The organism is Novosphingobium sp. TK71 (assembly GCF_055361505.1).
In genome coordinates, this window is sequence record NZ_CM143962.1 from 971096 (window position 1) to 1085542 (window position 114447).

Here is a 114447-nt window from a genome sequence, read left to right on the forward strand (position 1 = left end):
CCAGCATCCATGCGGTGTCGCCGCTATCGGCCACGTCGATCCGTCCAGCCTGCGCCATGGCCGGGCCGGGCAGCGCCGTGAGCGCGGCGAGAATGGGCAGCAGGCCCCGTCTGGTCATCGATTTTCCCCATGAGGCCGGGACCGCGCACCGGGCCGCCGTCGTCAGGGCGGGACTTAACGCAGTAAATCGGCCGGAGACAAGAATGGGATTAGGGAATTGCGCTTAGGTAAGCTCGGGAAGTACCTGATCGGGCGGACGGTGGCCGTCTACCCAGAAGCGGATATTGGCGATGATCCGCTCTCCCGCCGCGCCGCGTCCTTCGTGCGTGGCGCTGCCGAGATGAGGCAGGGCGACAACGTTGGGCAGGGCGAGCAGCCTGGGGTCCACTGCCGGTTCCTGTGCAAATACGTCGAGCCCGGCCCCGGCGATGCGGCCTGAGGACAGGGCGGCGATCAGGGCGTCTTCATCCACCAGCTTGCCGCGTCCGGTGTTGATGAGGCAGGCATTGGGTTTCATCAGGCCGAGCGTGCGGGCGTTGATCAGGTGATCGGTGCCGGGAACGGCAGGGCAGTGCAGGGTCACGACGTCGGATTCGGCGAAAAGCCGATCGAGATCGCCTTCGTAGCGTGCCGCGAACCCGCTCTCGATCGCGGCGGGCAGGCGGTGCCGGTTGTGATAGACGATCTCCATGCCGAAAGCTCTGGCACGGTGGGCGACCGCCTTTCCGATGCGGCCCATGCCGACGATGCCGAGTGTCTTGCCGGCAAGGCTTTGCCCCAGCATGGCGGAGGGGCCCCAACCGGTCCATTCTCCCCGGTAGAGCACTCTGGCACTTTCGCCAAAGCGGCGTGCCGTGAACAGGATGAGGGCAAGCGTCAGATCGGCGGTATCGTCGGTGAAGACGCCGGGCGTATTGGTGACCACGATATCGCGTGCCCGCGCGGCGGCGACGTCGATATGTTCGGTGCCCGCGCCGAAGCTGGCTATCAGCCCGAGTCGCGGACCGGCCTGTGCGATCAGTTCGGCATCGATCCGGTCGGTCACGGTTGGGACCAGCACTTCGCATTCGCTCATCGCCTGTGCGAGGGCGGCCCTGTCCATGGGCTTATCGTCCTCATTGAGAACGACATCGAAGAGTTCGGCCATGCGTGCTTCGACAGCAGGCAGGAGGCGCCGGGTGACGATCACGCGGGGGCGCTCGAACTGCGAATGGGCGAGGGGTGTTTCGGTAACCAGCGTCATTTCGGAAATGGGCTAGGCCTTCCACAGGCGGCCGGTCAAGAAACCTTGAAGAAGAGGCATTCGGCAGCGTATGAAATGGCGATGTTTCGCTGGAATATCCGACAGTCGATCGTTGCGGCCAGGTCCGTCATCAGGGGCCGTATCGTCACGGGAGCCGCAATTGCGTGCACCGCTGCCCTCTGCGGGGCGGTTGCGCCTGCCCATGCCGCCGATGACGACAAGGTTCCCTACTGGGCATCCATCGATACGGACCTGGCCAACCTGCGGGTGGGGCCGGGCGAATCGTACAGGATCGACTGGGTCTATCGCCGTCCACACCTGCCGGTGAAAGTGATCCGCCGCGAAGGCCCATGGCGCCTGATCGAGGACCCGGACGGCGACAAGGGCTGGATGCGTGACCTGTTGCTTTCCCGCCAACGCGCGGCGCTGGTCAAGGCGAAGGGGCTTGTGGAAATGCATGCCGAGCCCAATTCGTCGTCGCCGATGCTCTGGCGGGTGCAACCGGGGGTGATCGGCCTGCTGGGCGACTGCAAGCAGGGATGGTGCCCGTTCGACGTGGAAGGGCACAAGGGCTTCGTCGATCAGGAAACGCTGTGGGGTGCAGGCGCGCCCTGAAGTATCTCCCGCAATAACCTGAACACAAAGAAAAACCCCGCCGGATTACGGCGGGGTTTTTCTTTTTCGGCCGAGTGGCGGTCCGGCCGGATCAGGCCAGTTCGATCGCCACCGCAGTCGCTTCGCCGCCGCCGATGCAGAGCGAGGCGACGCCCTTCTTCAGGCCCTTTTCCTTCAGGGCATTGATGAGGGTGACGATGATGCGCGTGCCGGAAGCGCCGATCGGATGGCCGAGCGCCGTCGCGCCGCCGTGAACGTTGACCTTGTCGTGCGGGATGCCGAGGTCGTGCATGGCGAACATGGCGACGCAGGCGAACGCCTCGTTCACTTCGAACAGGTCGACGTCCGAGAGTTGCCAGCCCACCTTGTCCATCAGCTTGGTGATCGCGCCGACGGGGGCGGTGGTGAACTTGGCGGGCTCCTGCGCATGGGCCGACACGCCCACCACCGTAGCGACGGGCGAGAGGCCCTTGTCGGCGGCGAAGCTGGCGCGGGTCATGACGACCGCGGCGGCGCCGTCGGAAATCGAGCTGGAGCTGGCGGCGGTGATCGTGCCGTCCTTGGCGAAGGCGGCGCGCAGGGTGCGGATCTTGTCGGGATTGCCCTTGGGCGGCTGTTCGTCGCTGTCGATCACGACTTCACCCTTGCGGGTCTTGACGGTGACGGGGACGACTTCGTTCCGGAACGCGCCGCTGGTGATCGCTTCCTGGGCGCGGCGCAGGGATTCGATCGAGTAATCGTCCTGGTTTTCGCGGGTGAGCTGGTACTCGTCGGCGGTCACTTGCGCGAAGGAGCCCATCGAGCCGCCTTCGTAAGCGTCTTCCAGGCCGTCGAGGAACATGTGATCGTAAAGCGTGTCGTGCCCGGCGCGCGCGCCCGAGCGGTGCTTCTTCGACAGGTACGGCGCATTGGTCATCGATTCCATGCCGCCGGCGATCACCACGTCGAGCGAACCGGACGCGAGCGCTTCCGCGCCCATGATGACAGTCTGCATGCCCGAGCCGCAGACCTTGTTTACCGTGGTGGCCTGGACCGACTTCGGCAGGCCGGCCTTGAGAGCGGCCTGACGGGCAGGGGCCTGGCCAAGACCGGCCGGCAGCACGCAGCCCATATAGATGCGTTCGATATCCTCACCGGCCACGCCGGCGCGTTCGACCGCGGCCTTCACCGCCGTTGCGCCGAGGTCGGTCGCCGAAACTTCGGCGAAAGCGCCCTGGAGGCCGCCCATCGGAGTACGAGCATAGGAAAGAATGACAATCGGGTCTGAAGCCGAGATTTGGGCCATTATTATGCCTTTCACGCTTGAAAATCAGGTATCCTTCGGAAGCGACGTAGTGTTGCACTGCACCAATTGCAATTGGTGACTCCTCCTCAGCGCAGGGCAAGCATGCTCCATCCCCATGGCGTTGGCCCAGCGCTTTGCAGGCCTTCGACAGCGGCGATTTTCGCAAGCTGGATGCTAAATCTTGCATCAATGAGGCGGCTTGCTGTTTTTGCTCCGAAATTGCCCAATCTCCCGACTTCTGCGGGTTTCGACTTGATGCGGCATCATGACGAACCGTGTCCCGCTCAGGGCTTGTTGCGAATGACTTGCAACACCGCAGAGTTCCGCCATTTATTCCCTTCGGACACCTTGCAGAGGGGGGAGGGCTGGCCTAAGAGCGCCCGCAACAACCGGGCACTGCCATTGGCATGAGTCCGGCTTGCCGTATCCGGTATGAAGGCCAGAACCATTGACTGATCTGTCACAATACCTGCCGATCCTGATCTTTCTCGCGATCGCGCTCGCGCTCTCGTCGGTGATCGTGCTGCTGCCGATGGGCGTCGCTCGCCTGACCGGCACCCACAACCCAAGCGCCGACAAGAACAGCGAGTACGAATGCGGCTTCCCCGCGTTCGAGGACCCGCGCAGCCAGTTCGATGTCCGCTTCTATCTCGTCGCGATCCTCTTCATCGTCTTCGACCTTGAAGCCGCGTTCCTGTTCCCCTGGGCCGTTTCGCTGAAGCTGACGGGCTGGGCCGGATGGCTGACGATGATGGTGTTCCTCGGCGAACTGGCCATCGGCCTCGCCTACGCATGGAAAAAGGGAGCTCTGGACTGGGAATGAGCACGCTCGTCAACTCCGCCGGCCAGCCCCTCGCTCCGGCACTCGCATCAGCCAACGTTCAGGGCGGCGCTATCACGCAGCCCGATCAGGCATTCTTCAAGGACCTCAACCAGGAAGTATCCGACAAGGGCTTCCTGGTCACCTCGACCGAGGAACTGTTCCAGTGGGCCCGTACCGGCTCGCTGTGGTGGATGACCTTCGGTCTCGCCTGCTGCGCGGTCGAGATGATCCACGTCAACATGCCTCGCTACGACATGGAGCGCTTCGGCGCCGCGCCGCGCGCTTCTCCGCGCCAGTCGGACGTGATGATCGTGGCCGGCACGCTGTGCAACAAGATGGCTCCGGCGCTCCGCAAGGTCTACGACCAGATGTCGGACCCGAAGTATGTCATCTCGATGGGCTCGTGTGCCAATGGCGGCGGCTACTATCACTACAGCTACAGCGTCGTGCGCGGCTGCGACCGCATCGTTCCGGTCGACATCTACGTGCCGGGCTGCCCTCCGACCGCCGAGGCGCTGCTCTATGGCGTGATGCAGTTGCAGCGCAAGATCCGCCGCGCCGGCACGCTCGAGAGGTAAGGGCACGATGACCGTTCTGCATTCCGCCCCCAAATTCGCCTCGAACGAAGGTGTGATCGAGACTCTCTCGGCCGCACTCGGTCCGGTGCTGACCGCTGCCCGCGAGGAGCACGGCGAAGTCGTGCTCACCGTCGCGCGCGACCAGATCGAGAACGCCCTGCGCCTGCTGCGTGACCATCACGAATACCAGCAGCTCATGGAAATGGCTGGCGTCGACTTCCCGTCGCGGCCCGAGCGTTTCGAAGTCGTCTACATGCTGCTTTCGGTGACGAAGAACCATCGCCTCATGGTGAAGGTTTCCGCGGCCGAGAACACGCCGGTTCCCACCGTGACCACGCTGTGGCCGAACGCGGGCTGGCTCGAACGCGAAGTGTTCGACATGTACGGCGTGATCTTCGCTGGCAACCCGGACCTGCGCCGCATCCTGACCGACTACGGTTTCGAAGGCCATCCGTTCCGCAAGGACTTCCCGCTGACCGGCTACGTGGAACTGCGCTATTCCGAAGAGGACAAGCGCGTCGTCTACGAACCGGTCAAGCTTGCGCAGGACCTGCGCCAGTTCGACTTCATGAGCCCGTGGGAAGGCGCCGAATACGTTCTTCCCGGCGACGAGAAGGCTGCGCAGCAGCCTGCGCCGCCGCCGGTCGAGAAGCCGAAGACTACCGACAGCAAGGCTGATACCGGCGCCGGTGACAAGGCGAACGACAAGGCTGCCGAGAAGTCCGGCGATTCCGCGAAGGGAGACGACAAGTGAGCATCCAGCTCGAGCAGTCGCCGACCACCGGCGATGAAGTCATCACCAACTACACGATCAACTTCGGCCCGCAGCACCCTGCGGCGCACGGCGTTCTGCGCATGGTCATGGAACTCGATGGCGAGATCATCGAGCGCATCGATCCGCACGTCGGCCTGCTGCATCGCGGCACCGAAAAGCTGATCGAGCACAAGACCTACCTCCAGGCGCTGCCGTATTTCGACCGTCTGGACTACTGCTCGCCGCTGGGGATGGAGCATTCCTACGTCCTGGCGATCGAGAAGCTGCTCAACCTCGAAGTGCCGATCCGCGCGCAGTACCTTCGCGTGCTGTTCGCCGAGCTGACGCGCATCTGCAACCACATGCTCAACATCGGCTCCCACGTCATGGACGTGGGCGCGATGACCCCGAACCTGTGGCTGTTCGAAATCCGCGAGGATTGCCTCAACTTCTTCGAACGCGCTTCGGGCGCGCGCATGCACTCCGCGTGGTTCCGTCCAGGCGGCGTTCATCAGGACGTGCCGCTCAAGCTGCTGACCGACATCGCCGACTGGCTCGATACCCGCCTGCCGACGCTGTTCGAGGACGCGATGAGCCTCGTGGTCGACAACCGCATCTTCAAGCAGCGCAATGTCGACATCGCGCTGGTGAGCAAGGAAGACGCGCTGGCATGGGGCTTCTCCGGCCCGATGATCCGCGGCGCGGGCATTCCCTGGGATCTGCGCAAGTCGCAGCCCTACGACGTCTACGACCGCATGGACTTCGAGATCCCCGTCGGCACCAACTCTGACTGCTACGACCGCTTCATGGTCCGCGTCGAGGAAGTGCGTCAGTCGGCCCGGATCATGAAGCAGTGCCTCGCCGAGATGCCGGAAGGTCCGATCGCCTCCTCCGACCGCAAGGTTTCGCCGCCGAAGCGCGGCGAGATGAAGCAGTCGATGGAATCGCTGATCCATCACTTCAAGCTCTACACCGAAGGCTTCCATGTGCCTGCCGGTGAAGTCTACGTCGCCACCGAGAGCCCGAAGGGCGAATTCGGCGTCTATCTCGTCTCGGACGGCTCCAACAAGCCGTATCGCTGCAAGATCCGCCCGACCGCCTTCTCGCACCTCCAGGCGATGGACTTCATGTCGAAGGGCCACATGCTTCCTGACGCGACCGCCATCCTCGGCGCCATCGACGTCGTGTTCGGGGAGTGCGACCGTTGAGCCGCCTCGCAATCGCCGAAGCCATGATCGCGGCCTACAACGCGCAGGATGCCGATCTCTACGTGACCTACATGACCGACGAAGCCAGCGAAGCGAACTATCGCGGCGCTGTGGTTCGCGAGGGCAAGGAGGGCACGCGCTCGGGTCTCAAGGCGGCTTTCGCCAGGTGGCCCGAGAACAAGGCCGAGATCGTTTCGCGTGAAGAAACCGACAACTATGTCGTTTTCCGTGAACACGTGACGCGCGGTCCGGCAACGGACGGTTCCGATCTTGTCGAGCCTTTCGACGTTCTCGCGGTCTACAGCTTCGAGGGTGACAAGTGCTCGCGGGTTGAGTTCATCCGATGAAATTCAACACGCTCGAACTGACCCGCATCTGGGCCGCCGTCACCGGCGTGGCCCTTGCGGTTTGGTACTTTGCCGCCGTCTATATCGGTCTCCAGCCCACGGCCGTGCTGCCGATGCTGGTAACCGCGATCGGCGGTTTCGAATTGTTTCTTTTCGGCCAGGACCAGTGGCTGAAGCGCAGGGGTAAGCATGGCTGACCGCTATATCGAACCCGACTCGCCCGAACTTCGGGCCCGTTGGGGCAATTTCGCCTGGACCGCCGAAAACGCCGAAAAGGCGAAGGAAGTCGTGTCCCGCTATCCCGACGGGCGCCAGCGCTCGGCGGTGATGCCGCTTCTCGACCTCGCCCAGCGCCAGGTCGGTGCAGAGCTGAACACGCAGGGCTGGCTGCCGATCCCGGTGATGGAATACATCGCCGCATATCTCGACATGCCGGTAATCCGCGTCGTCGAGGTCGCGACGTTCTACACGATGTACAACATCGCGCCGATCGGCCGCTTTCACGTGCAGGTCTGCGGCACGACGCCGTGCATGCTGCGTGGTTCGGACGACCTTCTCGCCACGTGCAAGTCGCGCGGCATGAAGAAGGGCCACATTTCGGAAGACGGCCTCTGGTCGTTCACCGAAGTCGAATGCATGGGCAACTGCGCCTCGGCTCCGATGGTCCAGATCAACGACGACAACTACGAAGACCTCACGTCGGACCGCCTGAACGCGGTGCTCGACGCGCTGGCGCGTGGTGAAACGCCGAAGGCCGGGACGCAGGATCCTGCCCGTCACACCGTCGAACCCGTCGGTGAGCCGACCAACCTGGCCGCGATGATCACGGCCAATCATGACTATCGGAGTGAGTGGTAATGGCTCTCGCCGACAAGGATCGCATCTTCACCAACCTCTACGGCTATCAGCCGTGGAACCTGAAGGAAGCGCAGGCGCGCGGCGCCTGGGACAACACCAAGGCGCTGATCGAGCGCGGCCGTGACGCCATCATCGACGAGATGAAGGCATCGGGTCTGCGCGGTCGCGGCGGTGCGGGCTTCCCCACCGGCATGAAGTGGTCCTTCATGCCCAAGCAGCCGCCGCTCGACCAGGCCGGCAATCCGAAGCCCAGCTTCCTTGTGATCAACGCGGACGAATCCGAGCCCGGTTCGTGCAAGGATCGCGAGATCATGCGCCACGACCCGCATCTCCTGTTCGAAGGTGCGCTGGTCGCGGGTTTCGCAATGGGTGCGCGCGCGGCCTACATCTACATTCGCGGCGAATACATCCGCGAGGCAGAGACGCTGTTCGCGGCGCGTGAAGAGGCTTACGCAGCCGGCCTGCTGGGCAAGAACGCCTGCGGTTCGGGCTACGATTTCGACGTCTTCGTCCACCGCGGCGCCGGCGCTTACATCTGCGGCGAAGAAACCGCGATGATCGAAAGCCTCGAAGGCAAGAAGGGCCAGCCCCGCCTGAAGCCGCCGTTCCCGGCCGGCGCAGGCCTCTACGGCTGCCCGACCACGGTCAACAACGTGGAATCGATCGCTGTTGCGCCCACCATCCTGCGTCGCGGCGCAGCCTGGTTCTCCAGCTTCGGCCGAGAGAACAACAAGGGCACCAAGCTCTTCCAGATCAGCGGGCACGTGAACCGTCCCTGCGTGGTCGAGGAAGAGATGTCGATCCCGTTCAGCGAACTGATCGAGCGTCACTGCGGCGGCATTCGCGGCGGCAAGGACAACCTGCTGGCGGTGATTCCCGGCGGTTCGTCGGTTCCGCTGGTTCCGGCCGCCGATATCTGGGACGCTCCGATGGACTTCGACGGCCTGAAGGCTGTCGGCTCGGGCCTCGGCACCGCTGCCGTCATCGTCATGGACAAGTCCACCGACATCGTCCGCGCCATCAGCCGGATCTCGTACTTCTACAAGCACGAGTCCTGCGGCCAGTGCACCCCCTGCCGCGAAGGTACGGGCTGGATGTGGCGCGTGATGGAGCGCCTGCGCACCGGCGACGCGGAAGTCGAGGAAATCGACATGCTGCAGCAGGTGACCAAGCAGGTCGAAGGCCACACCATCTGCGCTCTGGGCGACGCTGCGGCGTGGCCGATCCAGGGCCTGATCCGTCATTTCCGTCCGGAGCTTGAGCGCCGGATCGCCGAAAACGTCCGCGAGGCTGCCGAGTAATGCCCAAGGTCAAAGTCGACGGCGTCGAGATCGACGTCCCCAACGGCGCAACCGTGCTGCAGGCCTGCGAGCTTGCCGGCAAGGAAATCCCGCGCTTCTGTTATCACGAGCGCCTGAGCATCGCCGGCAATTGCCGCATGTGCCTGGTCGAAGTGAAGCCCGGACCGCCCAAGCCCCAGGCTTCGTGCGCGCTTCCGGCTACCGAAGGCCAGGAAATCCGCACGGATTCCGAAATGGTCAAGAAGGCGCGGGAAGGGGTGATGGAGTTCCTCCTCATCAACCACCCGCTCGATTGCCCGATCTGCGATCAGGGCGGCGAGTGCGACCTTCAGGACCAGTCCGTCGCTTACGGTCGCGGCGCTTCGCGCTACGACGAGAACAAGCGCGCGGTCACTGAAAAGTACATGGGCCCGCTCATCAAGACGACGATGACGCGCTGCATCCACTGCACCCGCTGCGTGCGCTTCTCGGAAGAGATCGCAGGTGTGGACGAGATCGGCGCGCTCTATCGCGGCGAGTCCATGCAGATCACCACCTATCTCGAGCATGCTGCCAAGCATGAGATGTCGGCCAACGTGATCGATCTCTGCCCGGTTGGCGCACTTACCTCGCGTCCCTACGCATTCGAGGCCCGCCCCTGGGAACTCAAGAAGACGCTGGGCATCGATGTGTCGGACGCCACCGGTGCCAACATCCGCATCGATGCGCGCGGCCGCGAAGTGCTCCGCGTGCTTCCTCGTAACAACGACGACGTCAACGAGGAATGGATCAGCGACAAGGCGCGCTACATGGTCGACGGCCTTACCAAGCGCCGTCTCGACAAGCCGTTCCTGCGCCGTGACGGCAAGCTCGTCGCGGTCAGCTGGAACGAGGCCTTCGCCGCCATCGCCACGTTGAACCCGGGCAACTCGATCGCTGCGGTCGCCGGCGACATGGTCGATTGCGAAACGATGTTCGCCGCCAAGAAGCTGGTCGGCGCGCTCGGTTCGACGCTCATCGAAGGGCGCCAGACCGGGATGGACTATGCAACCGACAGCCTCGCCGCCGTCAACTTCAACACCACGTTCGCAGGGATCGAGACCGCCGACGCGATCCTGATCGCCGGCAGCCACGTGCGCTGGGAAGCGCCGCTTCTCAACGTCCGCCTGCGCAAGGCGGTGAAGCGGGGCGCCAAGGTGTTCCTCGTCGGTCCCGAGTGGGAAACCACCTTCGGCGGCGAATTCCTCGGCGAAGACCTCTCGGTCCTCGGCAATCTTCCGCAGAACGTCGCCGATGCGCTTTCGAACGCGAAGCGTCCGGCGGTCATCCTCGGTGGTGCGGCGCTCGGCCGTGGCGGTCTGGAAGCGGGCCTCGCGCTCGCTGCCCAGTTCAACCTGGTTCGCGATCTTGAAGACGGCACCCCGTGGAACGGTTTCAACGTCCTCCACATGGCAGCGGCCCGCATGGGCGGCCTGATGCTCGGCTACGCGCAGAAGGGCGGCATTGCCGATCTCGTCGCCGCCAAGCCCAAGGTTCTGCTCGCGCTCGGCGCCGACGAAGTGGACTTCACCCAGTTCGCCGGTTCGATGATCGTCTACATCGGTCATCACGGCGACAAGGGCGCTCATGCCGCTGACGTCATCCTGCCGGCTTCGGCCTATACCGAAAAGGCCGGCACTTACGTCAACACCGAAGGCCGCGTGCAGTGGTCCGACAAGGGCGTGTTCGCTCCAGGCGATGCCCGCGAGGACTGGACCATCCTTCGCGCCCTTGCCGACGCTTTCGGCGTCTCGGTCGGGTTCGACAGCTTCGATCAGTTGCGAAATGCAATGATCGAGGAAGTTCCTGCACTTGGCAGCGAAGGCCTCGCCGACTACGGGAGCGTTCTGCCTGCCGGGGGCGCTTCCGCTGCCGGCCAGATCGCCTATCCGATCAAGGACTTCTACATGACCAACCCGATCGCCCGCGCGAGCGCCGTCATGCAGCGTTGCTCGGCCGAACTGCTTCACGGTGAAGACCTGGCGGAGGCCGCGGAATGACCGCTTTCTTCCAGAATCTCGGGATGAGCTACGAGTGGGCATGGTTCGTATCCACCGTCTGCGGCATCCTGCTCATCGCGCTGCCGCTGATGCTGGCCGTCGCCATGATCATCTATGTCGACCGCAAGATCTGGGCTGCCATGGCGCTGCGCCGCGGCCCCAACGTGGTCGGCCCGTTCGGCCTGCTTCAGTCCTTCGCGGACGGCCTGAAGGTCTTCCTTCAGGAAACCATCGTTCCCTCGGCTGCGAACAAGGGCCTGTTCCTGATCGCGCCGATCGTGACCTTCACGCTGGCGCTGCTGTCCTGGGCGGTGATCCCGTTCAATTCGGGCGCGATCCTGGCCAATATCAACATCGGCCTGCTCTACATCCTCGCGATCAGTTCGCTGGGTGTCTACGGCACGATCATGGCGGGCTGGGCTTCGAACTCGAAGTACCCGTTCTTCTCGGCGATGCGCGCTTCGGCGCAGATGATCTCGTATGAAGTCTCGATCGGCTTCATCCTGATCTGCGTCGTGCTGTGGGCGGGCACGTTCAACATGAACGACATCGTCTGGGCGCAGAAGGGCCACGTCTTCGGCATCATCAACGGTTTCGTCGCTAACCCGCTGCTGTTCCCGATGTGGGTCATGTTCCTGATTTCGAGCCTTGCGGAAACGCAGCGCGCGCCCTTCGACCTTGCCGAAGCGGAATCGGAACTCGTCGCCGGTTACCAGACCGAATATTCGTCGATGGCATTCGCCGCATACTGGCTGGGCGAATATGCCAACGTGCTCCTGATGTGCGCGCTCAATGCGACGCTGTTCTGGGGCGGATGGCTGCCGCCGCTCGACATCCCCGTTCTCTACCTCGTGCCGGGCTTCGTATGGTTCCTGCTCAAGGTCTTCTTCTTCTTCTTCGTGTTCAGCTGGATCAAGGCTACCGTTCCCCGGTACCGCTATGACCAGTTGATGCGCCTGGGCTGGAAGGTCTTCCTGCCCGTATCGCTGCTGTTCGTCGTACTCGTCAGCGGCTACCTCATGGCTACCGGACACTTCCAATGACCGTCGGACAACTCATAAAGAGCTTCACGCTCTGGGAGTTCGTGAAGGCGCACTGGCTGACCTTGAAGTATTTCTTCAAGCCCAAGGCGACGATCAACTACCCCTTCGAGAAGAACCCGCTTTCGCCCCGCTTCCGTGGTGAGCACGCCCTTCGCCGTTATCCCAACGGCGAGGAACGCTGCATCGCCTGCAAGCTTTGCGAGGCGATCTGCCCGGCGCAGGCGATCACGATCGAAGCCGCGCCGCGCGATGACGGTTCGCGCCGTACCACGCGCTACGACATCGACATGACGAAGTGCATCTACTGCGGCTTCTGCCAGGAAGCCTGCCCGGTGGACGCCATCGTCGAGGGGCCGAACTTCGAATATGCGACCGAAACGCGCGAAGAACTGCTTTATGACAAAGCCAAGCTGCTGGCGAACGGGGACAAGTGGGAGCGTGCTATCGCCGCTAACCTTGAAGCCGACGCACCGTACCGATAGGGGGCCGCGGACATGATCCAGACTTTCGCCTTCTACCTTTTTGCGGTGCTGACGATCGCTTCGGCGGCCGCCACCATCCTTTCCCGTAACCCGGTCCATTCGGTGCTGTTCCTGATCCTGGCGTTCTTCAACGCCGCCGGGCTCATGATGCTCACCGGTGCCGAGTTCATCGCCATGCTGCTCGTCATCGTCTACGTCGGCGCGGTCGCGGTGCTCTTCCTGTTCGTCGTCATGATGCTCGACATCGACTTCGCCGAACTGCGGGCAGGGTTCGTCAAGAACTTCCCGCTCGGGATGCTTGTAGCCGTGGTGCTGCTTGCCGAGATGGTGCTGGGCCTTGGTGCCTACAAGGCCGGCGCCCTGAACCTCGGCACGCCTGACGGTACGGCAGCGACGCCGACCGGTGCATCCAACATCGAGGCCATCGGCGGACTGCTCTACAGCCGCTATCTGTTCCTGTTCGAAGCGGCCGGCCTGATCCTGCTCGTCGCGATGGTTGGCGCCATTGTCCTGACTCACCGTCAGCGCGGTGACACGCGCGGCCAGAAGGTCAGCAAGCAGATCGCGCGTCGCCCTGATGAGGCGACCGTCAACGTCAAGCCGGAAGTCGGCAAGGGGGTTTCGCTGTGATCGGCGTCGAACATTACGTGGTCGTGAGCTCGATCCTCTTCGTGCTCGGCGTCCTCGGCATTTTCCTGAACCGCAAGAACGTCATCGTTCTGCTCATGGCGATCGAACTGATCCTGCTTGCGGTCAACATCAACCTCGTCGCGTTCAGCGCGTTCCTGCACGACCTCACGGGCCAGATCTTTGCGATGTTCGTGCTGACGGTCGCTGCCGGCGAGGCCGCAGTGGGGCTTGCTATCCTCGTGATCTATTTCCGTGGCCGCGGCAGCATCGCCGTCGACGACGTCAACCGGATGAAGGGATAAGGCCTTGCACCCGATCCTGATCATCGTCTTCCTGCCGTTACTGGCAGCGATCATCGCCGGGCTGGGCAACAAGCAGCTCGGCCACGTCCCCGCAAAGGTCCTGACGACCGGCGCGCTGTTTGTCGCCTGTGCGTTGAGCTGGCCGATCTTCATCGGTTTCCTGACCGGAAACGCCGAAGCTGCCGTTGTCCCGGTGCTCAAGTGGGTCCAGTCGGGCGCGATGACCTTCGACTGGTCGCTGCGCGTGGACTCGCTGACTGCGGTCATGCTCGTCGTCGTGACTTCCGTTTCCGCGCTCGTTCACCTCTATTCCTGGGGCTACATGAGCGAGGAGCCGGATCAGCCGCGCTTCTTCGCGTACCTGTCGCTCTTCACGTTCGCCATGCTCATGCTGGTGACCGCTGACAACCTGGTGCAGATGTTCTTCGGTTGGGAAGGCGTGGGTCTTGCCTCGTATCTCCTGATCGGCTTCTGGTTCCGCAAGCCTTCGGCCGGTGCCGCCGCGATCAAGGCCTTCGTGGTCAACCGCGTGGGTGACCTTGGCTTCATGCTCGGCATCTTCGCCACCTTCCTGGTGTTCGGCACGGTCTCGATCCCCGAGATCCTGCACGCGGCGCCCGGCATGGCCGGTTCGACCATCGGGTTCCTCGGCTATCGCTTCGACACGATGACCGTGATCTGCCTCCTGCTGTTCGTGGGCGCGATGGGCAAGTCGGCGCAGCTCGGCCTGCACACCTGGCTTCCGGACGCGATGGAAGGCCCGACCCCGGTGTCGGCGCTGATCCACGCGGCCACCATGGTCACCGCGGGCGTCTTCATGGTCTGCCGCCTGTCCCCGATGTTCGAGACCAGCGAAACGGCGATGCACGTCATGGCTTTCGTCGGCGCCTGCACCTGCTTCTTCGCGGCCACCGTCGGCTGCACGCAGTGGGACATCAAGCGCGTCATCGCCTATTCGACCTGTTCGCAGCTCGGCTACATGTTCTTCGCCGCCGGCGTCGGCGCCTATGGCGCGGCCATGTTCCACCTGTTCACGCACGCCTTCTTCAAGGCACTGCTGTTCCTCGGTGCGGGCTCGGTGATCCATGCGATGCACCATGAGCAGGACATGCGCTTCTACGGCGCTCTGCGTAAGCACATCCCGATCACCTTCTGGACGATGACGGCGGGTACGCTGGCCATCACCGGCGTTGGTATCGCGGGCTTCGTCGGCTTCGCAGGGTTCTACTCGAAGGACGCCATCCTTGAGGCGGCGTTCGGTTCGGGCACGGCAGTTGGCGGTTTCGCCTTCTGGATGGGCATCGCCGCTGCGCTGATGACCAGCTTCTACTCCTGGCGCCTGGTCTTCCTGACCTTCTTCGGAAAGCCGCGCTGGATCCAGTCGGAGCATATCCAGCACGCGGTGCATGATGCGCACGGCCACGGTCACGACGACCATGGTCATGACGATCACGCACATGACGACCATGCCGATGATGCACATGCTCACGCGGCTCCCGAACTCGGTTCGCGCGGTCCGGACTACACGGCGCATGGCGACGGTACGGGTGGCTATCACCCGCACGAGAGCCCGCTGGTCATGCTGTTGCCGCTGCTGATCCTGGCAACGGGCGCGGTACTTGCCGGCTTCGTCTTCCAGCATGCCTTCGTCTCGGAAGGGACGGGTGAGTTCTGGAAGGGTGCGCTGGTCTTCCACGAACACCTGATCCACGCCATGCACGGCGTGCCGACCTGGGTGAAGTGGGCGCCGTTCACCGTGATGTCGCTGGGCCTGCTGACCGCATGGTACGGTTACATCAAGAACATCTCGTTCCCCAAGGCAGTCGCCGAACAGCTCGGGCCGGTCTACACCTTCGTGTACCGCAAGTGGATGTTCGACGAGCTCTACAACATCATCTTCGTCCGTCCCGCATTCTGGCTCGGCAAGGTGTTCTGGAAGATCCTGGATATCGGCGTGATCGACAAGTTCGGTCCCGACGGTGCGGCCTGGGTCGTCGCCAGGGGTTCGACTTACGCGCAGAAGGTCCAGTCGGGCTATCTGTACAGCTACGCTCTTGTCATGCTGCTGGGCCTTGTCGGCGCCATCAGCTGGGTGATCGCGGGATAAGATGATGAGTGGTTTTCCGATCCTCAGTCTGATGTTGCTGGTGCCGCTCGCGGCGGCGCTGGCATGTCTCTACCTTGATGCCAAATCGGCACGCATGGTGGCGCTTCTCGCCACCCTTGCGAACCTTGCCCTTGGTGTCGTCCTCTGGCTGAACTTCGACGTCGGCGGTGCGCAGTGGCAGTTCCAGGAACGGCACGAGCTGTTCTCGGGCTTCTCCTACGCCCTCGGCATCGACGGTATCGCGCTGCTCCTGATCGAGCTTTCCGTCTTCCTCATGCCGATCTGCATCGGCGCGAGCTGGAACTCGATCGAGAAGCGCGTGGGCGAATACATGGCGGCGTTCCTGCTCGTCGAAACGCTGATGATCGGCGTCTTCACGGCCCAGGATATCTTCCTGTTCTACATGTTCTTCGAAGCCGGCCTCATTCCGATGTACCTGATCATCGGCATCTGGGGTGGCGCGGATCGCATCTACGCCTCCTACAAGTTCTTCCTCTACACGCTGCTCGGCTCGGTGCTGATGCTCGTGGCGATGCTGTGGATGGTCCACACCGCCGGCACGACCTTCATCCCCACGTTGATGACCTATGACTTCGATCCGCAGGTCCAGACCTGGCTGTGGCTCGCCTTCTTCGCCAGCTTCGCGGTGAAGATGCCGATGTGGCCGGTCCACACCTGGCTCCCGGCGGCGCACGTTCAGGCGCCGACCGCGGGCTCGGTGATCCTGGCAGGCGTGCTGCTGAAGATGGGCGGCTACGGTTTCATCCGCTTCTCGCTGCCGATGTTCCCGGAAGCTTCGGCCTACTTCGCGCCGCTGGTCTGGGGCCTGTCGATGGCCGCTGTCGTCATCACCTCGCTCATCGCGCTGGTGCAGGACGACATGAAGAAGCTGATCGCCTATTCGTCGGTCGCGCACATGGCGATCGTCACCATCGGTCTCTTCGCCTTCAATCCGCAGGGCCTCGAAGGCTCGATGCTGGTCATGCTGAGCCACGGTCTCGTCTCGGGCGCGCTGTTCCTCAGCGTCGGCATCATCTACGATCGCCTGCACACCCGTGAGATCAGCCGCTACGGCGGTCTTGCCATCAACATGCCGCGTTATGCGCTGTTCTTCCTGCTCTTCACGATGGCCTCGATCGGCCTTCCGGGCACCAGCGGTTTCGTCGGCGAATTCTTGAGCCTCGGCGGTATCTACCAGGCATCGAGCTGGACGGCGCTGATCTGCACCACCGGCATCATCCTGGGTGCCGCCTACATGCTCTACCTCTATCGCCGTGTCGTCTTTGGCGACCAGAAGAATGCCGATGCCGCCGCCATGGCCGACCTCGACCTGCGTGAATACCTGATGGTGATCCCGCTCGGCCTCGCGGTCCTGTGGATGGGCGTCTATCCCGAGAGCTTCATCGCTCCGATGCGCGCAGATATTGCCGCACTCGACGCCCGGCTCGCTCGCGCAAAGCCGGAAGGAGACGCCAAGTTGGTCATGGGCAAGGAAAAGCCTGCACATGAAGAAGCAGCCGCGCATGAGGGGGCACACTGATGGACTGGTCACAGTCGCTGCGCCTTATCGCGCCGGAAGAAACGCTTAGCGTCGCAAGCCTCGTCTTGCTCCTCATTGCCGCCTGGGGCGGTGACAAGGCAGCCAGGCTGATCTCCGTTCTCGCCGTGGCGGCGCTCGTCGCCGCCGGCATCCTGGTCGCCCCCGCGCTTTGCGGCGGCGCCATGGGTGCCGAAACCTCGGCCTTCTTCGGCCAGTTCCGTGCCGACGCCTTCGCGTCCTATGCCAAGATCCTGATCTACCTCTCGGCCGCCGTGTCGCTGGTGATCGCCCCGGCCTACTTCGACCGCTTCAAGGCGATGCGTGCGGAGTATCCGGTTCTCGTGCTCCTCGCCTCGCTGGGCATGGGCATGATGGTCTCGGCTACCGACCTGCTGACGCTCTACATCGGCCTCGAAATGAACTCGCTGGCCGCTTACGTCCTCGCGGCGTTCCTGCGCACTGACGGTCGTTCGGCCGAAGCCGGCCTCAAGTACTTCGTGCTGGGCGCGCTGGCTTCGGGTATCATGCTCTTCGGCATGAGCCTGACCTATGGCTTCGCCGGAACCACCTCGTTTGCCGGTATCAGTGCCTCGATGGTGCACGGTCTCTCGAACGGCGCGCTGTTCGGCATCGTCTTCGTCTTCGCCGGCCTTGCCTTCAAGATCAGTGCCGTTCCGTTCCACATGTGGACGCCGGACGTCTATGAAGGCGCGCCGACCCCGGTTACCGCGCTCTTCGCCACGGCCCCCAAGGTCGCAGCGCTCGGCCTGACCATGCGCGTTGCCGTCGAAGCCTTTGGCGACCAGGCGGCTGCCTGGCAGCAGATCGTGGTCTTCGCCGCGCTCGCCTCGATCGTCGTGGGTGCCCTTGGCGCCATCGGCCAGTCGAACATCAAGCGACTGATGGCCTATTCGTCGATCAACAACGTCGGCTTCATGCTCGTCGGCCTTGCCGTGGCAACCCCGCAGGGCATTTCGGCCATGCTGTTCTACCTCGCAATCTACGTTGCGATGACGGTGGGCGGCTTCGTCGTGATCCTCATGCTCAAAGATGCCGACGGTAACCCGGTCGAGGACATCGCCAAGATGGCCGGCCTTTCGCGCAGCCGTCCGGGCCTGTCCCTGGCGCTGGCGATGATCATGTTCAGCCTTGCCGGTATTCCGCCGCTCTTCGGGTTCTGGGGCAAGTTCCTGGTGTTCAAGGCGGCTGTGGACGGCGGCATGATTGCGCTTGCCGCCATCGGCTTCGCGGCCTCGGTGATCGGCGCTTTCTACTACCTCAAGGTCGTCAAGGTCGTTTACTTCGACGAACCTGCCGACGTGGTGCAGGGAGAGAGCGACATCTGGCACAAGCTGATCCTCGTGGGTTCGTGCGTGTTTATCTCGCCGCTCGGCTTCCTGCTCACCAAGTGGCTCGGCCACCTGACTGAAACGGCTTCGGCCGCTCTGTTCACCGGCCTTTGATCGAGGTCGTCGAAGAGACCGCTTCCACCAACGCGGACCTTTCCCGGCGCCTCGGCGCCGGGGAGGGGCTTGCGGAAGGTTTCTGGCTGCGTGCGGTCAGGCAGAGCGCCGGACGCGGCCGCCGCGGTCGCCAATGGTCTTCGCCTGAGGGCAATCTCTACGCCAGCACCGTTATCGCGCTGAGAGCCGATGACCCTCCCGTCCACACGCTGGCTTTCGTCGCCGCGCTTGCCGTGCGCGATCTCATGGCCCTGCGGCTTCGCGGGGGCACGGATTGCCAGTTGAAGTGGCCGAACGACGTACTGGTCGGCGGCGCCAAGATCTGCGGCATCCTGTTGGAGCGCACGGGCGATCATGTGATCGCCGGCATCGGCGTCAACGTGGTAAGCGCGCCTCGGCTGCCGGACCGGGCAACCACTTCGATCCTTTCGGAAAACCCTGCCCATAGCGGCGATGCACAGGCCGTCCTGGGCGATCTGGCGTCCTGCTTTGCCGCACGTCTGGTGCGGTGGCGATCCGAAGGACTGGCATCCACGCTGGCCGAATGGACCCGCCACGCCCATCCGCAGGGCACTCCACTGTTGGTGGCCATGGATGAGGAAGGGATGGTCCCGGGCGCCTTTGCCGGGCTTGACCCGGATGGAGCATTGCGCTTGCGTCTTGCCGACGGGTCCCTACGTGTCGTCCACGCCGGTGACGTCTCGCTCGCCTGAAGGAAATTCCATGCTGCTTGCCATCGATGCCGGCAACACCAATGTCGTCTTCGCGCTGTTCGAGGGCCGCACCTTGCGCGGTCGCTGGCGCATCGCCACCGATCCGCGCCGCACGGGTGATGAATATGCGGTCTGGCTGATGCAGCTTCTCTCGATCCGCGGCGTTGCCGCCGATGAGATCGACAGCATCATCATTTCCACCGTGGTTCCGCGTGCGCTGCACAACCTCGAAATTCTCTGCCGGCATTACTTCGATGTCGAACCGCTGGTCGCAGGCGTTGGCAAGGCGGACTATGCGATCGACATCGATGTCGATCAGCCCAAGTCGCTCGGCGCAGACCGCGCGGTCAATGCCATCGCCGCGCATGAACGCCATGGCGGCGATCTCATCGTCGTCGATTTCGGCACCGCGACGACTTTCGACGTGGTAGACTATCGCGGCGCCTACAAGGGCGGCATCATCGCGCCGGGCATCAATCTCTCGCTTGATGCTCTGGTGGGGAATACGGCCAAGCTGCCGCGTATCGCCATCGCGGTGCCTGCGACGAAGAGCGTGATCGGCCGTAATACCGAGGACCAGATGCTGATCGGCGTGTTCTGGGGTTACGTGGCGATGATGGAGGGCCTGATCGCCCGCATGCGCGCCGAAATCGGGCGCCCCGCCAAGGTCATAGCGACCGGCGGGCTAGCCGTATTGTTCGACGAGGCTTCCAGTATTTTCGACGCGGTCGATCCCGACCTGACGCTCGAAGGCCTCGCAATTCTTGCCGAAAGGGCATCCAAGAAGTGATTCCAGGTAACGAACTGCTGTTTTGTGCGCTCGGTGGGTCGGGCGAGATTGGCATGAACGTCAATCTCTACGGCTGCCAGGGCAAGTGGCTGATGGTCGACCTGGGCATGACCTTCGGGATGAACGAATACCCGGGGGTGGACCTCGTCTTCGCCGATCTCGACTTTATCGAAGGCGAGCGCGAGAACCTTCTGGGCATCGTTCTCACGCACGCGCACGAGGATCATATCGGCGCGGTTCCCTATTTCGCGCAGGAACTCGATGTTCCGATCTATGCGACGCCTTTCACCGCGCGCCTCGTCGCTGCCAAGCTGGAAGAAGCAGGTATCCTCGGCGAAGTCGAACTGATCGTGATCGATCACCTCGACGCGTTCCAGATCGGTCCTTTCGGTATCCGCTACGTTCCGCTGGCCCATTCGATCGCCGAAGGCAACGCGCTGCTGATCGATACGCCGTTCGGCCGCATCTTCCACACGGGCGACTGGAAGCTGGACGATGAACCGCAAGTCGGCACGCCTGCGACCAAGGCCGAACTCACGGCGATTGGCGATGACGGCGTTCTCGCGCTTGTCTGCGATTCTACCAACGTGTTCAATCCGCAGGCGTCCGGTTCCGAAGGCGATGTCTATCGCGGGCTGCTGGAGGAAGTGAAGATGCATCGCGGCAGGCGTGTCCTGGTCACTACGTTCGCCTCGAACGTGGCCCGTTTGCAGACGCTGGGCGAAGTCGCGCGCAAGACCAATCGCAAGCTTTGCGTGGCCGGGCGCTCGCTGGACCGCATAATCGAGACCGGTCAGGCCAGCGGCTATCTCAAGAAGCTGCCCGAACTGATCGACGTGGAAACCGCGATGGATCTTCCGCGCGGCGAAGTGCTTATCGTGGCCACGGGCGGGCAGGGCGAGCCGCGTGCGGCGCTCTCGCGTATCTCCGACGGCAATCATCCGATCAAGCTTGAGAAGGGCGACGTCGTCCTGTTCTCAAGCCGCCAGATTCCCGGCAATGAAATCTCCATCGGTCGTATCCAGAACCGCCTTTCGGACGCAGGCATCGTGATCGTCACGGACCGGCAGAGCATGATCCACGTTTCGGGTCATCCCGGACGGCCGGAGCTGGTCGCGCTCTATGGTTGGATACGTCCTGAAATCCTGCTGCCCGTTCACGGCGAAATCCGCCACATGCGCGAACAGGCCCGGCTTGGGCTTGAAAGCGGAATTCCCAAGGCGGTCTTCCAGAAGAACGGCGATCTGGTTCGGCTTGCTCCCGGAAATCCGGGCAAGTTCGGCGAAGTGCGCGCTGGGCGGCTGATCCTCGACGGCGACATCATTGCCCCGGCTGACGGCGATGCCATGATCATGCGCCGCCGGATCGCGTCCAACGGCGTGGTCTCGGTGGCTGCGGACCGGCGCGGGCATGTGAAGGTTGCGGCTATCGGCCTTCCGCTTGACGAGGACTATCCCAAGTTCGTCGAGGAAGCGCAGCGCGACGTTGCCGATGCACTCGGCCGCGCCAAGAAATCCGATCGCGAAGTGCGTGTCGAGGCTGCGCGCCTTGCCGCCCGGCGTGCCGCTACCCGCTGGTCGGGCAAGAAGCCGCAAGTGCAGGTGATGCTGCTGGAGGACTGACGATATGGCGATGCAGTGGACTTCGATGGTGGCGATCTACGGCCTGTTCTGGGTCCTGAGCGCCTTCCTCGTCATGCCTTTCGGCCTGCGCACGCCGAACGAAGTCGAGGGATATCGGGTTGAGAAGGGTCATGCGGACAGTGCGCCCGTGAACTTCCGCCCTCGCTTGATCGCGAAGCGCGCCACGGTTCTCGCCATGGTGCTGTTCGGCCTCTACTACGTCAATTATGCGCAGCAATGGATCACTGTCAGTGATCTTAATTTCTTCGGTAAGCCGCCGGTTCAGGACCTCGGTTACTAAGGAAATGGGCGGCTGAGCCAGCTCCAGCCGCCTTGACCTTTCAGCTCCGCAGCCGCTCGATGCCCTGGGCCAGCGCTACGTAGAGCTTGCCCATGTCGGACGAGAGCAGGGTAACGCCCAGTGCGTTGCCGTCGCGAGTGGACAGTATCTGCCGCAGGATCGACTCGAAATCGTGAATGTAGCGGCTCACATGCTCGCGGAAGGCATCGTCACGTTCGAAGAGCTGCTGGATCGACTTGACCTCGCCCGCGTCGAGCAGGGAAACCGCGCGGCGCGTGAAGATCCCGCGATCACCGCGAAGATAGGATGCCCAGGCCGTATCGGAAACTTCGCTGGACAGGGCTGAGGCGATGTCGATCGCATTGGAATTGAGCGATTCGGTGATGAGCGCGACACGACGTGCGAAGTCATTGTCCACCTGCTCCTCGGCACGCTCGCGCGCATGGGTGACGCGGCTTTCGAGATTGCCGACCAGTTCGTCGACCTTGGTGAGTTGGTCGCGAAGCTGGATCGTGGCCTCACGAGCGGCGCCGGAGGCATGCGCTACGGCTTGATCGAGCTGGCCGGTCACTTCCGCTACGCGGGTCCGCATGGACTTGTCGATGGCGCTGGCGCTTTCGGCTCCGAGCTCGTCAGCGACTTTTGCAATTCGCGCAGCCGCGTCGGTTTCGATATTCGCAACGACTTCGTGGATCGTCTTGTCCAGCGCGGCCAGTGCATTGCTCAACTCGCCGCTGGCCTTACCGGCAGCGTTCTGTGTCGCACTGTCGATATCGGCTATCGTGGTGCGAAGGACGTCCAGCAACTTTCCGTGGGCCACGCCGTGCTCTGAAAGCTCGGAGTGCATCGCCGAGAGTTCGTCTGCAAGCGACTTGAGGTTTTCGCCCGATTGTTCGACGCCGCCGGCCAGTTCCGCACCGCTCTGCGCGGATTGGCGAAGCGCTTCGAGCACGGTGGCGACGCCGGCCTGAAGCCGGTTGAGCCGATCTTCCGAAACTGCAAGAGCTTCGGGCAAGTCATGATGGGCGTACCGGGCGCTGCCCTGGATCAGTTCGAGCAGCCGCACGCTAGTCTCGGTCAGTTTCTCTGCATCGCCGTCTGTGGCGAGAAGCGTGGCACGGGCGGCAGTCAGCCGTTCGGTAAGCGAAGTCAGGCTACCGCGCAGACGGTTTTCCAGAGCCTCGCTGCTGGTGGCGATGGCGCCGAAGCGCGCCTCGTAAGTGCCCAGTTCCCCGGTGATGGCGGCAGCACGTTCGCCGAGAGTGGCCGCCTGCAGGCGTTGGCGTTCGAGCCTTTCGGACATGGCATTGTCGAGTTCGCCGAGCATGTGTTCGATGCGGGTAATGGCGCGGCGTTCCTGCTCGGCCTGGCGCAACTGGCGCTCGCTGGTGTCTTTGTCGAGCTGCTCGCGGCGCTCGGCAATCGCACGGTCAAGCGCCTGGGCATCATTGCCGATGGCGGCGACGGAGCCGCGCAAGGCGGAAACGGCGGCATCCTGGGTAAGAGCGATGCCGCGCGCGACTTCCCCCTGTTCCTCATGCAATTCGTCGAGAGCCTGGCGCCAGGCCGCTGCGGCGCGTCCTTCGCCGTCGCGCAGGGCTCGCGAAACCACATCGCTTTCCTCGCGCAGGGCGACGAGGCGGGCACGGAGAGAGGTCAGGCTTTCCGCTTCATGCAGATCAAGCTGTGCGCGGGACTGGGAAATCTCGTCTTCCAAGGCAGCAGCGCGAGTGCGGATCGAGGCGAGGGCTTCGACTTCGTGACGGTCCAGATCGAGGCGGAAGGTCTGGCCGCGTTCGGTAAGTGCGGCAAAGCGTTCATCGGCGAGGGCGCCGACCTGCTCGCAGCGCGCGGCGATCTCGCCCAGTGCACCATCGACCGCTTCTCGCAAGTTTGCGACCTGCCGTTCGCTTGCAGATCCATATTCGTTGAGGCGGTTGAAGCCGTTTATCATGTCTTCGAGCTGCACATGTGCTGCGCGCCCGGCATTGCCGATATTGTTCGTGACGTCCTTGGCCGAACTGGCGATGACGGGCAATTGCCCGCGGAGCTTCTCCATGTTGTCGAGCGCGGCCTGGCTGACGCCGCTGATCGAATCGACACGGGCGCCGTTATCGCGGATCAGGTCCTGGAGCCGTTCGGCATTGCTGGAGAGCCGTTCGGCGGCGATGCGGCCGAGCGCTTCGAGATCGCGGGACTGGGCGGCTATGAATTCGCGTGCGAGGCTAAGTTCGCGGTTCACGGCGGTGAGGCGTGTCTCAAGCTGCGCGGATTCGGTGGAAAGCATGCGCGCCACGTCGCCGAAGCGCTGCCCTTCGCGGGTGCTGTGACGCAGCGCCAGCAGCCAGCCTACCGCAATGAGAAGCAGCGGAACCGTCAACTGGACCATCAGCGGCGGAACCGCGTCGGCGGTGATCCCTGCACGCAGGACCGGCCACTGGGCATAGAGGAAGAATGCTGTCCAGCCGATCGCGGCTGCGCCGGCGAGTGCCGGCACGGTCCAGTCGAACCTGTGCGGCGGCGATGCCTCGCCTTCGGAGGCAACCCAGGCTTCGTGCCAGGCCTCTTCCGGGACGGTCATCTCGCCGTGCGCCTCGGAGGAAGGGGGAGCCCCTTCGGTCCGGTCCGGATTGCCTTCGACAGAATTGCCGTCATTGCCGTTCGCGCCGAACGCGATGATCCTGTTTTCCCCAGCCATGGCCGCAGGATACCACGCGCGAAGCTGCGATAAACCCTCCTTTAACCCGTTCGTCATTAAGCTGGGGAAATGGCTTACGAAGCAGGTGCCCTCGAAGCGACCCTCGCCGCCGCGGCAGGCGGGGATTCTGCGCTTTTTGCCGAATTGCGCGCATCCTACGCAGAAAGCGTGATGCGGCAGGCCGACCTTCTCGCGCGGTCGCGATGTGATGGGAACTGGCATCTTGCCGCGATGCGGCTCAAGGGGCTCGCGGCGAGCTTCCATTCCATGAAGCTTCTGGTACTGGCAGAGGAGGCGCTTCAGTCTGCGCCGGGCGAGCCGGCCGTCATTCGCAAGCTCAAGGCCTATCTCACGGAGTTTTCCGCCGACTGATGTGCCTGCGGTGCTTGGCACTGGCACGGCCATTGCCTACAGGTTGACGGTCGCTGGAGTTTACCAAACTGCGTATTGCCTTGCTCGCCATGATGGAGCCCGCCGTGGCGGGCCAGTCGATCCCGCGCGCCTTCCTGCGGGTGGGCGGCGCGACCTTGGCGCAGCACCAGCTGGGCATGGCCCTTGCGCTCGACTGCCAGCGGGTGATCTGCCTTGCACGCGGCCCGTCTCCAGATCTGATTGCCTTGCAGCACATGGCAGAAGATGCCGGGCTGCAATTCTACATCGCCACGGGATCGCGACCCCTTTCCGGGCTTGTCACGGCGAATGACGAACTCGTGGTGATTGGCGAGGGCCTTTTCGCGGAGCCTTCCGGCGTCGTGCCCTTGTTCGAAGGACGATCGCCGGCAGTCCTCGTGCAGCCGGTCGAAGGGGCGCTGGCGGCGGGTTTCGAACGTATCGACATCAACCGTGCATCTGCGGGAATTATGAGAATTCCTGGACATCTGGTTGAAAATCTTCACGAACTTCCGGCCGATTGCGACGTTATCTCCGCCCTGATGCGCATTGCCCTGCAGTCCGGTGTGCCGATGCGCGAAGTCCCTGCTGCGGCACGGAGCGGTGTGGACTGGCGCCTGATCCGCGATGAGGGCGAAGCTCACGCGGTTGAGATGGAATGGCTGCGCGGCCGGTTCGAGGGTGGGGACAAGGTTTCGCCCGGGCGCGCGGTCGCTCGTTACGGCGTGCTCAACTTCGGCTCCTCGCTGCTGCATGCCGGCAATGCCAGCAATGTGCTCAGCGCGGCGGTACTTGGGGCACTGGCGATCGCGGGCGGTCTCGTCTGGTTCAGTTTCGTGGCCGCCGGTTTCCTGTTCCTCGCGCTTGCATCGGTGCTGGTGGAGGCGAGCCGCCTGCTGCGGTCTGCCGAGCGTCATGCGCTCGGACAACTGCCTCCCGCAATCCCGCGTGCCGATGTGCTGGGATGGCTGGTGGACACTGCTTTCGGGCTTTCCTTGCTGGCAGGGATCGCTCGGCTTGGTGGAGAATCACTCATCTCCTGGATGTTCCCGCCGGCCATGTTGATGATGCTGCTGGTGATGATCCCGCGTTTCGTATCCGGAACGGCGGCATCTCTCGCGGCGGACCGTGCCACATTGGGACTGGTGCTGGCTTTTGCCGCAGGATTCGGGCAAGTTGAGCCGCTGGTGGAAGTTCTGGCGATCGTGCTCGTTGTGATCGGCATGGTTCTTCCGCTACGTCGGAAGAACTAACCGGGGCTTAACCAGATACAAGGTAAACGGGACGGATGATCGACAACGCTGTTCATCCGGCCGACGACCAGACCGCGGAGGCATTGCTTCGCGCGGACCTCGCGCGCGGCGACGCCATGGCCGAGAGCGTACTTCCGATCCTCCAATATCTGCTGGCGGCGGAAGACAGCGCGCTGTTCAGTGACGAAATTCTTGCGCGGGTTCGCGGGATGCTGGCGGAACTGGCGCGCGGAGTGATCGAGCCTCTTCACGCTGACGGATCCACAGCCGTCCAGATGTCCGAAGATATCGAGGATCTGGCGCGGATGTTCATGGGCGACCCGCTGATTCTCTCGCACGTTCATGCGCTTGCACTCGAATGGCAAATGACCGAGCGCCTGCAGTCGCGTCTGGCGCTCGATCCCGTCGTTTCACCGCTGGTGCAGGCCATGGCTTCTTCGCCCGACAGCACTGTGCAGGGGATTGCCGTCAAATGGCTCGCGTCACAGGCGCGCTGGTGCCAGCGCCAGCGCCGCATGAGCCTCAGCCTTACCGAACTGCCGGGTGAACTGCTGCACCGAGCGCTGCTGGCTGTTCGCGGCATGGTAGCGGGCAGTCCCGAACGGATGGAGCGTCTTGTGTTGGTGGAGGCCGATGTGCGCCGCCGCTACGATGAAGGCGCGACCCGCCTTGGCCTTTCGGCAAGGCTGGTGACCGGCCTTGGCGCCGCGTTCCACGCCGCGCTTTCGGTAGGACATGCCGGCGCCGCGCTGTTCCTTACGGCTCTGGCGATCGGTTCCGGCCTGCGCCGGGAGGCAGCGGTGCTCGCCACCCATGAGGCGCAACTGGCGCGTCTCGCCCTTGCCTTGCGCGCAGCGGGGCTGAAGGCTGCCGACATCGAAAAGCAGTTTCTGGCCATTCACCCCGAAGCGATGTTGCCAGACGGCTTTGAGAGGCTCGGCAGCGATCTGGCCGCATCTATTCTGGCAACCGGGCGGCACGGCGGCTGATGCTGATGGAAGGCACCATCATCGCCCGCGCTGTTTGCGATGCGCAGGACCGATTGCTGGAAGCGGACGAACCGCTGGCGGGTTTGCAGGAGCGTTGCGGCGGGGAACTGCCCGGTACTATCGCCGTGCCCGAACTTCTCGAACTCGTTCGCAAGGCCCGTCGCTATGGTTTTCGCCTCGCGCGCGCCGTCAGCGCGCACGACGGCGGCGACGTGATCACCGCCTGGGTCGAAGTCGAGCCGCAGGGACGGGGCGAAGGTTGCCAGATCGTGGTTCGTAACTGGCAGACTGCGCCGGCACCGGTGGAGGATGCCGCGTCGGTCGAACGTCGCCGGACCATGATCGATCGCCACCTTGCCGAATTGAGCGCACAGCTTGACGCCGGGCAGCGCGTGCTTGCCGTCATGTCGGACAGTGCGGAACTCGCTGACGTGACGGCGGCGATGGAAACGGGGTTCGGGCAACTCTGGACGGAATTTCTTCCCCCCGAGAATGTCACGCATCAGCAGCCGCTGCATTGGCGCCTTCTTGACGGCGTGCGGGTCGCGGTGCCGGGTTCGCAGCGATCCTGGCGCGTCTCGCTGGTTCCGCACATGCGCCCGGGCTTCGACCCTGCCGGTTTCGAACTGCTGCTGGTCTCCGATACCCCGGCTTCCACCGCCGCGCCGGCGCGTGAGCCGATGGAGCCCATGCTTCGCCGGAGTCTTGTCGGGCAGGATCTGGCACCGGTCCTGCGGCAGCCGATCTCGCGCATCATCGCCAATGCCGAGACCATCCGCACGCGCCTCGCCGGGCCACTGCCGGATGCCTACGCGGAATATGCCGGAGAAATTGCGGGCGCAGGAAAGCTGCTGCTCGATCTCCTCGGCGATCTTGCCGATCTCGAAGTCGTGGAGACCGAAGGCTTCAGCACCGCGCCGGACCATGTGGACTTGTCCGAACTTGCGCGGCAGGCAGCGGGCATCCTGAATGTACGGGCGCGGGAGAAGAACATCGTGATCGAGGCCCCGCACGCAGCGGAGGCGCTTCCCGCCGTGGCGGAATATCGCCGCGTTCTTCAAGTTTTGCTCAACCTCATCGGCAATGCGATCCGCTATTCTCCCGAACAGTCCCACATCTGGCTCCGACTGGAAGCGGCCGGCGACCGTGCGCGCGTGATCGTGGCTGACCAGGGGCCGGGGATCTCGCAGGAGAGCCAGGAGAAGGTCTTCGAGAAATTCGAGCGCCTTGGCCGCAGCGGCGACGGCGGTTCCGGGCTCGGCCTCTATATATCGCGCAGTCTGGCCCGCGCGATGGGCGGCGAACTGTCGGTGCAAAGCGCTCCGGGGCAGGGGGCTCGTTTCATTCTGGAAGTGCCGGCAGACCCCGAGGCCTGAACCTCACCTAGAGGTGGTTGTTGCTGGCGCCATTCCCGCGACGGGCGAGCCAGATCAGGATGCCGCCCACGGCTGCCATCACGGCGCCGCGTATCGCCCATCCACGGTCATCCAGCATGAAGCTGTCCAATGGCCATGGGACGACGCCCGTACCCTGGCCGACGAGCAGGATACCCATGCCGATGGCGCATAGTCCAACAAGGATCACAAGAATTCTGAGGAACAGCATCATGATTCCTCCAAAGGAATTTTGACACCTGACAGCAACTTGCGGCGAGAATGTGGCTGGATCTGTGAAGTTCCTGCGGACGCCGCGCAATTGATTCGCAAGTTGTTCCTGCCAGCAGGATACTCCCCGCTCATCGCGTGCGACACCCCGATTTTTCGAAGAGCCGGTTCGCCGCTGCGACGTCAGCCGAAGCACAACGAAAAAGGCCCCCGCTTTCGCGAGGGCCTCTTCGAATTATCGCAATGTCTCGCGATACTTTGCTGCTCAGTCTCAGCGCTTGTCGAGCGGGATGTAATCGCGCTGCGTCGGGCCGGTGTAGAGCTGGCGCGGACGACCGATCTTCTGGCCGGGATCGGAGATCATTTCGTTCCACTGCGCGACCCAGCCCACGGTGCGGGCGAGAGCGAAGAGCGCGGTGAACATCGTGGTCGGGAAACCGATGGCCGAGAGGATGATGCCCGAATAGAAGTCGACGTTCGGGAAGAGCTTCTTCTCGACGAAGTACGGATCGCTCAGCGCGATTTCCTCGAGGCGCAGGGCCGTCTCGAACAGCGGGTCGGTGACCTTGAGCGCGTCGAACACCTCGCGGACGGTCTTCTGCATGACCGTGGCGCGCGGATCGTAGTTCTTGTAGACGCGGTGGCCGAAGCCCATCAGGCGGAACGGATCGTTCTTGTCCTTCGCGCGCTCGATGTAGTGCGGGATCTTGTCCGGCGTACCGATTTCCTTGAGCATGTTGAGCGCGGCTTCGTTCGCGCCACCATGGGCAGGACCCCAGAGGCAGGCGATACCGGCCGCGATGCACGCAAACGGGTTCGCGCCCGACGAACCGGCAAGGCGCACGGTCGAGGTCGAGGCGTTCTGCTCGTGGTCGGCGTGGAGGATGAAGATACGGTCCATCGCCTTTTCGACGGCGGGGATCACTTCATACTCTTCCGCAGGCACGCCGAAGGTCATGCGCAGGAAGTTGCCCGTGTAGCTCAGCGAGTTATCCGGGTAGAGGAAGGGCTGTCCGACCGAGTACTTGTAGGCCGCAGCGGCGATCGTCGGCATCTTGGCGATCAGGCGGTGCGAGCTGATCTTGCGATGCTCGGGATCGGAGATGTCGGTCGAATCGTGGTAGAACGCCGAAAGGGCGCCGACCACACCGCACATGATCGCCATCGGGTGGGCGTCACGGCGGAAACCGCGGTAGAAGTTCGCCAGCTGCTCGTGGAGCATGGTGTGGCGCGTGATGGTGTTCGAGAAGTTGTCGAGCTCACCGCCGTTCGGCAGTTCGCCGTTCAGCATGAGATAGCAGACTTCCATGAACGACGAATTCTCGGCCAGCTGACCGATCGGGTAACCGCGATGGAGCAGGACGCCCTCGTCGCCGTCGATGTAGGTCAGCGCGCTCTCGCAGCTCGCCGTCGACGTGAACCCCGGATCGTACGTGAACTTGCCCGTCTGGGCATAGAGCTTGCGGATATCGATGACATCCGGGCCGACGCTGCCCTTGAGCACGGGATAGTCGAATTCCGTGCCACCAGCATTCAGTTTGACCTGATCACCCACCAGTTCTTACTCCTTATATGTGCGACCCGGTCGTGGCGTCCGCTTGCGCGCCAATGCGTGCGAGGCTTTCGTCCCGGCCGAGCAAAACCAATACGTCGAAAATACCCGGAGAGGTCGTCTGACCAGTCAGGGCCGCCCGCAAGGGTTGCGCGAGCTTGCCGAGGCCCAATCCCAGATCCTCGGCCATTGCCTTCAGGCTGGCTTCCAATGCCTCCAGAGCCCATTCGGGCTGCGCGGACAGACGCTCGTGAATGGCGGCAAGGCGCCCCCGCGCCTCGTCCGTCAGAAGCGCCTGCGCCTTCTCGCTGAATGCGAGCGGACGCTTGGCAAAAAGGAAGGCGGCGCCTTCTGCAAGTTCGTTGAGGTCCTTTGCGCGGACCTTCAGTACCGGCATCGCCTGCGTGAGCAGGGCGAGGTCGGGGTCTTCGTAGCCGGCCTGCACCAGTCGCGGCAGCACCAGTTCGGCGAGACGCGCATCGCTGGCCTCGCGAAGGTAGTGGCCGTTGAGATTCTGGAGCTTGGCGAGGTCGAAGCGGGAGGGCGACTTGCCCACGTCCGCCATGTCGAACCATTCGACCGCCTTCTCGCGGCTGATGAATTCCTCGTCGCCATGGCCCCAGCCAAGGCGAAGCAGGTAGTTGAACAGCGCTTCCGGAAGCACGCCCATATCGTCACGATAGGCGTCCACGCCCAGCGCGCCGTGACGCTTCGACAGCTTTGCGCCGTCAGAGCCATGGATGAGCGGGACATGGCCGTAGACAGGCACGTCCCAGCCCATGCCGTGAATGATCACAAGCTGCCGGAAGGCATTGTTGAGGTGATCGTCTCCGCGCAGGACGTGCGTGACGCCCATGTCGTTGTCGTCCACGACGACGGCGAGCATGTAGGTAGGCGTGCCGTCGGAGCGGAGGATGACGAAATCGTCGATTTCCTCGTTCCTGACGGTAACTTCGCCCTGCACGAGATCGTTGATCGTCGTTTCGCCGTCGCGCGGGGCCTTCACGCGCACGACGTAGGACTTGTCAGCAGGCCAGGTCGAGGGATCGGCATCGCGCCATTCGCTGTCGATGCGGAACGGACGGCGTTCTTCCTGGGCCTTCTGCCTGCGCTCGGCCAGTTCCTCGGAAGTGAGGTAGCAGCGATAGGCATGACCGCCGGCCAGCAGTTCGGCAGCCACTTCGGCATGGCGGTCGGAACGGGCGAACTGGAACACGGCCGGTTCATCGCCTTCGAGCCCGAGCCATGTCAGGCCGTCGAAGATCGCCTCGATCGCGGGCTCGGTCGAACGAGCGCGATCGGTATCTTCGATGCGAAGCAGGTACTTGCCGCCGTGATGGCGGGCGAAGAGCCAGTTGAAAAGTGCGGTACGGGCGCCGCCGATATGGAGATAACCCGTGGGCGAGGGGGCAAAGCGCGTGACGACGGCCTTGCTGCCGTCTGGTCCGCTCGATGCACTGCCGCTTGCCATTATTGTAACCTTCCTGTCCTATGCGCGCCATGGCCAGCCAAGCCGCCACGTCACTTGATTCAGAGCATCCGGATCTTGCCGGAACCGCTGCATTGCAGCATCGCCCATGGATCAGCCAGAGCCACTTGTCGAGCAGTTTGGCCGGTGTCGAGTGTTTTCTTTCGAACTGCGGTTTCGCTAGAGGACCATGGCTCACCGTAGCCTTCGGAACCGGCATAACTGCGTGGTTTTTCCTGCCTACAGCCGAGGAGTGGGTCACCCTTTGCGTAGTATGCGTCGCAGTTGCTTTATTCGCACTGTACTGCCTTCAGGGTGCTACGCGGATTCCATATATCAGGCAGGCGATGATCGCTTGCTCGCTTCTCGTCATGGCGGGATGTCTCGTTGTCTGGGCGCGCTCGGAAACGGTTGGTCAGCCGGCGATCGCAAGGCCGCTGTTCGGAACATTCACGGCCCGCGTTCTCGCGATCGAGGAGCAGCCGGCGCTGAAGCGGGACAGACTGATTCTGGCACTGCGGGAGCCGGGGACCGGCAGGCCGATCAAGGTTCGCGTGAACTTGCCCGCATCGGCGCGGTCTCCGGCACTTTCAACCGGCGCTATCATCCGATTCCGCGGGAGATTGATGCCTCCGGCACCTCCGATGCTGCCTGGCGCCTACGATTTCGCCAGGGCGGCTTGGTTCGCCGGGATATCCGCAACCGGCGCCGTGCTTTCCCCTGTGGAGGTGCTTTCCCCCGGAGCGGGTGACGACTGGCTTGGCGAGCAGCGAATGCGGCTGTCCCGTCATATCGCTGCAAGCCTTGAAGGATCCGCCGGCGGGATCGCCTCGGCGCTCGTCACAGGGGACATGGGCGGGATCGGCAAGGCAGAGGCCCAGGCGATGCGCGATGCCGGACTTGCGCATCTGCTCTCGATCAGCGGCCTGCATGTCAGCGCAGTTGTCGGTGCGGTCTATATCCTCGCGCTGCGCCTGCTGGCGTTATCTCCCGCGCTGGCGTTGCGGGTGCGATTGCCTGTCCTTGCGTCGGCTAGCGGGGCATTGGCGGGCGTTGGTTACACTTTGCTGAGCGGATCGCAGGTGCCGACCATACGCTCCTGCGTGAGCGCGCTACTGGTACTTGCCGCATTGGCGATGGGGCGTGAGGCGCTGTCGATGCGATTGCTTGCGGCGGCCGCCTTCATCGTCCTTCTGATCTGGCCCGAATCGATTGTGGGCGCTAGCTTCCAGATGAGCTTTGCCGCCGTTGTCGTGCTGATCGCGTTAGGCAATGCGGTGCCCATCCGGCATTGGTTCTCGGCCCGTGACGAAGCATTGCCTTTCAAGGCGCTGCGCAGCCTATCCCTGATCCTCGTCACGGGCGTAGCCATCGAACTCGCGCTGATGCCGATCGGACTTTATCATTTTCACCGCGCCGGACTCTATGGATCGATCGCCAATGTGGTTGCCATCCCGCTCACGACCTTTCTTGTCATGCCCCTGGTCGGCGCGGCGCTGCTTTTCGATATCGTTGGGGCCGGATCGCCGGTCTGGTGGCTTGCTGGAGTAGCCATCGATCTGCTGATCGGTCTGGCACGGTTCATCGCCTCGCGGCCCGGTGCGGTGAGCATGGCGCCGACGATGGGCGGATGGCAGTTTCTACTTTTCGTGACTGGAGGACTTTGGCTGGGGCTTTGGCACGGAAAAGCCAGGCTCTGGGGTCTGCTTCCAGTCGCCAGCGGCTTTATCGGCCTGCTCCTGCTGACCCCGCCGGACATCGTCGTTTCGGGAGATGGCCGCCAAGTTGCTTTGATTGACGGTCCGGGGAGGCGCCTTGTCATGCTGCGCGACAGCTCGAGCGATTACGTTTTGGACAATCTGATGGAAGTAGCGGGAGTTCAGTCAAAACCCGTCTTGATTGCAGACTGGCCGGGCGTGCGATGCAACCCGGATTTCTGTGCGTTGATGCTGGAACGTGGCGGGAAGGCGCGCCACATACTGATCGCCAGGGGCCGGGATATCGTGCCGGAAGACACTTTGGCTCGGGCCTGCCAGCGCGCCTATCTCGTAATTGCGGGCCGACGTCTGCCGCGAAGTTGTCAGCCAATCTGGCTGAAGGCGGATCGCAACATGCTGAGCAAGACGGGCGGCGTGGCGATCGACCTGAAGCGCCGCACGGTACATTCAGTGGCAGATGCGCAAGGTGATCATGGGTGGTGGCGTTCGCCGCCGCTTTCTTATGGCGTCATCGCCAAGGCCCGGTAATAACGCGGCGGCGAGACGGCGGAACAACCGGACATCGTCTCACGCTTGAGCCGCATCAGTGATAGCGGCGTAGCAGTCCGGCCAGTTTGCCCTGAACCTCGACTTCGTCAGGCCCATAAATCTGCGGTTCGTAAGCGGCATTGGCAGGGTCAAGGCGCACCATTCCGGCTTCGCGGCGCAGATACTTGAGCGTGGCTTCAGCCCCTCGCACGAGAGCGACGACAATTTCACCGTCGCGAGCGGTATTGGTGCGCTTCACCAAGGCGAAATCGCCGTCGAGGATGCCCGCGTCTATCATCGAATCACCCGAAACCTCGAGCGCATAGTGTTCGCCCGAACCAAGCAGCGCTGCGGGAACCGGGAGCATGGACTGTCCTTCGAAGGCCTCGATCGGCACGCCGGCGGCGATGCGGCCGTGGAGTGGGATTTCGATGACATCGTTCGCGGGGGCAGGTGCGATCTGGGGTGCGCGGACAGGCGCTGCAGTATCGTTGCTGTTCGCCGCCGGAGTCGATCTTGCAGGTTTGGACGTTGCATCCTCAGGCTGGCGCAGGACTTCGAGAGCGCGAGCGCGATTGGGGAGGCGGCGAATGAAACCCCGTTCCTCCAAGGCGGAAATCAGGCGGTGAACGCCGGACTTGGACTTGAGGTCCAGCGCTTCCTTCATTTCCTCGAAGCTGGGCGAGATGCCGCTTTCCTCAAGCCGGACCTGAATGAACCGGAGCAATTCGTGCTGCTTGCGCGTCAACATCTGCGTTGCCTCTTCGTTCTGCGGCCCATGGCCCTGTCTCGTCCGGCGATTTGCCTGCGAACAATGAGGGAACAATTATGCAACGAATCCGGTATCGTCAAGCAATACCGCCATTTTGGAGCAAGAACACTTCAACAACATCTCCTGCATTCGCGGCCGGCGCGCCAATGGGGCGATCGATCAGTACATTGCTTGCCGCGAGCGATGCCAGAGCGCCGCTGTCCTGAAGCGGGTTCGCGCAGACCGTCTCGCCGTTCCAGTAACCGCGCAAAAACTCCCGGCGGTTGCCCGCAGCGGGCAGGGGGGCCGAAAGCCGGGTTGCAACCGGCTGTGGGATTGGCCGTGAAGCCCCCAACAGGGCCCGCAGGACAGGCAGGAGAAACTGATAGGCTGTCACAAGGCTGGATACCGGATTCCCCGGTAATCCGATGATAATTTGCGGCCCGGTAGCGCGCTGGCGGGTCGCCACGAGCAGGGGCTTGCCCGGCTTGATGGCCACGCGCCAGAAGTCCAGCTGTGCGCCCCATGCTTCGAGGGCCGGGCGGACAAGATCGTGATCGCCGACCGAGGCACCCCCGCTGGTCACGATGACGTCAGAATCGCTCGCCTGTTCGAAGGCGGCGATGAGGTCATCGAGCTTGTCGGCCACGGGGCCTATCCGGTTCGCATCCACCGGAAGAGAGCGGGCCATGGCAACCAGCATGACGCCGTTGCTGGCAGGAACCTGATGGTTGGCGCAGAACTCAGGGTCGGTCGAGAGTTCGTCGCCGCTATCTATGACGGTTACCCGCGGAATCCGTCGGACGGGCAGGTGGCGATGGCCGGCGGCAATGCCGAGCGCGGCTTGCGCCGGGCCGATCAAAGTACCGGCGGCGAGAAGTTCGCGGCCTTCCACAAAGTCCATGCCGCAGCGCCGGATATGGCGGTGGCTAGGTTCGGGTGCCTCTCCCGTCAGGGTGATCTGTTGCCCCTCGCGAGCGAGGTCTTCCTGAAGGATAACGGCTTGGGCGCCCTCAGGCAGCATCGCACCGGTCGAAATCCTTACTGCTTCGCCCGCGCCGACTGACGCTTCGTAAGGATGGCCGGCCGCGCTCTCGCCAATAACGCGCCAAGGCCCCGACAGGTCGGCGGTTACGGCATATCCATCCATTGCCGAGAGATCAGCCGGAGGCTGACTGCGATGAGCGCGCAAGGGTTCCGCTAGAAAGCGTCCGAGCGCGCCGTCGATATCGACCCGCTCGATGGGGAGAGGCTCGACAAGTGCAAGAAGACGGGACTGCGCTTCCTCGAGGGAAAGGTGCGGCTTCACAGCGCTTCAGCTCGCCAGTGGCCCGATTTTCCACCTGTCTTCTCGATCAGGCGAATGTCGCCGATGATCATGCCCTTATCAAGCGCTTTCGCCATGTCGTAGATTGTTACGAGTGCGACGGAAACCGCTGTAATCGCTTCCATTTCAACGCCAGTCTTGCCGCTTAGACTTACCGTTGCCTTGGCGGATATGGCTTGTGCGTCAAACGTGAAATCGAGGTTTACGGCATCAAGCAACAGCGGGTGGCACATCGGGATAAGGTCACCGGTCTTCTTAGCGGCCATGATGCCGGCGATACGGGCAGTGCCCAGGACATCTCCCTTGGGGGCATTGCCGGCCTGGATCGCTTCGAGCGCATCCTGCGTCATCACGATGCGGCCGGAGGCCACCGCGACACGCCGTGTCTCATTCTTGGAGCCGACGTCGACCATGCGTGCGGTCCCTTCGGTATCGATGTGCGTCAGGCTCTTGCTCATCGCCTCACCTCTCCATGGATCTGCGTGCTTACGCTAATCTCGAAACGGTCTGAAGTCGCGGATCAGCCGAAAAGCAGTGCTTTGGTCGCAGCTTCCACGTCAGCTTCGCGCATCAGGCTTTCGCCGACCAGGAACGTCCGCGCACCGCAACCTGACAGACGGATCAGATCGGAATGGGCGTTGATCCCGCTTTCACTGACGAGCAGGGTCCCTCCGGGTGCGAGGGGGGCCAGACGTTCGGTAATGGCGATATCCGTGACGAAGTGCTTGAGATCGCGATTGTTGACCCCGATCAGGCGCGATTTCAACCGGCTTGCACGCTCCATTTCAGATTCGTTGTGAACTTCGACGAGGCAATCCATGCCCCGTTCGTGAGCAGCTGCTTCGAGTTCAGCCATCAGGACGTCGTCGAGAGCGGCAACGATGATGAGGATGGCGTCCGCGCCGATCGCGCGGGCCTCTGCGACCTGCCAGGGATCGACCATGAAGTCCTTGCGGATGACCGGCAATGCGCATGCAGCGCGAGCATCCTCCAGATAGTCCTCGTGGCCTTGGAAATAGGGAGCGTCGGTGAGGACCGAAAGGCAAGCCGCGCCGCCGCGCTCATAGGCGACAGCATGTTCTGCCGGGCGAAAATCAGGCCGGATCAGTCCCTTGGACGGCGAAGCTTTCTTGATTTCCGCAATCAGGGCAAAGCCATCCTGGGCCTTGCGGCGCAGCGCAGCCTCGAAACCGCGCGGAGCGGACTGGCCCACGGCGCGAGCGTCGAGGTCGTTCACGGTGGCGAAGCCCTTGCGGGTTTCGACTTCCACGCGCTTGGTGTCGCAGATTTCGGTAAGCTTGTCGGACATGGTTTCCTCGGGACCGTCTGGGTCAGGACTTGAGCGCTGAAATCCAGCAGTTGAGCAGGGCATTGGCGAGGCCCTTGTCGATGGCTTCCGCCGCTTCCTCGACGCCTTCCTGCCAGGTTTCGACTTCACCGGCGACGATCAGTGCGCCGGCGGCGTTCAGCAGCACGGCATCGCGATAAGCGCCGGTTTCACCCAGCAAAAGGCGGCGCAGGGCATCGGCGTTGTGAGCGGCGTCGCCGCCGCGGATGGCGCCGACCGGCGATATCGGCAGGCCGACATCTTCCGGCGATATCCGGCGCATTGAGAGTTCGCCATGCCTGATCTCGGCCACTTCGTTGCCGCCGGCGAGGCTGAGTTCGTCGAGCCCTTCATCCCCGGATATGACGAACGAGTGCTCACTGCCGAGGTGCATCAGCGCTTCGGCATAGATCGGCACATAGGCAGGGCGGGCAATGCCGACGAGCTGGCGCTTGACGTTCGCGGGGTTGGCGAGCGGGCCCATGAGGTTGAAAATCGTGCGGCGGCCGATCGCCTTGCGGATGGGCATGATGCGGCCCATCGCGGGGTGGTGGCGCGCGGCGAACAGGAAGCAGATGCCAAGGTCGCCGAGCGTTTCTTCCGCGGTTTCGGCAGCCCGGTCCAGGTTGAGGCCCAGCGCTTCGAGGGTATCGGCCGCGCCGGCCTTGGAACTGGCCGCACGGTTGCCGTGCTTGGCGACCGGGACGCCGCAGGCTGCTACCACCAGCGAGACCGCTGTGGAGACGTTGAGAGTATGGTGCCCGTCGCCGCCGGTGCCGCAAACGTCGATAGCGTTGCCGGGCGCTGCGATGGGGATCATCCGTGCCCGCATCGCGCGAGCAGCGCCGGCGATCTCGCCGGCGGTTTCGCCGCGGTCGGTCAGGGCAATGAGGAAGCGAACGATGGCTTCGTCATCGACCTTGCCATCGAGGATAGCACCGAAAGCCTCTTCGGCTTCGGCTTCCTCGATAGGGTGCAGCGGATCGGGAAGGCTTGCCACAGTCATGCGGCGAGGCGGGCCGGAAGCTTCGGGTCGAGGCCGCAGAGCTTGAGATAGTTTGCCAGCATCGCGTGGCCGTGTTCGGTCGCGATGCTTTCCGGGTGGAACTGCACGCCGTGGATCGGCAGCGTGGCATGGCGGAAGCCCATGACGTGGCCATCGTCCGAACGGGCATTGACCTTGAGCGCCTGCGGAATGTCCTCGACAATGAGCGAATGATAGCGCGTCGCGGTGAAGGGCGAGGGGATGCCCTGGAAGACGCCGGTATCGTCATGGGTGACAGGGGAAGTCTTGCCGTGCATCAGGCCGCCGCGCACGACCTTGCCGCCAAAGTACTGACCGATCGACTGATGGCCAAGGCAGACACCGAGAAGCGGCTTGCCGGCGTCGGCAGCGGCGCCCACGAGATCGAGGCTGATACCCGCCTCGTTCGGCGTGCAGGGGCCGGGCGAGAGAAGGAAACCCTGCGCGCCGCTGTCTATGGCCTGCGCGGCGGTCAGGGCGTCGTTGCGCACCACTTCCACTTCGGCGCCGAGTTCCATCACGTAATGGACCAGGTTCCAGGTAAAGCTGTCGTAATTGTCGATGACGAGGATCATGTACTGCCTTTCGTCGCTTTCTCGACGACGATCAAGGGGCCCAGCGGAGGCCCGCCGTCCACGCGCCCGTGCTCCGGGTCCCAGAGCGAGGATACACTGCCGTCGAGGAACAGCGCATTGGGGCAATCGAGTTTGTCACGGAAGTAGCGTCCAAGCTTCCCGAAGGAAACCGGCTCGTCCGAAATTACGAAATGGGCGCGGCCCTTGCGGTCCACGCCCACGGCATTGCGCAGTTTCCTGGATCGGCCGTCCGCGTCGATCTTTGGATGAAGCTTGCCGCCGATCACCAGCATGGGGCCGGACTGGGTGCCGAAATCCGGGCGGTTGACGATGTTCCTGGCGAAATCGTTCGTGGCTCGCACGGCCCAGTGGCCATCCGCATCGCCATAGAACACGCCGTTGGGCTGGAGGTGGAAATTGCCCCAACCCTCGTTCGTGTTCAGTTTGTGCAGTCTTACGCCGTCCTCGACATAGTAGCCGATCGGCTGTCCCTTCTCGTCGAACATGCCGCCGTTCATCGCGAAGGCGACGGCGTGGTTCTTGCCGGGCCGATCCACCGCCAATTGCGAGAGGCTGCGGTAAGGGGCGCCGCCCTTCGGGCCGAGCACCATCTGGATGGTGTGCCGCGCGGGATCGGCGGTGCAATGCGTAAAGGAGGCGCCTTCGAAGGTGGCGCCTTCACATGGAGGCGGGGGCGGCGCGGCGGCCTCCTGCCGCGCATCGCCCGACGAGCAGGCAGCGAGAAGCAATACGGCCGCGGCGGCGGCGCGCATCACTGGCCGAAACCCGGCTCCCCGGCGACGCGCACGGCTTCGCGGGCGGCGGCGAACAGCGCGCCGGACTTGGCCTCGCATTCGCGCTGTTCGTAGACGGGATCGCTGTCGGCAACGATACCGGCTCCCGCCTGCACGTGGAGCACGCCGTCCTTGAGGACACCGGTGCGCAGGACGATGCAGGAATCGACAGAACCGTCCGGCGCGAAATAGCCCACGCCGCCTGCGTAAGCTCCGCGCGTTTCCGGTTCGAGTTCCGCGATGATCTCGCAGGCGCGGACCTTGGGGGCACCGGAGACAGTGCCGGCCGGGAAGCCCGCGAAGACGGCGTCGATGGCATCGTGCCTTTCCGTGTCGAGCTGGCCGACCACGTTCGAGACAATGTGCATGACGTGGCTGTAGCGCTCGATCGTGTAGCTGTCGGTCACTTCAACGGAACCGGCGGCCGCCACGCGGCCCACGTCGTTGCGGCCGAGGTCGAGCAGCATGAGATGCTCGGCGCGTTCCTTGGGATCCGCGAGGAGGCTCACTTCGTTGGCCTTGTCCTCGGCAGCGCTCTTGCCGCGCGGGCGGGTGCCGGCGATCGGGCGGATCGTCACTTCGCCCTCGCGCACGCGCACGAGGATCTCAGGGCTCGATCCGATCAGCGCAAAGCCGGGCATGTCGAGAAAATAGAGGAATGGCGAAGGATTGATGCGGCGCAGCGAGCGGTAAAGCGCGAGGGGCGGCAGCGGGAAGTCGCAAGTGAAGCGCTGGGCCAACACCACCTGGAATATGTCGCCGGCCTCGATGTAGTTCTTTGCCCTGAGGACCATGGCTTCGTAGTCGGCAGCAGCCATGACCGGGGTCTGTACCGGCTCGGCGAGATCCGTAGCGGTGGGCGCGGCGGGCACCGGCGCGGCCAGCTTGCGCAGGGCCTCGTCGATGCGTTCCGCTGCGAGTTCGACCAGACGCTCGGGCGCTCCTGCTTCCGGCCAGAGCGGCGCGACACAGAACAGTTCGTCGCTAAGGCGATCGAACACGAGGATCAGTGAGGGGCGCACGAACAACATGTCAGGCAAGGAAAGCGCGCTTTGCGGCGCGCGCGGCAGCTTCTCGACCAGGCCAATCGTCTCGTAGCCGAAATAGCCGACGAGGCAGGCAAGTGCCGGGGGAAGTTGCGGCGGCACGTCGAACCGGCAGCTTTCGACGAGCGCGCGCAGTTCCGCCAGGGCGTCGCCGGGAAGGGCGGTGAAGCTCTCCCGGTCGTGCTGCCAGTTGCGGTTGATCTCGCAGGCGTGGCCTTCGGCGCGGAACACCAGGTCGGGGTCAAGGCCGATCAGGCTGTAGCGCCCGCGCGTTTCGCCGCCCTCGACGGATTCCAGCACGAAATCCCCGCGCCCTTCCTCGAAGAGCTTCAGCGCGGCGGCGACCGGGGTCTCGGTGTCGGCGACAAGCTTGCGCCAGAGCAGCGCAGGCTTGCCTTCAGAGAGCTGCGCCAATGCTGCAAGGCGATCCGATTCGCGTTCCATAACCCCGGTCATCATCTCAGTTGTTACTCGGCGCTGCCGGCGCCATCGAGTTGGCGGCGAACGGCTGCGATAGCCTTGTCGTGCTTGGTGACGCCCACTTCCTTGCGGATCGCCTTGCCGAGGGCGTCGGTATAGGCCTGGCCGAGCTGGCCGCCCAGCTCACGCTGGGTGCCTTCGACGAGGACCGGCGAATCGACCTTGCCTGGCACGACCTCCTTGAGGACGACGACGAACCAGCCGCGATCCTGTCCGGCTGCCTGCACCTTCACGGTGCCCTTGGCCATGTGGAACATCAGCGACACCGGCGGCGGTACCTGACGGCCCGAACGCAGTGCGGCGGTGAGCGTGGCGCGCGACATGGAGACCTGTTCGACAGGTGGTACCTTGGCGCCGCTGGCGGCAATGGCCTGTTCCAGCGTCTTGCCCTGACGCATTGCTGCCTGAACCTTGAGCGCAGCGGCCTTGGCTGCGGCCGAGCCCTTGTCCAGCGCCCAGGCGGCCTTCACGTCGTTGGTGATTTCCTTGATCGGAGCAGGCGCCGACGGCGTGATCTGGGTCACGTCGTAGACGATGTAGTTCTTGCCGCCGAACTGGGTCGCATCCTTGCCGACCTGCGATGCCTGCGGCTTTTCCTGATCCATGCCGAACGCGGTGGCGAGAACGGGCTGGAGCTGCGCAGGCGCGGTTTCCCCGGCCTTGCCGTAGACCTGTCCGTTGGCGGTGATCGGCGCGGTGGTTTCGACGGTGGCGCCGACCGACTTGGCGACTTCGACGAGGCTGGCGCCATTCGCGAACTCGTCCTCGATCTTGGCGAGCAGGTCGGTGAAGGCGGTGCGCTTCTTTTCCTCGGTCAGCTTCGCGACGATTTCGTCCGAGACAGCGGCGAGGGGGCGCTCAGGCTTCTTCTGTTCTTCCTCCACGCGGATCAGGTGCCAACCGAGCGCGCTCTTCTGCGGTGAGGTCAGCTTGCCTGTCGGGGTCGCGAAGACGGCGTCTGCGACGGCCGGAGAGAACTGGCTGGCAAGCTGCTGCTTGCTGAAGAATTCAAGCTTCGCAGCCGAAAGGCCCTTTTCCTGCGCGGCCGCTTCGAGGGTCTTGCCCCCGGCGACTTCGCTAGCGACCGCCTTGGCGGCAGCTTCGGTAGGCACGATCAACTGCGTGATCTTGCGGTTGTCCTGCGGGGCATAAAGAGCCTTGTCGGTCTCGTAGCGCTTGGCGATTTCCGCTGCGGTGGGTGCGGCCAGGTTGCCAACCGCGTCCTCGCCGAAGGCTGCGTAACGGATCACGCGGCGTTCGGGACGGATGAAGGCGTTTGTGTGAGCCTTGTAGAATGCCTGGAGTTCCGCGTCGGTCGGGGCCTTCTCGGGGAAGAACGCCTGCGAGGGCAGCGCCACGACCGAACCCGAGCGGTTCTCGTCAAGGAGGGAAGCGTAGCGCTTGGCGGCGAAGCTCGACATCGTGGTGCCGAACTGCGCGGGCAGCATGAGCTGCTGCGCGATCAGGCCCTGCGCAATATCCTCGCGCAGCGACTTCTCGGACAGTCCCTGCTGAGCGAGAAGCTGGCGGAACGTGGCTTGGTCGAACTTGCCGTCGACGCCCTGGAAGGCGGGGATACGGGCGATTTCGCTGTCGATCAGGCGATCACCGGCGACCACGCCGACTTTCTTGCCGAAAAACGCCGTGGCGGTACGGTCGATCAGTTCGTCGAGAACCTGCTCGAGACCACCCTGCGCGATGAGCGCCTTCATGGTCATCGTCGGGTCCTGCCCTTGCACGCGGGTCAGCGCGGATTTGGCGGCAAGTGCGAGCTCGCCTTCTTCTACGTCGTCCTTGCCGACTGTGGCCACGGAAGCACCGGACACCAGGCCCGCGGAATCGCGTTGGCCGGTGATATCGCCGCCGACGAAAGCCAGGGTAATGAGCACCAGGACCAGCAGCGCGATGCCGGCACCTATCTTGGACTTCAGGAAGTTACGGAAGAAAGAGAGCATGGACCGTGCCGATCAGCGAGATTTGGGTTCAACCGGAGCACGACGGCCGAGCGTGATGACGGCCTTCGTACGAAAACGGGGCTGGCTTTAGGGGGGCTTGTGACATCCTGCAATGGCAAGGTTCTATCCGATGTCCTTGCTGATGGGCGCGACTCGCGAAGAATGGCGGCGGGCGGCAAGTTTTGCCTGAACGGTAGATCCACGGATTTTGACAAGAAGGCCCTGCGTGCCCTAGCAGCGCCACGAAAGCGCGGCCTGCGATTCCCGTCCTCTGCGGTATGTCAGAAGGTCGATGCGCCCCGAAATCAAGGTTTCTTAATAACATGGCTGGTCTGCCCTACATCGTCGGTAACTGGAAAATGAACGGCACGCGCGCGATGCTTAACGAGGCGCGCGCGATCGACCGGGCTGCCGCACGCTTCCCGAAGGTGCAGGTGGCGGTCGCGCCGCCGGCGACGTTGCTCTACCGCATCCGCGATGCGGTCGAACTGATCGGCGTTGGCGGGCAGGACTGCCGTGCGGAAGACAGCGGCGCCTTCACGGGCGACATTTCCGCGCCCATGCTCAAGGATGCGGGCGCGGATTTCACCATCGTCGGACATTCCGAGCGCCGTACTCTCCACGGCGAGAGCGACGGCGACGTCAAGGCCAAGGCGGAGGCCGCGCTGTCGGCGGGCCTCGCGGTGATTCTCTGCGTCGGTGAAACCGAAGCGCAACGCGATGCGGGCGACGCCGAAGCCGTGGTCGCCGCGCAGCTCGAAGGTTCGTGCCCGCGCACGGACGGCGCCCCTGAGAAGCTTTCGGTCGCCTATGAGCCGGTATGGGCCATCGGCACGGGCCGCGTGCCCTCGATCGAGGACGTGGCCGCGATGCACCAGGCCATTCGTGACAAGCTCAAGGCCATTTACGGCGAGGGCGGTGCGGATGTGCGCATTCTCTATGGCGGTTCGGTCAAGGCGGACAACGCGAATGAACTGCTGTCCGTGCCGGAAGTGGGCGGAGCATTGGTGGGCGGTGCAAGCCTGACCGCGGAAAGTTTCCTCGCCATCGTTGGCGCTGCAGCTTCGCTGGGCAACGACTGACGACGGAAACGGGGCGAGAATGCCCCGAAAGTCGGCCGGGCAGCGGGCACTGTGCAGCTGCTTCGGGTGATGACTTGCGCAGAGACGGACTAGCGCCTATCTGCGCGACTTGAGATGCGGGCCTTGGCCCCCGAGAACACTGAGAAAAACGCACGATGTTTCTTTTCCTGACCGTGGTCCAGGCGATTGTCGCCCTCCTTCTCGTCGGCGTCATCCTGATGCAGAAGTCGGAAGGCGGCGGTCTCGGCGTGGGCGGCAGCCCCTCGGGCATCATGTCCGCACGCGGCGCGGCCAACTTCCTTACCCGCGCCACTGGAATTCTTGCTGCGGTTTTCGTGATTCTCTCGATCGTGCTTGCGGCGCTTGCGGTGAACGAAACCACGGGCCGCGATATCGATACTTCCCTTCAGCGCGAGACGGCTCCGGCCGCGCCCGCGCAGCCGGCCGACCCGCTCGCCGGCCCGGCGGCTCCCGCCGCGGCTCCGGCGGATGGCGCGAGCCCGGCTCCGGCCGGTGCCGCTCCTGCGGGCACGACTCCGGCCAATGATCCGCTTTCGGGTGCTGCCGGCCGGTAATCCGGCAGGGCACACTACGGCGCATCATCGTAACAGGAATGCCGTCTGGCTCTGGCAGGCGGCATTTCATTCGTTTTGAACTGTGGATTCAGGCACAGCGCTCTTGCGCTCGTGCCCCCATGCAATTTAAGGGCCGACTCCCATGGCGCGGCATATTTTTATCACCGGCGGCGTGGTCTCCTCGCTCGGCAAAGGTCTCATGGCGGCGAGCCTCGCGGCTCTCCTGCAGGCACGCGGTTACCGCGTCCGCATCCGCAAGTTCGATCCCTATCTGAACGTCGATCCGGGTACGATGAGCCCGTATCAGCACGGCGAAGTCTACGTCACTGACGACGGCGCCGAGACGGACCTCGATCTCGGCCATTACGAACGCTATACCGGCGTATCGGCGCGCCAGGCTGACAACATCACCTCTGGCCGTATCTACCAGGACATCATCGCCAAGGAGCGCCGCGGCGACTATCTGGGCGCCACCGTACAGGTGATCCCGCACGTCACTGACGCGATCAAGGACTTCGCGATGACGGAGACCGAGGATCTCGACTTCGTCCTGTGCGAAATCGGCGGCACCGTGGGCGATATCGAAGGACTGCCTTTCGTCGAGGCTCTGCGCCAGATGCGCAATGAACTCGGCCGTGAACAGACCTGTTTCGTGCACGTCACCCTGGTGCCCTACATCGCGGCAGCCGGCGAGTTGAAGACCAAGCCTACCCAGCACTCCGTGCGCGAGCTGACCGGCCTCGGCATCCAGCCCGATATCCTGCTGTGCCGCTGCGACCGGGAACTGCCGGAGAGCGAGCGCCGCAAGATCGCGCTGTTCTGCAACGTGCGTCCGCAGGCGGTCATTCCCGCGCTTGACGCGCCGAACATCTACGCAGTGCCGCTGCAGTATCATCACGAGGGCCTTGACGCGGAAGTGCTTCATCACTTCGGCATGGCTTCCGAAGCCCCTGATCTTTCGCGCTGGAACGACATTACCGATCGCTTCGAATATCCCGAAGGTGAAGTCACCATCGGTGTCGTGGGCAAGTATGTCGGCCTTCAGGATGCCTACAAGTCGCTGAACGAGGCACTCGTTCATGGCGGCATGGCCAACCGGGTCAAGGTCAACGTCAACTGGATCGATGCCGAGATCTTCGAGAAGGAAGATTCCGAGATCGCCGCTGCCCTTGAGCCGATGCACGGCATTCTCGTGCCAGGCGGCTTTGGCGAACGCGGGACGGAGGGCAAGATCGCCTCGGTGCGCTTCGCGCGCGAGCGTGAAGTTCCCTTCTTCGGAATTTGCCTCGGCATGCAGATGGCCTGTATCGAAGGCGCCCGCTCTGCTGGTGTCGAAAAGGCCAACTCGACCGAATTCGGCCCCACCGAGGAGCCCGTTGTCGGCATCATCACCGAGTGGATGGGCAAGGACGGCCTGGAAAAGCGCGCCGAAGGCGGCGATCTGGGCGGGACGATGCGTCTCGGAGCCTACAAGGCCGAGCTTTCGCCCAACAGCCACGTTGCCTCGATCTACAATGCGACCGAGATTTCGGAACGCCATCGTCACCGTTACGAGGTGAACGCTTCATACCGCGAAACGCTTGAAGGTAATGGACTGATCTTCTCCGGCATGTCGCCTGACGGTTTGCTGCCCGAGATCGTCGAGCGTCCGGATCATCCGTTCTTCGTGGGCGTGCAGTTCCACCCGGAGTACAAGTCGCGGCCGTTCGAACCGCATCCGCTTTTCGCGGGATTCATCGCGGCAGCCTTGCGGCAGGCGCGACTGGTCTGAGCCGGTAGCGGCCGAATTATGAAGAGGGGCGGGCTCGCAAGAGCCCGCCCCTCTTCGATTCCGGATGTCCCGTTTCAGGTGAGGAGGGTGAGCAGCAGCGTGATCGTCCCGACCGAAAACACTGTCGAGATCAGAATAACCCTGGCTGTAAGCGCACCTTCCCGGCGATGGAACTCGGCCAACATGAAGGGGCCGGTTCCGGTCGGCAGGGCGGCCAGGAGCACGGCGGCATTGCGCAGAGGTGCGGTCAGGGGGAAGACCCAGAGGGCGAGCGCCAGCGTGATCGCCGGGTAGACGAACAGCTTGAGAGCGACCAGCAGGGCCGTCATCCTCGCGCTGCCGGGTTCTGGTTCGCGCGGCTCGGCGAGGAACATGCCGAGGCAGACGAGGGCGCAAGGGCTTGCGGCCGATCCAAGCAGTTTGAGGAATGCATCGAGGGGCGCGGCAACGCCTATCCCGCTCGACATCACGGCAGCGCCGAGTAGCGGTGCCAATACGAGCGGATTGCGAAACAGTGCCTGTAGCACGCGCAGTACGATCAAGGGGCCACCGCCGCCTGACTGGTTTCCGAATTCGATCAGTACGATGGCAACCGCAAAGAGCACGCAGACGGTGTTGATCGTCGCGATCAGGGTGAGTGTCTGGGAGGCCGGCCCCAGCGTTGCCAGCAGCAGTGGAAAGCCGAGAAACGCTGCGTTGGAATAAGCGCCGTTGAGGCCATGGATTGCGGCATTGCCGATCTCTGCGCCGGCCAGTCGGCTGATGGCTACGGTAAGCGCGAAGAAGAAGAACGTGCTCAGCCCAAACACCGCGACGAAACCGGGCTGCCAGAGTTGGGCCGCGTCGGCCTTGGCTACGATATCGAAAAGCAGCGCAGGCAGGGCGAGATAGACCACGAAGCGGTTCAGTTCAGTGGTCGATTGCGGACTGAAGATGCCCAAGCGCCGCGTCAGCCAACCTGCGAATGTCAGGGCGAAGATCGGCAGGACGACCGACAGGATCGAAATCATGGAAAAGTGCGGCCCATTGCTTTGCAAAGCATGCGGATTAAGCGCTGGGCCTGGCCTGTCCATCGCTGTTTTAATTGCATTCCGTGCGAAGTGCGCAATTTACCATCAAAAAGGGCGGCCCGGACATTTCCGGACCGCCCCCAATTCTGCAATTCACCCGGCTATTCAGGCGGCAGCGGAACCTTCTTCGGCGCTGCCCTCGACCACGGTGAGCGTATTGCCGCCAATCGCGATCTTCTTGGGCTTCATCGCCTCGGGCACTTCACGCACGAGGTCGATCACAAGGAGGCCGTCAGCCAGGTCAGCGGCATCGACGCGAACATAATCTGCCAGTTCGAAGCGTCGCTCGAACCCGCGCTGGGCGATGCCGACGTGCAGCATCTCGCCTTCGACGGATTCTTCGGGCTTGTGGCCCTTGACCACCAACAGGTTGGCCTGCGCAGTGATATCGATGTCGGCAGGCTTGAAACCGGCGACCGCCAGCGTGATGCGATAGGCATCGGCGCCGCGACGTTCGATATTGAAGGGGGGATATTTATCGCCCGGATTCACGCGGCCCTGGTTCTCGATCATGTCGAACAGGCGGTCGAAACCGACCATGGTGCGGCGGTAGGGCGAAAAATCGATACGGTTCATGACAAAAATCCTCGCTTGAGCAATCTTCGTGTGACGAGGCCCGGACTCCGGCGCCTCTTTGGCAAGCCATCCCCTTGGCGGGCCATGACTTGCATCCCTAGATATGATAGCGCGGCGCCCTTTCAAGGGTCGCAAAGAGATTGAAGGAACCGTATTCATGAGCCAGCCGAAGGTCGAGATCTACACCAAGTGGGGCTGCCCCTATTGCGTCATGGCCAAGTCGCTGCTCGACGGCAAAGGCGTGACCTACGAAGAGTATGACATCACGATGGGCGGGCCGAAGCGGGCCGAAATGGTTGAGCGGGTTCCCGGTGCCTTGACCGTTCCCCAGGTGCTGGTGGACGATAAGCCCTACGGCGGTTTCGACGACATCAGCGCGCTGGACCGCGCCGGCAAGCTAGACCCCGTTCTCGGGCTCTGACCGGAATGGTCCGCGCCGCCCTGTTCCAGATGACCACGGGCATCGATCCCGACGTCAACGCTGCCGCGATCGTTTCCGCCCTTGCCGAGGCGAAGGCGGGCGGTGCGGTCATGGTCTTCACCCCCGAGATGTCCGGCCTGCTTGACCGCAAGCGCGAGCGTGCAGCCGTCAACATAGTTACGGAGGGCGAGGATCGGGTACTGGCCGCCGTGCGAGAGGCTGCGGCGCGGGAAGGGGTTTGGGTCCATCTCGGCTCGCTGGCCGTGCGTCCCGGAAACGATGGGCAGGGCGATGGGCGCTACGCCAACCGCGCTTTCGTCATCGATGCCTCGGGCGAGATTCGCGCTCGCTATGACAAGATGCACATGTTCGACGTGGATCTGGCGACGGGCGAATCTTGGCGCGAATCGAATGCTTACGCGCCGGGCGACAAGGTGGTGACGGTGGAAACACCGCTTGGGCGCCTGGGTCTGGCGATTTGCTACGACGTCCGTTTCCCGGCGCTGTTCGAGGCGCTCGGCCGTGCGAGGTGCGATGTCATCGCCGCTCCGGCCGCATTTACCGTGCCTACCGGCCGGGCGCATTGGCACCTGATGCAGCGCGCACGGGCCGTGGAAGCAAGCGCTTTCATGCTCAGCGCAGCGCAAGTGGGCCATCACGAGGATGGGCGCGAGACTTACGGTCATTCGCTGGCGATCGACCCCTGGGGCGAGGTTCTGCTCGATATGGGCGGGGAAATGGCCGGTCTCGGCTTCGTCGATCTTGATCCTGGCCGCATCGCGGAAGTGCGCGCGCAGTTGCCAAGCCTTGCCAACCGCCGCGAGATCGCCAAATAGGCCGCGATGCCTATTGTCTTTGATCTCGAATGCCGTTCCGCGCATCACCGTTTCGAGGGCTGGTTCAAGTCCTCGGACGATTATGCGCGGCAGCAGGAACGGGGATTGCTGAGTTGTCCCCGTTGCGGGTCGGACGACGTTGGAAAGGCGGTTCAGGCGCCTCACCTTGCCCGCAAGGGGAACCAGCGGACTGCTGCGTCAGACGCACCGCCGCAGAAACCGGAAGTTTCCTCTGCGGTAGTGCCTTCAGAGCCGGCCTCGCTCCAGCAGGCGGAAGCAATCCCGCCGCAGGCGGTCGAACTGCTCCAGAAGCTTGCGCTGATGCAGGTCGAGGCGCTCAGGTCCAGTCGTTTTGTCGGTGAGACCTTCGTGGAAGATGCCCGGGCCATGCATTATGGCGAGCGCGATGCCGAAGTGATCCATGGCCGTGCCACGCCCGAGCAGGCGCAGGAGCTTATGGAGGAAGGCATTCCGGTCATGCCCTTGCCGTTTCCGGTGGTTCCGCCCGAACAGACCAATTGAACCAATTGCCAAGGCATTCGCCGCAAGCTAGGAGGCCCTCGAGTGCGCCCGTAGCTCAGCCGGATAGAGCACCAGATTCCTAATCTGGGGGCCATGGGTTCGAATCCCGTCGGGCGCACCAACAATAAAAGCCCGCGATTTTCGCGGGCTTTTTCGTGGTTGAGGGTCAGGCCTTAAGCCTTGTGCCGTCAACCGCTTCACGGCCCAGTGCCGGATCGTCCGTGAAGAAAGCGTCGAGCCCCAGTTCAAGATAACGGCGGATTTCGGCGATGCTGCCTGCCGGGTTGCGCGCGGCATCGCCTGATGCGTTGCGAAAATCGGCGGGAAGAAAGTAATTTTCCGGCCTGAAAGTCCAACTGGAAACCAGAAGGCCGGCCTCGTGTGCGTTGGCGACCAGACCGCTGGGCTGGGCTGCAAGGCGATTGTCCTTGTCGCGCGGGACAAGGGCGAGGTTGTAGGGCGATATCCAATCCGCATAAGTCGCGATTTCAGCGAGGCCTGCTGGCTTATGGAGATCGTCGAAACTGGGGCCAGAGCCCTTTGCTGCAAGATCGGCCGGGCGCTTTGCACCGGGTACGGTGAGTTGCATGAGTTGGACGTTGCGGAGCCCATCAAGCCGCTCGCGCAGCCATTTCAGGTTCGATACCTCGAAGCTCTGGAGGATCACCGGGGCAGTGCAGAGGTATGGGCTGGCGTGGAGGCGGTCGAGAACGCGCTGCTCAAGCGGAATGCCGATAGTGGCAAAGTAGGTAGAGTGCTTGATCTCGGGAATGACGCCGATCAAGCGGCCGTGGGCACGGGCCTCGGCAGCGACGAACTCGGCGATTTCCTCGAAGGTAACGACCTGGAACTGGCCGTCGAACCCATGGCTCTCCGGCCGTAGCGGGCCGAGTCGTTCTCTCGCGCGCAGGCGCTTGATTTCATCAAGCGTGAAGTCCTCGGTGAACCAGCCTGTAACATTCTCGCCGTCGATGACTTTCGTGGCTTTCCGGCCTGCAAACTCTGGATGGTCGGCGACATCGGTTGTGTCGGCGATGTTGTTTTCGTGCCGGGCCACAAGAATGCCGTCCTTTGTGCAGACAAGGTCGGGTTCGATAAAGTCCGCGCCGTCTGCAATGGCCTTGGCGTAGGAGGCGAGCGTGTGTTCGGGGCGCAGCGCGCTGGCGCCGCGATGGCCGATCACCAGAGGCTTTGCCGGGCGCGGGGCCCTTGGTCTTGCGTTGCTTGCGGCTGCAAGCCCGTCAGGCACGATTGACGCTGCCATCCCGACAAGCGTCGCTCCGGCGCTGCCGCGGATCAGCGAGCGACGGGAAAGCGGAGATTCGATCATGCTGAAAACCTTCGGGAAACCGGCTCTGTTTCCGCCGGCTATTCAGGGCAGGTGACAGCATGACGACAGCTCCGGCATGAGTTTGCGTCAGTGGCAGGAGACGCCGGGCTTCGCCTGCCACTGGTACGCATCCATAGTCTCTCCTCGCGGCAGATAGGTCAGCTTGCGCTTCTGGCCGTCCCTCTCGATGTCAAGGGTCAGGCTGGCGTCCTGATCGCCTTGCAGGCCGTCTTGCGGAAAACGGTTCAGGATGCGGTCACCGTTTTGCAGCCCTGCGGCTTCTGCGGCGGAGCCGGGCTTGAGGCCCTGCACCACGCGCTCCGGCGTGACGAGGATCAGCGGATCAAACCCGAGGTCGAAGCGCTTGAGTGGCTTGATAACGCGGTCGAAGCAGGGTCCAAAGGCATCTGCCGGAGGTAATACGGTCCGACCCGCCAGCATCGCTTCGAAATCGGCGATGCCCCGGGCGCCAAGCTCTTGGCCCAGCAGTGTCTTCCAGAGCGCAAGGTCCATGGCATGGCCGGCGCGGCGCTCGGCAAGCATGCGGCGCACGAGATCGTCGAGCGAACGTTTTCCACCCGAGGCGGCGCGGATTTGCGCATCCACCGAGGCGAAGTAAAGCGAACCGCGATCGTAGGGCAACACGCGGATTCGGGTGTCCTTCCAGAACCCGTCCGCGATGCGGTCATTGGGAGTGCCGATCAGGGCGTTTGTATAGTAGCGTCCGGCTGTGGAGTTGAGGTCGTCCAGGAAGGCCTGCCGCGAAATCAGTCCGGCGCGATAAGGCAGCATGCGCTGATAATGGACAGCGAGACCTTCACCGAACCACGAAAGACCGAGCCCGCCCGCCGCGTCCATCGAATCGCCGAGTGAGTTGATCCAGGCATGGACCATTTCATGCGCCAGCAGGCTTTCGAGGTCGGAGAGGGGCGTTTTTTCGCTGAAGGTAAAAGCGAAACTGTCTGTCAGGCCGATGCCGCTTCCGGGATTGAGCCGATTGGTTCGCGCAAACACCCCGAAGCTGGCTGGGCGCTGGTCGAAGAATTCTCCGTAGAATTTCTGAAGGCGGGCTGCCCAATCCATCAGTTGAGGCCCGGCGAAGCTGAATTGTCCCTGCCAGGCACCGAAGAATGTGCTCTTGGCGTAAGATCCGATGCGGCCGGCCATGTAGTATGTCCCGCCGATCTGGTCGGGCCGGAGAGGGCGGCTGCCATGGCTATTCCCGATCCCCAGGCTGGAGACGCCGCGTGCGTCCTTGCCTGCCCGCGCGAGGTCCCAGCTTACCGACAGGTCTCGGGCGCGTGCGTCGGCCGGCAGTATGAGAAAAGCGTTGCCTGCGCCGGACAGCCCGGCGTCGGCAGCCCGCAGTTCGTATTGCGGGCGTGCCATTTCAGGCTGGGCCGGGTCTACAGGCAAGCGGTAGGCGACAGTTACCGCGCCTTCGACCGGGCGCAGCGCTTTCCACGAGCGTTCGAGGTTGTCTCCGTCCCGCGCCGTGTCATGCATTTCGACCGGAATCAGGCCGCGGGTATCGGAGAAGACCAGACCTTGCAGGTTCCTCGCGGAAGTCTCCACGGTATTGGCGGTGACTGCAATGGCAGCAAGCGCGTCGCCTTGTGGAGGTGCTTCGAAGCGGATCGCCACGTCGAGACGTGTAAGCGCGCCCTGTTCATCGGCAACCGGCGCAAGTGCGATTGAAATTTCCGGCGCGGGGCCATCGGTCGCTTCGGCCGCCGTGGCGGAGGCGAGCGGCGTGGAGGAAAGAAGCGCGGCGAGCAGGGCGTTGCGAAGCGATGTCATGAAACGAGGCTAACAGGCTGTACCGAAGGAAAATGTGCAAAGAGCATCGCTTGCCGGCAGGCGTGCGCATGAAATATGCTTGGTAGGGAATTCAACCCGGCAACGACGGCAGCGGTAGCCGGTGCGTGCACTTGAGTTCCGAGAGCGTTGCCGTGGAGCGCACGTCCTCCACACCGGGCAGGCGGAGCAGGGTGCGGAACGTGAAGTTCTGGTACCAGGCGATGTTGGGGGCCAGGACTTTGAGCATCACGTCCATTTCACCGAACAGAGTGTAGGCTTCGAGGATTTCCGGTGTTGCCTCCACTGCGTGGACGAACCGGTCACGGTCGTCGTCCGACAGGCGAGACATCTTGAGCTGGGCGAAGATGAACATGCTTTCGCCGAACTTTTCACGGTCGAGGATCGCCACGGTGTGGCGCACATAACCCTCCTCCTTGAGCCGCTGCATGCGGCGCCAGCAGGGCGATTGGGAAAGCCCCACGCGGTCAGCGATCTCGCTGGAAGATTCGGAGGCGTCGATCTGAAGGCGATCGAGGATCTTCATGTCGAGCCGGTCAAGTTCGGCAGGCAAGATTATGCTCCCTGTTCTGGTTTGTTGGTTTGAACATGCCACGCAATTGCGCATGAGCGCAACAAAGGTCGAGATATTTCGCCACAGCGCGCTATCAGTAATGCTTGAGGAGCCGATAGCCGGCAACAGGGACGGATCAGGGATATGAAACGGAGCGAACTGTCGATCTTCGATGCAGAGGACGTGCGCGCCTTGCTCGACTACCCTTCTTGCATCGAAGTCGTGCGGGAAGCGATGAAAGCGCTTTCGCGCGGTGAGACGCGCCAGTTGCTGCGAACGATGATCCACATGGGAGAGGGCCGGACTTTCGGCCTGATGCCCGGGGCGCTCTCCGATCAGGGCATGTTCGGGGCAAAGCTCATCAGCGTCTTCGCCGAGCCGGACAACCCCGGCGTACGCCGCCATCGCGGCGTCGTGACCCTTTTCGAGCCGGTGGAGGGGCGCCCGGTCTGCGTCGCCGATGCCGAGGAGATCACGCATATCCGCACCGCTGCAGCAACGGCCGTCGGCACGGACGCATTGGCGCGTGAGGATGTGAAAGTGCTGTTGCTGATGGGGACCGGCGGTCAGGTCCATTCCCACCTTGAGGCGCTGCCGCTGGTGCGCCGTTTCGAACGCATTCTCATCTGGGGCCGCGATGCCGCGAAAGCGCAGGCCGTCGTCGATGCCTGGAGCGGGCGCCTACCTGTGGAAGTGGCTTTCGATGCCAGGACCGCAGCGGCCGAAGCAGATGTGATCTGCACGCTGACCGGCGCCCGGCAGCCGATCCTGCTCGGCGAATGGGTGCGCGCAGGAACGCATGTCAATATCGTGGGATCAAGCGGCCCGGGCCCGGTCGAGGTCGACAATGCACTGGTCCTGGCCGCCCGCTTCATCGCCGACAGCAAGGCCTCCGCGCTCGATGCGGCAGCGGAATTCCTGGTGGCCAGGGCGGCGGGCGTCGTGAGTGACGATCACATCGTTGCCGAAATCGGTGAAGTGCTGCTTGGGCGCGCCCCCGGTCGGCGCAGTGCCGACGAAATCACCGTTTACAAGTCGCTCGGCCATGCGGTGCAGGATCTTGCATCCGCTGCCCATATCTTTCACGCAAGCCGGAATTCGAACTGATGCACCTGAAACGAACTGCGGCCCTGCGCTTGCTCGCCTGTTCCACGATCGCACTTTCAGCCGGCGCACTTCACGCCGAGGCCGAGCGCTTCGCGGTGATCGACAATGGCGAGAACGTCGGCCACGTTTACGCGGACGTTCAGGGCAATACCGTCTCGATCGACCATGACGTCAAGAGCAATGGCCGAGGCCCGACCATGCACGAGGCGATCGTGCTCGACGACAATGGCCTGCCCACGAGTTGGACCCTTCAGGGTACCTCGACGTTCGGCAACAAGGTGGACGAGCAGTTCACTGCCAGAGGCAAGCGCCTGTCCTGGGTCGATACGACCGGCAAGGGCGCCATGCAGGCCAAGTTACCCACGCTCTATGTTGCGCAGGAAGGAAGCCCGTTCTCACTGGGCATCTATGCCCGCGCATTGCTGGCGGATAGCGATCATGCCTTGCCGGCAGCCCCCGGCGGCACGCTTTCGCTGGAAGAGGAAGCGCCGGTCTCGCTGGGCGGCACCGCTTATCGCGCCTTCCTTGTTAAAGGTATCGGTCTTACGCCGAGCGCCATCCTGCTCGACGACAAGGGCGCTCTGGTGGCGGCCTATTCGCCGACCAATGCCACCGTCCGCGAAAGTCTTGCGCCTTATGCCGGCGAACTGGCGAAAATCGCGGCAGAGCGTTCGGCTGCCCGTTTCGCCGCGATCCAGAAAAAGGTCGCGCATAACTACGACGCGCCGATCCGCATCCGTGACGTGCGAGTCTTCGATCCGGCCAGCGGCAGGCTGGGCGATCCGGTTTCGATAGTCGTGTTCGGAGACAGGATCGCCTCGGTCGAACCGCTCGACAGCCCTGCCTCGCCCGGCGAGGCCACGGTCGAAGGTGCGGGAAGAGTGGTCATCCCCGGGCTGCATGACATGCATGCTCACGTCTCGCTCCAATCGGCATTGCTGTACATCGCCTCGGGCGTGACCAGCGTGCGCGACATGGGCAACGAGAACGCCTTCCTAATCGACCTGACGCGCCGCATCGATGCGGGCGAAGTGGCGGGGCCACGCATCGTGCGCAATGGCTTCCTCGAAGGGCGAAGCCCCTACAGTTCGCGCAACGGCTTCATCGCCGGTAGCGAGGCCGAGGCGCTCGACGCGGTGCGCTGGTACGGTGCGCGCGGCTACTGGCAGGTGAAGATCTATAACAGCTTCAATCCCGAATGGGTGCCCAGCGTGGTCAGGGAAGCCAAGCGGCTCGGCATGGGGGTAACCGGGCATATCCCGGCCTTTACGAATGCCGATGCGATGATCGCGGCGGGCTATGACGAAGTGACGCACATCAACCAGCTCATGCTGGGCTGGGTGCTCGATCCCAAGGAAGATACCCGCACGCCGCTGCGGCTCACCGCCATGCGGCGGACGGCAGGGCTGGACATCACCTCGCCGCGCGTCGCTTCGACGCTCGACACTATGCAGGCGAAGCACATCGCGCTCGATCCTACGGCGGTGACGCTCGAACTGCTGATGATGAGCCGGGACGGCAAGATCAGTCCGGCCGTCGCGGGCTATTTCGACCATCTGCCGGTTGGCGTGCAGCGCAATCGCCGCCAGGGCATTGCCCCGATCAAGACGCCCGAGGATGCCGCCGGTTACGACGGCGCCTTCGTGACGATCAAGGCGCTGCTGCGCGACATGCACAGGCGCGGCATCACGCTCCTGCCGGGGACCGACGATGCCACGGGCCTGTCGGTCCACCGCGAGTTGCAGATCTACGCGGAGGCTGGGCTTCCCGTGGCCGATGTGTTGAAGATCGGCACGCTTGGACCGGAACAGTACATGCATCGCGACCAGTCCTATGGCTCGGTCGAAAAGGGCAAGTATGCCGACTTCGTGTTGCTTGACGGAAACCCGCTGGAGGATCTCTCGGCGATCCACCGCATGGCCATGGTCGTGAAGGGTGGGACGGTGTACTTCCCGTCGGAAATCTGGGGCGAGGTTGGCGTGAAGCCTTTTGCGGAGCCGCCCAAGGTCGTTGCACCGGCAGCAGCCGCGAAGCCCGTCGCGCTGATGGGCGGATCGGGAGCGGAGGCGCACGAGGACTTCGCGTTTTGAACGAAAAGAGGCAGGGGGCGTCGCCACCTGCCTCTTTTCTCGTGAACCGGTTTTTGAGCTTCTAGCTGCGCCGACGGGCGAAGTACCATACCGCGCCCAGGAAGCCCCAGCCCAGCAGAAGGACATAGGGCCGCCAATCCGCTTCGAGGCCGATCACGATGAGGGCAAGCGCGCAGACCGTACCGGCGCAGCCCAGTGTCATCATCACGCCGCGTGCCGGACGGAACCCGGCGCCGCTGTGCAGTTCGGGATAGCTCCTCGCCACTCGTGCGGCGGACAGGCAGATGCTGCCATACTTCACGAGATTGGGGATGTTGACCGCGAGGAAGAGGAAGGTCAGTTCCATCGGCATCAGCAGGCCGGCACAGCCGATTCCGAAGACGGTGAACAGTGCCACGTGCGGCACGTGCGAGCGGGGATGGACGCTGGCGATCGCCCGGGGCAGAACTCCCGCTTCGGCCATCGCGAAAAGGCTGCGGCTGAACATCGTGAAGATGGAATTGAGGCTGGTGCCGATCGCGGCGATGGCGGCCAGCACGATCGCCGGCACGGCGAGCGGTCCCATGAAGCGACTGGCGGTTTCGAGGATCGGCGCTTCGCTGCCGGCCAGCGTGGCGGGGCCGAGCACGGTCAGCGCCACGAAGGCTACGGCGACGTAGAGAACCGTGGCCGAACCAATGGCGACCGCGATCCCGATCGGGATGTTGCGGCGGCTGTTGGCCACTTCGCCGCCCGCTTCCGTCGCGGCCTCGATGCCGAAGAACAGACCCATGAGAAGAGGCGCGGCAGCAAAGGCGCCGTGCAGTCCGCGCGGCAGGAACGGTTCGAGTCGGGCCGGTTCGGACACGGTGATGCCGCCCCAGATCACGAACAGGCCGAATAACAAGATCAGCCCGCCGACCATAACAGTTTGCGCGCGAGTGGCGACATGGACGCCGACCAGATTGGCGAGCAGCGCCAGTACCAGTACCGCGAACATTGTCGGCTTGACCGGCAGCGGCATGAGCATCGAGACGTATCGGACCAGCACCAGCGCCAGCACGACCATTGCCCCCATGTTGGCGATGATCCGCATCCAGGCGATGAAGAACCCGAGTGTCGGGTGAAGATAGCGCGATGGCCAGACGAAGCTTGCGCCGGAAACCGGATCGGCAGAGCCCAGGTAGGCATAGCTGACGGCGATGAGGTACATCGGCAACGCCGCGATCACCACCGATAGCAACATTCCCGGTCCGGCGAGCGCGGTGGCGGGGGAGACGGCCGAGAAGATCGAAACACCGACTGCCGTGCCAAGCCCCAGCGAGACCACGCCCCACAGGCCGATGCCCTTGCGCAAGGCATGTTCAGCATCACTCACTTTTGCGCCCCCCGGCAGCTATCCGCATTGATGAAATCGACGAGATCCGACTGGAACCGCGCGCGGCTGCCATCGTCGGAATAGAATACATGGCCGCCGACATAACGCTCGTTGCGATAGCGCGTCTTCGGCAGGCTGGATTGTGCGAAGAGGTAATCGGCCGCGCCGATGGTCGTGGTGGTATCGTAGATCCCGGTTCCGACGAAAAGCCGCAGGCAAGCGTTATTGGCCGCGTGGCGCTCGACCACGGACATGAACGGCCAGTCGGCGAAAGGCGAATCCTCGGCGCCGTAGGTCCAGCCACCTTCGAAGCGGGCGATCACCTTGTAGGTATCGGCGCCGGGGGCTTTGAGCGTGTCGCCCAGATAGACGGTCATCGCCTTGCCGAAAATGTCCGAGATCGACGATGAGGGATCGCCCGGCATCATCGTTGTCACGTTTCCGGGACGATCTGCGAGATAGCGGGCATCGTAACGACCCATGACCTTGCCTTTCGCGCGCAGTAGTTCGACGCGGAAGCGTTCCTTGGAAATGCGCAGGTCGTTTGCGAGGTAGAACGCCGCCGGGATGCCAGTTAGTTCGGCGAGCCGCGCGGCAAGCCTCTCACGATCGGCCTGCGGCAGGTCGCGGCCGCGATAGAGGGCGGGGAGGTAGTCCTCGCGGGCGAAGCTTGCCGCCGCGTCGGTCACGCCTGCCGCCGTGCAGGGCGCTTTCACCATGCCGTGGTAGCAGGCGATGGCGGCCAGCGTTGGCAGCGACACCGCGTAAGTCACCACATTGTCGGGGCGCTGCGAGGTCTCGATCATGTTGAGCGCCTGCCCCAGCAGGACGACGCCGCGCACGTTCGCAGCCAGGTCCTGCCGGTCCAGCGCATCGAGCATCGCAACCGCGCGGATCGTGCCGTAGCTTTCGCCGAGGATATAGAACGGTGAGTTCTGCCGCCCGTGGCTGGTGAGCCATTGGCGCACGACGTCCGCCGCCGCATTCGCATCGCCCTCAACCGTGCTGTAGGGCGCGCCTGCCGCACCGGCGGGGCGCTCCGAAAATCCGGTACCGGGTGGGTCGATGAAGACCACGTCAGCCACGTCATAGAGTTTTGACGGGCCGGGCAGGGTGTCGCCGGCGCCGGCGTTCGTATCGGCAGGGTCTTGCGGAACATGCGCGAGCACGGGGCCGAGCAGGCCCATGTGGAGATAGGCGGCCGAAGCGCCGGGTCCACCGTTGAAGGCGAAGATCACCGGCCGTTCGGTCTTTGCATTCCTGCCGGTCTGAGGGCGGGAATAGGAAATGTAGCCCGCAGTTGCGGGTGAACTGTCCGCGCCGGCTGAGACAGGGACTAGCCTCAGCTCGGCGCGGACAGGATGCGCGGGATCGGGTTTCGAAACCCGCGCATCGATGAGGACCCTCTCGGCCGGCGGCTCGGCCGCTTGCGTCGGAATGGGTCCGGCAGACGCCGCGACAAGCGCGATCCCCGTCAACGCCGAAAGGCGACGCGGAGACTTCTTTTTGCGACCGAAGGGCTGCTGCGGCGTCAGGATCATGGCAATTCCAGAAGTCTATGGGTTTCCCGGTAGGTCAGGAGGCCGTCGGTCAGAGCCTGAAGGCCATAATCGAGGCGCGACGGCTCCATTGCGAAACCGAGGCGGATATGTCCGGGCGCGCCGAAGTATTCCCCCGGAGCCACCAGTACTCCGCAGCGATCGGAAAGCCAGCCGGAGAAATGCTCGGTATCTCCGATCCCGACGAGGCGGGGGAAGGCGATGCAGCCGCTTTCGGGCAATGTCCCTTCCACCAGTCCTTCAGCGGTCCAGTAGGCGTGATAGGATTCTATGATCGGCCTGGCTTTTGCGATCACCGAGAAGGTGTTCTCCTGAAAGCGCGCCGGATTTTCGACAACCAGCGCGGCAACCGCGTGCGCAAGGTTCGAGATGGCGAACTCCACCTCTCGCGCCAGTTCGCGAACCGGCGCCACCAGGCTTTCATCGCCGACGATCCATCCGCAGCGCAGGGTACTGAGACCGAAGATCTTGGTCAGGCTGTTGACCGAAAGCACGCGCGGCGAAGCGCCAAGTGAGGCGGCAGGCTTCAACCGGTCCCCGGCATAGGGCGCATAGACCTCGTCCACAACCAGCACCACATCATGCCGATCCGCCACGGCGCAGAGCGCACGCATGGTATCATCCGAGACCGGCATTCCGGACGGATTGTGCAGGTTCGAAAGGACGATCATCCGTGTTTCGGGCCGGATGCGTGCCTCGACTTCGGCGGGATCGATCGTGAAGTAGGGAGCGGGGCGCTCGAACGTATCGACGGCGATGCCGACGGACTGCGCAAGACTGCCGAACAGCTCGAAGCTGGGGTTCTCGATAAGGATGCGATCACCTGCCTTGAGCAGGGCGCGGTAGATCAGCGAAAGTGCGCCGGTTGCGCCGGTGGTGGTCAGGACCTGTTCCTCACGCACACCGTAATCGCGCGCCAGCGCGGCGACGAGGAAGGGGTTCCCCTTCACGAAAGTACTGGCATAGCGGGAGCTTATGCCATTCTCGAAACCTTCGAGAAGCACTTCGCGCAGCAGGTCCTTGGGCTCGGGTACCGAACTTTCGAACAGGCTGACGAGAAGGCTGCGGGAATTGCTGTTCCGGATGATCGAGCGCCTCACCCATTGGGCGTAGGACTTCGAAGTCTGGTCGTCTGGGCTGGAAGCCATGTTCTCGAATCTGCCGGATAGAGCTGGATTGTGGATGGAGGCGGCGCCGGGGGGAATGGTCCCGGCGCCGCCAGAATCCGTCACATCTTCAGCTTGGCGCCGACCCAGAAGCGGCGGCCGAGGATGTCGCCATAGGCGATCTGCGGATAGGAAGGCGCCTCGTCGGTGAAGTTGTCGATGCCGGCGCGCAGTATCATGCGGCCTGTATCGAACTGCATCGAGATCGAGTGCGTGAGGTTGCTGTCGAGCAGCGGGTTGGGCGTGGTCTCGATGGTCGCGTCGTAAGCGGCCTTGGTCTTGTCGAGGTAATAGGCCTGGTAGCTCAGCCGGACCGGACCCTTGGTCCAATCCAGATTGAAACGGCCTTCCCAGGTCGGCTTTTCATAGGTGTTGTCGGTGCGGACGTAGTTCTCGCCAGTGACCGAAGTGGTCAGGAGCGTGTTGTGCGTCGCGTTCACGCCGAGGTGGAATGCGCCGATGTTCCCGGGTTCGAAGGTGTAGTCGACGGCGTAGACTTCGCCGCGGTACTTCACGACACCTGCGTTGAAGGTGGTCGTCGTGCCGGCGAGTATCGTGCCGCCCGGGCTCACGCCGTCCGAAGAGGCAATGCGGGTGAAGGCATTGCAGACGGCGGGATCAGGGTTGGTATTATCATAGCAGGCCGCCGTGAAGTCCTCGGTGGTGAAGGCCGAGAGGCCGTCCTTGAGGTCGATCTCGATGCGATCTGCGCTGATGGTCAGGCCCGGAATGAACCGGGGCTGGAGGACCACGCCGTACGTGAAGGTGTCGGAGATCTCGTTGCGCAGGTTTGCGTTGCCGCCGCTGGTGATGGTCGCGCGCTCGAAGTTCTCGGCGGGGTCCTGGAACGCCGCGAGACGCTCGGCCGCGCTCTTTCCTGCATTGGTGCCATCTGCTTCCACGCCGTAGTTCGGATTGGCGGTGAAGGCCGCCAGACAGTTGGCATAACGAACCGAAGGGTTCGAACCGCTGTTGATGCGGTCGGCATCGCAGGGATCGTAGCCCACCGAACCGAGCGAGGTAGTCGTCGGCGAGAACTTCATCGCAAGCGTGGGCGCGCGGAAGTTACGGCTGCGGCTTACGCGCAGGGTAATCCCGTCGAGCGGCTGCCAGCGAAGTCCGAGATCCCAGACCTGCTCCTTGCCGGCGATCGAATTGTCGACGAGGCGGCCCGCCGCGCTTGCTTCGAGCATGCGCACGATCGGTACGTTCATCGCGCTGTCGATCAGCGGGATCAGCAGTTCTGCCGAAAGTTCGTCCGTGTTGTAGCCGGCAGACTGGGCGACTTCCATGGTGCCGCCGCCGAACAGGCCCTGCTGGTTCGCTGCGAGCGGGGTGTAGGACACCTGCTCATCGCGGTGCTCGTATGCCAGGCTGAACTTGGCGGTGCCGCCGGGAAGCTGGATTACGTCGCCGCCAAGCGTGGCGAGGAAGTCGGTCTGCTCGTTACGATAGTCCAGGCCGGCGCGGACGCTCACATACTGCTGCGCGGCGCTGGAGACGTTGCCGTTGCCGAACGGATTGATGGGGGCGCACGAGGCGTCATTGTTGGCGGGATCGGCGTCGGCATTGATGCCGCAGACGATCTGGCCGCCCGAAAGCACGGCATTGATCGCGTTGCTGTACTTGGCATTGTCGACTTCCCAGCGGCGCTGCGAACCATCGACGCGGGCATAGCTTCCCGAGACCGTCCAGTAGAAGTTGCGGCTTCCGGCCGAGAACTCTCCGTCAACGGCGAGCAGGCCGCGGTAGGTGTCGGTCTTGTAGCTTTGCAGGTTGTCCGGGGTCAGATCGTAGAAGTACTTCGACAGGAACAGCGGAGCACCGGCGGCGAACCCGGGGTTCGCTGACGAAAGCACGCTTTTCGCCTGATCGGTGAGATAGGGGTTATTGATCGTGAAGATCACTGGACCGGCGTAAGTACCGTAGTTCAAGATCGTGCGGCTCTGGCCCTGCGGGATCTCGGTTCCGGCGGTATGGGCATAGAGCAGTTCGGTGCGCAGGGTGATCGCATCGGTCAGGTCGTAATGCGCGATCAGGTTGCCCGTGAAGCGCTCGACGCCGGTTCGCAGCCCCGCAAGGTCGCGGTAGGAGAAGCCCTGGCCGCCGCTGGAGAACGGGATACCAACATCGGTTCCCGGATCGTAGGAAACGACATTGCCGCTGGAGTCGAACTGGAGCGGCGTACCGTTCGACTGGGTGAGGAAGCGGGTGAACGGCGCGGGCGCGTTGAACAGGACGCCGTTGGAGTTGAACTCCCAGAAGTGCGCATCGAGCAGTTCCTTCACCGCCGGAATCCCGTCGGTTGCGGACTGGTCGGCGGGGTTGCTGACCGTGAGGCGGCCCAGTGCCGAAAGCGGCCGGTCCGCGAACATCAGCGTGGGGGTCCTGGCGTAGTTCACGTCGATCGCGATATTGCCGCGTCCGTCCGCGAAGTTCTTACCCGCGGTGCCGCGAAGGCTGTAGGTATGATAATCGCCGCGCGAGGAGATGCCGTTCTGCGCATCGAGTTCGAGGCCCTCGAACTTGTCCTTGAGCACATAGTTGACCACGCCCGCGATGGCATCCGAACCGTAGACGGCAGCACCACCACCCTGAACCACTTCGACGCGGTCGAGCAGGCCGAGCGGGATGATGTTGGCATCGACCTGCGCGTCGCCAAGACCAGAGGAACTGGTCACCATTCGGCGGCCGTTCAGCAGGGTGAGCGTGCGACCAGCGCCAAGGCCGAAGAGATTGGGGAACTGCTGCCCCGACCCGCTGCCTTCGCCGCTGCCATCTGCTTGGCTGAGCATCGGACTGTTGGACGTGAGCTGGTTGAGCGCGTCGGAAGCGCTGATGTAGCCGCGATCCGAGATGGTCTGGCTGTCCACGATATTGAGCGGCGCGGTCTCGTCGGCAGCGTCGCGGCGAATGCGCGAGCCGGTAACGACGATGTCCGCAGCAGGTACGCTGTCGTCGGCGCTGGGCGCCAGATCCTGCGCCTGCGCCGGTGCGCCGGCCAGCAGCGCGGCCGCTGCGGTGGAAACCATGAGCGCGGCAAAGCCCGCCCTCTCGATGCGTGACTGGATCATCGAACTACCCCTCATGTTCTGTCTGCGTGTTCTTTCCCTGAGGAGAACCTAGCGCATGCAGCAAGCGAGGGTTTTGCGAAGTGAGGGGCGGTGTGAACTGCGATTAAATTAAAATTACCTCAAATGGTGAAGGTGTGAATTTTCTAACCCGATATCGCCGATCAATGCGACTTGCTAAAGAAGCTGGATAGGTCTTTTGCAAATTGAGGGGCTTCCGAAGCTTCCTCGTACATCATGTGGCCACCGCCGTAGCAGTGTGCCTCGATCCGTTGCGCGAGAGGATCGGGAAAATCGCGAGCGGCCTGGCCGTTGGCTGCGCAGCCATTGAGTGAATCGTAAAGGCCTGTCGCGACGAACACCCTCATCGTCGGTGCCTTTTCCAGAGCGCGAAGCACCCAGGGCTGGGAGGCACTGGGCGGACCTTCGCCCGCCATGGCGCGGGCCAGCGATTCCTTGGTGATGGGTGACTGGTCATACTGCCAGTCGTTGCCAACGGGGAGTTCTGGGATATCGATCCCGGCATATTGACCGGCGCGATAGTTCAAAACCTCCCGATAGAATGCGATGATTGCGGCGCTTCCTGCTTTTTCGTCGGATGCCGGTGCCGTCTGCCGCATATCGAATACGCCCAGGGTTTTGCCTTCCGCGCCCAGGAGTTTGGTTCGGAACTCTCTGGGCGAAACCCACAGCGTCTTGGGATCTATCATCGAAGGTGCGAGGCCCATGAAGCGCGACAGTCCGGCGACGACGTTGGTACGGGAAGTGTCGTCCAGCCTATCCGGGTGGGCCAGCGCGGGATACCAGACCGTGCGCGCCCATGTTTCCGCATCGGCGAGGGTTCTGGCGCGATCGGCTGTGAGCGCGGCATCGAGTTTGCCGAGCGCCAGAGCCGTCGCAGTGCGGTTGGGAAGGGTAAGCGCACGCATCAGGGCGCGGTCGCGTTCCTCGCCCATCGGAATGCCGCCGGATACGAGCGCGATCCCCGCGACCGGTTGTCCACGGTCGATCAGCGCCTCCGCCACGCCCGCGGCGCGCCATGTGCCAAAGCTTTCGCCAACGAGGTAGACGGGTGCGCCCTCACGCTCGTGGGACTTCAGGAAGCGCTGGATGAACTGAGCGGTGGCGGCAAGATCGCCGTTCGTCGAATAGAGCTGCCTGGCCGCTCCTTCCGAAACGGCGCGACTGAAGCCGGTTCCGGCAGGGTCGAGGAACACGAGGTCGGCGACGGGGAGGGGGCTTGCCGGATTATCGCCCAGAACGTCGCCTTGGAGCGTGCGCGGTCCAAGGGCATGAAACTGGAGCAGGCGGGAATCCGCGCCCGGACCGCCGTTCCAGATGAAAACAATGGGGCGCGGCTTTTGGGGGGAAGCGGCTTTCGCGAAGTAGGCGGTGTAGAACAGGTCCGCCGCCTTGACGCCATTCGCATCGTCGATCTCGATCGTTCCGGCACATGTCGTGTAGTCCAGACCGCCAAGCTTGGAAGCCGCACCGACAATGCCCTTTCCGCAGAGGTCGCCAGGGAGGCTGCCGGCCTGCCTCTCCGCGGTGCCGATCGATTGGCAAGCGACAAGCGCAAGGAAAGACAGTGATGAAGCCAGCAGGCGAGCGGACTTTGACGGCATGGACGGGCCTTTTTGGTTCGACAACGGTGAGAGCCTAGCCCAGTTGCCCAGGCAAGATTATGCGCGAAATGGATTTCCGCCGCTGTGACGCCCTCATCCACCGGGGACATGAGAGCGGCTGAAGCTTTGAAATGCGCAATTCTTATGCGCCAGCCTTTGCATAGGATGCGTAAATGATCCAGCGAACCGATTCGCCCCCTTCGCCGCGCCTCTCTCGCAGAAATATCCTGCGGGCTTCAACGCTTCTGCCGCTGGCTCCGGCGATGGCAGGCGAAGCTCTGGCCGCTTCCGTAAAGGGGGTATCGCTTGCTCGCCCCGGCGACTTTGCGGCTATGCCAAGGGTCTATCTCGATTCCGGCACGATGCATCCGGTGCCCTTGCCCGCGAAGGCTTCGGTCGATGCCTATCTCCAGTCCCGTGCCGAAATGCGGGAATGGTCCAGCCACGATACGGAGGTTCGGATCAAGGCTGCTTTCGCGCGCCTCATCAATGCCGCGCCGGAAGATCTGGCTTTCGTCCAGAGCACGACTGCAGGCGAACAGTCGATCGTCGATGCGCTCGATCTTCCGGCGGCGAAGGGCAGCGTCGTTACCGATACGCTCCATTTCTTCGGTTCGTTCTGGCTCTACGATCAGCTTGCAAAGCAAGGCGTTGACGTGCGCTGGATACGGCCGAAAGACGGACGCATAGACCCGGATGCCTACGAAAAGGCGATCGGCCCGGACACACGGCTTGTCAGTCTCTCACTGGTTTCGACCTACAACGGCTTCGAGCACGACCTCAAGCGCATCTGCGAAATCGCTCATGCTCGCGGAGCGCTGGTCTATGCCGATATCATTCATGCCGCCGGAACCGTGCCGATCGACGTGAAGGCAAGCGGCGTCGATTTCGCGGCGACGGCCAGCTACAAGTGGCTGATGGGCGACTTTGGGCTAGGTTTCCTTTACGTCCGGCCCGATCGTCTGGCACGGCTCAAACGCAAGCGGTTCGGTTACTATCAGCTCGATAGCTTCAAGCCGCACGTCTACCCGTTCGACGAGGCAGGCCAGAGCATTGCCGACATGACCCCGCGGCCCGATGCCGAAGGCATGTTCGCGATGGGCACGCATTCCCATGCGGTGATGGCGCAACTCGACTGGTCGCTGACGAGGCTGCTCGAACTCGGGATCGACAACATCATGGTGCATCGCCAGCCGATGCTCCGCCGTCTGCATGAGGCGCTGCCCTCAAAGGGCTATGACGTGGTAACGCCCGCCAATTGTCGAAGCTCGCTGCTCACTTGTGTCTTGCCCGATGCCTACAAGAGGTTGTCCGAGCCGCTTTCCCGCGCGGGCGTTGCAATCACGCTCAGTCGCAACCGTTTCCGTATCTGTCCTTCGTGGTTCAACTCGATGGACGACATCGAGCACCTGATCGACGCCCTGCCAATTTCCTCCTGATCGGAACCAGACGCAATGTCCGCCAAGAAGACCGTTTTCATGCGTTCCAGCCTGCTTGCCCTTGCTCCCGTCCTGGCGACGTTGCTCCCCGCCACGCCGCTTCTGGCACAGGACGAGAGCCTGCCGATGCCGCCGGTGTTCCTCAAAGCGATGGAGCCGATGGTGGAGCGTGCCGCCGTCAGCCGCAAAGTGGTCGTAACCCGGCACAAGGGCGAGTTTGGCGGCAGGAAGCTGGCCTATGACGCCATCGTAAGCGAAACGCCGGTGCAGAATGCCAAGGGGGAGGCTGCGGCGGTTGTCGTCACTTACGCTTACGTTGCGCGCGATGCAGGCAGCGCGAGGCGGCCAGTGCTGTTCGTGTTCAACGGCGGACCGGGAGCCTCGTCCTCTCCGCTGCACATGAATGCATTCGGCCCGCGTCGCATCGTCGGCAAGGGTGAGGGCGCGCATATGGAGAACAACCCGCACAGCCTGCTGGACGTAGCAGACCTCGTCTTCATCGATCCGCCGGGCACAGGCGCGTCGATGCCGGTCAAGGGCGCGGATGCGACGAGCCTGTTCTCGGTTTCCGGTGATGCGGCAGCCGTGGCCCAGGTGGTGCAGACCTGGCGGCAGGCCAATGGCCGCACCGAATCTCCCTTCGCGCTTGTAGGCGAGAGCTATGGTACCGCCCGCGCGCTGGCGATGCTCGATGCCGAGAGCAAGGCGAAGCTGCCGCTGCCCGACGGCGTGGCGCTGTTTTCCCTTTCGCTTGGCGACAACGACGGGCCGGTGATCTCCGACGTGTCCCTGTTGCCGACCCTGGCCGCTGTCGCCTGGTATCATCAGGCCATCGACCGCAAGGGCACGACCGTGGAGCAGCATTTCGCCGCAGCCCGCGCCTTTGCGAAGAACGATTACGCCCGCGCGCTGATCGCAGGAGCCTCGCTTCCCGAGGCCGAACGGGCAAAGGTAGCCGCACGCATATCGGCGCTCATCGGGCTGCCTGCCGCCACGCTTGAGAAGGACGGGCTGCAACTCGATCGCCAGGGCTTCATGCTGGGCCTCCTCTCCGCGAAGGGGCTGCGCACTGGACAGCTTGACGGCCGCGTAACCCGCGCCGTGGCGGAATCGAACATGCACCCGCCTTTCGATGATCCCTCGATGACGCTGGGCGCGGAAACCGGGCACCTGATCGCCGACTATATCGGCAAGGATCTCGGCTATGCGTTGCCGAGCGCCTATCGCACGCTCAATCTCGGGATCAATTTCAAGTGGGACTGGGGTCGCGAAGAAGTCTATCGCACCGTCCGTTTCGCACCGTTCCTCGCCAAGGCACTGGCGGACAAGCCAGGAATGAAGCTGATGACGGTGGGCGGCTACTACGACATCACCACGCCTGTCGCCGCCGGACAGTTTGCGCTCGACCATGCCGGGATCGGACCGGAGCACCGTACTTCGAAGACTTATGCTGCGGGGCATTCGGTATTCGAGGACGAGGGGGAACTGACGCGCTTTGCAACTGACATGCGGGCTTGGGCAAAGACGCTTTAGAAGCAGTTCTTCAGAATCGGCGCACAAGCATCCGTGCCTCGGGACCATATCCCTTGGCCGGATCGAGGAGCCCGTCGCCGAGCAACTCGAAGCCCTGTCTCTTCCAGAAGCTGTGAGCATCCCCGACGGCGATCAGTACCCCCCGGTCAAGGCCCAGCGCCTTTGCTTCGCCGAGCGCAATCCCCACGGCTTCACCTGCGAACCCTCGCCCGCGCGTAGCCGCGCCGAGGGCGAGGTCGTGAAGGAAGTAGCAGTCGAAAGGTTCAGCCAGGGCTTCCATCGGCGTGTCGAGAACGGGCGGATGATCCTGCCTGCCGGGATGCGATACGAGGTAGCCGGCGACCTGCCCGTCATCGTCTTCCAGTACGCGGCAGCCGGAAGGATAATGGCGGAGGCAGGCGGCGAAGACCTCCGGATTCTCCGGGTAATCGAGATGAACCGCATCCGCCACCGTGGCAACACCAGCCACATCGTCTTCTCGCATCTCGCGCCAGCGCATCTTCGCGTTTCCCTTGGTTCACGTCTGTGGGGAACCGTAAGCCAGAACACCACCACCGGGGCAACCACGGGCTTTCGCCGATCCAAGGCGGTCAGACGATACCCAGATACGCTGCAACCGATTGCCATTTGCCTTCATCCACTGACTTAAACCGTCATTGGAATGCCATGGAAACTTAATCTGCGAGGCGTAACCCGCCGTCCCATCACCCAATCGGGTCCAGGGGAAACGGCAATGAAATTCGTTACTTGCTCGGCAGCTCTTCTTGCCGGAACGGCGCTTGCCGGAATGCCTTCGGCGGTCTTCGCGGCGGAAGCCGAGGCCGGCGCGGAAGCGACCGGCGGGAACGCCGGGGATGAAAGCGCCAACTCGATCATCGTCACCTCGCAAAAGATCGAGCAGCGCGCCGTGGACGTGCCGATCACGCTCAGCGTGCAGACGGGTGAGCGGATGCGCGAACTGGGCGTGACCGATATCGGAGAGCTTTCGAACTACGTTCCGGGTCTCAATGTACAGGTCCAGAGCGCGAACAACCCCGGTTTCGTCATTCGCGGCATCACTTCCGACAGCGGTTCCGCGCAGCAGGGCCCACGCGTCACGCTCTATTACAACGGTGTAGACATCTCCCGGTCGCGGGGCGCATATCAGGGCCTCTACGATCTCGACCGCATCGAAGTGGTGAAAGGCCCGCAGGCCACGCTGTTCGGTACGGCGGCCACGATCGGTGCGATCAGTCTCGTTTCGGCCAAGCCGCAGCCCGGTGTCTCTGCCGAAGTGACCGGCGCTTACGGCAATCTGGATGCCTACCGGGTAGAGGGCTTCGTCAACGCTGGCAACGACGTGCTGGCGGGACGCATCGCCTGGCAATGGAAGAAGCGTGACGGTTATATCGAAAACCTCGCCCCGGGGCAGGACGATCTCTACGCGCAGGACCAGCTCGGCCTTCGTGGCTCCCTGCGCTACACCCCGACCAGCGATTTCACCGCCGACCTGACTTTCACTTACGATCGCCAGCGTAATTCGGGAACCCCGTTCCTTTCGAAAAATCTCGGATCGACTTCGGTGGACGGCCTCTACGACGCCGCTTATCTCGGCGGTTCGCCCTATTCGGCGGAAGTGCTGGGCTCCGACAAGCTCGGGCTCGATCGCGATGTCTACGACGGCAACCTCACGCTGGCGTGGGACTTCGCGGACGGCTGGAATTTCACCACCGTCAACGGCTACCGCCACTTCGATGCGCTGGAAGTGTTCGATGCGGACGGTTCCGCTGCCTGGTATCTTGAATTCGCGGAACGCGCGAAGGGCTGGCAGGCGAGCCACGAAGGCCGCTTCACTTACAGCGACGACCAGTGGCGCGCCTCGTTCGGCTGGAACTACTTCATCGAGGACAGCTACCAGTATGTGCCGATGTCGTCGGAACTGGGTACCTACCTCCAGTGCAGCGCCAACGTCATTCCGGGGCTAGGCTGCGTCGCGCCGGACAACAGCGTTCCCGCCGCTTCGGCGACCGGGCTGCTAACCGGCGGGGCCTATTCAGCAGTGCCCTATTCGAGCTGGTACAAGAACGAGGGCCGCAACCAGTCCTGGTCGATGTTCGGTGACGTGAGCTGGAAACCGGCCCCCGCGCTTGAACTGACCGCAGGTGCCCGCGTGCTGATCGAGAAGCGGCGATCGGGCTACTCCGCGTATCAGCCTGACGCGCCGGTCTACGGTCAGCCGCTGTTGCCGCTCGTCGATACGGACGGACAGACCTTCTATGCCCGCAAGTCCTACGCGGCGGTGCTGCCGCGCTTCAACGCACTCTATCACCTGACACCGAGCCTCAATCTCTACGCCACGATTTCGGAGGGGCGCCGTTCGCCGGTCGTCCAGTTGTCGGCAGCGGCGGGGCCGGTTGCGGATCTCGATCTCATCAAGTCGGAGACGGTCTGGAACTACGAGGCGGGCATCAAGGGCTCGGTCGGAATGTTCTCCGGCTCGCTGGGCGTCTACTACGACAAGTACAGCAATTTCCAGGTCTCGGTCCTTGACGCCACTACCGGGGTCGCACGCACCGAGAGCGCCGGGTCGGCATCCAACCTGGGCGTCGAAGCCGAACTCGAGGCTCGCTTCACCGACTGGCTGAGCGCCTTCGGCAATGTTGGCTTCATCAGTGGCGGGATCGACGACAAGGAATCCAACGGTGTCTATGCGGGGGATCAGTTCCGTCTGCAGCCGAAATGGCAATGGGCGGCGGGTTTCAATCTCAATTTGCCGTTGACCCAGAACACCAGCCTGTTCCTGACGCCAAGCGTAACCTCCCGCAGCAAGATCTACTTCGAGATCCCCAACAAGGACGCGATCAGCCAGGGCCCGGCCACGCTGGTCAACCTGCGCGGCGGCGTTTCGCTGATGGAGGGCAAGTTCCGCATCGCCGGCTATGCCCGTAACCTGACGGACAAGAAGTACTTGCTCGATGCCGGCAATACCGGGGGCTCCTTCGGTTACCCCACGTTTATCCCGGCCGAACCGCGCACTTACGGCATCGAGATCACCGCGCGCTACTGAGCGAACAGCCCGAGGAATAGACATGACGCTTCAACTCGACCGCCGCCTGCTGCTCCAGGCAGGCGCCTTCGGGCTCGCAGCCCTCTCCACACCGGGAGTAGCGCAGATACTCACCGCGCGCGGCTTCACGCACGGCGTGGCGAGCGGGGAGCCGGCGGCGAACTCAGTGCTCTTATGGACCCGCTATGTCGGCAGCGGTGATACGAAACTGCGCTGCGAACTTTCGGCGGACGACACTTTCCGGAAAGTGGCGGGAGGCGGCGAGGTCGTCGCTTCTCCCGCGCACGACAATTGCGCCAAGCTGGTGGTTTCCGGCCTCGCGCCGGGGCAATGGTACTTCTATCGCTTCATCGCGCCGGACGGCACCAAAAGCGAAGTCGGCCGGACCCGGACCCTGCCGGTGGGTGAGGTCGAACGCTTCGGTGTCGGGCTTTTCTCCTGCTCGAACATGCCGTTCGGCTGGTTCAACGCCTATGCCCACGCCGCCGCCCGCGACGATCTCGACCTGATCGTTCATGTCGGCGACTACTTCTACGAGTACGAATACGGCCACTATCCCGACCACCCGATGGCGGGTCGCGCGATCGAGCCGCATAACGAAACGGTGACGCTTGCCGACTATCGCCTGCGTTTCGCCAGCTACCGCCTGGATCCCGACCTGCGCCGGATTCACCAGCGATTTCCAATGATTGCCCAGTGGGACGACCACGAATTCGCCAATGACACCTGGAAAGGCGGGGCAGAGAACCATCAGAGCGACAAGGAAGGCCCATGGGCGATACGCCGTGCGGCCGCCGAGAAGGCCTATCGCGAATGGATGCCGGTGTCGGATGCGCTCTATGACAGTTTCCAGATAGGTTCGCTGGCAACTCTGTTCCGCCCGGAAACCCGCGTAAGCGAGCGCACGCAGCAACTCGATTTCGGTTCGGCCATGGCTGGACAAAATGATATCGCCAAGGCTCTCGCAGAATTTCGCGACGGCCCATGGATGTCCGCCGACCGGACGCTCATGGGGGCCAGGCAGGAAGCGTGGCTGTACAAGGGGCTGGCGGATTCGGCGAGGTCCGGCACGCGCTGGCAGGTTCTGGCGCAGCAGGTGGTGATGGGGTCGCTCAAGGCCCCGCCGCAGATGGCGGATCTCGTTCCGGCAGGGGCAGACCCGAAAGTGCGGCAGGCGCTCATGGCCATTGCCGCCGCATCGAAGGCCGGCCTGCCGTTCAACATGGACTCTTGGGACGGCTATCCTGCCGCACGTGAACGCCTGCTGCGCGCTGCGCGTGAGGCGGATTGCAACCTCGTCGTGCTCTCTGGCGACAGCCACAATGCCTGGGGCAATGAACTCTCGGTCGACGGACGCGCGGCCGGTGTGGAATATGCCGGGCATTCGGTCACCTCGCCGGGCTATGAGGCATACTTGCCCTCCGTGTCGCCCGCCGATCTTGCCGCTGCGCTTCGGGGAGCAAATCCGGGGCTGGCATTCGCCGACACCAGCCGCCGGGGCTATGTCTCGCTGGATCTGACACCTGAAAGGGTGAACGGGCAGTGGCATTTCATGAACGCCATTGCCGGACGTTCCACCGCAGGTACTACCAGTACCGGACTTTCGGTAAACTGGAACGAGCGGCGCTTCGCGAAAGCATGACGTTATCGGCGGGCGGTCCGGCAAGGTGCAGGATCGCCCTTCCGTTTCATGCAGTTACAAGGTAGATACCATCGGCGCGGCGGCTTGCTTCAAGGCCGAACAGGGCGCCGATCAGGGCCAGCGACTGTTCTGGCCGGTCCAGCCGGAAGCGGCCGCTGAAAGTGCGGCTAGCCAGTGCGGGATCGCCGAGCCGGATGGGTGTTTCGCTATACCGGGCCAGCCGCTCTATCGCGAAGCCGAGCCGCATGGAATCTGCGTCGAGCCAGTCGTTCTGCCAGTCCGGCCGGGTCTCGGCATCGAAATTCCCCCGGCTTGTCGCACTGCCGTCGAACAACGCCCATTCCCGGGCCGGCACGACGAACGCGTCATGGCCGTCCGCCGCCATCCGAACCCGTCCGGAAAAGACGCGCAGTTCCGACGCACCAGTCAATCGATCGACGCTGAAGCTGGTGCCGAGAGCGGTCATGCTCGCCCCGGGGGTGCGGACTTCGAAAGGGCGCGCGGCATCGTGGCGGACATCGAAGCGGGCAGCTCCGCGCTCCAGCTCTACCGCGCGCATGTCGGCTGTGAAGTGAACGGCGACCGAGGAAGCGGCATCCAGCAAGAGGCCCGAGCCATCAGGCAGCGTGAAATGGCGCCGCTTGCCGACGGCGCTGGCAAAACGGAGCGGTGAGGCTGGCACCTCTTCGCCGTTCCGGAATAGGAAATAGCTGCCGAGGGGTACAACTGCGAGCGCGGCCAGACCGGCAGCGAGAGCCTGCCGCCTGCCGAGACCCGGCGCCTCCTGCCCAGTGCGCCGCAATCCGGGCCTCATCGCCGAAGGCCGCTGACGCGGCAGTACGGGAATGGGCACCTCCACGACGCTCGCTGTGCTTTCGAGCGCTTCCGCCAGCGCTCCGTCCTGGAGCATTTGCCTCATGCGGGCAAAGGTCCGGCCATGTTCAGGGGATTGCTCCAGCCAGCGCGCCAGTTCTCGGCGACCGGCCTCGTCAAGGTCATCGTAGCGATCCGCCCAGTCGGCGGCGGTTTCAATCATTTCCAGCTGTCGTTCATCCATGATGGTTGGTTCCTGCCCCGGCTTCCGGCGCCCAGTCGTCGCCGAGGGAGAGGGTGAGGTCGGCCATTGCGCGCACGAGGTGCTTCTTCACGGCCTCCACGCTGAGGTTCATTTCAGCCGCAATATCCTGCCGCGATTTTCCGTCGATATGGCGCATGCGAAACACTGTGCGGCGTTGCGGGGTAAGTCGTTCGAGGGCGGCTTCGAACCGGCCGAGGCGCTGGCGGTAATCGAGCACCTCGTCGGCCAGCGGCAGGTTGCAGACCAGTTCGAATTCATCCAGTTCCGTTTCGCGCGCGGCCTTGCGGGCGCCTGCCATGATGACAGAGTCTGCAACTCTGAAGGCATAGGCCAGAGGCTGCTCGATCACTTGTCGGCGTTCCTGTTCGATCACGCGTACCAGCGTTTCCTGCACCACGTCCTCCATGCCGCCCGGGTCGCGCATCCGTTTGCGAACATAGCTGCGCAGCCGCCCGAGCCCGGCGGAAAGCTGGCTGGCGGCATCGGTCATGTACATTGTCGACGGCCCGGTGATGAGCGCGGCATGTCCGGCAATTCCAATGCGGTTTGCGAAGTAAGAGCGTCGAGGCGGCCGGGTGGGGACAGGATGGTCATCGCATCCTCAAAATCTGTACCTGAGCCCGGCGGAGAACACCCGCCCGCTGCGGGTTCTGGCGAGCAGTCGGCGGGCATCGCGGTCGGTGTACTGGGCGATCGGAGCGTCGGTCAGGTTACGGGCCTCCGCCAATGCCTGCAGCTTTTCACCAAGTGCGAAGTGAGCGGCGAGATCGAGTGTCAGGCTCGGCTTGATCCATTCCCCGATGTTGCCGTTATTGCCCACTCCAACCCGGTACGTTCCGCGGTATGCGGCGGCGATCCGCGCATCCCACTTTTGCCCCGTGTAATAGAGCGTAGCGTTGCCCGACCAGCGAGACAGGTCGATCAGGGGCAGGTCGACTGTATCGGTGCCGTAGGTCACGTCGCTCCTGCCTGAGGCGAAAGTGATGTTTGCGGCCATTCCGAAACCGTCGAACGGAGCGGGCAGGAAGCGCAGGTCACGCTGGACGGCTGCCTCCAGCCCGAAGATCGAGGCACCCGACCCATTCACGGGGCGCACGACGTTGTAGAGGATCGAGGGGGCCTGATCGGCGTAGAGGAACTCCAGCGGATAGCCGGTTTCCGAATAGGGCGTAACGCTGGTCTGAGAGGTGATGAACGAATCCAGGTGCTTGTAGAACAGGCCTAGAGAGACATAGCCATCTCGGCCCGAGTAGTGCTCGATCGACAGATCCAGCGCATCGGCCGTGAAGGGCTTCAGGGCCGGATTGCCCGAGGTGATGGTGCCGCCGAACGGCGTCGCATTGACCTGTGCCGCGGCGCGCAGGTCGGCGACGTCGGGCTGGTTCAGGTTACGGCTGGCGGCAAGACGCAGCAGCAGGTCGGGACGGAGTTCCAGGCGCGCCTGTATCGAGGGTAGCCACGCCCCCCGGCTACTGCGAAGGGAAACCGGATACTGGCTGACGTCGGTACTGGCCTTGCCTGAGGAAAGGGTATCCACGCGCTGGTATTGAAGCCCGAACTCGGCCCTGAGCGGCATTGCGCCAAGCTGTCCACCGACCGCGGCGAGTGCGAAAGCGGCATAAGTGTTTTCATGCAATGCGTAGGCGGTGCCGGGCATGTCATCGCCGCCGCCGAGATCGCGCTGCTGCCCGGTCGCGGCGAAAGTGGCATCGACATCGGCGACGATATAAGGGGCCAGCGTCTGGCCGTTGAACAGGGATGTCAGAGCGGGACTGCCTTCCTCGTAGTCAACCCTTACACGCCGTTCGTACCCGTCGTTGCCGAAGTAGCGATAGGAGCCGCCGAGGCGCAATTCGAGCCCCGAAGCGATGGTGTGGCTCAGTTCGACCCTTGCTGTGACGTTCTGATTGACGATCGAATCTTCGCGGGTGTCCGCCCGCATGAGGCTCCACTGGGAAGCCTGGGTGAGGTCGAAACCATAGGCGTTGCGTGCGCCATGCCCGGTCGCGACATAGCTGAAGTTCTTGCCGACGGCTTCGAGGAAAACCTTGTCGAACACCGGCTCCTCGAAATCGCTGCGGGCATAGCCGATCCGCGCGGCGACCTTCGTGCGTTCTCCGATCGGTGCGTCGAGCGAGAACACCGCCTGACTGAAATCGGTGTGATCTTCCGTCAGCTTGTGCTCCGAGCGGAAGTCCACCCTGCTGAAATCCGCCGCGGTGATCGTGTTCCCCACGACCGTTACCGCGTTGAGCAACTGGGTGCCATCGACATCCGCAGTCAGCCCGTTGGTTCCGGCTGCGGCCAGCGAGTATTCCTCGCGATGATTGGACAGCCGCGCGTGAACGAGATCCAGCGCTATTGTGACCCCACCGTCACTCTCATGTTGGAGCGAGGCAACGAGGTTCAGCCGATCGAAACGGTTAGTCCAGGTCGAGTAAGTTTGCGCGCGCGACATGTACAGTGGATCGCCATGGCCGGTAAGGCGCGCCCGGTCTTCGCTGCTCACCCCGGAGCCGACGTTGGCTTCTCCGAAGACGACGGGAACCCAGTCCCAGTTGCGGTAGCCGTATTCGGAAACCCGATTCCGGCTCCAGGACAACGCCAGAAGCGCACCCCATCGATCGTTTCTCCGCGAGATTTCGGCGGTGAGCTGCGGCGTGACGGCACTGCTGTTGGCACCTGCGCGGCCTTGCATGGAAAGCAGGGTGACGTCGCCGGATTGGTCGAAGGGACGAACCGTGCGCAGGGCCACGGTCCCGCCGACGCCGCCGGCCTCACGATCCGCTGACCAGCTCTTGAGCACTTCGACTTCCGAGAACAGTCCTGCATCGAACACCGAATAGTCGAACCGGCGCTGGCGACTGGCCGAACCGCGATTGTCTAAACCCGATGCGGTGGTGGCGAGCGCCTCGATCCCGTTCAGTGTGGTGCGGGTGAAAAGCGGTCCGAGACCGCGCAGCGAAACCTGCCTGCCTTCGCCATTGTCACGGCTGATGGCAATTCCCGGCAGGCGTTGCAGAGCGTCAGCAGCATTGTGGTCGGGGAAAGCGGCGATATCCTCGGCACGGGTGACCTCGAGGATGGACTGCGCCCCCTGCTTTTCCGCCACCGCCTGCCTCAGGCTTTCACGGTAGCCGGTGACGATGATGGGCGGCGCTTCCGGTTCCGATGTCGCGGCAGTCGCAGCCGGAGAAGGTGTAGGGCTGCGAGATGCGGATGACATGCCCTGAGTGACCACGAACCCGTCCGGCATCCGTTTTACCGTTACCGGAACCTCGGTGGCGATCCTTGCCAGGGCTTCTTCGACCGTCAGCCGCTCTCGTACAGCACGACGGATTTTCAGGTCCCGTGTCACCGAGGTAACAATCTGTACGCCGGACTGCTGGGAAATCGCCCTCAGAACATCGACAAGTCGGCCCGAGGGGATCTTGAAGGCAATGCTGCGCGGCTTTGGCCGCGATGTTGGAAGCGCAGGCTTTCCAGCACGTGCATGTGCGCTTCCGGCCGCAAGCGGTGCGGCCAGTGCCAGAACCATGCAGGATGTGATGAGCCGAACGCGACCGCTGGGAAACACAAGCCCTCCGGCGCGGCCGCTATCAGGGCTCGATGACGGTTATGTGACCTTGCGCTATCGTTTGTTCGCCATGCCGGTTGGGGCGCGAGACAGGGATGTGCCTCGCGCCCTTTCCATCAGAACTCGAAGCGGACGCCGCCCATAACGGTCGTACCCGAACGGGTATTCACATAAAGGCGCTTGGTGCTGTCCGAGTACTGCCGTTCGTGCTGGTTGGTGAGATTGATCGCATCGAGCGTGAGCTGGATGGCATCAGTCACCTTGTAGTGGGCGGACATGTCAACATAGACAGTTGCCGCATAGCCAGAGAGATCCTGGTCGAGCCCCAGCGAACTAGTAATCGGCGCTGCGCTATAGACGTAGCTGCTGCGGTAATTGGCCGATCCGCGAATGTCGAACTTTGCATCCTGATAGTAGAGCGTGACGTTGCCGTTGTACTTGCTCAAGCCTTCAAGCGTGGTGTTGGCGCCGCCGCTGTACATCGTCGAGTAATCGTATCTGGAATCGACATATGTGAAGTTCACCACTGTCCCGAGGTGGTCGAACGGTGCGGGCAGGAAAGTGAAATCCGTCTGCGCCGAAAGTTCGAGGCCCCACAGGTCCGTCTTGCCCAGGTTCACCGGACGCGAGAACGAGGTGACGATGGTGTTGCCGGTCGCGCCAGGGACAAGATCGGTCGAAAGGCCGGTTTGGCTGTAAGGCACGTCGTTGACGGTCTGGGTGGTGATGAAGCCGTCCAGCGTCTTGTAGAACAGGGCCCCGCTGACCGAGCCGACCTTGCCGAAATAATACTCGACCGAAAGATCGAGGTCGGTGGACTTGTAGGGCTTGAGGGCAGGGTTGCCGACCGAAACAGACAGTTCGCCGTTGTCACCGACCGAAACGGTGCCATTGACGGCCAGCGAGCCGAGAGAGGGACGGTTGATGTTGCGCGCCGCCGAAGCGCGGACAACAAGATCGCGAGCCGGCTCGAAGATCATGTTCACGGCGGGCAGGAAGCCCTGATAGCTCGCTGAAACCGCGATGGGCGTATTCGCGCCGCTCACGGTGCCGATGCCCGCCGAAAGGATGTCCGTATGATAGTAGCGGCCGCCGATGTTGCCGCGGAAGGGCAGGGAGCCGAGCTGATGGTTCCAGTCGTACTGCACGTATCCGGCGGCGGTACGCTCTTCCACCGCGAAGACGCTGTTCTTCGAGGTCAGGTAGTTCCCCCGGTCGATGCCGAGCACGTCGAGGGCCTTGTCATAATCGACGATCACCCAGTCCTGGCCCTTGTAGCCGGTGTAGACCTGCGAATAATCGCCGATGTCTGCGCTTACTGCACCTGACTTGAAATCGTTCAGCAGGGCATCGTTGTAGGTGCGCTTGAAGCCGGAGTTTTTGAACCGCCGCCATTCGCCGCCGACGGAGATCTTGTCGTCGGGCGTGAACTCATACGCGAGGGCGCCCTTGATGTTGTCGAAGGCGGTATCCTGGAAGCTCTGGTTCATGTCGATTTCATGCGCGTGGTAGTTCGACGCATCGCTCGTGTCCCAGCCATAAGTGTTGACGAGCGAGTAGCTGCCGCCGCGATAGTCTGAGATCACGTCGCCATAGGCTTCGGTGTAGAAATGGTCGTCCACCGGCATGTCGTAGCTGGAACGCTCGATGCCGCCCAGGAACGTCGCCTTGAGGCCCGGCACGATCTCGGCGTCGCCGCTGAGGACCAGTTGCTTGAACGTGTTGGTGGTCTTCTGGATACGGGTTTCGGTAGCGGTCTGTGCGCCCGAAACGTCAAGGTAGGTAACCTCGTTCTGGTCGTTCCACTCGATGTCGTTGATGGTCGAGTTCGGATAGGTCACGCCCGCGAAGGTCTGCCCGCCGCCAAGCCAGGTGGAACCGCCACTGCCGCGGGAGGCGAGATGGGTCTCGAAGCGGTCGGCCTTGTACTTGCCGTAAAGGCCGTCCAGCGTGAGATGCACGGTTTCGGCCGGGTTCCACTGCGCCGAAGCCGTTACGCCAAGGCGGTCCTGCGTGCTGTCCCAGACCGAAAGTCGGTTGCCGCGCGCGAAGCGCAGTTCACCAGAGTTGATCTTGTCCTGTTCCTCTTGCGTCAGGCCCGAGATATCCGAGCCGTTCGCCTTGTTGAGGCGCCAGCGATAGGTATCGACGCCGGTTTCCCGGGTCTGGCGGTGGCTGTAGGCGGCGGAGACGAGGATGCCGAAATCGCCCCAGTTCTTCGAGACGAGGCCGGTCAGGCGCGGCTGGAAATCCTTGGTCAGCGTATTGGTGCCCGCCGAGGCCGAGAAGGCTACCTTCGTGCCCTCATAGTCGAACGGGCGCGCGGTATAGAGCCCCACTGTGCCGGCAAGGCCGCCTTCGGTCTGCTCTGCCGAGAAGGACTTGCGCACATCCACGCGGTTGAACAGTTCGGCGGCGAAAATGTTGAAGTCGAACGCGCGGTCGCGCGTGCCTTGGCCGCGGCTGTCCTGCGGAGAGTCCACGTTGCCCAGCACTTCCATGCCGTTGAGCTGGACGCGGGTGAAGTCCGGACCAAGGCCGCGCAAGCTGACCCTGCGGCCTTCGCCGGCTTCGCGGTTGATGGCGACGCCTGGCAGGCGCTGGAGCGCTTCGGCAAGGTTGAGGTCGGGGAAGGCGGCGATGTCGTCGGCAACGATCGAATCCTGGATGATCGTCGCATTGCGCTTCACGTCACGAGCGCCCTGAAGGCTGGCGCGGAAGCCGGTGACGACGATATCGTTTTCAGGAGAAGCTGCAGGTTCGCCCTCGGCGTAAGCCGGCTGAGCTGCCATCGTGCCGAAGGCGATGGCTGTCGATACCAGCCAGAGGCTGCGTTTGGTCCACATTCGAATAACTCCCCGATGGATGCCGTGAGCGGAAGGCCCTGCGGCGGTCGGGGGTGGAGAGCGCGTGATCGACGCGATGGGGACAGAAGAATTTTGTGAAAGTTCGGAGTAACTTTGATTACATTTTTATTTCAAAGGAATTTTTTGAATTGATATATAAATAATCATTTTCAATTTTTGGTAAGGTATTCGAACTTTAAAATATAAAACTATAGTTCTTTTGTGATATTTGGTGAAGTTTCTATTAATTTTCTGTAAATCTGGATCGCGTGGATGATGGCGGGTGGTTGACTTGCCTTATCGGTAAACGCAAACAGCCGAAGAAATTTCTTCTCCCGCCGGAGCTTCCATGACCGATTCCGACCTTCCCAAGCCGCAGGCAGACGAGCCAATTGTGCGTTCCGACCGCCGCGACTTTCTGGGCGGCCTTGCCGCTGCGCTTGGTGCCGCTGCCGTTGCCGGCGCTCCCGGAGAGGCTGCTGCCGCAACCGGGAAGGGGCTTAAAAGCCGTGCTCGGGTAAGCGATGCGAAACTGCGTGATGCGATCGACACCGTGGTCGTGATCTTTGCGGAAAACCGCAGCTTCAACAATCTCTTCGCCGATTTTCCCGGCCTGGAGCAACCGCTCGCATCCGTCCCGGCAGAGCGCACCGCCCAGCGTGACCGTGACGGCAGGATCATGGACAGGCTCCCGAAGATCTGGGAGGGGCTTGTTCCTGGCAAGCAGGTCGTCGAACATACCGAATATCAGATTGGCCCGGATGACCTCGGCCCGATCGCCAACGGTCCTTTCGCGCTCAAGACGCCGGAGGGAGATCCGCTTCCGCATGGGCTCGTCACCCGCGATCTCGTCCATGCGTTCTATCAGAACCAGTGGCAGATCAATGGTGGCAAAAACGACGGTTTCGTAGCCTGGGGGGATAGCGGCGCACTGGTCATGGGCCACTACGGCGATATGCGCGCGCAGTTGCGGCTCTGGCAGGTCGCCCGCGAATTCACGCTTTGCGACAATTTCTTCATGGGTGCTTTCGGCGGCTCGTTCCTCAATCACCAATACCTCATCGCCGCGCAGCCGCCGTTCTATCCGGATGCCGACAAGAGCCCCGTCGCCAAGCGTATCGCGCATATCGAGGGAGACGATCCCAAGGGCATCAAGCTCAAGCTCGATCCCAGGAATGCGGCCAGTGCGATGGACGGTCCTGCGATGTTCTCTACCAGCACACTCTCGCCGGACTTCTGGGCGGTGAACACGATGCTGCCGCCTTACGCGCCGACCTACGAACTCGACCCCGAGAAACCCGGTTTCGCCAATGCCGGCAGTAGTCACACATTGGTGCCGCAACAGCACAAGACTATCGGCGATATGCTCTCGGCCAAGGGTGTTGAATGGGCCTGGTATGCCGGAGGGTGGAACGCAGCGATGGAAGGGCGTCTGAACGATGCCTCTTTCCCTTCGCGCCCGAATTTCCAGCCGCATCACCAGCCGTTCAATTATTATGATCGGTTCGCGCCGGGCACCGCGGAACGTGCGAAGCATCTGCGCGACGGCGGCGAAGGCAGCACGGCCCGCACCAATCGCTTCCTGGCCGATGCCGAGACGGGTAAACTTCCGGCGGTCAGCTTCTACAAGCCGCAGGGCAATCTCAACATGCATGCCGGCTATTCGGATATCGATGCAGGAGATCGCCATATTGCCGCTGTCATCGACGGCCTACGCGCGAGCCCCCAGTGGGAACGAATGCTGATCGTGATCACTTTCGACGAGAACGGCGGCTGGTGGGATCACGTGGCCCCTCCAAAAGGGGATCGTTGGGGGCCGGGCACGCGCATTCCCGCTGTCATCGTTTCGCCCCATGCAAAGAAGGGCGCGGTGGATCATACGATCTACGACACAGGTTCCATCGCGCGCTTCCTCACCCGCCGGTTCGGGCTGGAGAAACTGCCGGGCCTGCAAACGCGCGAAGATGCGATGATCGCGGCCGGCGGTGTCGCGCCGGGTGACCTTACGAACGCGCTGGATATCGCCTGAGCCGGCAGGGTGGGCGGCCACATGGCGCCTACCCTTGCCGTTTGCTTCAAACCGTGCAGGAAAGTCCGCAAAACAGGTGCGTTGCACCTGCGAATGCGACAGAGTGCCGGGGTTCGGAGCGATTCTCCATCACCTCCGGTCAAGCACGAACTTCGGATCGCATTTTCAGAAAAACAGGGGCATCAGATCCATGCGGCATATTCCACTTACCGCTGCTTCCTTGGCGGCCGCCATGCTGGCGGCAACCGGCGCGCAAGCTGCACCGAAGGCTTATCCGGAGGCCGAGAAGCAGGTTCTCGAAATCTCGAAGCAAGCCATCGCGCTGCGTTCCGTGGAGGGTGAAGGCAACAAGACAGGCGACGTCGCCGAACTGTTCCGCAAGGAACTGCTCGCGAACGGCTGGAATGCGGGAGACATCGAGATCGTCCCCCACAAGGACACTGCCTACCTGATCGCGACATGGCCCGGCAGCGATCCCTCGCTCAAGCCGCTGGTCGTTTCCGCACACATGGATGTGGTGGAAGCCAAGCCCGCCGACTGGGAGCGCGATCCCTTCACGCCCGTAGTCGAGAACGGCTACCTGTACGGACGCGGCGCTAGCGACACCAAGTTCGAAGCGGTGCTCGCGATGGAATCGATGATCGAACTGCGCCGTCAGGGCTTCCGGCCGAAGCGTACCCTCGTGATCGCGTATTCCGGCGATGAGGAAACCTCGATGGCGACCTCGAAGCTGATTGCCGAACGCTTGAAGAACGCGGACCTCGTACTCAACGTCGACGGGGCTTCGGGCACGCTTTCCGAGAAGACCGGCAAGCCGTCGTTCTGGTCATGGCAGGGGGCTGAAAAGACCTATGTCGATTACCAGATCGAGGTGACGAACGCGGGCGGGCACAGTTCCGCGCCGCGCACGGAAAACGCCATCGTCCAGCTTTCGGAAGCGCTTGAGCGGATCGGGCACTATCACTTTCAGCCGGAACTGAACGACATTACCCGTGCCTACTGGGTGGAGGCTGCTAAGCTGGAGCCCGACGCGGCGCTGGCCGGCGCCATGCGCGCCTTCGCAGCCAACCCCAACGACGAGGCGGCGCTCAAGGTGCTGCGGGCCAATCCCTCCATGGTCGGGCGTACCGGCACCACATGCGTGCCAACGATGATCGCCGGCGGGCATGCGCAGAACGCGCTGCCGCAGCGGGCCACCGCCAATATCAATTGCCGCATCTTCCCCGGCCATACCCGCGAGGAGATCATGGCTGAATTGCAGAAAGTCGCGAACGTACCGGCGGCGAAGTTCTCCGACGTGACCGGCGATGCCTCCACCATGTCGCCCGCATCACCGATGCGACCGGACTTCGTGGCCGCCACGCGCAAGGCGGTGACGGCAGCCTGGGGACCGATCCCGATCATCCCGTCACAGGCCTCGGGTGCTTCGGATTCGATGTGGTACCGCGCGGTGGGTGTGCCCAGCTACGGCGCGAGTGCGTCGATGATGAAGGACTCCGATGAGTTCGCCCACGGCCTCAACGAGCGACTGCCGCTGCTCAACGTCCGTCCGGGCATCACTTACTATCTCAGCCTCTACAGGGACCTTGCCGGCAAGTGAGGGAATACGCCGGGCGGGCGTGATCCCGCCCGGTATTTTCTAGATGCGAAAGCGCTTCATTCGGGCGCCGTCGGCAATAACTTCGTGCGCGCAGTTGTGTCCCGGCGCTCCGGTGACGCCGCCTCCGGGATGCGTGCCCGCACCGCACATGTAGAGCCCCCTGATCGGGCCGCGATAGGATCCGTGGCCAAGCACCGGACGCGCCGACCACATCTGGTCCAGCGTCAGGTTGCCATGCATGATGTCGCCGCCCACAAGGCCGAATTTGCGCTCCAGCCCCTTCGGGCTCAGTATCTGCCGTCCCAGGATCGAGGCACGAAAGCCGGGGGCCTGGGCTTCGACCGTATCGATGATCGTATCGGCGGCCTTGTCCTCCTCGTCATCCCAGTCCCTGCCGCCGGGAAGTTCGGGGGCGAACTGCTGGCAGAAGAGGCTGGCTACATGTTGGCCCGGCGGGGCCAGACTGTCGTCGATGGTCGAGGGGATCAGCATCTCGACGATGGGCTTTCGCGACCAGCCGTGGGTTTTTGCGTCAAGGAACGCCCGGTCCATGTAGTCCAGAGTTGGCGCGATGATGATGCCGGACCTGTGATGTTCGCCTGGCTCCGGCAGGCAAGTGAAGCGCGGCAATTCGGATAGGGCCACGTTCATCCGGAAGGTGCCGCTGCCCGCCTTGAACCCTTTCATCCGGCGGGCGAAGTCGGGCGAGAGGTCGCTTGCTGCGACCATCTTCCCATAGAGAAGCTTTGGGCCGACATTGGCGATGACACGCGGCGCGGCAATCTCCTCGCCGCTTTCGAGCCGAATCCCCGCGACCTTGCCGCCATCGACAAGGACCTGATCTACCGGACTTTCCAGACTGATCTCTACACCGAGACCGCGGCACACTTCCGCCATGATGCGGGTAATTTCACCCATCCCGCCCACCGAGTGGCCCCACGCCCCCTTCTTGCCGTTCACTTCGCCGAAGACGTGATGCAACAGGACGTAAGCGCTGCCCGGCGTATCGGGCGAGGCATAGTTTCCGACGACCGCATCGAAACCGAAGGCAGCCTTCACGGCCTCGCTTTCGAACCAGCCGTCAAGCAGGGTACGTGCAGACTTGGTGAACAGGTCGAGCACGTCTCGCTGAGCTTCGATCGGGAGGCCCGCAACCCGTCGCCCTTGCAGCGCTGCATCGATCAGGCCGCGCCAGCCGTCTCCGGCATTGGGAGGAGACTTGAGGGCAAGGTCGCGCAGAACTTCGGCAACGCCTTCAAGTGCATCGTAGTAGGCCGGGAGGATATCCGCATCATGCGGGGAAAAGCGCCGAAACTCGGCCTGAGTACGCTCCAGCCCGCCACCGAGCTTGAGGTAGCGGCCGTTTTCCTGCGGCAGGAAGTTCGAAATCGGTCGCTCGATCACGCGGTAGCCATGCTCCGCCAGCTTCATGTCGGCAATGACCTTGGGCTGGAGCAGGCTTACGGTATAGCTGGCGACCGAATTGCGAAAACCCGGATGGAACTCCTCCGTAACCGCCGCGCCGCCGACGACACCGCGCCGCTCGAGAATACGTACCTTCAGTCCGGAACGGGCGAGGTAGAACGCGCAGACCAGGCCGTTGTGTCCGCCACCGATGATGAGGGCATCGTATCTCTTCGTCATGCTAGTCGATCTCGTTGTGCTTGAGCCAGAGCCAGATGGGAAGACCCAGCGCCATCAGGACGAAGCTGAGGCCGCTGGCGCCGATCCCGGCGCCCCATAGGGTCCATAGAGCATAGAGCGCGCCGAGCAGCGCGGGGATGCGCGCAACGCCGAGCCTGAGCGCGGCAAGCGCGCAGGCAAGATAAAGCCACAGCGTTGCCGAGGTCGACAGAAGCAGGAGGTATTCGAACAGGGCCTGCATGGTCCTGCTGGCGTTCAAGGCGGCAAAGCAGCTGGCGACAACGGCGGAAACCAGCAGAGCCCGCCTCGCCGTTCCGCGCGCGTCGGTTTCGGCGAGCCAGTGCGGCAACAGGCGACGACTGGCCATGTCCCGCACCATTTCTGCTTCAAGCAGGGTCCAGCCGTTCAGCGCGCCGATGCAACTGATGACGGCGAAGACGGCGATGAGCATCGCTGCGTTACCGTCCCAGAAACGGGCGACGAAAGTGGCGAACGGCGCTGCCGAATGCGAAGCGAGGTCACTGGGCAGGAGCAGGGCGATGGCAGAGCAAACCATCAGGTAAAGCGCACCGGTCAGCGCGGTGCCCCAAAGCGTGGCCCGCGCGACGTTCACTTTCGGGTTGCGTACGCGCGCGGCTGCGACGCTGGCGGATTCGAAGCCGAGCAAGGCCCATAGCGTCAGGGTGGCGGCGCCGTTGATGGCGCCGGAACGAACTTCGGAGGGATCGAAGGAGGGCAGTTGGGCCTTGCCACTGGCAAGGATATGGACGGCCAGCACTATGACGACCAGGAGGGGAATTATCTTGAGCGCCAGCGTGACGATCTGGAAGTTCCCCGCAGCGCGCGTACTGCGCAGGTTTATCAGCGTCACCAGCCAGAGCAGGGCGATGGCGGCAAGGGCGGGGACATGTTCGCCCCGTCCAAGAAACGGTACCATGCTGGACAGGTAGCTGACCGCGGCCACCGCGATCGTAACCACCGAGGTCCACAGCGAGACGAGATAAATCCAGCTTATGAAAAACCCGGCGGTCTTGCCGAAGGCGTCGGTGACGAAACCGGCGGGGCTGCCGGCTTCTGGACGGGCATGTGTCAGGCGGCTGAGAACGAAGGCGAGGACGAGAGCGCCGCTGATCGTCGTCAGCCAGCCGATCACGCCGTTCCAGCCGAACGGAGCCAGGCTGGCCGGCAGCAGGAACACGCCTGAGCCGATCATGTTTCCCATGACCAAGGCGATCGCCGCCATCAGGCCGAGGCTTCCCGACGATGTGGCTATAACGGAAGCCTTGCCGCCCCCTGCCTGTTCCGCCTCGTCCCAATCGCCTGCCATGCTGTATCCCTGAATGAAAGGCAGCGGCCCCTATGGCATGACTACGCTATTTTCAACGGGGAGGAAGTGGGGGGAGGAAGTGCGGGGCGATCCACGCCGCCTAGAACCCTCTTGCCACGCCTTCGCGCCGGGGATCTGCGCCGCCGATATAGCCGTTCGGCGTGGCGACAATCGCCTGGAGGCCCGATTCCTCGCCCCTTGCGGTCGACAGGGGCATGTTCCTTGCCGCCAGCCCTTCCATGATCGGCGCGGGGAAGACGTCGGCACTGTAGCTGTCGCCCTTGGCGACGAGGTTGGGCAGCGTCACTGCATCCTGCGGGGACATCTTCCAGTCGAGCAGGGCGACCAGCACCTTGAGATTGTAGGCCTGAATGGCGCTGCCACCGGGCGAGCCGGCGGCAGCGACGAATTTGTGCTGAGGGGTCAGGACGATCGTGGGAGCCATGCTGGAACGCGGACGCTTGCCGGCGGCCGGCGCGTTCGCGGCTTTCGCCCCGTCGTCGTCCGTCGGGCTGAACGAGAAATCGGTCATCTGGTTGTTGAGGAAGAACCCGCCTACCATTCGTCCGGAGCCGAAGATGCTTTCAACCGTCGTGGTCATCGAGACGACATTGCCTTGCGTATCGACGATGACGATATGGCTGGTGCCGCCGGGCTCATTGGTGCCATCGGGGCCGAATTCCGGCGCTCCCTTCGGTTTGCCGAAAGTGACCGGCCCAGCTTTTTCGCCCACCAGCGCCGCGCGCTCCTTAGCGTATGAGGGGTCGAGCAGACCTTCGAGCGGCACTTTCACGAAGGCCGGATCGCCGACATAGCGGTCGCGGTCGGCATAGGCGAGGCGGCTTGCCTGCGCGAATTCGAACCATGCCTTTTCATCGCTGGCGCTGCGCTTGTCGATGTCGGTATGTTCGAGAATGCCGAGCGCCATCTGAAGGCCCGGCCCGCCGGACGGAGCCTGCGGCGTGCAGACCAGGTACACACGGTAGGTGCGGCAAAGGGCTGGTCCAGAACGCGGACGGTAACTGGCAAGGTCCGCCAGCGTCATCGCACTGGGATAAGGCCCTTGGCTTACCCGATCGACGATCTGCTGGGCTATCGGGCCGGTGAGCAGGCCGGAAGCGCCGAATTTCGCGATCCGTTCGAGCGAACGGGCGTAATCCGGGTTTTTCAGACGGTCGCCCGCCGCATAGGGCATGCCGTCCGCCTTGGTGAAGTAGCGCCTTGCGTCTGGAGCCGAGGCCTGGGGCGCCTTGCGCTGGGAGATCATTCCAGCGAGCCGCGGGCTGACAATAAAGCCGTCCTGCGCGAGCTTGTGCGCTTCGCCGAACAATTCCGACCACGCCAGCTTGCCGTGATCGCGATGCGCCATGTCCAGCATGGCCACCGCGCCGGGCACGCCGGTAGAGATTCCCCCGAGCACCGCCTCGACGAACGGCAGGCGCTTGCCATCGGCACCCAGGAAAAGCCGGTCCGTCGCTCTGGCCGGAGCGACTTCGCGGCCGTCATAGGCGGTCGCCTTGCGCGTCTTCGCATCGTAGTAGACCATGAACGAGCCGCCGCCGAGACCCGAGCTTTGCGGTTCGACCAGACCGAGCACGGCCTGGATTGCGACCGCTGCGTCCACGGCTGAACCGCCTGCCTTCAGCACGTCCACTCCTGCCTTGACCGCCAGCGGGTTTGCGGCGGCGACCATGGCATGTCGTGCCGTCGCCGACTGGCCGGTCGGCTCGGCCGTCGCGGAGACGGCATGAGGCGTCCTGCCATCGGCGGGCATGGCTGCCGTCAACATCAGCGCAGACAGGCCAAGGGCGAGAGACGAGCGGCGCAAGGGCATTCTCCGGAAGGTGAGAGCAGGCATTTGCAGCGGCTTAGCGTCGCCCTTGCGGCTGCGCCACCCCCATGCGGCATTGCAATAAACTCACTGCAACTGACATAAAATCCACGTCAAAGCATCTTGCGCGAATTAGTTAGCACTCTAATTACCCGTCTCATGCAAGAACGACGATCGAGCGAAAAGGCTCTGGCCGCGAGGTTGGGGCCGGTTTCGCGTTCCTGGCAGCAAATGGCTGATTCGGCCCTGTCCTCCCTGGGAGTTTCGAACTCCTCGGCATGGGCGCTCGTTCACCTGCTTCGTCTCGGAGACGAGGTACGGCAGGGCGATCTGGCGCGCGTCATCAACGTGACGGAGCCTTCGCTGGTCCGCACGCTGCACCTGCTCGAAGACGCAGGCCTGGTGGAGCGTCATGCCGACGACAGCGATCGCCGGGCCAAGCACCTGCGGCTGACCGAAGAAGGATCTATCGTTGCAAAACGGATCGACAAACGATTGATCGAGTTGCGTGCAACGCTGCTCGATGGCATTCCGACGGAAGACGTCGAGACTGTCGTGCGCGTGCTTGACCGCATCGCCGCACGCATTGCGGAAAGCGCCGCCCGGCAATGACGAAACGTTTCGGACTGGACGCAGCGCTGTTTTCCGTGAAGGCCTACATGGCCTCGATGCTGGCCATCTACATTGCGCTGTCGATCGGGCTCGAACGTCCTTATTGGGCCTTCCTCACGTCCTACATTGTCGCACAGCCGCTGGCGGGGGCTGTCGTGTCCAAGGCGATGTTCCGCGTGATCGGCACATTTATCGGCGCGGGGATGGCGGTCATCATGGTGCCCGTGCTCGTCAACGCACCGGAATTGCTGACGATCGCGATAGGGGCATGGCTGGCGCTCTGCGTCTTCGTTTCCCTGCTGGATCGCACGCCGCGTTCCTATGCCTTTGTTCTGGCCGGCTATACCGCAGTGCTTATCGTGCTGCCGAGCGTGGACGTTCCCGGCACGATCTTCACGGTGGCGACCCTGCGCGTGCAGGAAATCACCATCGGCATCCTCTGTGGCAGTTTCGTCCACGCGCTCGTGCTGCCGCGCTCGGTTTCCGCTTTCATGCTGCAACGGGTGGCCAACATTCTCGCCGATGCCGAGCGCTGGTCGAGCGATTCCCTGTTGCTCGATGGCGACCCGGCAATCGACAAGGAACGCCAGCGCCTTGCGCTTGACGTGACCGAACTGCACCAGCTTTCCATTCACCTCCCTTACGAGAGCACCCGCATCGCGCCGCGTATCCGCACGGTACGCGCCTTGCAGGACCAGCTCTCGCTCATCATGCCGCTGGGCGCCGCAGTGACGGACCGGATCGGGCAATTGCGCGCGGCAGGAAGCATTTCCGCCGAAGTCGAGAGCCTGCTGGCCGATACCCGTCACTGGTTTTCCCGGCTCGACGCGATGCCGCTCGGCGAGCGCGAGAGCGCGGCCACCGCGCTTCAGGAGCGCAGCCGCGCGCTGGAACCGCGTGTTGGCCCTGATTCCTCGTGGGACGAGCTTATCCTGCTCAGCCTGCTTTCGCGCCTTGCGTCCCTGATCGGCGCCCATCGCGACTGCCGCCTGCTCGCCGAGCAGCTTTCCACGCCGAGCACTCGCCCGATCAGTCCGCGTGCTTCCGAACTCGTGGAAGGACGTCGCGGCCGTGAACTGCACCGCGATTTCGGCGGGGCGACGCGCGGCGCCATCGGCGCATTCTTCACGATCTGCATCGGATGTGCTCTCTGGATCGGCAGCGGTTGGCATGAAGGAGCCACGGCGGTCATGCTGGCGGGTGTCTTCACGGCATTGTTCGCGGCTGCTCCCGATCCGCTTGCCCCGCTGCGCGCTTTCTTCCTGGGAACGCTGATCGCGACGCTGATCGGGCTGCTCTATGGCTTCGTCATAATGCCGCGGCTCGACGGGTTCCTTGAATATGCCCTGGCCATGGCGCCGATGCTGCTCATGCTGGGAACGCTTATGCAGTCTCCCCGGTGGGGCGGCATCGCTTTGCCCATGCTGCTGGGACTGGGTTCGCCGGTTCTCGTTTCGGACCAGTATGTCGGCGGGTTCGCCGGTTTCGTGAACGGCGCGCTCGCCCAGCTTGTCGGCATCATCTACGCCATTGTCGTCATCCGCCTGCTCAACTCGACGGGGAGCCATGCGGCGATCCGCAGCACCGTGCGGGCAGGGTGGGCCGATATCGCCGAGCGCGCAAACCTGATGAGCCCGCCGGACGTGCGGGCCTGGATCAATCGCATGCTCGACCGGATCGCCTTGCTGGCCCCCCGTCTCGCCATGGCAGGCCGTTCCCCCGGTCAACCGCTTTACGACGCCCTGAGGGATCTGCGCACAGGCGTGGCGATCGGCGAACTGCGCGAACTGCGCCTTGCCCTTCCGCCGACCAAACGCGGGCCGCTTACGGAAGTTCTTCAGAAAGTGGGCGAATACTATCGCGGCCTGGATCCCGACCGTCCCGCTCCTGCCGACCCCATCCTGCTTGAGGATATCGACATCGCCATGACTGCCGTGTTGAACGACCAAGACCCCGAGTTGAGCCGCGCCGGTGCGCTGGGTCTGGTCAGCTTGCGCCGCAACCTGTTTCCGGCTTCGAGCCCCACGCCGAAGGCGCTGGCGGCATGAGGGGTGAAGTCTCCATCGACGGGGTTTTCCTCCCCACCTTGCTGGTTCTTGCCGTCATTGCCTCGGTCATCACCCTGGTGCTGATGCGCATTGCCAATGTCATCGGTTTCTACCGCCTGTTCGCCTATCGTGCGGCGGTGGACCTGTGCCTCTACATCCTCGTGCTCGGGCTTCTCGTCTGGGCCTCTCCCTTGATCGGTTTCCGCCAATGAAGCGCTTTCTTGCCCGGCTCGCGCCCAGCCTTGCCACCACTGTCCTCGTCATTCTTGCCGCCGTGATCGCGATCTGGCTCTGGCGCCATTATGAGGACAGTCCCTGGACCCGCGACGGCCGCGTCCGTGCCGACGTCGTGCGCGTCACGCCCGACATCGGCGGCCTCGTCACTTCGGTGGAGGTGAAGGACAACCAGACGGTCAAGGCTGGCGACCTGCTGTTCGTGATCGACCGCCCGCGCTATTCGCTGGCCGTGGAGCAGGCGCAGGCGGCAGTAGCAAGCGCCCAGGCCCGGTTGGGACAGGCCCAGCGCGAGGCCAGGCGCGACCTGGCGCTTGGCGATCTCGTGGCCACCGAAACCCATGAGCAGAACGTCGCCGCCGTCGCCACGGCCCGCGCTGCGCTCGACCAGGCGCTCAGCGGGCTAGACAAGGCCAAGCTCGACCTTGCCCGCACCAACGTGCACGCTTCGGTCAACGGCACCGTGACCAACCTCGATCTGCATCCCGGCGACTATGTGGCGCCCGGCAATCAGGCCATGGCCCTGATCGACAGCGATTCCATTCGTGTCGAAGGCTATTTCGAGGAAACCAAGCTGCCGAACATCCATGTCGGCTCGCCGGTAACTGTCGTGCTCATGGGTGAGGAGCGTCCGCTCAAGGGCGTGGTCGAAAGCATTGCGGCAGGGATCAACGATACGACACGCACCGATTCGCGCAACCTGTTGCCCAGCGTCGATGCCACCTTCACCTGGGTCCGCCTTGCCCAGCGCATTCCCGTGCGCGTGCGCCTAACCGAAGTACCCAAGGGCGTGAACCTGATTTCCGGCCGCACGGCGACCGTTACCATCGAACAGCCCGGTGCCGGAACACGCGGCCGCACCAAGGCACCGTCTCAGCGTCAGGTTCAGGCTGCGCCTTCCGCGCCGGCCGTGGAGGCGACGCAGTGATGAGGAACCGCGTTTCGCTTCTGGTCCCCGCGCTTCTGGCCCCCGCGCTTCTGGGCCCTGCGCTTCTGGCGGGCTGCGCCACGGCCGGGCCCGACTATGCGCCGCCTGAAAATTCGGTGGCCAGTGCGCCTGCGGCCAACGGGCCGTTCGTATCCGGGCAGGGGCAGGCATTCTCGCAAGCCGAACTGCCGGACCGCTGGTGGCGGCTCTACGACGATCCTCGGCTTGATGGTCTTGTCGAGCAGGCGCTCGCCGCAAACGCCAATATCCGGGCGGCGGACGCGAACCTGCGCAAGGCGGACGCCGTCATCCGGGAATATACCGGCCAGAAGACGCTGGCCACGACTATCGGCGCCGATGCCGATCTCGAGCGAGACTATTCGACCACTTCGGCCGGGACCAACATGCCCGGCGTGCTGACGTACGATCTGGGATTGACGCTATCCTATCCGCTCGACCTGAACGGCAAGATCAAGCGCGCCATCGAAAGCAGTCTTGCTGACCGCGAAGCGGTGGAGGCGGCGCGAGACGCCGTGCGGATCAGCGTGGCGGCAGCCACGACCAAGGCTTACGCCGATGTCTGCGCGGCCAATTATCAGATCGCGACAGTCCAGAGAGTCATCACCCTGCAACAGCAGACCCTGGATGCGACCGGACGCCTCCAGCGAGGAGGGCGCGGCACCGCCTTCGATGTGAGCCGGGCACGTACCGCGGTAGAAAGCAGCCGGGCCAACCTTCCGGCGTTCCAGGCCAAGCGCCAGTCGGCGCTTTACCTGCTGGCAACCTTGCTCGGCAGGGCACCCGCTGACTATCCAAGGGAAGTCGAAGGCTGCGCTACGCTTCCGCGACTTTCGCAGCCGATGCCGGTGGGCGATGGTGCGGCGCTGATCCGGCGACGTCCGGACATTCGCCAGGCCGAGCGCACGATTGCTGGCGATACGGCGCGCATCGGGGTCGCAACCGCCGATCTTTACCCGACGGTCAGCATCGGCGGCGGGATCATCAACGACGGCAAGCTGGAGAATATCGGCAAGACGCACAGTTTCGGCTTCAGCCTTGGGCCGTTGCTGAGCTGGTCGTTCCCCAATCGCCCGATCATTCACGCGCGGATCGACGCGGCCAACGCCCAGGTCGAAGCCGATATCGCGAAGTTCGACCAGACCGTACTGGACGCCCTGCGCGGCACCGAGACTGCGCTGGAGACTTACGCCCGCGATGCCGACCGGACCGACGCGCTTGGCCGGGCGAGCGACAGCGCAGGTCTTTCCGCGCAGCAGGCGGGCAAGCTGTTCCGCTTCGGTCGCAGCGACTTCCTCAATCTGCTAAGTGCGCAAGGTGCGCTGGCGACGGCGCAGGTCAACCATGCCGCTGCCGAAGCGGCTCTGGTGGATGACCAGATCGCGGTGTTCCTCGCACTTGGCGGGGGGTGGCAGCAGAGCCAGTAGGCTCTACCTCAAGCTGCCTTGCGGCGCTTGTCGAGGCAGGCTGCATAAGCCGCGAACAGGTCTTCGAAGTGGGCGTCCATGGTCCTTGCGGTGACCGCAGGGCGGGGCCGCTCCTGCACGACGGCGAGGATCGCTTCGGCTGCGGCCTGCGCATCGGCGGCGGCATAAGTCCGGCCCGCGCCTCCTGCTGCATGGTTCGCCGCGCCGCCCGCGTCCGGGACGATCACCGGAGTGCCGCTTGCACGGGCCTCTGCAGCTGTCATGCAGAAGGTCTCCGCCTCGCAGCCGTGCACCAGGGCATCGGCACTCGCCATGATGCGGGCGAATGCCGCGCGCTCGCGCTCGGGTGCAAAGAGGCGGACATGCGGATTGCCGGCGATGTGACGCAGGATCGTGCGCTGCTCGCGGCCTTCGCCCAGCATGACGAGGCCGATTGGCGTCCGCTGGCTTGCCATGCCCACAGCATCGATCACCAGCGGCCAGCGCTTTTCGGGTGCGAGACGGCCAACCGCCAGCAAGAGCGCGGCGCTCTCCGGCAGTTCGCAGGCCGCGAGCAATTCGGCCCGAAGCGCAGGGTCGCGGTGAGCGGGTGAGAAGCAGCCTCCCTCGACACCCATCGGGATCGTCACGGTATGCGATACGCCGCCTTCGCCAAGCCGCCTTGCAAGATCGCTGTTGGCGCAGACGACGTGATCGAACCGGCGACTGTGGCGGCGCAGGTGCTCCCAGAATACCGAGAACTGCCGGTCTATGGTCTCGCGAGAGAAGACGTTGCCGAGCCAGCGATAGGCGTAGGCGGACAGCGGATCGGCATGCATGACCAGACTGCGCGGTGCATCGCCCGGCCAGTCCGCCACGAGCCCGGCGCTCCGCCAGGGTGATGTCGCCTCCACGAAATCGGGCGCTTCGGCATCGAGCGCGGCGTGGAGCCGCTCGGGCTCGTTGAAGTACCAGTACTTCCGGTCCAGCGGGAAGCGCGGGCTTTTTACCAGGACGATGCGGGCGCCGGGGCCACGTTCGATCACAGCATCCTCGTCCCCGGGGGCAAGGATGACGATCTCATGGCCCATGGCGGGGCCGATCCGCAGCTTCTGTTCCACGTAAGTGCGTACGCCGCCGCCGTGGGGCGAATAGAAGGCACAGACGTCGACGATTTTCATTTGCTCAAGACCTTTGCCTGAAGGGGCGCGACACCGAGCCCGCTGCGGTAATTCATGACGATGCGCAGGCTCGTGAGCCCCGTGCCGGCGGCGGCGCTCGCCTTGCGCACGTTCGGCTTGCCCCAACCCAGCTTCGGATTGCCTGAGAAGCCGATACCGTCGATCTTCCAGTCGAACTTGCGGTCGTCGTCGCGGTCGTGAAGCAGGCTGACGGCGTAAGTGCCGGGCGCGGGCACACGGATGCAAAGGCTCGGGACGCCGCTGGGAGGCAACGCCGCCTCGACGCGGCGGAAGGTCTTCCCGGCGCTGACGAGGACGTTGTCGTCGGCAAGGAAGTCTTTCTCGTTGGCGGGGTAGACCTCCAGCCGGAGCCTGCCGCTCCTGTCTTTGAGGCCCACGGGCTCGACGACGAAGGCTGGACCGCTCTCGTTCGGCCGGCACCGGCCTTCGGCCTTGCCCAGATCGGGCGTGGAGGGAATGAGGGCGGCGGCAAGCAGCACGATGAAGGCCGGTGCGTTCATGCCGACTGCTCGGGGATTGCCAGGTCTCTGCCTGCCAGCAGCGCCCCTAGCACGAGATGCGCCGCCAGAATCAGGCCCGCCATCAAGGTCATGAGCGCGCCGATGTCACGCTCGTGGCCTAGGGCGAGCACTGCGACCCCTGCGAACAGCAAATCCTTGTTGGGTATCAACGGCAGCCGGGAGACCAGCAGACGCAGCGTGGCAAGGAAAAGCCACCAGGAAAGCTGCACTTCGGGAAGAACCAGATGCCAGAGCAGGGCATTGAACAACGTCGTCAGCGCGATCCGGCCGAAGTGGATCTGCGTTATCATGACGAGATCGGCCTGAGGCAGCGAGAAGACGCGGCGGCGGAGCAGCATGGCGGCCGCAGAAACGACCAGCAGGACGCCGAGAGAGAGGGTCATCATCCGGCTGTCGAGCCCGAGCCGCGTTGTGCCCATGACCGGCACCATCACCGCCAGCAGAGCCATGGTCACCCCGTTGCCGGTCATCGCCGACAGGATGGCCACGTCCTTCACCGCTCCGAACGGCGCTGCTCCCAGCGCGACCCGGCGCCGCGCCCAAGTGTAAAAGTACGCCTCTCCCAGGTAGCCAAGCAGCAGTTCGTTGTAGACCTTCTTGCGCAGCAGCGCGAGCATGCCGGAGCCTGGGATGCCCCAGAGCCGCCGGAAAATGAGCCATTCGCTGGCCGGCGTCACAAGATAGCTCAGCGTGAAGACCACCCAGAAGCCGGGGGTCGCCGGCACCATCGCGATGAGATTCCGGAGGTCGAGCCCGCCCAGTTCATGGAAGACCGCGGCAACGACAGCGAGCGAAAGAATAATGGAAAACGCGGCGTTACGGCCACGACGCGGATCGCGGTCCTGCGGCGTCAGTTGAAGGGCCGGGGCATCTGGCGCCAGAATGGCGGCGGTCTCTGTCACGAAAGTCTCCGCGAATAGGGGAGGGGTCAGAGCGTGCGCTGCCGGGACGCGTGCCCCGTCCATGCACTGAGCCCAAGATTGCGGCGGCGGTTGTGTTCGCGCTGGCGGTGAAGCTGCGTCATCATTTCGAGATAGCGCCGCGCCGCGCTTTCGACCTCGTAGCGCGCGGCAATGTCCCGGGCTCGGTCGGGGTCTCCGCCGAGCTCCCTGATGCGCGTGAGCCCTGCGGCAAACGCGCCTTCGTCCCGCGGCTGTACCAGCAGGCCGGTGCGACCTTCCTCGATCAGGCATTCCATGCTGACGCAGCAGTTCGTTGACAGTACCAGCAGACCTGCCGCCAGTGCTTCCACGACGACGCCGGGCAGGCCTTCGTAGTCGGAACTCAGCACGAAAACGTCTGCATCGGCCAGCAGGGTATCGATCGTTCCAAGATAGCCGGTGAGGAAGACCCTTCCATCGAGGCCGAGCTGTCGGACCAGATTTTCGATGACTCCGCGTTCCGGGCCTTCGCCTGCGATCGTGAGGGTATCGGCCGGGCGGGCGGCGCGTGCGAAGGCGCGCAGCATCATGGCATGGTTCTTTTGCGGAGCGAGGCGTCCGGCTGTGAGATAGCGCGTTCCCCAGACCGAGCCGGGTCGCCTGTCGAACCGAGTGAGACGGGCAAGGCGAGCACGGGACAGGATCGGGTTTGCGATGACTTCCACCTGGCTTGCCCTGGCCCGCGTCGTTTCCCGGATTTCACGCGCCATGGGTTCGGAAAGGCCGATCAGCCGATCGAACATGCGGCCCTGGACGCGCAGCCATGCGCCGTATCCGTGCCGCACCCAGGGAGACATGTCGGGCCGGTGCAGGGCATTGCTGACCTTGAGCGCCATGGGCGGCGCGTGTTCACCCAGCAACAGGCGCATCGCCGCACCGACCACGGCATAAGTGTTGCCGGGCAGGAACAGCACGTCGGCGCCCTGATCGACGAGGTAGCTGTATAGCGAGTGGATCATCCAGGGCGTCTCCCACGACGCCGTGGGAAGGCGGGTGGGGATCTGCCAATAATCCAGTTCGGGCAGCCTGGAGAGATCGCAGCCGCTTGCCCGGCCAAGCACCACGGTCACCTGGTGCCCGCTGCGATCCCATTCCGCAGCGAGCCCCAGCGCCACGCGTTCAACTCCGCCCGGATCGGGGCTGTGCAGCGGCACCAGAATCCTGAGCGCGTCCGTCATGTGGCTCCTGCTGTCATGGCCTGGATCTTCGGGAAGACTCCGCCGAACCACGCGACCCGCAGCAGGCATGCCGATTAATTCCAGCGCGAGACGGGCTGATATGGCGGCCTGATTTCGGGTTTGTGACGGTCGTTCTCACCGTCATCTGCGAGACGTGAAATTGCTGGGAAACTGTCATCGACCGGGCAAACGACGGTGCTCGGCAGCAGTTGACGCCCGGTGCCATAGCCCGCACGCATCAGGAAGCGCCGACTTAAAGATATTTATTTAATATTATCAGATATTTGAATGTAAGACCTGCACGCTCAAAGCTGCCGCCGTTGATCGAAAGCCGGGGTGGTCATGCGTGGATTTGCAGGCTGTCCGGGCTCTGGCTGCAGCGCAGAAGAGCCCGGCAGGCACCCTGCATTATGCGCGGCGAACTTGCTGTTCGAAGCGTCCGACGACCGAAAATTTGCCGCCCGCGCAAGCCCGTTGTTGCTTTTTATGAAATTGGTGCGCGCCAAACGCGAGTTTTTTGTCTATGGAGCCCGTCAACAGGCCCGTTGGGGTCGCGCACCCCTCATCAGGCCTTACCAGATCAGACCGCGCAAGCGGCACAGGACGATTCGACAAACTCATGACTTTTTCCCAGCTCCCCCAGCCTCTCGCCGAAGCGCTTACCGCGCATGGCTATGAGAATCTGACCCCGGTTCAGGCCGCTGTCGCCGAAGCCGAAGCGCGTGGACGCGACCTCGTGGTTTCGGCGCAGACCGGTTCCGGCAAAACCGTCGCATTCGGCATCGCCATGGGCGACGAACTGCTGGCCGACGGCTCCATTCCTTATGCCGAAGCGCCGCTCGCACTTGCTATCGCGCCCACGCGCGAACTTGCGCTGCAGGTTAGCCGCGAACTGACCTGGCTCTACGCCTCGACCGGCGCTCGCATCGTCACGTGTGTTGGCGGCATGGACCCCGTTCGCGAGCGCAAGCAGCTTGAGCGCGGCGCCACCATCGTCGTTGGCACGCCGGGCCGTCTGCGCGATCACCTCGAACGTGGCAAGCTGGACCTCTCCTCGCTGCGGGTCGTCGTGCTCGACGAAGCGGACGAGATGCTCGACATGGGCTTCCGTGAAGACCTTGAGGAACTGCTCGACGCGATGCCGGCCAGCCGCCGCACGCTGCTGTTCTCGGCTACCATGCCGCGTCCGATCGAAGCGCTGGCCCGTCGCTACCAGACCAATGCCCTGCGCATTTCGACGGTCAGCGAGAACCGCGGCCATGGTGACATCACCTATCAAGCGGTTACCGTTGCGCCGGCCGATGTCGAAAACGCGGTGGTAAACCTGCTTCGCCTTCATGACGCGGAAACCGCGATCCTGTTCTGCGCCACCCGTGACAATGTGAAGCACCTTCACTCCACGTTGACGGAACGCGGCTTCTCGGCCGTGGCGCTTTCGGGCGAGCATTCGCAGAACGAGCGCAACAACGCGCTTCAGGCGCTTCGCGACAAGCGCGCCCGCGTCTGCGTCGCCACTGACGTCGCTGCACGCGGCATCGATCTTCCCTCGCTGAGCCTCGTCGTACACGTCGAGATTCCGCGCGATGCCGAAACGCTCCAGCACCGTTCGGGCCGTACCGGCCGCGCGGGCAAGAAGGGCACTGCCGTCATCGTCGTGCCGTTCCCGCGTCGTCGCCGCGTGGAGGGTATGCTTCGCGGTGCCCGCATCGAGGCCGAGTGGATTTCCGCGCCGAGCCCCGAAGCGATCCGCGAAGCCGATCGCAGCCGTCTGATGGACAAGCTGCTGGCCCCGGTCGAAGCGGACGACGAGGACCGTGAAATCGCGCGCGGCCTGCTTGAAAAGGTGAGCCCGGAAGACCTCGCCGTCGCACTTGTTCGCGCCCACCGCGCAAGTCTGCCGCAGCCCGAGGAACTCATCGGCAACAGCCCGGAAGCCCGCGAAGCGCGCCAGCGTCCCGGTTTCGACGATGTGGTCTGGTTCACGATGGATGTTGGCCGCGAACAGCATGCCGATCCGCGCTGGATCCTGCCGCTGCTCTGCCGCCGTGGTCACGTCACCCGCAATGCGGTCGGCCAGATCCGCATCGGCGCCGACCAGACCCACTTCCAGATCCCGCGGGACATGGCCGACCAGTTCATCCGTTCGGTCGAGCGTACCTCTCATGATGAGAGCGGCGACGTCGAAAACACGATCCGCATCGAAGTCGCGACCGAAACACCGCGCGATATCGCACGCGATCGTCGTCGTGACGGACCGCAGGGTCGTGGCCGCAAGCCTTATGGGCGCGAGGAAGGTGGACGTGGCGGTTTCGATGGCCCGCGTCACCACAAGCCCCGTCCGACCGGCGGTCCGCGCAATGATCGCGGTGGTCCCGGTGGCCCCGGCGCGGGCGGTAAGCCGTTCCACAAGAAGCCGAGGAAGTCGTTCTAAGAACGGCTTTTTCAGGACACTGAAAACGAAAACGGGGCCCGCGAAGGCCCCGTTTTTGGTTTTCGGGGATGTTTTCCGGTTCAGGCCAGAATTTCGAGGACCTCGATTGCGTCTTCCTGTCCGTTGAAATCGACGAACTCACCCGCCCCGGAGCCCAACAGGACGCGGGCGAGCGGGGCAGTGAAGGCGAGATCGCCCTTGGCCGGATCGGCTTCGTCATGCCCGACGATCCGGATTTCGCGCGTCTGCCCCTTCAGGGTGAAGCGCACGCGGTGACCGAACATCACGGTATCGCCGGCGGGCGCGGGCTGCTCTTCGGCTGTCGCCAGCCGTTTGCGCCAGTAGCGCAGATCACGCTTGGCGGTATTGAGAGCAGTATCCTCGGTCAATGTCGGAACCAGCGCCTCCAGACCAGCGATCCGCGAACCGATAATCGCCACGCCTTCGGCCGTCACGAGATTGGGGCCGGGCGGGATCGGCACTTCGAACTTGGGTTCGAGATGTTCTTCGTCACCGTCGCGCCGGAAGGCTACGCTCATGCGTTGCCGCCCATGTACTGGTCCATGGCCTCGCTGGCTTCGAACCAGAAGGCTTCGGCCACTTCCAGATCCTCTGCCGCCTGCGTGCGGCGCTTGCCGATCTCGCCGATGCCCAGTCTGGCAAGGTCGCCCTTGGCGGAGCCGGGGTCCGCGAGCACGGCATCGAGCGCGTCAAGCTGCTGCTGGATGCGCTTCATGCGGGTTTCGGTCTCCGAGACCTTCTTGCGCAGGGCCTTGAGTTCCTCGCGGGCGACGGTGCCATTCTTGCGTGCCGGCTTGCCCTCGCCTTGCCTGTCGCCGCTCTTGGGCTGGTTCCGGCCAAGCACGAAGTCGATGTAGTCCTCCATCGAGCCGTCGTAGTTGTCCGCCGTGCCCTGATCGACCAGTACCAGACGGTCCGCCGCCAGTTCGACCATGTGCCGGTCGTGGCTGACGAGAATCACCGCGCCGGCAAAATCGTTGAGCGCCTGCACCAGCGCCTCGCGGGCGTCGACGTCGAGGTGGTTGGTCGGTTCGTCGAGGATCAGCATGTGCGGCGCGTCGCGCGTCACCAGCGCCAGGGCAAGACGCGCGCGTTCGCCGCCGGAAAGGGTGCCGATCCCGGCCGTCGCGCGCGGGCCGGAGAACCCGAAGCGACCCAGTTGTCCGCGCACCGCGACCGGCGGCTTGTCAGCCATGGCACGGGTCATCAATTCGAGCGGGGTTGAGTCAGAGGGGAGTTCCTCCACCTGATACTGGGTGAAGTAGCCGATACGGATCTTGGGCGAGAAGGTGAGCGAACCTTCCATCGGTTCGAGCTGGCGGGCGAGCAGGCGGGCCAGCGTGGTCTTGCCGTTGCCGTTGCGGCCGAGCAGGGCGATGCGGTCCTCAGGATCGATGCGCAAGTTGAGGCGGCGCAGAATCGGCTTGTCAGCGACGTAGCCGACCGAGGCGAGGTCGAGCGTGACGAGCGGCGGGCGCAGTTCATCCGGGCTCGGGAAATCGAAACTCAGCGAGGAATCCTCGGCCATGGCCGCGATCGGCTGCATTCGCGCCAGCATCTTGGCGCGCGATTGCGCCTGCTTCGCGGTGGAGGCGCGGGCGGAATTGCGGGCAACGTAGTCGGCCAGCTTCTTGCGCTGGGCGTCCTGATTCGCACGTGCGGCAACCGCCTGCGCGGCGCGTTCGGCGCGGATGCGCTCGAAGCTGTCGTAAGTGCCGGGGTAGAGCGTCAGCTTGCCCTGCTGCAGGTGCAGGATGTGATCGACCACGTTGTTGAGCAGGTCGCGTTCATGGCTGATGACGATCAGCGTCTTGGGGTAGGTCTGGAGGAAGTTCTCCAGCCAGAGTGTCGCTTCGAGGTCGAGGTGGTTTGAGGGTTCGTCGAGCAGCAGCACGTCGGGCTGCGAGAACAGCAGGCCCGCAAGCGCCACACGCATTTTCCAGCCGCCGGAGAAACTGTCCAGCGGGCTTGCCTGCATCGCCTCGTCGAAGCCGAGGCCGACGAGAATGCGCGCGGCGCGCGCTTCGCCGGTATAGGCGTCGATCGCGATAAGCCGGTCGTGGAGGTCGCCCAGGCGGTTGGGATCGGTGCAGGTCTCGGCTTCGGCAAGCAAGGACATCCGCTCGGCGTCGGCATCCAGCACAGCCTGGAGCGCGGTCTTGTGCCCCGCGGGTGCTTCCTGCGCGATATAGCCCAGACGGGCACGGCGCGGCATGTCCACCGAACCTTCGTCGGGCTCCAGTTCACCGATGATCGCCTTGACGAGCGTGGACTTGCCCGCGCCGTTGCGGCCGATCAGGCCCACCTTGCCGTCCTTGGGAATCGTGGCAGCGGCCTGGTCGAGGATGGTGCGCCCGCCAAGGCGAACGGTAATGTCACGGATCGTCAGCATGCGCTGCCTCTAGCAGCGCCGGGCAAAAAGCAAAACCGCGCTCTTCACTGGAAAATGGCGCTTGATTTGCCGCAATGCGATGTAAGTATGTCGTTGGTATCTCTTGAGTTGCTCCACCGAAACAGGCCGGGGAATCTGAATGAAGAAGACCGTGGGGGCCGCAATTGTCGTGGCGCTTGTTCTTGCTGCTGCCGCGATCTGGTGGATGACCCGCAGCCAAAAGGACCCGAACGAGATCGTTCTCCACGGCAATGTGGACATTCGGCAGGTCTCCCTGGCGTTCGACGGTAGTGGGCGGGTCACCCGGATGACTGTCGAGGAGGGCGATTCCGTCAAGGCGGGACAAGTGCTGGCGCAACTCGATACGGCTACCCTGAGCTTGCAGGCCGACAATGCAGAGGCGCAGGTCGCGGCTTCCCGGGAAAGCCTGCTCAAACTTCGCAACGGCACCCGGCCCGAGGAACTCCAGCAAGCGCGCGCGCGGCTTGCCGCTGCAAGGGCGGATGCAGTCAAGGCCGCTGACGACTTGCGCCGGGCCCGAGAGGTATCCTCTACCACGCAGGGCCGCGCCGTCAGCGCGCAGGAACTCGATCAGGAAAGAAATCTTGCCGCGGTCGCCGATGCGCGGGCCAAGGAAGCGGCAGAAGCGCTCAAGCTCGCCATTCGCGGACCTCGCGCTGAGGATGTCGCGGCCGCCGATGCGCAGATGAAGGGCGCCGAGGCCCAGCTCGCGCTGCTCAGGCATCAGGTTTCCCAAGGCGAACTCAAGGCTCCCGGTGACGCGGTGGTCCGTTCACGCCTGCTCGAAGTGGGGGACATGGCCACGCCGCAAAAGCCGGTCTACGAACTGGCTCTGACCAGTCCGAAATGGGTGCGCGTCTACGTTGAGGAGGCCGATCTCGGCCGTGTCCGCATGGGCATGAAGGCGAGGGTGACGAGCGACAGTTTTCCCGACAAGCCGGTTGCGGGCACGGTGGGCTATATTTCCTCGGTCGCGGAATTCACTCCCAAGTCGGTAGAGACCGAATCGCTGCGCACTGCGCTCGTCTACGAAGTGCGCGTCAGGGTTGATGACCGCAACGGGACCTTGCGGCTCGGGCAACCGGTGACGGTGCGGATCAATACTGGTGCGCCAAGTGAAGGGCACGCCCGGTGAACGGCCCGGCCGAGACCGAAGACGCCGGGACAGGCAGGATGACAAGCGCACTGACGGTGCGGAGCCGGAACCTGCGAAAGAGTTTCATCGGCGCGGACGGTAAAGCGTTCGATGCCGTGCAGGATCTTTGTCTGGACATCCGCGAGGGGACGATCACGGCGCTCGTCGGGCCGGATGGGGCAGGCAAGACGACGTTGATGCGGATGATGACCGGATTGCTGGCTCCCGACGGTGGCACTCTGGATGTACTGGGCATCGACGTGACACGGCGTCCGCAGGCGGTGCAGGACCGAATCAGCTACATGCCGCAGCGCTTCGGTCTCTACGAGGATCTCAGCGTTCAGGAGAACCTCGATCTCTACGCCGATCTCCACGGCGTGCCGCAGGAGCTGCGCGCCGAGCGCTTCTCGCGAATGCTGGAAATGACCGACATGGCCCGTTTCACCGGACGTCCGGCGGGGAAGCTTTCAGGCGGGATGAAGCAGAAGCTCGGGCTCGCCTGCACGCTTGTGCGCGTGCCCGATCTTCTCCTGCTGGACGAACCGAGCGTCGGGGTCGACCCGCTGTCGCGGCGCGATCTCTGGGAGATCATCGAGCAGTTGATCGAGGCGGAGGGGCTGAGCATCATCGTCAGCACTGCCTACATGGATGAGGCTGGGCGCTGCGACGAGGTGCTGGTCATGGATCACGGCCGCCTGCTGGATCAGGGCACACCGGGTGAACTGACGAAAAAGGCCCGCGGTCTGACTTTCGTGGCCGCACCGCCTGCTAATATGCCTGCGCGCGATCTGCAGGCCAGGTTGATCGATGCGCCCGACCGGATCATAGACGCGGTGCCGAGAGGCGGTGCGGTGCGCTTCATCCGGTCGCCCGACGCCGAACTGCAAGACATGGAAGACCTGCTCGACGGCGTTGAAGCGGAGCCGAGAGCCGAACAACTGGAGGATGCCTTCATGCTTCTGCTGCGCCAACACGATGGCGTGCGCGAGGCGGAGAGCAAGGCGCCCATCGTTGCGATAGAACCCGAACCGGGAGGGGCGGAAGATGACGAGGCCGTCATCCATGTACGCGACCTGGTGCGGCGTTTCGGAGATTTCACCGCCGTCGCCAGCACCTCGTTCGACGTGCGGCGCGGCGAGATATTCGGGCTGCTCGGTCCCAACGGCGCGGGCAAGACCACGACCTTCCGGATGCTCTGCGGGCTGCTTCCGGCGACCAGTGGGACGCTCGAAGTGGCGGGTGTCAACTTGCGCCGCGCACGGGCGCAGGCGCGGCGGCGGATCGGCTATGTCGCGCAGAAATTCTCGCTCTATGCAAATCTCACCGTGCGCGAGAACCTTGAGTTCTTCGGGGGCGCCTACGGTCTTCGCGGCACCATCCTGCGCGAACGGGTGAAGGCGATCATCGGGCAATTCGATCTCGATCCGGCGGCTGTCAGTGGAGAACTGCCGCATGGCTACAAGCAGCGGCTCGCCATGGCGGCAGGGCTCGTGCACGAACCGGAAATCCTGTTCCTCGATGAGCCGACCAGCGGCATCGATCCGCTGGCGCGGCGATCCTTCTGGCGCACGATCACGGCGCTTTCGCAGGCCGGCGTGACGGTGGTTGTCACCACGCACTTCATGGAAGAAGCGGAATATTGCGATCGTATCGCCATCCAGGATGCTGGACGGATGCTTGCGCTCGGCACTCCGCAGCAAGTGCGCGAGCAGGCAGGCGGCGGCGACATCGACATGGATGCGGCCTTTATCGCCATTGTCGAACAGGGGCGCGCCGCCGATCATGACAGCAAGGTAGCGGCGTGACAGCGGACAGCACCTTCCTGTCGAGGTTGGCCGCTCTTTCTCGCAAGGAAACGCGCCAGATGCTGCGTGACCGCAGCAACCTGATGGTCGGGCTGCTCCTGCCGGTCGGGCTGATCCTTCTGTTCGGCTTCGGGCTCTCGTTCGACGTGAAGAATGCGCCTGTCGCGCTGGTGCTTCAGGACCGTTCCGATACTGCGCGCGAGATCGTCTCGGGCATCCGGGGATCGCCCTATCTCTCCCCTGTCGATGTCGAGACGATGGAGGAGGCCAGCGAAATGCTGCGCAGCGGCCGGGTCGACGCCATCGTGCGGGTGCCGGTCGACTTCGCGCGGGCACAAGCGGTTGGCAGGGGAAGTGCAGGCGGCCAGATCCAACTCATCCTCAACGGCGTCGATTCCACGACCGCACAGACACTGGAGGCCTATGTGCAAGGCGCGATCGGCACGGTCGTGCTGCGGCAGTCCGACCGCGCAGGTTCGGTCGGGGCCGGCGGCAGCGTAACGCTGATGCAGCGGACCTGGTTCAACGAGGAGGGCAACAGTCGCTGGTATCTTGTGCCGGGGTTGATCGTGCTTGTCATGACCCTGGTGGGCGCCTTCCTCAGTTCGCTGCTGATTGCGCGGGAGTGGGAGCGCGGCACGCTCGAATCGCTGTTCGTCACGCCGGTTCGCCCCGTCGAAATGGTACTGTCCAAGATCGCGCCCTATCTCGTGGTGGGGATGATCGATCTGGTGATGTGCCTGCTGGCGGCGCGCTTCCTGTTCGATGTCCCGATCAGAGGCTCGATGGTGGCGATCGTGCTCTGCTCGTTTCTCTACCTGCTGGTTTCGCTGCTGGTCGGGCTCCTGATTTCAGGCGCGACACGCAACCAGTTCGCGGCGAGCCAGGTGGCGCTTCTGGCAAGCTTCATGCCCGCGCTCATGCTCTCGGGGTTCGTGTTCGACTTGCGCAATGTGCCTCTTGCGGTGAGGATCGTCGGCGAACTGCTGCCGGCAACGCACTTCATGAGCGTTATCAAGAGCCTGTTTCTCGCCGGTACGGACTGGACAATGGTCCTGCGCAACTGCGCGATCCTGATCGGCTACGTCGTGGTGCTGACCCTGCTGACGCAGCGCACCCTGCGCAAGCGTCTGGACTGACGGGATGGACTACCTGATCGCATGGTTCGCCCAGATCGCGGTGCTGTGCCGCAAGGAAGTGCTGGCCCTGTTCAAGGATCCGGCCAACCGCCTGTTGTTGGTGGCCCCGGCATTCATCCAGTCCATGCTGTTCGGCTACGGCGCGATCCTCGATCTCGACTATGTGCCCTATGCGCTGCTCGACCAGAGCAGGGGACAGGCGGCGAGCGAGTTCATCGCCCGGTTGGATGGTACCGGGGTATTCGCAAGAGAGGCCACCCTGACGAGCTCCGCCCAGATCGCGTCGTTGATCGATGGTGGGAAAGTGCTCATGGCGGTAACGATCCCGGCCGATTTCGACCGCCGACTGGCTGCGGGGGAAAGCGCACAAGTACAGATCGTCCTGGATGGCCGAAACTCGACTACGGCGGGTTCGGCTGCGGCTTACGTGTCTTCGGTGACGCAGGGCTTCAATGCGGCGCGAAGCGGAATGCAGGGCGTAAGCGTGATCCGGCGGGCCTGGTTCAACCCGAACCTCGAATCGCGATGGCAGATCATGCCCACCATGATCGCCACACTTTCGATGTTGCAGACCTTGCTGCTGGCGGCGCTGTCCGTGGCGCGAGAGCGAGAGCAGGGAACATTCGACCAGCTTCTCGTCACACCGCTCACCCCTTTGCAGATACTGGTGGGGAAAGCGCTCCCCTCGATCGTCGTCGGATTGCTGCAATCGACGATCGTACTGATGATCGTGCGCTTCTGGTTCCAGATCCCGATGAGCGGATCGCCACTGCTGCTGTACTTCGGGCTTTTCGTGTTCAACCTCGCCTCGGTGGGCATCGGCATGTCGATCTCGGCGCTGGCGCTGAACATGCAACAGGCGATGCTCTACTCGTTTCTCATCATCATGCCGCTGACCTTGCTTTCCGGCATGTTGACGCCGGTGCGCAACATGCCGGAAGTGCTCCAGATCGCGACTTACGCGAACCCGCTGCGCTTCGGCGTCGCCATCGTCCGGCGGGTCTATCTCGAAGGCGCAGTGCTCGGAGACATCGCGCTCGATTTCGTGCCTTTGCTTGTGGTTGCCGCGATAACCCTGCCTCTGTCCGCCTGGCTGTTCCGCCATCGTCTCGCCTGATCCCAGGACCAATGCGCATGACCTCAAGGTTCCTGACTGCCGCACTCACAGCCACGTCACTGGCCCTCTGTCTTCCCGCCTGCACGGTCGGTCCGGACTTCAAGGCACCCACGCCCGCAGCCCCGGATGACTGGGCAAGCTGGCGCGGAGGCGACCCGAGCCTGATCGCGCCCACTTCGGGTAGCGTAACCATTCCGGCGGACTGGTGGACCATACTCGGCGACCCCGTTCTGGATCGTCTGGAGCGGCAGGCCATGGCCGCCAGCCCCGATATCGAAACCGCTGCGCTTCACTTCGCGCAGGCCCGCGCGCAGCGAGGTATCGCCGCGTCCGCAAGTTTGCCGCAAGTCAACGCGAGCGCCCAGGTCAACCGCGAGCGCATGAGCGAGTATGGCGCCTCCACCCGCCTTTTCGACGCTATCGGGGGCAGTGCATCGGGGGCTAGTCGCGACGAACTGGCGAAGTTCCTTGCCGATCCCTTCACGCTCTATCAGGGAGGCTTCGATGCCGGATGGGAGATCGATCTCTGGGGCAGGGTTCGTCGCTCAATCGAATCGGCAGATGCGCAAGTGGCGGGGCAGGGCGCCATGCTGGACCTTGCACGACTGTCCGTCGCCAGCGAGGTCGCCCAGGCCTACTTTGCGCTGCGCACCGCTCAGGCACAGATCGCTTTGGCTAAGGAAGACATCGCGCTGCTCACAGACCAGGTTTCGCTGGTCGCCGCGCGAGCCGATGGCGGCATGGAAAACCATACCGGCCTCGAAACCGACCGGGCCGGACTGCGCGCCCTGGAGGCAAGCCTTCCCGCACTTCAGGCGCAGGAAGCGGCGCAAATTGGCCGTATCGCTCTGGCCTTGGGGCAGCAGCCGGGCTCCCTGCGCGATCTCCTGCTACCTACCCGAAATGCAACCGTAATTCCCGCGCCGCCGGACCTTTCGCTAGGGCTGCCCTCCGAAGTCGCCCAGCGCCGACCGGACGTAAGGGCGGCCGAATCGAAACTTCACGCCGCCACCGCCGAGATCGGCATTGCCATCGCCGATCTCTATCCCGCCATCCGGCTTGGCGGCGGGTTCGGCCTGGAGAGCTACCGCAAGGACAACCTGTTCGATTGGGCGAGCCGCACATGGCAGATAGGGCCCGGCCTCAGCCTGCCGATCTTCGATGGAGGTCGCCGCCGCGCCGCCGTGCAGGTCCGCAAGCTCGAAGCGCGCGAGGCCTTTGTGAACTACCAGACGACCGTATTGAAGGCCTGGCAGGAAATCGACGATGCCCTGAACGACTACACTGCCGAGTGGCACCGACGCGAGAAATTCATCGCCCGCGAAGGCAGCGCGCGAGCAGCATGGCAGAATGTCGAGGCGCGCTATCGGGCTGGTTCCGCCAACTACCTGCCGGTCATTGACGCCCGCCGCGCGGTGCTTCAGGCCGCTCGCGATGTGGCAGACAGCGAAGGCCGTCTGCGCACGCACTTTGCAGCGGTGAACAAGGCGATAGGCAATGCCCCCTCAGCGCCGGGAACACCTCCAAAGGATTAGTCCGAAAGGGGCGATGTGTTCACCCGTGAACGTGCTGCGCATGTTTCAAAAAGTTATCAACACCAATATGCCCCGGCATGCGATAGCTGGCGTGCCGCAAGCCTGTTCCGCATCGCCGCGAATCGGTTATTGTTTCGGCTTGCAACGCGGAATCACTTGTGATTCTATCGATATCCATGAGGTCCCAGCCCAAGATCATGCGACAGGAAGCCAGCCTCGCCAAGGAACGCCTGGTCCAGGGCATCGCTCTTGCGGTGCTGCTGCTGATGGGGGCGTTCGTGATCGCGGGGCCTAGCGGCATCATCGCCTGGACCGAGAACCAGCATCTCCTGGAAGAACGCCGCGTCAAGCTGGCGGAACTGCGTCTCGACCGGGATCGCCTGAAGAACCGCGTGAACCTGCTGGACCAGCGCCGCGTCGATCCCGATCTTGCCGGCGAACTGCTGCGCAGCAACCTCAATGTTGCCCGTCCTGACGAAATGGTCATGCTCATCGGCAAATGAAGCCGTCCGCGCCGGTTTTCGGCGCAGTTTGTGGCTGCTGCATTGCGGGCAGCCATAATTTTTGTGCCATTGGCGGCAAATTTCCTTCAACGCGCTTTCGATTTCCGCGCGGGGTCCTATAAGCGGCCCGAAATCAATCGCACCAACGATGGGGAGTCCCGTTGCCCAAAGCCAAGATTGACGCCGGTTCCGGCGCCGAGCCTGCCGTAACTCCGGCACAGGACGAAGACTTCGCGCTGCACAGCCTCCAGGAGGCACTCGCGGCCGACCGGCGCTACACGCCGAACAAGGAGGAACTGCTCAACCTTTACGAGCAGATGGTTCTTATCCGTCGCTTCGAGGAAAGGGCAGGCCAGCTTTACGGCCTCGGCCTGATCGGCGGCTTCTGTCACCTTTACATCGGCCAGGAAGCCGTTGCCGTGGGCCTTCAGTCCGCGCTCGATTCCAACCGCGACTCGGTCATCACCGGTTATCGCGACCATGGCCACATGCTTGCCTATGGTATCGACCCCAAGGTGATCATGGCCGAACTGACCGGCCGCGCCGCGGGTATCTCGCGCGGCAAGGGCGGCTCGATGCACATGTTCAGCGTGGAGCATAAGTTCTACGGCGGCCACGGCATCGTCGGCGCGCAGGTCTCGCTCGGCGCAGGTCTCGCTTTCGCGCACAAGTACCGTGAAGACGGCGGCGTCGCGATGGCCTACTTCGGTGACGGCGCTGCCAACCAGGGCCAGGTCTACGAGAGCTTCAACATGGCGGCTCTCTGGAAGCTCCCGATCATCTTCGTGATCGAGAACAACGGCTACGCCATGGGCACCGCCGTGAAACGCGGTTCGGCTGAAACGCACTTCTACCGCCGCGGCACCGCATTCCGGATTCCCGGCATGCAGGTTGACGGCATGGACGTGCTCGAAGTCCGCAAGGCGGCCGAACTGGCGCTGGAATACGTGCGCGCCGGCAATGGCCCGGTTCTCATGGAACTGAACACCTACCGTTATCGCGGTCACTCGATGTCCGACCCTGCCAAGTATCGCAGCCGCGAGGAAGTGCAGGACGTGCGCGAGAAGCGCGATCCGATCGAGCACGTGAAGAACGACCTCGTCGCCCTTGGCGTGGACGAGGCCGCGCTGAAGGAAATCGACAAGCGCGTCCGCGCGCAGGTCGCGGAATCGGCCGACTTCGCGGAAAACTCGCCCGAGCCCGAACTTTCCGAACTCTATACTGACGTCCTGGTGGAGCGCTACTGATGGCGATCGAACTCAAGATGCCGGCGCTCTCTCCGACGATGGAAGAGGGCAAGCTTGCCCGCTGGCTGGTCAAGGAAGGCGACGAAGTCGCTTCCGGTGATATCCTGGCTGAAATCGAAACCGACAAGGCGACGATGGAATTCGAAGCCGTCGACGAGGGCACCGTCGGCAAGATCCTCGTGGCCGAAGGCACCGAGGGCGTGAAGGTCGGCACGGTGATCGCCGTGCTCGCCGGTGAAGGCGAAGACGCTTCGGCGGTTTCCGCTCCGGCCCCCAAGGCAGAGGCTGCTCCCGCCGCCGAAGCCGCGCTGGCTGTCAAGGCCGAAGCACCGGCACCGGCTCCCGCGAAGAAGGATCCCGAAGTTCCCTTCGGCACCAACATGAAGACCTCGACCGTCCGCGAAGCACTGCGCGACGCCATGGCCGAGGAAATGCGCCGCGATCCGCGCGTCTTCGTCATGGGTGAGGAAGTCGCCGAATATCAGGGTGCCTACAAGGTTACCCAGGGTCTGCTGGAAGAGTTCGGCCCGCAGCGCGTGATCGATACGCCGATCACCGAATATGGCTTTGCCGGCATCGGCACCGGCGCCGCCATGGGCGGTCTGCGTCCGGTGATCGAGTTCATGACGTTCAACTTCGCCATGCAGGCGATCGATCACATCATCAACTCGGCGGCCAAGACCAACTACATGTCGGGCGGCCAGATGCGGTGCCCGATCGTGTTCCGCGGCCCCAACGGCGCGGCATCGCGCGTCGGCGCGCAGCACTCGCAGAACTACGGCCCGTGGTATGCCAACGTGCCCGGCCTCGTCGTGATCGCGCCTTACGACGCGTCGGACGCCAAGGGCCTGCTGAAGGCGGCGATCCGTAGCGAAGACCCGGTCGTGTTCCTTGAGAACGAACTGGTCTACGGCCGTACCTTCGAACTGCCCGAACTCGACGATCACGTCCTGCCGATCGGCAAGGCGCGGATCATGCGCGAAGGCAAGGACGTGACCATCGTGTCCTACTCGATCGGCGTCGGCCTCGCTCTCGAAGCGGCCGAGCAGCTGGCCGGTGAAGGCATCGATGCCGAAGTCATCGACCTTCGCACCCTGCGCCCGCTCGACAAGGAAACGGTGCTGGCGAGCCTTGCCAAGACCAACCGCATCGTCGTTGCGGAAGAAGGCTTCCCGGTTTGCTCGATCGCTTCGGAAATTTCCGCGATCTGCATGGAGGAAGGCTTCGACAACCTCGACGCACCGGTTGTCCGCGTCTGCAACGAGGACGTGCCGCTGCCTTACGCGGCCAACCTCGAAAAGCTTGCGCTGATCGACACGCCGCGCATCGTCGAGGCTGTCCGCAAGGTCTGCTATCGCTGATCCTTGCGCTGAAGCTGCCCAGGCAGTGACAATCGAGACGGCGGCGGAACGAAGGTTCCGCCGCCGTCTTGCGTTTGGCGTGTTACGCACTTGCGCAAGGGGCAGGGCGGGCTAGAGAGACGCCGTGCCCAAGCAACCCGCCCCCGAAAGCCGCCCGGAAGATCAGCTTCTGCCGATGCTGCCGCAGACCATGCAACTGGCGCTCGCCTATGCGCCATCTCGCGCACGTCTGCCGACTTTGGCACTGCTCGCGCTCGATCAACGCCTTGCAGGGCTTTTGCGGCATTCGCGCGAGCCGATGATGGCGCAGATCCGGCTTGCCTGGTGGCGGGAAACGCTGGGACGCGACGCCAGCGAATGGCCTGAGGGTGAGCCCCTGCTTGCGGTGCTGCGTAGCTGGAAAGGCGCGAACGCCATGCTCGTCCCGCTGGTGAATGGCTGGGAGGCGCTCACCGGCGAAGCTCCGCTTGCTCCGGCCGTGCTTGAGGAGATGGTCGACGGGCGGGCTGCCGCATTCGCCGCGCTTGCAAGAACGCTTGGCCGGGAAGACGAGGCAGATGCGGCGCTGGTCCTGGGGCGGCGCTGGGCCCTTGCGGATCTTGCGACCAAGCTCAATCATCCTGGCGAAAGCGTGGTCGTGCGCCGACTTGTCCAGGGAGAAAAGGGTGCGTCCCCACGCGTTTCGAGGAGCCTGCGTCCATTGGCCGTCCTTGAAGGGCTGGCCCGGGACAATCTGGCTCGCGGCGGCAGCGGATCGGCGCGCAGTGTCTTCAAGGCCATGCGCATCGGCCTGCTTGGCCGCTGACATTCCAACGATAACAGAGATGTAATTTCCCGATGGCGCGGCAGTAAGCGGATAAGCCGCGCGCGTTTGAGGGAGATTTGGCGATGCAGCGCTTCATCCTCGGCGGCCTCACGGTGTTCGTGATGCTGTCGCTGGGTCTGTTCTGGCTACAGGGCCGGGCCGAGGTGGAAAAGGCAGCGCCGTTGCCGCTGGCGTCGGTCGCTCCACCTGACCCGCAGAGCGTG

At 63.6% G+C, this 114447-nt stretch carries 96 protein-coding genes and 1 tRNA gene (2 of these 97 only partly in view); 57 read left to right on the forward strand and 40 right to left on the reverse strand.

Annotation, left to right across the window (positions count from 1 at the left end):
• Positions 1 to 118 carry the 5' portion of an ammonium transporter gene (locus ACXJ16_RS04410; RefSeq protein WP_463921470.1) on the reverse strand. Its footprint begins 1184 nt before the window's first position, so 118 of the gene's 1302 nt are visible here — the first part of the coding sequence; its start codon is at positions 116 to 118; the stop codon falls past the left edge of the window.
• 105 nt (positions 119 to 223) lie between these two features.
• Entirely contained in the window at positions 224 to 1243 is a 1020-nt protein-coding gene (locus tag ACXJ16_RS04415; protein ID WP_324695596.1) for a 2-hydroxyacid dehydrogenase, read from the reverse strand.
• Between the two features lie 81 nt (positions 1244 to 1324).
• Between ACXJ16_RS04415 and ACXJ16_RS04420 the strand changes: the two genes are divergently transcribed.
• A complete protein-coding gene (locus tag ACXJ16_RS04420; protein ID WP_185998771.1) occupies positions 1325 to 1858 on the forward strand; it encodes an SH3 domain-containing protein in 534 nt (177 codons plus the stop codon).
• Between the two features lie 91 nt (positions 1859 to 1949).
• Here ACXJ16_RS04420 and ACXJ16_RS04425 read toward each other — a convergent pair whose 3' ends face one another.
• The gene (locus tag ACXJ16_RS04425) at positions 1950 to 3143 is read right to left on the reverse strand and encodes an acetyl-CoA C-acyltransferase (RefSeq protein ID WP_132469004.1); all 1194 of its coding nucleotides are present in this window, start codon (positions 3141 to 3143) and stop codon (positions 1950 to 1952) included.
• Between the two features lie 448 nt (positions 3144 to 3591).
• On the opposite strand from ACXJ16_RS04425, the gene ACXJ16_RS04430 reads away from it, so the two are divergent.
• From ACXJ16_RS04430 to ACXJ16_RS04525, 20 genes are read left to right on the forward strand one after another with little or no spacing between them, the layout of a single operon-like run.
• Positions 3592 to 3966: an NADH-quinone oxidoreductase subunit A gene (locus ACXJ16_RS04430; RefSeq protein ID WP_054437662.1), complete on the forward strand. Its 375-nt coding sequence runs from the start codon at positions 3592 to 3594 to the stop codon at positions 3964 to 3966.
• Positions 3963 to 4544 (forward strand): NuoB/complex I 20 kDa subunit family protein, encoded by a 582-nt coding sequence (locus ACXJ16_RS04435; protein WP_054437661.1) that lies wholly within the window; start codon positions 3963 to 3965, stop codon positions 4542 to 4544. The genes ACXJ16_RS04430 and ACXJ16_RS04435 overlap by 4 nt, the downstream gene beginning before the upstream one ends.
• A gap of 7 nt (positions 4545 to 4551) precedes the next feature.
• A complete protein-coding gene (locus ACXJ16_RS04440) occupies positions 4552 to 5298 on the forward strand; it encodes an NADH-quinone oxidoreductase subunit C (protein WP_054437660.1) in 747 nt (248 codons plus the stop codon).
• Entirely contained in the window at positions 5295 to 6506 is a 1212-nt protein-coding gene (locus ACXJ16_RS04445; protein ID WP_054437659.1) for an NADH-quinone oxidoreductase subunit D, read from the forward strand. Before ACXJ16_RS04440 ends, ACXJ16_RS04445 begins: the two co-directional genes overlap by 4 nt.
• A complete protein-coding gene (locus ACXJ16_RS04450) occupies positions 6503 to 6853 on the forward strand; it encodes a nuclear transport factor 2 family protein (protein WP_054437657.1) in 351 nt (116 codons plus the stop codon). The genes ACXJ16_RS04445 and ACXJ16_RS04450 overlap by 4 nt, the downstream gene beginning before the upstream one ends.
• Positions 6850 to 7050, forward strand: coding sequence for a hypothetical protein (locus ACXJ16_RS04455; protein ID WP_054437656.1), 201 nt, complete (start codon positions 6850 to 6852; stop codon positions 7048 to 7050). Before ACXJ16_RS04450 ends, ACXJ16_RS04455 begins: the two co-directional genes overlap by 4 nt.
• Positions 7043 to 7711 (forward strand): complex I 24 kDa subunit family protein, encoded by a 669-nt coding sequence (locus tag ACXJ16_RS04460; RefSeq protein ID WP_185997316.1) that lies wholly within the window; start codon positions 7043 to 7045, stop codon positions 7709 to 7711. Before ACXJ16_RS04455 ends, ACXJ16_RS04460 begins: the two co-directional genes overlap by 8 nt.
• The gene (gene nuoF, locus ACXJ16_RS04465) at positions 7711 to 9012 is read left to right on the forward strand and encodes an NADH-quinone oxidoreductase subunit NuoF (RefSeq protein WP_132469005.1); all 1302 of its coding nucleotides are present in this window, start codon (positions 7711 to 7713) and stop codon (positions 9010 to 9012) included. The genes ACXJ16_RS04460 and nuoF overlap by 1 nt, the downstream gene beginning before the upstream one ends.
• A complete protein-coding gene (nuoG, locus tag ACXJ16_RS04470; RefSeq protein WP_463921475.1) occupies positions 9012 to 11030 on the forward strand; it encodes an NADH-quinone oxidoreductase subunit NuoG in 2019 nt (672 codons plus the stop codon). Before nuoF ends, nuoG begins: the two co-directional genes overlap by 1 nt.
• The gene (gene nuoH, locus ACXJ16_RS04475) at positions 11027 to 12073 is read left to right on the forward strand and encodes an NADH-quinone oxidoreductase subunit NuoH (protein ID WP_054437647.1); all 1047 of its coding nucleotides are present in this window, start codon (positions 11027 to 11029) and stop codon (positions 12071 to 12073) included. The genes nuoG and nuoH overlap by 4 nt, the downstream gene beginning before the upstream one ends.
• Positions 12070 to 12555, forward strand: a complete 486-nt coding sequence (nuoI, locus tag ACXJ16_RS04480; RefSeq protein WP_054437645.1) for an NADH-quinone oxidoreductase subunit NuoI — start codon at positions 12070 to 12072, stop codon at positions 12553 to 12555. The genes nuoH and nuoI overlap by 4 nt, the downstream gene beginning before the upstream one ends.
• A 12-nt stretch (positions 12556 to 12567) precedes the next feature.
• The gene (locus ACXJ16_RS04485) at positions 12568 to 13185 is read left to right on the forward strand and encodes an NADH-quinone oxidoreductase subunit J (RefSeq protein WP_054437644.1); all 618 of its coding nucleotides are present in this window, start codon (positions 12568 to 12570) and stop codon (positions 13183 to 13185) included.
• Positions 13182 to 13487 (forward strand): NADH-quinone oxidoreductase subunit NuoK, encoded by a 306-nt coding sequence (gene nuoK, locus ACXJ16_RS04490; protein ID WP_054437643.1) that lies wholly within the window; start codon positions 13182 to 13184, stop codon positions 13485 to 13487. Before ACXJ16_RS04485 ends, nuoK begins: the two co-directional genes overlap by 4 nt.
• A 4-nt stretch (positions 13488 to 13491) precedes the next feature.
• Entirely contained in the window at positions 13492 to 15594 is a 2103-nt protein-coding gene (gene nuoL / locus ACXJ16_RS04495; protein WP_132469006.1) for an NADH-quinone oxidoreductase subunit L, read from the forward strand.
• A 4-nt stretch (positions 15595 to 15598) separates the two neighbouring features.
• Complete coding sequence (locus tag ACXJ16_RS04500) at positions 15599 to 17134, forward strand: NADH-quinone oxidoreductase subunit M (RefSeq protein WP_054437687.1); 1536 nt, start codon at positions 15599 to 15601, stop codon at positions 17132 to 17134.
• Positions 17134 to 18597: an NADH-quinone oxidoreductase subunit NuoN gene (gene nuoN, locus ACXJ16_RS04505; RefSeq protein ID WP_054437642.1), complete on the forward strand. Its 1464-nt coding sequence runs from the start codon at positions 17134 to 17136 to the stop codon at positions 18595 to 18597. The genes ACXJ16_RS04500 and nuoN overlap by 1 nt, the downstream gene beginning before the upstream one ends.
• Entirely contained in the window at positions 18594 to 19310 is a 717-nt protein-coding gene (locus ACXJ16_RS04510; RefSeq protein ID WP_463921476.1) for a biotin--[acetyl-CoA-carboxylase] ligase, read from the forward strand. The genes nuoN and ACXJ16_RS04510 overlap by 4 nt, the downstream gene beginning before the upstream one ends.
• Before the next feature lie 10 nt (positions 19311 to 19320).
• Positions 19321 to 20100 carry a type III pantothenate kinase gene (locus ACXJ16_RS04515; protein ID WP_054437641.1) on the forward strand — a complete coding sequence of 260 codons (780 nt, stop codon included), beginning with the start codon at positions 19321 to 19323 and terminating at the stop codon, positions 20098 to 20100.
• Complete coding sequence (locus tag ACXJ16_RS04520; RefSeq protein WP_324695574.1) at positions 20097 to 21722, forward strand: ribonuclease J; 1626 nt, start codon at positions 20097 to 20099, stop codon at positions 21720 to 21722. Before ACXJ16_RS04515 ends, ACXJ16_RS04520 begins: the two co-directional genes overlap by 4 nt.
• A gap of 10 nt (positions 21723 to 21732) precedes the next feature.
• Positions 21733 to 22023, forward strand: a complete 291-nt coding sequence (locus tag ACXJ16_RS04525) for a DUF1467 family protein (RefSeq protein WP_054437634.1) — start codon at positions 21733 to 21735, stop codon at positions 22021 to 22023.
• 40 nt (positions 22024 to 22063) lie between these two features.
• On the opposite strand, the gene ACXJ16_RS04530 is transcribed toward ACXJ16_RS04525, so the two are convergent.
• Entirely contained in the window at positions 22064 to 24721 is a 2658-nt protein-coding gene (locus tag ACXJ16_RS04530) for a coiled-coil domain-containing protein (protein WP_324695572.1), read from the reverse strand.
• 69 nt (positions 24722 to 24790) lie between these two features.
• Between ACXJ16_RS04530 and ACXJ16_RS04535 the strand changes: the two genes are divergently transcribed.
• The 4 genes from ACXJ16_RS04535 to ACXJ16_RS04550 all read left to right on the forward strand — a co-directional run bounded on the left by ACXJ16_RS04535 (position 24791) and on the right by ACXJ16_RS04550 (position 28729).
• Positions 24791 to 25093, forward strand: a complete 303-nt coding sequence (locus ACXJ16_RS04535) for an Hpt domain-containing protein (RefSeq protein ID WP_185997323.1) — start codon at positions 24791 to 24793, stop codon at positions 25091 to 25093.
• A gap of 89 nt (positions 25094 to 25182) precedes the next feature.
• Positions 25183 to 26364 (forward strand): hypothetical protein, encoded by a 1182-nt coding sequence (locus ACXJ16_RS04540; protein WP_463921478.1) that lies wholly within the window; start codon positions 25183 to 25185, stop codon positions 26362 to 26364.
• Positions 26365 to 26399: 35 nt separating this feature from the next.
• Entirely contained in the window at positions 26400 to 27353 is a 954-nt protein-coding gene (locus ACXJ16_RS04545; RefSeq protein ID WP_463921480.1) for a hypothetical protein, read from the forward strand.
• On the forward strand, positions 27353 to 28729 hold the full coding sequence (locus tag ACXJ16_RS04550; RefSeq protein ID WP_324695414.1) for a sensor histidine kinase: 1377 nt from the start codon (positions 27353 to 27355) through the stop codon (positions 28727 to 28729). The genes ACXJ16_RS04545 and ACXJ16_RS04550 overlap by 1 nt, the downstream gene beginning before the upstream one ends.
• Positions 28730 to 28736: 7 nt before the next feature.
• Here the strand turns inward: ACXJ16_RS04550 and ACXJ16_RS04555 are convergent, their stop codons facing one another.
• The 3 genes from ACXJ16_RS04555 to gltX all read right to left on the reverse strand — a co-directional run bounded on the left by ACXJ16_RS04555 (position 28737) and on the right by gltX (position 31980).
• Complete coding sequence (locus ACXJ16_RS04555; RefSeq protein WP_324695412.1) at positions 28737 to 28961, reverse strand: hypothetical protein; 225 nt, start codon at positions 28959 to 28961, stop codon at positions 28737 to 28739.
• A 267-nt stretch (positions 28962 to 29228) separates the two neighbouring features.
• Positions 29229 to 30512, reverse strand: coding sequence for a citrate synthase (locus ACXJ16_RS04560; protein ID WP_054437623.1), 1284 nt, complete (start codon positions 30510 to 30512; stop codon positions 29229 to 29231).
• 13 nt (positions 30513 to 30525) lie between these two features.
• A complete protein-coding gene (gene gltX, locus ACXJ16_RS04565) occupies positions 30526 to 31980 on the reverse strand; it encodes a glutamate--tRNA ligase (protein WP_054437621.1) in 1455 nt (484 codons plus the stop codon).
• Positions 31981 to 32009: 29 nt separating this feature from the next.
• Between gltX and ACXJ16_RS04570 the strand changes: the two genes are divergently transcribed.
• Positions 32010 to 34223 carry a ComEC/Rec2 family competence protein gene (locus ACXJ16_RS04570; protein ID WP_324695409.1) on the forward strand — a complete coding sequence of 738 codons (2214 nt, stop codon included), beginning with the start codon at positions 32010 to 32012 and terminating at the stop codon, positions 34221 to 34223.
• A gap of 55 nt (positions 34224 to 34278) precedes the next feature.
• Here the strand turns inward: ACXJ16_RS04570 and lexA are convergent, their stop codons facing one another.
• The 9 genes from lexA to ACXJ16_RS04615 form a co-directional block, all read right to left on the reverse strand.
• Entirely contained in the window at positions 34279 to 34974 is a 696-nt protein-coding gene (lexA, locus tag ACXJ16_RS04575) for a transcriptional repressor LexA (RefSeq protein ID WP_132469009.1), read from the reverse strand.
• 97 nt (positions 34975 to 35071) lie between these two features.
• On the reverse strand, positions 35072 to 36283 hold the full coding sequence (locus tag ACXJ16_RS04580; RefSeq protein WP_324695406.1) for a molybdopterin molybdotransferase MoeA: 1212 nt from the start codon (positions 36281 to 36283) through the stop codon (positions 35072 to 35074).
• Positions 36280 to 36759 carry a cyclic pyranopterin monophosphate synthase MoaC gene (gene moaC, locus ACXJ16_RS04585; protein ID WP_324695404.1) on the reverse strand — a complete coding sequence of 160 codons (480 nt, stop codon included), beginning with the start codon at positions 36757 to 36759 and terminating at the stop codon, positions 36280 to 36282. The genes ACXJ16_RS04580 and moaC overlap by 4 nt, the downstream gene beginning before the upstream one ends.
• Positions 36760 to 36821: 62 nt before the next feature.
• A complete protein-coding gene (gene trpC / locus ACXJ16_RS04590; RefSeq protein WP_324695402.1) occupies positions 36822 to 37610 on the reverse strand; it encodes an indole-3-glycerol phosphate synthase TrpC in 789 nt (262 codons plus the stop codon).
• Between the two features lie 22 nt (positions 37611 to 37632).
• Positions 37633 to 38634, reverse strand: coding sequence for an anthranilate phosphoribosyltransferase (gene trpD / locus ACXJ16_RS04595; protein WP_185997332.1), 1002 nt, complete (start codon positions 38632 to 38634; stop codon positions 37633 to 37635).
• Entirely contained in the window at positions 38631 to 39227 is a 597-nt protein-coding gene (locus ACXJ16_RS04600; RefSeq protein ID WP_054437615.1) for an anthranilate synthase component II, read from the reverse strand. Before ACXJ16_RS04600 ends, trpD begins: the two co-directional genes overlap by 4 nt.
• Entirely contained in the window at positions 39224 to 40000 is a 777-nt protein-coding gene (locus ACXJ16_RS04605) for a phosphodiester glycosidase family protein (protein WP_324695399.1), read from the reverse strand. The genes ACXJ16_RS04600 and ACXJ16_RS04605 overlap by 4 nt, the downstream gene beginning before the upstream one ends.
• Positions 40000 to 41511, reverse strand: coding sequence for an anthranilate synthase component I (gene trpE / locus ACXJ16_RS04610; protein ID WP_054437606.1), 1512 nt, complete (start codon positions 41509 to 41511; stop codon positions 40000 to 40002). Before trpE ends, ACXJ16_RS04605 begins: the two co-directional genes overlap by 1 nt.
• A gap of 23 nt (positions 41512 to 41534) precedes the next feature.
• Positions 41535 to 43502, reverse strand: coding sequence for a peptidylprolyl isomerase (locus tag ACXJ16_RS04615; RefSeq protein ID WP_324695395.1), 1968 nt, complete (start codon positions 43500 to 43502; stop codon positions 41535 to 41537).
• 323 nt (positions 43503 to 43825) lie between these two features.
• Between ACXJ16_RS04615 and tpiA the strand changes: the two genes are divergently transcribed.
• From tpiA to pyrG, 3 genes are all read left to right on the forward strand, one after another.
• The gene (gene tpiA, locus ACXJ16_RS04620) at positions 43826 to 44584 is read left to right on the forward strand and encodes a triose-phosphate isomerase (protein WP_054437602.1); all 759 of its coding nucleotides are present in this window, start codon (positions 43826 to 43828) and stop codon (positions 44582 to 44584) included.
• A 155-nt stretch (positions 44585 to 44739) separates the two neighbouring features.
• Positions 44740 to 45159, forward strand: coding sequence for a preprotein translocase subunit SecG (secG, locus tag ACXJ16_RS04625; protein WP_185997336.1), 420 nt, complete (start codon positions 44740 to 44742; stop codon positions 45157 to 45159).
• Positions 45160 to 45301: 142 nt separating this feature from the next.
• Positions 45302 to 46930, forward strand: a complete 1629-nt coding sequence (pyrG, locus tag ACXJ16_RS04630; protein WP_132469010.1) for a CTP synthase — start codon at positions 45302 to 45304, stop codon at positions 46928 to 46930.
• Positions 46931 to 47004: 74 nt separating this feature from the next.
• On the opposite strand, the gene ACXJ16_RS04635 is transcribed toward pyrG, so the two are convergent.
• Together ACXJ16_RS04635 and ACXJ16_RS04640 are read right to left on the reverse strand one after the other, a co-directional pair.
• A complete protein-coding gene (locus ACXJ16_RS04635; RefSeq protein ID WP_324695391.1) occupies positions 47005 to 47940 on the reverse strand; it encodes an AEC family transporter in 936 nt (311 codons plus the stop codon).
• A gap of 165 nt (positions 47941 to 48105) precedes the next feature.
• Positions 48106 to 48576: an Hsp20 family protein gene (locus tag ACXJ16_RS04640; protein WP_054437593.1), complete on the reverse strand. Its 471-nt coding sequence runs from the start codon at positions 48574 to 48576 to the stop codon at positions 48106 to 48108.
• Between the two features lie 157 nt (positions 48577 to 48733).
• On the opposite strand from ACXJ16_RS04640, the gene grxC reads away from it, so the two are divergent.
• The 4 genes from grxC (at position 48734) to ACXJ16_RS04660 (ending at position 50476) form a co-directional block, all read left to right on the forward strand.
• Positions 48734 to 48997: a glutaredoxin 3 gene (grxC, locus tag ACXJ16_RS04645; RefSeq protein WP_324695386.1), complete on the forward strand. Its 264-nt coding sequence runs from the start codon at positions 48734 to 48736 to the stop codon at positions 48995 to 48997.
• Between the two features lie 5 nt (positions 48998 to 49002).
• Positions 49003 to 49833 (forward strand): carbon-nitrogen hydrolase family protein, encoded by an 831-nt coding sequence (locus ACXJ16_RS04650; RefSeq protein ID WP_324695385.1) that lies wholly within the window; start codon positions 49003 to 49005, stop codon positions 49831 to 49833.
• Positions 49834 to 49839: 6 nt separating this feature from the next.
• Positions 49840 to 50355 carry a DUF1178 family protein gene (locus tag ACXJ16_RS04655; RefSeq protein ID WP_324695383.1) on the forward strand — a complete coding sequence of 172 codons (516 nt, stop codon included), beginning with the start codon at positions 49840 to 49842 and terminating at the stop codon, positions 50353 to 50355.
• Positions 50356 to 50399: 44 nt separating this feature from the next.
• Positions 50400 to 50476: transfer RNA gene (locus ACXJ16_RS04660), tRNA-Arg, on the forward strand.
• Between the two features lie 45 nt (positions 50477 to 50521).
• On the opposite strand, the gene ACXJ16_RS04665 is transcribed toward ACXJ16_RS04660, so the two are convergent.
• The 3 genes from ACXJ16_RS04665 to ACXJ16_RS04675 form a co-directional block, all read right to left on the reverse strand.
• Positions 50522 to 51685, reverse strand: a complete 1164-nt coding sequence (locus ACXJ16_RS04665; protein ID WP_324695381.1) for a glycerophosphodiester phosphodiesterase — start codon at positions 51683 to 51685, stop codon at positions 50522 to 50524.
• Positions 51686 to 51772: 87 nt separating this feature from the next.
• Positions 51773 to 53485 carry a M61 metallopeptidase family protein gene (locus tag ACXJ16_RS04670; RefSeq protein ID WP_324695379.1) on the reverse strand — a complete coding sequence of 571 codons (1713 nt, stop codon included), beginning with the start codon at positions 53483 to 53485 and terminating at the stop codon, positions 51773 to 51775.
• Positions 53486 to 53576: 91 nt separating this feature from the next.
• The gene (locus ACXJ16_RS04675) at positions 53577 to 54056 is read right to left on the reverse strand and encodes an Lrp/AsnC family transcriptional regulator (protein ID WP_231635872.1); all 480 of its coding nucleotides are present in this window, start codon (positions 54054 to 54056) and stop codon (positions 53577 to 53579) included.
• Positions 54057 to 54200: 144 nt separating this feature from the next.
• Here ACXJ16_RS04675 and ACXJ16_RS04680 point away from each other — a divergent pair, with 144 nt between their 5' ends.
• Together ACXJ16_RS04680 and ACXJ16_RS04685 are read left to right on the forward strand one after the other, a co-directional pair.
• Positions 54201 to 55163 carry an ornithine cyclodeaminase family protein gene (locus ACXJ16_RS04680; RefSeq protein ID WP_463921483.1) on the forward strand — a complete coding sequence of 321 codons (963 nt, stop codon included), beginning with the start codon at positions 54201 to 54203 and terminating at the stop codon, positions 55161 to 55163.
• A complete protein-coding gene (locus tag ACXJ16_RS04685) occupies positions 55163 to 57253 on the forward strand; it encodes an amidohydrolase family protein (RefSeq protein WP_463921484.1) in 2091 nt (696 codons plus the stop codon). The genes ACXJ16_RS04680 and ACXJ16_RS04685 overlap by 1 nt, the downstream gene beginning before the upstream one ends.
• Before the next feature lie 61 nt (positions 57254 to 57314).
• Here ACXJ16_RS04685 and ACXJ16_RS04690 read toward each other — a convergent pair whose 3' ends face one another.
• From ACXJ16_RS04690 to ACXJ16_RS04710, 5 genes are all read right to left on the reverse strand, one after another.
• Positions 57315 to 58610 carry an APC family permease gene (locus tag ACXJ16_RS04690; RefSeq protein ID WP_463921486.1) on the reverse strand — a complete coding sequence of 432 codons (1296 nt, stop codon included), beginning with the start codon at positions 58608 to 58610 and terminating at the stop codon, positions 57315 to 57317.
• Positions 58607 to 60151: a S10 family serine carboxypeptidase-like protein gene (locus tag ACXJ16_RS04695; RefSeq protein ID WP_463921487.1), complete on the reverse strand. Its 1545-nt coding sequence runs from the start codon at positions 60149 to 60151 to the stop codon at positions 58607 to 58609. Before ACXJ16_RS04695 ends, ACXJ16_RS04690 begins: the two co-directional genes overlap by 4 nt.
• Positions 60148 to 61317: a pyridoxal phosphate-dependent aminotransferase gene (locus ACXJ16_RS04700; protein ID WP_324695367.1), complete on the reverse strand. Its 1170-nt coding sequence runs from the start codon at positions 61315 to 61317 to the stop codon at positions 60148 to 60150. The genes ACXJ16_RS04695 and ACXJ16_RS04700 overlap by 4 nt, the downstream gene beginning before the upstream one ends.
• An 80-nt stretch (positions 61318 to 61397) precedes the next feature.
• Positions 61398 to 64409: a TonB-dependent receptor domain-containing protein gene (locus ACXJ16_RS04705; RefSeq protein ID WP_443477861.1), complete on the reverse strand. Its 3012-nt coding sequence runs from the start codon at positions 64407 to 64409 to the stop codon at positions 61398 to 61400.
• Between the two features lie 161 nt (positions 64410 to 64570).
• Complete coding sequence (locus tag ACXJ16_RS04710) at positions 64571 to 66031, reverse strand: S10 family serine carboxypeptidase-like protein (RefSeq protein ID WP_324695363.1); 1461 nt, start codon at positions 66029 to 66031, stop codon at positions 64571 to 64573.
• Between the two features lie 173 nt (positions 66032 to 66204).
• On the opposite strand from ACXJ16_RS04710, the gene ACXJ16_RS04715 reads away from it, so the two are divergent.
• Complete coding sequence (locus ACXJ16_RS04715; RefSeq protein WP_443477860.1) at positions 66205 to 67470, forward strand: aminotransferase class V-fold PLP-dependent enzyme; 1266 nt, start codon at positions 66205 to 66207, stop codon at positions 67468 to 67470.
• A gap of 15 nt (positions 67471 to 67485) precedes the next feature.
• Positions 67486 to 69003 (forward strand): S10 family serine carboxypeptidase-like protein, encoded by a 1518-nt coding sequence (locus ACXJ16_RS04720; RefSeq protein ID WP_463921489.1) that lies wholly within the window; start codon positions 67486 to 67488, stop codon positions 69001 to 69003.
• Between the two features lie 10 nt (positions 69004 to 69013).
• Here ACXJ16_RS04720 and ACXJ16_RS04725 read toward each other — a convergent pair whose 3' ends face one another.
• The gene (locus tag ACXJ16_RS04725) at positions 69014 to 69502 is read right to left on the reverse strand and encodes a GNAT family N-acetyltransferase (RefSeq protein ID WP_324695357.1); all 489 of its coding nucleotides are present in this window, start codon (positions 69500 to 69502) and stop codon (positions 69014 to 69016) included.
• 234 nt (positions 69503 to 69736) lie between these two features.
• Between ACXJ16_RS04725 and ACXJ16_RS04730 the strand changes: the two genes are divergently transcribed.
• On the forward strand, positions 69737 to 72049 hold the full coding sequence (locus tag ACXJ16_RS04730; RefSeq protein WP_463921491.1) for a TonB-dependent receptor: 2313 nt from the start codon (positions 69737 to 69739) through the stop codon (positions 72047 to 72049).
• 22 nt (positions 72050 to 72071) lie between these two features.
• A complete protein-coding gene (locus tag ACXJ16_RS04735) occupies positions 72072 to 73691 on the forward strand; it encodes an alkaline phosphatase D family protein (RefSeq protein WP_463921492.1) in 1620 nt (539 codons plus the stop codon).
• 46 nt (positions 73692 to 73737) lie between these two features.
• Here the strand turns inward: ACXJ16_RS04735 and ACXJ16_RS04740 are convergent, their stop codons facing one another.
• The 4 genes from ACXJ16_RS04740 to ACXJ16_RS04755 form a co-directional block, all read right to left on the reverse strand.
• The gene (locus ACXJ16_RS04740) at positions 73738 to 74748 is read right to left on the reverse strand and encodes a FecR family protein (protein WP_463921493.1); all 1011 of its coding nucleotides are present in this window, start codon (positions 74746 to 74748) and stop codon (positions 73738 to 73740) included.
• A complete protein-coding gene (locus ACXJ16_RS04745) occupies positions 74741 to 75259 on the reverse strand; it encodes an RNA polymerase sigma factor (protein WP_082370342.1) in 519 nt (172 codons plus the stop codon). Before ACXJ16_RS04745 ends, ACXJ16_RS04740 begins: the two co-directional genes overlap by 8 nt.
• Before the next feature lie 111 nt (positions 75260 to 75370).
• Entirely contained in the window at positions 75371 to 78127 is a 2757-nt protein-coding gene (locus ACXJ16_RS04750; RefSeq protein WP_463921494.1) for a TonB-dependent receptor, read from the reverse strand.
• A gap of 335 nt (positions 78128 to 78462) precedes the next feature.
• On the reverse strand, positions 78463 to 81192 hold the full coding sequence (locus tag ACXJ16_RS04755) for a TonB-dependent receptor (protein WP_185997357.1): 2730 nt from the start codon (positions 81190 to 81192) through the stop codon (positions 78463 to 78465).
• Between the two features lie 349 nt (positions 81193 to 81541).
• Between ACXJ16_RS04755 and acpA the strand changes: the two genes are divergently transcribed.
• Together acpA and ACXJ16_RS04765 are read left to right on the forward strand one after the other, a co-directional pair.
• The gene (gene acpA, locus ACXJ16_RS04760; protein WP_463921495.1) at positions 81542 to 83221 is read left to right on the forward strand and encodes an acid phosphatase; all 1680 of its coding nucleotides are present in this window, start codon (positions 81542 to 81544) and stop codon (positions 83219 to 83221) included.
• 190 nt (positions 83222 to 83411) lie between these two features.
• Positions 83412 to 84821: a M20/M25/M40 family metallo-hydrolase gene (locus ACXJ16_RS04765; protein ID WP_463921496.1), complete on the forward strand. Its 1410-nt coding sequence runs from the start codon at positions 83412 to 83414 to the stop codon at positions 84819 to 84821.
• Between the two features lie 39 nt (positions 84822 to 84860).
• On the opposite strand, the gene ACXJ16_RS04770 is transcribed toward ACXJ16_RS04765, so the two are convergent.
• The 3 genes from ACXJ16_RS04770 to ggt form a co-directional block, all read right to left on the reverse strand.
• Positions 84861 to 86465: a phytoene desaturase family protein gene (locus ACXJ16_RS04770; protein ID WP_463921498.1), complete on the reverse strand. Its 1605-nt coding sequence runs from the start codon at positions 86463 to 86465 to the stop codon at positions 84861 to 84863.
• Between the two features lies 1 nt (position 86466).
• Positions 86467 to 87792, reverse strand: a complete 1326-nt coding sequence (locus ACXJ16_RS04775) for an amino acid permease (RefSeq protein WP_324695337.1) — start codon at positions 87790 to 87792, stop codon at positions 86467 to 86469.
• Positions 87793 to 87892: 100 nt separating this feature from the next.
• Positions 87893 to 89566 carry a gamma-glutamyltransferase gene (gene ggt, locus ACXJ16_RS04780; RefSeq protein ID WP_463921756.1) on the reverse strand — a complete coding sequence of 558 codons (1674 nt, stop codon included), beginning with the start codon at positions 89564 to 89566 and terminating at the stop codon, positions 87893 to 87895.
• Positions 89567 to 89854: 288 nt separating this feature from the next.
• Here ggt and ACXJ16_RS04785 point away from each other — a divergent pair, with 288 nt between their 5' ends.
• Genes ACXJ16_RS04785 through ACXJ16_RS04805 form a run of 5 tightly spaced genes read left to right on the forward strand, consistent with a single transcriptional unit; the run spans position 89855 to position 94890 of the window.
• The gene (locus ACXJ16_RS04785; protein ID WP_231635882.1) at positions 89855 to 90235 is read left to right on the forward strand and encodes a MarR family transcriptional regulator; all 381 of its coding nucleotides are present in this window, start codon (positions 89855 to 89857) and stop codon (positions 90233 to 90235) included.
• On the forward strand, positions 90232 to 92283 hold the full coding sequence (locus ACXJ16_RS04790) for an FUSC family protein (protein ID WP_324695334.1): 2052 nt from the start codon (positions 90232 to 90234) through the stop codon (positions 92281 to 92283). Before ACXJ16_RS04785 ends, ACXJ16_RS04790 begins: the two co-directional genes overlap by 4 nt.
• A complete protein-coding gene (locus ACXJ16_RS04795) occupies positions 92280 to 92495 on the forward strand; it encodes a DUF1656 domain-containing protein (RefSeq protein WP_054437824.1) in 216 nt (71 codons plus the stop codon). Before ACXJ16_RS04790 ends, ACXJ16_RS04795 begins: the two co-directional genes overlap by 4 nt.
• Positions 92492 to 93445 (forward strand): efflux RND transporter periplasmic adaptor subunit, encoded by a 954-nt coding sequence (locus ACXJ16_RS04800; RefSeq protein ID WP_324695332.1) that lies wholly within the window; start codon positions 92492 to 92494, stop codon positions 93443 to 93445. Before ACXJ16_RS04795 ends, ACXJ16_RS04800 begins: the two co-directional genes overlap by 4 nt.
• The gene (locus ACXJ16_RS04805) at positions 93445 to 94890 is read left to right on the forward strand and encodes an efflux transporter outer membrane subunit (protein WP_054437823.1); all 1446 of its coding nucleotides are present in this window, start codon (positions 93445 to 93447) and stop codon (positions 94888 to 94890) included. Before ACXJ16_RS04800 ends, ACXJ16_RS04805 begins: the two co-directional genes overlap by 1 nt.
• Positions 94891 to 94898: 8 nt before the next feature.
• Here ACXJ16_RS04805 and ACXJ16_RS04810 read toward each other — a convergent pair whose 3' ends face one another.
• From ACXJ16_RS04810 to ACXJ16_RS04825, 4 genes are read right to left on the reverse strand one after another with little or no spacing between them, the layout of a single operon-like run.
• On the reverse strand, positions 94899 to 96050 hold the full coding sequence (locus ACXJ16_RS04810) for a glycosyltransferase (protein ID WP_463921499.1): 1152 nt from the start codon (positions 96048 to 96050) through the stop codon (positions 94899 to 94901).
• A complete protein-coding gene (locus tag ACXJ16_RS04815) occupies positions 96047 to 96571 on the reverse strand; it encodes a DUF2141 domain-containing protein (RefSeq protein WP_324695328.1) in 525 nt (174 codons plus the stop codon). Before ACXJ16_RS04815 ends, ACXJ16_RS04810 begins: the two co-directional genes overlap by 4 nt.
• The gene (locus tag ACXJ16_RS04820) at positions 96568 to 97494 is read right to left on the reverse strand and encodes a hypothetical protein (RefSeq protein ID WP_324695326.1); all 927 of its coding nucleotides are present in this window, start codon (positions 97492 to 97494) and stop codon (positions 96568 to 96570) included. The genes ACXJ16_RS04815 and ACXJ16_RS04820 overlap by 4 nt, the downstream gene beginning before the upstream one ends.
• A gap of 26 nt (positions 97495 to 97520) precedes the next feature.
• Entirely contained in the window at positions 97521 to 98711 is a 1191-nt protein-coding gene (locus ACXJ16_RS04825; protein WP_324695324.1) for a glycosyltransferase, read from the reverse strand.
• A gap of 619 nt (positions 98712 to 99330) precedes the next feature.
• On the opposite strand from ACXJ16_RS04825, the gene ACXJ16_RS04830 reads away from it, so the two are divergent.
• Positions 99331 to 101142, forward strand: coding sequence for a DEAD/DEAH box helicase (locus ACXJ16_RS04830; RefSeq protein ID WP_054437818.1), 1812 nt, complete (start codon positions 99331 to 99333; stop codon positions 101140 to 101142).
• Between the two features lie 80 nt (positions 101143 to 101222).
• Here ACXJ16_RS04830 and ACXJ16_RS04835 read toward each other — a convergent pair whose 3' ends face one another.
• Together ACXJ16_RS04835 and ACXJ16_RS04840 are read right to left on the reverse strand one after the other, a co-directional pair.
• Positions 101223 to 101681: a GreA/GreB family elongation factor gene (locus tag ACXJ16_RS04835; protein WP_324695322.1), complete on the reverse strand. Its 459-nt coding sequence runs from the start codon at positions 101679 to 101681 to the stop codon at positions 101223 to 101225.
• Complete coding sequence (locus tag ACXJ16_RS04840) at positions 101678 to 103555, reverse strand: ABC-F family ATP-binding cassette domain-containing protein (protein ID WP_324695320.1); 1878 nt, start codon at positions 103553 to 103555, stop codon at positions 101678 to 101680. The genes ACXJ16_RS04835 and ACXJ16_RS04840 overlap by 4 nt, the downstream gene beginning before the upstream one ends.
• A 139-nt stretch (positions 103556 to 103694) precedes the next feature.
• On the opposite strand from ACXJ16_RS04840, the gene ACXJ16_RS04845 reads away from it, so the two are divergent.
• The 10 genes from ACXJ16_RS04845 to ACXJ16_RS04890 all read left to right on the forward strand — a co-directional run.
• Positions 103695 to 104711 (forward strand): HlyD family secretion protein, encoded by a 1017-nt coding sequence (locus ACXJ16_RS04845; protein ID WP_324695318.1) that lies wholly within the window; start codon positions 103695 to 103697, stop codon positions 104709 to 104711.
• Between the two features lie 38 nt (positions 104712 to 104749).
• On the forward strand, positions 104750 to 106516 hold the full coding sequence (locus ACXJ16_RS04850) for an ATP-binding cassette domain-containing protein (RefSeq protein WP_463921501.1): 1767 nt from the start codon (positions 104750 to 104752) through the stop codon (positions 106514 to 106516).
• On the forward strand, positions 106513 to 107655 hold the full coding sequence (locus ACXJ16_RS04855) for an ABC transporter permease (protein ID WP_443477854.1): 1143 nt from the start codon (positions 106513 to 106515) through the stop codon (positions 107653 to 107655). The genes ACXJ16_RS04850 and ACXJ16_RS04855 overlap by 4 nt, the downstream gene beginning before the upstream one ends.
• Positions 107656 to 107659: 4 nt before the next feature.
• Positions 107660 to 108772: an ABC transporter permease gene (locus tag ACXJ16_RS04860; RefSeq protein ID WP_463921503.1), complete on the forward strand. Its 1113-nt coding sequence runs from the start codon at positions 107660 to 107662 to the stop codon at positions 108770 to 108772.
• A 17-nt stretch (positions 108773 to 108789) separates the two neighbouring features.
• Positions 108790 to 110307, forward strand: a complete 1518-nt coding sequence (locus tag ACXJ16_RS04865; protein ID WP_463921504.1) for an efflux transporter outer membrane subunit — start codon at positions 108790 to 108792, stop codon at positions 110305 to 110307.
• A 176-nt stretch (positions 110308 to 110483) separates the two neighbouring features.
• Positions 110484 to 110810, forward strand: a complete 327-nt coding sequence (locus ACXJ16_RS04870; protein ID WP_243692748.1) for an FtsB family cell division protein — start codon at positions 110484 to 110486, stop codon at positions 110808 to 110810.
• 161 nt (positions 110811 to 110971) lie between these two features.
• Positions 110972 to 112057, forward strand: coding sequence for a pyruvate dehydrogenase (acetyl-transferring) E1 component subunit alpha (pdhA, locus tag ACXJ16_RS04875; protein ID WP_185997376.1), 1086 nt, complete (start codon positions 110972 to 110974; stop codon positions 112055 to 112057).
• Positions 112057 to 113418 carry a pyruvate dehydrogenase complex E1 component subunit beta gene (locus tag ACXJ16_RS04880; RefSeq protein WP_463921505.1) on the forward strand — a complete coding sequence of 454 codons (1362 nt, stop codon included), beginning with the start codon at positions 112057 to 112059 and terminating at the stop codon, positions 113416 to 113418. Before pdhA ends, ACXJ16_RS04880 begins: the two co-directional genes overlap by 1 nt.
• Positions 113419 to 113542: 124 nt before the next feature.
• Positions 113543 to 114223 (forward strand): hypothetical protein, encoded by a 681-nt coding sequence (locus tag ACXJ16_RS04885; RefSeq protein WP_324695302.1) that lies wholly within the window; start codon positions 113543 to 113545, stop codon positions 114221 to 114223.
• Positions 114224 to 114306: 83 nt separating this feature from the next.
• A protein-coding gene (locus ACXJ16_RS04890; protein WP_324695300.1) for an EF-hand domain-containing protein crosses the window boundary here: on the forward strand, positions 114307 to 114447 show its beginning. Its footprint extends 327 nt past the window's final position; the window shows 141 of its 468 coding nt (coding positions 1–141); it begins with the start codon at positions 114307 to 114309; its stop codon lies off the right edge, out of view.

Excerpts from the sequence above, each read along its gene's own strand:
- ACXJ16_RS04415 (WP_324695596.1), bottom strand. The coding sequence starts at position 1,243 with ATGACGCTGGTTACCGAAACACCCCTCGCCCATTCGCAGTTCGAGCGC.
- ACXJ16_RS04420 (WP_185998771.1), top strand. The coding sequence starts at position 1,325 with ATGTTTCGCTGGAATATCCGACAGTCGATCGTTGCGGCCAGGTCCGTC.
- ACXJ16_RS04425 (WP_132469004.1), bottom strand. The coding sequence starts at position 3,143 with ATGGCCCAAATCTCGGCTTCAGACCCGATTGTCATTCTTTCCTATGCT.
- ACXJ16_RS04435 (WP_054437661.1), top strand. The coding sequence starts at position 3,963 with ATGAGCACGCTCGTCAACTCCGCCGGCCAGCCCCTCGCTCCGGCACTC.
- ACXJ16_RS04440 (WP_054437660.1), top strand. The coding sequence starts at position 4,552 with ATGACCGTTCTGCATTCCGCCCCCAAATTCGCCTCGAACGAAGGTGTG.
- ACXJ16_RS04455 (WP_054437656.1), top strand. The coding sequence starts at position 6,850 with ATGAAATTCAACACGCTCGAACTGACCCGCATCTGGGCCGCCGTCACC.
- ACXJ16_RS04460 (WP_185997316.1), top strand. The coding sequence starts at position 7,043 with ATGGCTGACCGCTATATCGAACCCGACTCGCCCGAACTTCGGGCCCGT.
- nuoF (WP_132469005.1), top strand. The coding sequence starts at position 7,711 with ATGGCTCTCGCCGACAAGGATCGCATCTTCACCAACCTCTACGGCTAT.
- nuoG (WP_463921475.1), top strand. The coding sequence starts at position 9,012 with ATGCCCAAGGTCAAAGTCGACGGCGTCGAGATCGACGTCCCCAACGGC.
- nuoH (WP_054437647.1), top strand. The coding sequence starts at position 11,027 with ATGACCGCTTTCTTCCAGAATCTCGGGATGAGCTACGAGTGGGCATGG.
- nuoI (WP_054437645.1), top strand. The coding sequence starts at position 12,070 with ATGACCGTCGGACAACTCATAAAGAGCTTCACGCTCTGGGAGTTCGTG.
- ACXJ16_RS04485 (WP_054437644.1), top strand. The coding sequence starts at position 12,568 with ATGATCCAGACTTTCGCCTTCTACCTTTTTGCGGTGCTGACGATCGCT.
- ACXJ16_RS04500 (WP_054437687.1), top strand. The coding sequence starts at position 15,599 with ATGAGTGGTTTTCCGATCCTCAGTCTGATGTTGCTGGTGCCGCTCGCG.
- nuoN (WP_054437642.1), top strand. The coding sequence starts at position 17,134 with ATGGACTGGTCACAGTCGCTGCGCCTTATCGCGCCGGAAGAAACGCTT.
- ACXJ16_RS04515 (WP_054437641.1), top strand. The coding sequence starts at position 19,321 with ATGCTGCTTGCCATCGATGCCGGCAACACCAATGTCGTCTTCGCGCTG.
- ACXJ16_RS04525 (WP_054437634.1), top strand. The coding sequence starts at position 21,733 with ATGCAGTGGACTTCGATGGTGGCGATCTACGGCCTGTTCTGGGTCCTG.
- ACXJ16_RS04530 (WP_324695572.1), bottom strand. The coding sequence starts at position 24,721 with ATGGCTGGGGAAAACAGGATCATCGCGTTCGGCGCGAACGGCAATGAC.
- ACXJ16_RS04535 (WP_185997323.1), top strand. The coding sequence starts at position 24,791 with ATGGCTTACGAAGCAGGTGCCCTCGAAGCGACCCTCGCCGCCGCGGCA.
- ACXJ16_RS04540 (WP_463921478.1), top strand. The coding sequence starts at position 25,183 with ATGATGGAGCCCGCCGTGGCGGGCCAGTCGATCCCGCGCGCCTTCCTG.
- ACXJ16_RS04545 (WP_463921480.1), top strand. The coding sequence starts at position 26,400 with ATGATCGACAACGCTGTTCATCCGGCCGACGACCAGACCGCGGAGGCA.
- ACXJ16_RS04550 (WP_324695414.1), top strand. The coding sequence starts at position 27,353 with ATGCTGATGGAAGGCACCATCATCGCCCGCGCTGTTTGCGATGCGCAG.
- ACXJ16_RS04555 (WP_324695412.1), bottom strand. The coding sequence starts at position 28,961 with ATGATGCTGTTCCTCAGAATTCTTGTGATCCTTGTTGGACTATGCGCC.
- gltX (WP_054437621.1), bottom strand. The coding sequence starts at position 31,980 with ATGGCAAGCGGCAGTGCATCGAGCGGACCAGACGGCAGCAAGGCCGTC.
- ACXJ16_RS04570 (WP_324695409.1), top strand. The coding sequence starts at position 32,010 with ATGGCCAGCCAAGCCGCCACGTCACTTGATTCAGAGCATCCGGATCTT.
- lexA (WP_132469009.1), bottom strand. The coding sequence starts at position 34,974 with ATGTTGACGCGCAAGCAGCACGAATTGCTCCGGTTCATTCAGGTCCGG.
- moaC (WP_324695404.1), bottom strand. The coding sequence starts at position 36,759 with ATGAGCAAGAGCCTGACGCACATCGATACCGAAGGGACCGCACGCATG.
- trpC (WP_324695402.1), bottom strand. The coding sequence starts at position 37,610 with ATGTCCGACAAGCTTACCGAAATCTGCGACACCAAGCGCGTGGAAGTC.
- trpD (WP_185997332.1), bottom strand. The coding sequence starts at position 38,634 with ATGACTGTGGCAAGCCTTCCCGATCCGCTGCACCCTATCGAGGAAGCC.
- ACXJ16_RS04600 (WP_054437615.1), bottom strand. The coding sequence starts at position 39,227 with ATGATCCTCGTCATCGACAATTACGACAGCTTTACCTGGAACCTGGTC.
- ACXJ16_RS04605 (WP_324695399.1), bottom strand. The coding sequence starts at position 40,000 with ATGCGCGCCGCCGCCGCGGCCGTATTGCTTCTCGCTGCCTGCTCGTCG.
- trpE (WP_054437606.1), bottom strand. The coding sequence starts at position 41,511 with ATGGAACGCGAATCGGATCGCCTTGCAGCATTGGCGCAGCTCTCTGAA.
- ACXJ16_RS04615 (WP_324695395.1), bottom strand. The coding sequence starts at position 43,502 with ATGCTCTCTTTCTTCCGTAACTTCCTGAAGTCCAAGATAGGTGCCGGC.
- tpiA (WP_054437602.1), top strand. The coding sequence starts at position 43,826 with ATGGCTGGTCTGCCCTACATCGTCGGTAACTGGAAAATGAACGGCACG.
- secG (WP_185997336.1), top strand. The coding sequence starts at position 44,740 with ATGTTTCTTTTCCTGACCGTGGTCCAGGCGATTGTCGCCCTCCTTCTC.
- pyrG (WP_132469010.1), top strand. The coding sequence starts at position 45,302 with ATGGCGCGGCATATTTTTATCACCGGCGGCGTGGTCTCCTCGCTCGGC.
- ACXJ16_RS04635 (WP_324695391.1), bottom strand. The coding sequence starts at position 47,940 with ATGATTTCGATCCTGTCGGTCGTCCTGCCGATCTTCGCCCTGACATTC.
- ACXJ16_RS04640 (WP_054437593.1), bottom strand. The coding sequence starts at position 48,576 with ATGAACCGTATCGATTTTTCGCCCTACCGCCGCACCATGGTCGGTTTC.
- grxC (WP_324695386.1), top strand. The coding sequence starts at position 48,734 with ATGAGCCAGCCGAAGGTCGAGATCTACACCAAGTGGGGCTGCCCCTAT.
- ACXJ16_RS04650 (WP_324695385.1), top strand. The coding sequence starts at position 49,003 with ATGGTCCGCGCCGCCCTGTTCCAGATGACCACGGGCATCGATCCCGAC.
- ACXJ16_RS04655 (WP_324695383.1), top strand. The coding sequence starts at position 49,840 with ATGCCTATTGTCTTTGATCTCGAATGCCGTTCCGCGCATCACCGTTTC.
- ACXJ16_RS04665 (WP_324695381.1), bottom strand. The coding sequence starts at position 51,685 with ATGATCGAATCTCCGCTTTCCCGTCGCTCGCTGATCCGCGGCAGCGCC.
- ACXJ16_RS04670 (WP_324695379.1), bottom strand. The coding sequence starts at position 53,485 with ATGACATCGCTTCGCAACGCCCTGCTCGCCGCGCTTCTTTCCTCCACG.
- ACXJ16_RS04680 (WP_463921483.1), top strand. The coding sequence starts at position 54,201 with ATGAAACGGAGCGAACTGTCGATCTTCGATGCAGAGGACGTGCGCGCC.
- ACXJ16_RS04685 (WP_463921484.1), top strand. The coding sequence starts at position 55,163 with ATGCACCTGAAACGAACTGCGGCCCTGCGCTTGCTCGCCTGTTCCACG.
- ACXJ16_RS04695 (WP_463921487.1), bottom strand. The coding sequence starts at position 60,151 with ATGATCCTGACGCCGCAGCAGCCCTTCGGTCGCAAAAAGAAGTCTCCG.
- ACXJ16_RS04700 (WP_324695367.1), bottom strand. The coding sequence starts at position 61,317 with ATGGCTTCCAGCCCAGACGACCAGACTTCGAAGTCCTACGCCCAATGG.
- ACXJ16_RS04705 (WP_443477861.1), bottom strand. The coding sequence starts at position 64,409 with ATGATCCAGTCACGCATCGAGAGGGCGGGCTTTGCCGCGCTCATGGTT.
- ACXJ16_RS04710 (WP_324695363.1), bottom strand. The coding sequence starts at position 66,031 with ATGCCGTCAAAGTCCGCTCGCCTGCTGGCTTCATCACTGTCTTTCCTT.
- ACXJ16_RS04715 (WP_443477860.1), top strand. The coding sequence starts at position 66,205 with ATGATCCAGCGAACCGATTCGCCCCCTTCGCCGCGCCTCTCTCGCAGA.
- ACXJ16_RS04720 (WP_463921489.1), top strand. The coding sequence starts at position 67,486 with ATGTCCGCCAAGAAGACCGTTTTCATGCGTTCCAGCCTGCTTGCCCTT.
- ACXJ16_RS04725 (WP_324695357.1), bottom strand. The coding sequence starts at position 69,502 with ATGCGCTGGCGCGAGATGCGAGAAGACGATGTGGCTGGTGTTGCCACG.
- ACXJ16_RS04730 (WP_463921491.1), top strand. The coding sequence starts at position 69,737 with ATGAAATTCGTTACTTGCTCGGCAGCTCTTCTTGCCGGAACGGCGCTT.
- ACXJ16_RS04735 (WP_463921492.1), top strand. The coding sequence starts at position 72,072 with ATGACGCTTCAACTCGACCGCCGCCTGCTGCTCCAGGCAGGCGCCTTC.
- ACXJ16_RS04740 (WP_463921493.1), bottom strand. The coding sequence starts at position 74,748 with ATGGATGAACGACAGCTGGAAATGATTGAAACCGCCGCCGACTGGGCG.
- ACXJ16_RS04745 (WP_082370342.1), bottom strand. The coding sequence starts at position 75,259 with ATGACCGATGCCGCCAGCCAGCTTTCCGCCGGGCTCGGGCGGCTGCGC.
- ACXJ16_RS04755 (WP_185997357.1), bottom strand. The coding sequence starts at position 81,192 with ATGTGGACCAAACGCAGCCTCTGGCTGGTATCGACAGCCATCGCCTTC.
- acpA (WP_463921495.1), top strand. The coding sequence starts at position 81,542 with ATGACCGATTCCGACCTTCCCAAGCCGCAGGCAGACGAGCCAATTGTG.
- ACXJ16_RS04765 (WP_463921496.1), top strand. The coding sequence starts at position 83,412 with ATGCGGCATATTCCACTTACCGCTGCTTCCTTGGCGGCCGCCATGCTG.
- ACXJ16_RS04770 (WP_463921498.1), bottom strand. The coding sequence starts at position 86,465 with ATGACGAAGAGATACGATGCCCTCATCATCGGTGGCGGACACAACGGC.
- ACXJ16_RS04775 (WP_324695337.1), bottom strand. The coding sequence starts at position 87,792 with ATGGCAGGCGATTGGGACGAGGCGGAACAGGCAGGGGGCGGCAAGGCT.
- ggt (WP_463921756.1), bottom strand. The coding sequence starts at position 89,566 with ATGCCCGCCGATGGCAGGACGCCTCATGCCGTCTCCGCGACGGCCGAG.
- ACXJ16_RS04785 (WP_231635882.1), top strand. The coding sequence starts at position 89,855 with ATGGCTGATTCGGCCCTGTCCTCCCTGGGAGTTTCGAACTCCTCGGCA.
- ACXJ16_RS04790 (WP_324695334.1), top strand. The coding sequence starts at position 90,232 with ATGACGAAACGTTTCGGACTGGACGCAGCGCTGTTTTCCGTGAAGGCC.
- ACXJ16_RS04795 (WP_054437824.1), top strand. The coding sequence starts at position 92,280 with ATGAGGGGTGAAGTCTCCATCGACGGGGTTTTCCTCCCCACCTTGCTG.
- ACXJ16_RS04800 (WP_324695332.1), top strand. The coding sequence starts at position 92,492 with ATGAAGCGCTTTCTTGCCCGGCTCGCGCCCAGCCTTGCCACCACTGTC.
- ACXJ16_RS04805 (WP_054437823.1), top strand. The coding sequence starts at position 93,445 with ATGAGGAACCGCGTTTCGCTTCTGGTCCCCGCGCTTCTGGCCCCCGCG.
- ACXJ16_RS04810 (WP_463921499.1), bottom strand. The coding sequence starts at position 96,050 with ATGAAAATCGTCGACGTCTGTGCCTTCTATTCGCCCCACGGCGGCGGC.
- ACXJ16_RS04815 (WP_324695328.1), bottom strand. The coding sequence starts at position 96,571 with ATGAACGCACCGGCCTTCATCGTGCTGCTTGCCGCCGCCCTCATTCCC.
- ACXJ16_RS04825 (WP_324695324.1), bottom strand. The coding sequence starts at position 98,711 with ATGACGGACGCGCTCAGGATTCTGGTGCCGCTGCACAGCCCCGATCCG.
- ACXJ16_RS04830 (WP_054437818.1), top strand. The coding sequence starts at position 99,331 with ATGACTTTTTCCCAGCTCCCCCAGCCTCTCGCCGAAGCGCTTACCGCG.
- ACXJ16_RS04835 (WP_324695322.1), bottom strand. The coding sequence starts at position 101,681 with ATGAGCGTAGCCTTCCGGCGCGACGGTGACGAAGAACATCTCGAACCC.
- ACXJ16_RS04840 (WP_324695320.1), bottom strand. The coding sequence starts at position 103,555 with ATGCTGACGATCCGTGACATTACCGTTCGCCTTGGCGGGCGCACCATC.
- ACXJ16_RS04845 (WP_324695318.1), top strand. The coding sequence starts at position 103,695 with ATGAAGAAGACCGTGGGGGCCGCAATTGTCGTGGCGCTTGTTCTTGCT.
- ACXJ16_RS04850 (WP_463921501.1), top strand. The coding sequence starts at position 104,750 with ATGACAAGCGCACTGACGGTGCGGAGCCGGAACCTGCGAAAGAGTTTC.
- ACXJ16_RS04860 (WP_463921503.1), top strand. The coding sequence starts at position 107,660 with ATGGACTACCTGATCGCATGGTTCGCCCAGATCGCGGTGCTGTGCCGC.
- ACXJ16_RS04865 (WP_463921504.1), top strand. The coding sequence starts at position 108,790 with ATGACCTCAAGGTTCCTGACTGCCGCACTCACAGCCACGTCACTGGCC.
- ACXJ16_RS04870 (WP_243692748.1), top strand. The coding sequence starts at position 110,484 with ATGAGGTCCCAGCCCAAGATCATGCGACAGGAAGCCAGCCTCGCCAAG.
- ACXJ16_RS04880 (WP_463921505.1), top strand. The coding sequence starts at position 112,057 with ATGGCGATCGAACTCAAGATGCCGGCGCTCTCTCCGACGATGGAAGAG.